The 113,246-nt window shown below is 70.3% G+C and carries 118 protein-coding genes (2 of these 118 only partly in view); 86 read left to right on the forward strand and 32 right to left on the reverse strand.

Annotated features, from left to right (window positions below; genetic code table 11):
* Positions 1 to 998, reverse strand: partial view of a methyltransferase domain-containing protein gene (locus K1T34_RS20845; protein ID WP_220245902.1) — the 5' portion only. It extends 178 nt beyond the left edge of the window; 998 of the gene's 1,176 nt are visible here — the first part of the coding sequence; it begins with the start codon at positions 996 to 998; its stop codon lies beyond the left edge, outside the window.
* A gap of 110 nt (positions 999 to 1,108) precedes the next feature.
* Between K1T34_RS20845 and K1T34_RS20850 the strand changes: the two genes are divergently transcribed.
* From K1T34_RS20850 to K1T34_RS20875, 6 genes are all read left to right on the forward strand, one after another.
* The gene (locus tag K1T34_RS20850) at positions 1,109 to 1,549 is read left to right on the forward strand and encodes a helix-turn-helix domain-containing protein (RefSeq protein WP_220245903.1); all 441 of its coding nucleotides are present in this window, start codon (positions 1,109 to 1,111) and stop codon (positions 1,547 to 1,549) included.
* A complete protein-coding gene (locus K1T34_RS20855; protein ID WP_220245904.1) occupies positions 1,546 to 2,211 on the forward strand; it encodes a hypothetical protein in 666 nt (221 codons plus the stop codon). Before K1T34_RS20850 ends, K1T34_RS20855 begins: the two co-directional genes overlap by 4 nt.
* 610 nt (positions 2,212 to 2,821) lie before the next feature.
* Positions 2,822 to 3,121: a DUF2516 family protein gene (locus tag K1T34_RS20860; protein ID WP_220245905.1), complete on the forward strand. Its 300-nt coding sequence runs from the start codon at positions 2,822 to 2,824 to the stop codon at positions 3,119 to 3,121.
* Between the two features lie 19 nt (positions 3,122 to 3,140).
* A complete protein-coding gene (locus K1T34_RS20865; protein ID WP_220245906.1) occupies positions 3,141 to 3,686 on the forward strand; it encodes a YbaK/EbsC family protein in 546 nt (181 codons plus the stop codon).
* Positions 3,683 to 4,699, forward strand: a complete 1,017-nt coding sequence (locus K1T34_RS20870; RefSeq protein ID WP_255638618.1) for an ornithine cyclodeaminase family protein — start codon at positions 3,683 to 3,685, stop codon at positions 4,697 to 4,699. Before K1T34_RS20865 ends, K1T34_RS20870 begins: the two co-directional genes overlap by 4 nt.
* Positions 4,699 to 6,153, forward strand: a complete 1,455-nt coding sequence (locus tag K1T34_RS20875) for an aromatic amino acid lyase (protein ID WP_220247319.1) — start codon at positions 4,699 to 4,701, stop codon at positions 6,151 to 6,153. Before K1T34_RS20870 ends, K1T34_RS20875 begins: the two co-directional genes overlap by 1 nt.
* Here the strand turns inward: K1T34_RS20875 and K1T34_RS20880 are convergent.
* Entirely contained in the window at positions 6,150 to 6,860 is a 711-nt protein-coding gene (locus tag K1T34_RS20880) for an ABC transporter permease (protein ID WP_220245907.1), read from the reverse strand. The genes K1T34_RS20875 and K1T34_RS20880 overlap by 4 nt on opposite strands.
* Positions 6,857 to 7,555 carry an ABC transporter permease gene (locus K1T34_RS20885; protein ID WP_220245908.1) on the reverse strand — a complete coding sequence of 233 codons (699 nt, stop codon included), beginning with the start codon at positions 7,553 to 7,555 and terminating at the stop codon, positions 6,857 to 6,859. Before K1T34_RS20885 ends, K1T34_RS20880 begins: the two co-directional genes overlap by 4 nt.
* A gap of 136 nt (positions 7,556 to 7,691) precedes the next feature.
* Here K1T34_RS20885 and K1T34_RS20890 point away from each other — a divergent pair, with 136 nt between their 5' ends.
* The 3 genes from K1T34_RS20890 (at position 7,692) to K1T34_RS20900 (ending at position 10,351) form a co-directional block, all read left to right on the forward strand.
* Positions 7,692 to 8,618: an ABC transporter substrate-binding protein gene (locus K1T34_RS20890; RefSeq protein ID WP_220245909.1), complete on the forward strand. Its 927-nt coding sequence runs from the start codon at positions 7,692 to 7,694 to the stop codon at positions 8,616 to 8,618.
* Positions 8,619 to 8,770: 152 nt separating this feature from the next.
* Positions 8,771 to 9,205, forward strand: a complete 435-nt coding sequence (locus tag K1T34_RS20895; RefSeq protein ID WP_220245910.1) for an SRPBCC family protein — start codon at positions 8,771 to 8,773, stop codon at positions 9,203 to 9,205.
* Between the two features lie 132 nt (positions 9,206 to 9,337).
* Positions 9,338 to 10,351 (forward strand): NADP-dependent oxidoreductase, encoded by a 1,014-nt coding sequence (locus K1T34_RS20900; RefSeq protein ID WP_255638619.1) that lies wholly within the window; start codon positions 9,338 to 9,340, stop codon positions 10,349 to 10,351.
* On the opposite strand, the gene K1T34_RS20905 is transcribed toward K1T34_RS20900, so the two are convergent.
* Entirely contained in the window at positions 10,344 to 10,988 is a 645-nt protein-coding gene (locus K1T34_RS20905) for a haloacid dehalogenase type II (protein ID WP_220245912.1), read from the reverse strand. The genes K1T34_RS20900 and K1T34_RS20905 overlap by 8 nt on opposite strands.
* An 11-nt stretch (positions 10,989 to 10,999) precedes the next feature.
* Complete coding sequence (locus K1T34_RS20910) at positions 11,000 to 11,602, reverse strand: TetR/AcrR family transcriptional regulator (RefSeq protein WP_255638620.1); 603 nt, start codon at positions 11,600 to 11,602, stop codon at positions 11,000 to 11,002.
* 105 nt (positions 11,603 to 11,707) lie between these two features.
* Between K1T34_RS20910 and K1T34_RS20915 the strand changes: the two genes are divergently transcribed.
* The gene (locus K1T34_RS20915) at positions 11,708 to 12,757 is read left to right on the forward strand and encodes an NAD(P)-dependent alcohol dehydrogenase (RefSeq protein ID WP_220245913.1); all 1,050 of its coding nucleotides are present in this window, start codon (positions 11,708 to 11,710) and stop codon (positions 12,755 to 12,757) included.
* A gap of 21 nt (positions 12,758 to 12,778) precedes the next feature.
* On the opposite strand, the gene purU is transcribed toward K1T34_RS20915, so the two are convergent.
* The 5 genes from purU to K1T34_RS20940 form a co-directional block, all read right to left on the reverse strand.
* Positions 12,779 to 13,651, reverse strand: a complete 873-nt coding sequence (purU, locus tag K1T34_RS20920; protein WP_220245914.1) for a formyltetrahydrofolate deformylase — start codon at positions 13,649 to 13,651, stop codon at positions 12,779 to 12,781.
* A 15-nt stretch (positions 13,652 to 13,666) separates the two neighbouring features.
* Positions 13,667 to 14,269 carry a maleylpyruvate isomerase N-terminal domain-containing protein gene (locus K1T34_RS20925; protein ID WP_360584655.1) on the reverse strand — a complete coding sequence of 201 codons (603 nt, stop codon included), beginning with the start codon at positions 14,267 to 14,269 and terminating at the stop codon, positions 13,667 to 13,669.
* On the reverse strand, positions 14,172 to 14,960 hold the full coding sequence (locus K1T34_RS20930) for a DedA family protein (RefSeq protein ID WP_255638622.1): 789 nt from the start codon (positions 14,958 to 14,960) through the stop codon (positions 14,172 to 14,174). Before K1T34_RS20930 ends, K1T34_RS20925 begins: the two co-directional genes overlap by 98 nt.
* Positions 14,961 to 15,095: 135 nt before the next feature.
* The gene (locus K1T34_RS20935; RefSeq protein ID WP_220245916.1) at positions 15,096 to 15,896 is read right to left on the reverse strand and encodes a class I SAM-dependent methyltransferase; all 801 of its coding nucleotides are present in this window, start codon (positions 15,894 to 15,896) and stop codon (positions 15,096 to 15,098) included.
* Positions 15,875 to 16,387 (reverse strand): DUF2505 domain-containing protein, encoded by a 513-nt coding sequence (locus K1T34_RS20940; RefSeq protein WP_220245917.1) that lies wholly within the window; start codon positions 16,385 to 16,387, stop codon positions 15,875 to 15,877. Before K1T34_RS20940 ends, K1T34_RS20935 begins: the two co-directional genes overlap by 22 nt.
* A 25-nt stretch (positions 16,388 to 16,412) precedes the next feature.
* Between K1T34_RS20940 and K1T34_RS20945 the strand changes: the two genes are divergently transcribed.
* From K1T34_RS20945 to K1T34_RS20975, 7 genes are all read left to right on the forward strand, one after another.
* On the forward strand, positions 16,413 to 17,492 hold the full coding sequence (locus K1T34_RS20945) for a UDP-N-acetylmuramate dehydrogenase (protein ID WP_255638623.1): 1,080 nt from the start codon (positions 16,413 to 16,415) through the stop codon (positions 17,490 to 17,492).
* Positions 17,493 to 17,680: 188 nt separating this feature from the next.
* Positions 17,681 to 18,853, forward strand: a complete 1,173-nt coding sequence (locus K1T34_RS20950; RefSeq protein WP_220247321.1) for an Ig-like domain-containing protein — start codon at positions 17,681 to 17,683, stop codon at positions 18,851 to 18,853.
* A 21-nt stretch (positions 18,854 to 18,874) separates the two neighbouring features.
* Positions 18,875 to 19,696, forward strand: coding sequence for an alpha/beta fold hydrolase (locus K1T34_RS20955; protein ID WP_220245919.1), 822 nt, complete (start codon positions 18,875 to 18,877; stop codon positions 19,694 to 19,696).
* A 22-nt stretch (positions 19,697 to 19,718) separates the two neighbouring features.
* A complete protein-coding gene (gene mshA, locus K1T34_RS20960; protein ID WP_255638624.1) occupies positions 19,719 to 21,026 on the forward strand; it encodes a D-inositol-3-phosphate glycosyltransferase in 1,308 nt (435 codons plus the stop codon).
* The gene (locus tag K1T34_RS20965; RefSeq protein WP_220245921.1) at positions 21,023 to 21,535 is read left to right on the forward strand and encodes a YbjN domain-containing protein; all 513 of its coding nucleotides are present in this window, start codon (positions 21,023 to 21,025) and stop codon (positions 21,533 to 21,535) included. The genes mshA and K1T34_RS20965 overlap by 4 nt, the downstream gene beginning before the upstream one ends.
* Before the next feature lie 65 nt (positions 21,536 to 21,600).
* Positions 21,601 to 22,539: a DUF4349 domain-containing protein gene (locus tag K1T34_RS20970; protein WP_220245922.1), complete on the forward strand. Its 939-nt coding sequence runs from the start codon at positions 21,601 to 21,603 to the stop codon at positions 22,537 to 22,539.
* Between the two features lie 433 nt (positions 22,540 to 22,972).
* Positions 22,973 to 23,722, forward strand: coding sequence for a phosphoglyceromutase (locus K1T34_RS20975; RefSeq protein ID WP_220245923.1), 750 nt, complete (start codon positions 22,973 to 22,975; stop codon positions 23,720 to 23,722).
* 73 nt (positions 23,723 to 23,795) lie between these two features.
* On the opposite strand, the gene K1T34_RS20980 is transcribed toward K1T34_RS20975, so the two are convergent.
* Both K1T34_RS20980 and K1T34_RS20985 read right to left on the reverse strand, forming a co-directional pair.
* On the reverse strand, positions 23,796 to 24,701 hold the full coding sequence (locus K1T34_RS20980) for a hypothetical protein (protein WP_220245924.1): 906 nt from the start codon (positions 24,699 to 24,701) through the stop codon (positions 23,796 to 23,798).
* Complete coding sequence (locus K1T34_RS20985; protein ID WP_220245925.1) at positions 24,698 to 25,345, reverse strand: DNA-binding response regulator; 648 nt, start codon at positions 25,343 to 25,345, stop codon at positions 24,698 to 24,700. The genes K1T34_RS20980 and K1T34_RS20985 overlap by 4 nt, the downstream gene beginning before the upstream one ends.
* 100 nt (positions 25,346 to 25,445) lie before the next feature.
* On the opposite strand from K1T34_RS20985, the gene K1T34_RS20990 reads away from it, so the two are divergent.
* From K1T34_RS20990 to K1T34_RS21005, 4 genes are all read left to right on the forward strand, one after another.
* The gene (locus tag K1T34_RS20990; RefSeq protein WP_220245926.1) at positions 25,446 to 26,330 is read left to right on the forward strand and encodes an aldo/keto reductase; all 885 of its coding nucleotides are present in this window, start codon (positions 25,446 to 25,448) and stop codon (positions 26,328 to 26,330) included.
* 137 nt (positions 26,331 to 26,467) lie between these two features.
* On the forward strand, positions 26,468 to 27,727 hold the full coding sequence (locus K1T34_RS20995) for a cell wall metabolism sensor histidine kinase WalK (protein WP_220245927.1): 1,260 nt from the start codon (positions 26,468 to 26,470) through the stop codon (positions 27,725 to 27,727).
* Entirely contained in the window at positions 27,724 to 28,413 is a 690-nt protein-coding gene (locus tag K1T34_RS21000; protein WP_204091841.1) for a response regulator transcription factor, read from the forward strand. Before K1T34_RS20995 ends, K1T34_RS21000 begins: the two co-directional genes overlap by 4 nt.
* Positions 28,414 to 28,609: 196 nt before the next feature.
* Positions 28,610 to 29,593 carry a Ppx/GppA phosphatase family protein gene (locus K1T34_RS21005; protein ID WP_220245928.1) on the forward strand — a complete coding sequence of 328 codons (984 nt, stop codon included), beginning with the start codon at positions 28,610 to 28,612 and terminating at the stop codon, positions 29,591 to 29,593.
* Here K1T34_RS21005 and K1T34_RS21010 read toward each other — a convergent pair.
* Positions 29,559 to 29,804, reverse strand: coding sequence for a hypothetical protein (locus tag K1T34_RS21010; RefSeq protein ID WP_220247901.1), 246 nt, complete (start codon positions 29,802 to 29,804; stop codon positions 29,559 to 29,561). The two genes, K1T34_RS21005 and K1T34_RS21010, sit on opposite strands and share 35 nt — an antisense overlap.
* 396 nt (positions 29,805 to 30,200) lie before the next feature.
* On the opposite strand from K1T34_RS21010, the gene K1T34_RS21015 reads away from it, so the two are divergent.
* The 8 genes from K1T34_RS21015 (at position 30,201) to K1T34_RS21050 (ending at position 37,449) form a co-directional block, all read left to right on the forward strand.
* Positions 30,201 to 31,547 carry a hypothetical protein gene (locus K1T34_RS21015; RefSeq protein WP_255638625.1) on the forward strand — a complete coding sequence of 449 codons (1,347 nt, stop codon included), beginning with the start codon at positions 30,201 to 30,203 and terminating at the stop codon, positions 31,545 to 31,547.
* Positions 31,548 to 31,792: 245 nt separating this feature from the next.
* The gene (locus K1T34_RS21020) at positions 31,793 to 32,599 is read left to right on the forward strand and encodes a sugar phosphate isomerase/epimerase (protein WP_255638626.1); all 807 of its coding nucleotides are present in this window, start codon (positions 31,793 to 31,795) and stop codon (positions 32,597 to 32,599) included.
* 121 nt (positions 32,600 to 32,720) lie between these two features.
* Positions 32,721 to 33,575 carry a thioesterase family protein gene (locus K1T34_RS21025; protein ID WP_220245930.1) on the forward strand — a complete coding sequence of 285 codons (855 nt, stop codon included), beginning with the start codon at positions 32,721 to 32,723 and terminating at the stop codon, positions 33,573 to 33,575.
* 24 nt (positions 33,576 to 33,599) lie between these two features.
* A complete protein-coding gene (gene proC, locus K1T34_RS21030) occupies positions 33,600 to 34,412 on the forward strand; it encodes a pyrroline-5-carboxylate reductase (RefSeq protein ID WP_220245931.1) in 813 nt (270 codons plus the stop codon).
* A gap of 186 nt (positions 34,413 to 34,598) precedes the next feature.
* Positions 34,599 to 34,814, forward strand: coding sequence for a helix-turn-helix domain-containing protein (locus tag K1T34_RS21035; protein WP_101436173.1), 216 nt, complete (start codon positions 34,599 to 34,601; stop codon positions 34,812 to 34,814).
* 197 nt (positions 34,815 to 35,011) lie between these two features.
* The gene (locus K1T34_RS21040; RefSeq protein WP_007030867.1) at positions 35,012 to 35,113 is read left to right on the forward strand and encodes a 30S ribosomal protein bS22; all 102 of its coding nucleotides are present in this window, start codon (positions 35,012 to 35,014) and stop codon (positions 35,111 to 35,113) included.
* 273 nt (positions 35,114 to 35,386) lie between these two features.
* Positions 35,387 to 36,433, forward strand: a complete 1,047-nt coding sequence (locus tag K1T34_RS21045; protein ID WP_220245932.1) for an NAD-dependent epimerase/dehydratase family protein — start codon at positions 35,387 to 35,389, stop codon at positions 36,431 to 36,433.
* A gap of 5 nt (positions 36,434 to 36,438) precedes the next feature.
* Positions 36,439 to 37,449 carry a lysophospholipid acyltransferase family protein gene (locus tag K1T34_RS21050; protein ID WP_370643754.1) on the forward strand — a complete coding sequence of 337 codons (1,011 nt, stop codon included), beginning with the start codon at positions 36,439 to 36,441 and terminating at the stop codon, positions 37,447 to 37,449.
* A gap of 26 nt (positions 37,450 to 37,475) precedes the next feature.
* Here the strand turns inward: K1T34_RS21050 and K1T34_RS21055 are convergent, their stop codons facing one another.
* From K1T34_RS21055 to K1T34_RS21065, 3 genes are all read right to left on the reverse strand, one after another.
* A complete protein-coding gene (locus tag K1T34_RS21055; protein ID WP_220247323.1) occupies positions 37,476 to 38,384 on the reverse strand; it encodes an HAD family phosphatase in 909 nt (302 codons plus the stop codon).
* A 122-nt stretch (positions 38,385 to 38,506) separates the two neighbouring features.
* On the reverse strand, positions 38,507 to 39,589 hold the full coding sequence (locus K1T34_RS21060) for a DUF5667 domain-containing protein (RefSeq protein WP_220245934.1): 1,083 nt from the start codon (positions 39,587 to 39,589) through the stop codon (positions 38,507 to 38,509).
* A 123-nt stretch (positions 39,590 to 39,712) separates the two neighbouring features.
* The gene (locus K1T34_RS21065; RefSeq protein ID WP_255638627.1) at positions 39,713 to 40,417 is read right to left on the reverse strand and encodes a sigma-70 family RNA polymerase sigma factor; all 705 of its coding nucleotides are present in this window, start codon (positions 40,415 to 40,417) and stop codon (positions 39,713 to 39,715) included.
* Positions 40,418 to 40,704: 287 nt separating this feature from the next.
* Between K1T34_RS21065 and K1T34_RS21070 the strand changes: the two genes are divergently transcribed.
* From K1T34_RS21070 to K1T34_RS21080, 3 genes are all read left to right on the forward strand, one after another.
* Positions 40,705 to 42,219, forward strand: a complete 1,515-nt coding sequence (locus K1T34_RS21070; protein WP_220245935.1) for an AMP-binding protein — start codon at positions 40,705 to 40,707, stop codon at positions 42,217 to 42,219.
* 27 nt (positions 42,220 to 42,246) lie between these two features.
* Positions 42,247 to 42,486: a glutaredoxin family protein gene (locus tag K1T34_RS21075; RefSeq protein WP_220245936.1), complete on the forward strand. Its 240-nt coding sequence runs from the start codon at positions 42,247 to 42,249 to the stop codon at positions 42,484 to 42,486.
* Positions 42,487 to 42,568: 82 nt separating this feature from the next.
* Entirely contained in the window at positions 42,569 to 44,131 is a 1,563-nt protein-coding gene (locus tag K1T34_RS21080; protein ID WP_220245937.1) for a molybdopterin-dependent oxidoreductase, read from the forward strand.
* Between the two features lie 15 nt (positions 44,132 to 44,146).
* Here the strand turns inward: K1T34_RS21080 and K1T34_RS21085 are convergent, their stop codons facing one another.
* Entirely contained in the window at positions 44,147 to 44,572 is a 426-nt protein-coding gene (locus K1T34_RS21085) for a hypothetical protein (protein ID WP_220245938.1), read from the reverse strand.
* 89 nt (positions 44,573 to 44,661) lie between these two features.
* Positions 44,662 to 45,291, reverse strand: a complete 630-nt coding sequence (locus K1T34_RS21090; protein WP_220245939.1) for a hypothetical protein — start codon at positions 45,289 to 45,291, stop codon at positions 44,662 to 44,664.
* A 253-nt stretch (positions 45,292 to 45,544) separates the two neighbouring features.
* Between K1T34_RS21090 and K1T34_RS21095 the strand changes: the two genes are divergently transcribed.
* The 12 genes from K1T34_RS21095 to K1T34_RS21150 all read left to right on the forward strand — a co-directional run bounded on the left by K1T34_RS21095 (position 45,545) and on the right by K1T34_RS21150 (position 56,912).
* Entirely contained in the window at positions 45,545 to 46,450 is a 906-nt protein-coding gene (locus K1T34_RS21095; RefSeq protein ID WP_220247325.1) for a redox-sensing transcriptional repressor Rex, read from the forward strand.
* Complete coding sequence (locus K1T34_RS21100) at positions 46,447 to 47,763, forward strand: glutamyl-tRNA reductase (protein ID WP_220245940.1); 1,317 nt, start codon at positions 46,447 to 46,449, stop codon at positions 47,761 to 47,763. Before K1T34_RS21095 ends, K1T34_RS21100 begins: the two co-directional genes overlap by 4 nt.
* Positions 47,764 to 47,766: 3 nt before the next feature.
* Positions 47,767 to 48,717 (forward strand): hydroxymethylbilane synthase, encoded by a 951-nt coding sequence (hemC, locus tag K1T34_RS21105; protein WP_220245941.1) that lies wholly within the window; start codon positions 47,767 to 47,769, stop codon positions 48,715 to 48,717.
* Between the two features lie 86 nt (positions 48,718 to 48,803).
* Positions 48,804 to 50,336: a bifunctional uroporphyrinogen-III C-methyltransferase/uroporphyrinogen-III synthase gene (locus K1T34_RS21110; protein WP_220245942.1), complete on the forward strand. Its 1,533-nt coding sequence runs from the start codon at positions 48,804 to 48,806 to the stop codon at positions 50,334 to 50,336.
* Positions 50,337 to 50,482: 146 nt separating this feature from the next.
* Positions 50,483 to 51,454, forward strand: coding sequence for a porphobilinogen synthase (gene hemB, locus K1T34_RS21115; protein ID WP_220245943.1), 972 nt, complete (start codon positions 50,483 to 50,485; stop codon positions 51,452 to 51,454).
* Positions 51,455 to 51,479: 25 nt separating this feature from the next.
* Positions 51,480 to 52,118 (forward strand): hypothetical protein, encoded by a 639-nt coding sequence (locus K1T34_RS21120; RefSeq protein ID WP_220245944.1) that lies wholly within the window; start codon positions 51,480 to 51,482, stop codon positions 52,116 to 52,118.
* A complete protein-coding gene (locus K1T34_RS21125) occupies positions 52,118 to 52,561 on the forward strand; it encodes a hypothetical protein (protein ID WP_220245945.1) in 444 nt (147 codons plus the stop codon). Before K1T34_RS21120 ends, K1T34_RS21125 begins: the two co-directional genes overlap by 1 nt.
* Positions 52,562 to 52,593: 32 nt before the next feature.
* The gene (locus K1T34_RS21130; RefSeq protein ID WP_220245946.1) at positions 52,594 to 52,929 is read left to right on the forward strand and encodes a hypothetical protein; all 336 of its coding nucleotides are present in this window, start codon (positions 52,594 to 52,596) and stop codon (positions 52,927 to 52,929) included.
* A gap of 85 nt (positions 52,930 to 53,014) precedes the next feature.
* Positions 53,015 to 54,313 carry an efflux RND transporter periplasmic adaptor subunit gene (locus K1T34_RS21135; protein ID WP_220245947.1) on the forward strand — a complete coding sequence of 433 codons (1,299 nt, stop codon included), beginning with the start codon at positions 53,015 to 53,017 and terminating at the stop codon, positions 54,311 to 54,313.
* Positions 54,310 to 55,014, forward strand: coding sequence for an ABC transporter ATP-binding protein (locus tag K1T34_RS21140; protein WP_220245948.1), 705 nt, complete (start codon positions 54,310 to 54,312; stop codon positions 55,012 to 55,014). The genes K1T34_RS21135 and K1T34_RS21140 overlap by 4 nt, the downstream gene beginning before the upstream one ends.
* Positions 55,011 to 56,213: an ABC transporter permease gene (locus K1T34_RS21145; RefSeq protein ID WP_220245949.1), complete on the forward strand. Its 1,203-nt coding sequence runs from the start codon at positions 55,011 to 55,013 to the stop codon at positions 56,211 to 56,213. The genes K1T34_RS21140 and K1T34_RS21145 overlap by 4 nt, the downstream gene beginning before the upstream one ends.
* Before the next feature lie 12 nt (positions 56,214 to 56,225).
* Entirely contained in the window at positions 56,226 to 56,912 is a 687-nt protein-coding gene (locus K1T34_RS21150; RefSeq protein ID WP_220245950.1) for a DUF5666 domain-containing protein, read from the forward strand.
* A 150-nt stretch (positions 56,913 to 57,062) separates the two neighbouring features.
* Here the strand turns inward: K1T34_RS21150 and K1T34_RS21155 are convergent, their stop codons facing one another.
* Positions 57,063 to 57,677 (reverse strand): TetR/AcrR family transcriptional regulator, encoded by a 615-nt coding sequence (locus K1T34_RS21155; protein WP_220245951.1) that lies wholly within the window; start codon positions 57,675 to 57,677, stop codon positions 57,063 to 57,065.
* A gap of 74 nt (positions 57,678 to 57,751) precedes the next feature.
* Between K1T34_RS21155 and K1T34_RS21160 the strand changes: the two genes are divergently transcribed.
* The 3 genes from K1T34_RS21160 (at position 57,752) to K1T34_RS21170 (ending at position 59,608) form a co-directional block, all read left to right on the forward strand.
* Positions 57,752 to 58,780, forward strand: a complete 1,029-nt coding sequence (locus K1T34_RS21160) for a hypothetical protein (RefSeq protein ID WP_220245952.1) — start codon at positions 57,752 to 57,754, stop codon at positions 58,778 to 58,780.
* 97 nt (positions 58,781 to 58,877) lie between these two features.
* Positions 58,878 to 59,306, forward strand: coding sequence for an ABC-2 family transporter protein (locus tag K1T34_RS21165; protein ID WP_220245953.1), 429 nt, complete (start codon positions 58,878 to 58,880; stop codon positions 59,304 to 59,306).
* A gap of 98 nt (positions 59,307 to 59,404) precedes the next feature.
* The gene (locus tag K1T34_RS21170) at positions 59,405 to 59,608 is read left to right on the forward strand and encodes a dihydrofolate reductase family protein (protein ID WP_220247326.1); all 204 of its coding nucleotides are present in this window, start codon (positions 59,405 to 59,407) and stop codon (positions 59,606 to 59,608) included.
* Here the strand turns inward: K1T34_RS21170 and K1T34_RS21175 are convergent.
* Entirely contained in the window at positions 59,601 to 60,089 is a 489-nt protein-coding gene (locus K1T34_RS21175; protein ID WP_220245954.1) for a TspO/MBR family protein, read from the reverse strand. The two genes, K1T34_RS21170 and K1T34_RS21175, sit on opposite strands and share 8 nt — an antisense overlap.
* Before the next feature lie 118 nt (positions 60,090 to 60,207).
* Between K1T34_RS21175 and hemL the strand changes: the two genes are divergently transcribed.
* The 7 genes from hemL to K1T34_RS21210 all read left to right on the forward strand — a co-directional run bounded on the left by hemL (position 60,208) and on the right by K1T34_RS21210 (position 67,668).
* A complete protein-coding gene (gene hemL / locus K1T34_RS21180) occupies positions 60,208 to 61,512 on the forward strand; it encodes a glutamate-1-semialdehyde 2,1-aminomutase (protein ID WP_220245955.1) in 1,305 nt (434 codons plus the stop codon).
* Positions 61,509 to 62,135 carry a histidine phosphatase family protein gene (locus tag K1T34_RS21185; RefSeq protein WP_220245956.1) on the forward strand — a complete coding sequence of 209 codons (627 nt, stop codon included), beginning with the start codon at positions 61,509 to 61,511 and terminating at the stop codon, positions 62,133 to 62,135. The genes hemL and K1T34_RS21185 overlap by 4 nt, the downstream gene beginning before the upstream one ends.
* Positions 62,132 to 62,710: a TlpA disulfide reductase family protein gene (locus K1T34_RS21190; RefSeq protein ID WP_220245957.1), complete on the forward strand. Its 579-nt coding sequence runs from the start codon at positions 62,132 to 62,134 to the stop codon at positions 62,708 to 62,710. Before K1T34_RS21185 ends, K1T34_RS21190 begins: the two co-directional genes overlap by 4 nt.
* Positions 62,711 to 62,867: 157 nt before the next feature.
* A complete protein-coding gene (locus tag K1T34_RS21195; RefSeq protein ID WP_220245958.1) occupies positions 62,868 to 63,641 on the forward strand; it encodes a cytochrome c biogenesis CcdA family protein in 774 nt (257 codons plus the stop codon).
* Entirely contained in the window at positions 63,638 to 65,248 is a 1,611-nt protein-coding gene (locus K1T34_RS21200; RefSeq protein WP_220245959.1) for a cytochrome c biogenesis protein ResB, read from the forward strand. The genes K1T34_RS21195 and K1T34_RS21200 overlap by 4 nt, the downstream gene beginning before the upstream one ends.
* Positions 65,249 to 65,251: 3 nt before the next feature.
* Positions 65,252 to 66,229, forward strand: a complete 978-nt coding sequence (gene ccsB / locus K1T34_RS21205) for a c-type cytochrome biogenesis protein CcsB (protein WP_220245960.1) — start codon at positions 65,252 to 65,254, stop codon at positions 66,227 to 66,229.
* An 89-nt stretch (positions 66,230 to 66,318) separates the two neighbouring features.
* Positions 66,319 to 67,668 carry a MinD/ParA family protein gene (locus K1T34_RS21210; RefSeq protein ID WP_220245961.1) on the forward strand — a complete coding sequence of 450 codons (1,350 nt, stop codon included), beginning with the start codon at positions 66,319 to 66,321 and terminating at the stop codon, positions 67,666 to 67,668.
* Between the two features lie 112 nt (positions 67,669 to 67,780).
* Here K1T34_RS21210 and K1T34_RS21215 read toward each other — a convergent pair whose 3' ends face one another.
* Entirely contained in the window at positions 67,781 to 67,966 is a 186-nt protein-coding gene (locus tag K1T34_RS21215; RefSeq protein ID WP_220245962.1) for a hypothetical protein, read from the reverse strand.
* Positions 67,967 to 68,120: 154 nt separating this feature from the next.
* Positions 68,121 to 68,333, reverse strand: coding sequence for a BldC family transcriptional regulator (locus tag K1T34_RS21220; RefSeq protein WP_072474890.1), 213 nt, complete (start codon positions 68,331 to 68,333; stop codon positions 68,121 to 68,123).
* A gap of 375 nt (positions 68,334 to 68,708) precedes the next feature.
* Between K1T34_RS21220 and K1T34_RS21225 the strand changes: the two genes are divergently transcribed.
* Genes K1T34_RS21225 through K1T34_RS21235 form a run of 3 tightly spaced genes read left to right on the forward strand, consistent with a single transcriptional unit; the run spans position 68,709 to position 70,578 of the window.
* The gene (locus tag K1T34_RS21225; RefSeq protein ID WP_220245963.1) at positions 68,709 to 69,182 is read left to right on the forward strand and encodes an Lrp/AsnC family transcriptional regulator; all 474 of its coding nucleotides are present in this window, start codon (positions 68,709 to 68,711) and stop codon (positions 69,180 to 69,182) included.
* A gap of 11 nt (positions 69,183 to 69,193) precedes the next feature.
* Entirely contained in the window at positions 69,194 to 69,505 is a 312-nt protein-coding gene (locus K1T34_RS21230) for a DUF4229 domain-containing protein (protein ID WP_220245964.1), read from the forward strand.
* The gene (locus K1T34_RS21235) at positions 69,502 to 70,578 is read left to right on the forward strand and encodes a PLP-dependent cysteine synthase family protein (protein ID WP_220245965.1); all 1,077 of its coding nucleotides are present in this window, start codon (positions 69,502 to 69,504) and stop codon (positions 70,576 to 70,578) included. Before K1T34_RS21230 ends, K1T34_RS21235 begins: the two co-directional genes overlap by 4 nt.
* Before the next feature lie 48 nt (positions 70,579 to 70,626).
* Here K1T34_RS21235 and K1T34_RS21240 read toward each other — a convergent pair whose 3' ends face one another.
* Genes K1T34_RS21240 through K1T34_RS21250 form a run of 4 tightly spaced genes read right to left on the reverse strand, consistent with a single transcriptional unit; the run spans position 70,627 to position 73,805 of the window.
* Positions 70,627 to 71,496, reverse strand: coding sequence for a 1,4-dihydroxy-2-naphthoate polyprenyltransferase (locus tag K1T34_RS21240; RefSeq protein ID WP_220245966.1), 870 nt, complete (start codon positions 71,494 to 71,496; stop codon positions 70,627 to 70,629).
* A gap of 34 nt (positions 71,497 to 71,530) precedes the next feature.
* Positions 71,531 to 71,662, reverse strand: coding sequence for a hypothetical protein (locus K1T34_RS53420; RefSeq protein ID WP_255638628.1), 132 nt, complete (start codon positions 71,660 to 71,662; stop codon positions 71,531 to 71,533).
* A gap of 51 nt (positions 71,663 to 71,713) precedes the next feature.
* The gene (menE, locus tag K1T34_RS21245) at positions 71,714 to 72,865 is read right to left on the reverse strand and encodes an o-succinylbenzoate--CoA ligase (protein ID WP_220245967.1); all 1,152 of its coding nucleotides are present in this window, start codon (positions 72,863 to 72,865) and stop codon (positions 71,714 to 71,716) included.
* 16 nt (positions 72,866 to 72,881) lie between these two features.
* Positions 72,882 to 73,805: a 1,4-dihydroxy-2-naphthoyl-CoA synthase gene (locus K1T34_RS21250; RefSeq protein ID WP_220245968.1), complete on the reverse strand. Its 924-nt coding sequence runs from the start codon at positions 73,803 to 73,805 to the stop codon at positions 72,882 to 72,884.
* A 96-nt stretch (positions 73,806 to 73,901) separates the two neighbouring features.
* Here K1T34_RS21250 and menD point away from each other — a divergent pair, with 96 nt between their 5' ends.
* Positions 73,902 to 75,578, forward strand: coding sequence for a 2-succinyl-5-enolpyruvyl-6-hydroxy-3-cyclohexene-1-carboxylic-acid synthase (gene menD, locus K1T34_RS21255; protein WP_220245969.1), 1,677 nt, complete (start codon positions 73,902 to 73,904; stop codon positions 75,576 to 75,578).
* 3 nt (positions 75,579 to 75,581) lie between these two features.
* Here menD and K1T34_RS21260 read toward each other — a convergent pair whose 3' ends face one another.
* On the reverse strand, positions 75,582 to 76,310 hold the full coding sequence (locus K1T34_RS21260; protein WP_220245970.1) for a phosphotransferase enzyme family protein: 729 nt from the start codon (positions 76,308 to 76,310) through the stop codon (positions 75,582 to 75,584).
* Positions 76,311 to 76,446: 136 nt separating this feature from the next.
* Here K1T34_RS21260 and K1T34_RS21265 point away from each other — a divergent pair, with 136 nt between their 5' ends.
* Together K1T34_RS21265 and K1T34_RS21270 are read left to right on the forward strand one after the other, a co-directional pair.
* Positions 76,447 to 77,964 carry a M1 family metallopeptidase gene (locus K1T34_RS21265; RefSeq protein WP_220245971.1) on the forward strand — a complete coding sequence of 506 codons (1,518 nt, stop codon included), beginning with the start codon at positions 76,447 to 76,449 and terminating at the stop codon, positions 77,962 to 77,964.
* A gap of 119 nt (positions 77,965 to 78,083) precedes the next feature.
* Positions 78,084 to 78,557, forward strand: coding sequence for a DUF3592 domain-containing protein (locus K1T34_RS21270; protein WP_220245972.1), 474 nt, complete (start codon positions 78,084 to 78,086; stop codon positions 78,555 to 78,557).
* A 202-nt stretch (positions 78,558 to 78,759) separates the two neighbouring features.
* Here K1T34_RS21270 and K1T34_RS21275 read toward each other — a convergent pair whose 3' ends face one another.
* The gene (locus tag K1T34_RS21275) at positions 78,760 to 79,602 is read right to left on the reverse strand and encodes an inositol monophosphatase (RefSeq protein ID WP_220245973.1); all 843 of its coding nucleotides are present in this window, start codon (positions 79,600 to 79,602) and stop codon (positions 78,760 to 78,762) included.
* A gap of 224 nt (positions 79,603 to 79,826) precedes the next feature.
* Here K1T34_RS21275 and K1T34_RS21280 point away from each other — a divergent pair, with 224 nt between their 5' ends.
* From K1T34_RS21280 to K1T34_RS21375, 20 genes are all read left to right on the forward strand, one after another.
* Positions 79,827 to 80,897 (forward strand): glycosyltransferase family 1 protein, encoded by a 1,071-nt coding sequence (locus K1T34_RS21280; RefSeq protein ID WP_304504325.1) that lies wholly within the window; start codon positions 79,827 to 79,829, stop codon positions 80,895 to 80,897.
* A gap of 3 nt (positions 80,898 to 80,900) precedes the next feature.
* Positions 80,901 to 82,004: a glycosyltransferase gene (locus tag K1T34_RS21285; protein ID WP_220245975.1), complete on the forward strand. Its 1,104-nt coding sequence runs from the start codon at positions 80,901 to 80,903 to the stop codon at positions 82,002 to 82,004.
* A 400-nt stretch (positions 82,005 to 82,404) separates the two neighbouring features.
* Positions 82,405 to 83,103 (forward strand): demethylmenaquinone methyltransferase, encoded by a 699-nt coding sequence (locus K1T34_RS21290; RefSeq protein ID WP_220245976.1) that lies wholly within the window; start codon positions 82,405 to 82,407, stop codon positions 83,101 to 83,103.
* A 1-nt stretch (position 83,104) separates the two neighbouring features.
* Complete coding sequence (locus K1T34_RS21295; RefSeq protein WP_220245977.1) at positions 83,105 to 84,397, forward strand: geranylgeranyl reductase family protein; 1,293 nt, start codon at positions 83,105 to 83,107, stop codon at positions 84,395 to 84,397.
* A 483-nt stretch (positions 84,398 to 84,880) separates the two neighbouring features.
* Positions 84,881 to 85,297 (forward strand): NADH-quinone oxidoreductase subunit A, encoded by a 417-nt coding sequence (locus tag K1T34_RS21300; RefSeq protein WP_220247327.1) that lies wholly within the window; start codon positions 84,881 to 84,883, stop codon positions 85,295 to 85,297.
* A 4-nt stretch (positions 85,298 to 85,301) separates the two neighbouring features.
* Positions 85,302 to 85,850, forward strand: a complete 549-nt coding sequence (locus tag K1T34_RS21305) for an NADH-quinone oxidoreductase subunit B family protein (RefSeq protein WP_220245978.1) — start codon at positions 85,302 to 85,304, stop codon at positions 85,848 to 85,850.
* The gene (locus K1T34_RS21310) at positions 85,847 to 86,641 is read left to right on the forward strand and encodes an NADH-quinone oxidoreductase subunit C (protein ID WP_370643755.1); all 795 of its coding nucleotides are present in this window, start codon (positions 85,847 to 85,849) and stop codon (positions 86,639 to 86,641) included. The genes K1T34_RS21305 and K1T34_RS21310 overlap by 4 nt, the downstream gene beginning before the upstream one ends.
* A 14-nt stretch (positions 86,642 to 86,655) precedes the next feature.
* Positions 86,656 to 87,993, forward strand: coding sequence for an NADH-quinone oxidoreductase subunit D (locus K1T34_RS21315; protein WP_220247328.1), 1,338 nt, complete (start codon positions 86,656 to 86,658; stop codon positions 87,991 to 87,993).
* Positions 87,990 to 88,853, forward strand: a complete 864-nt coding sequence (gene nuoE / locus K1T34_RS21320; RefSeq protein WP_220245980.1) for an NADH-quinone oxidoreductase subunit NuoE — start codon at positions 87,990 to 87,992, stop codon at positions 88,851 to 88,853. The genes K1T34_RS21315 and nuoE overlap by 4 nt, the downstream gene beginning before the upstream one ends.
* Positions 88,853 to 90,142, forward strand: a complete 1,290-nt coding sequence (gene nuoF, locus K1T34_RS21325; protein WP_220245981.1) for an NADH-quinone oxidoreductase subunit NuoF — start codon at positions 88,853 to 88,855, stop codon at positions 90,140 to 90,142. Before nuoE ends, nuoF begins: the two co-directional genes overlap by 1 nt.
* Positions 90,139 to 92,604, forward strand: coding sequence for an NADH-quinone oxidoreductase subunit G (locus K1T34_RS21330; RefSeq protein WP_220245982.1), 2,466 nt, complete (start codon positions 90,139 to 90,141; stop codon positions 92,602 to 92,604). Before nuoF ends, K1T34_RS21330 begins: the two co-directional genes overlap by 4 nt.
* An 11-nt stretch (positions 92,605 to 92,615) precedes the next feature.
* Entirely contained in the window at positions 92,616 to 93,944 is a 1,329-nt protein-coding gene (gene nuoH, locus K1T34_RS21335; RefSeq protein ID WP_220247329.1) for an NADH-quinone oxidoreductase subunit NuoH, read from the forward strand.
* Positions 93,931 to 94,473: an NADH-quinone oxidoreductase subunit NuoI gene (nuoI, locus tag K1T34_RS21340; protein WP_220245983.1), complete on the forward strand. Its 543-nt coding sequence runs from the start codon at positions 93,931 to 93,933 to the stop codon at positions 94,471 to 94,473. The genes nuoH and nuoI overlap by 14 nt, the downstream gene beginning before the upstream one ends.
* Positions 94,470 to 95,345, forward strand: a complete 876-nt coding sequence (locus K1T34_RS21345; protein WP_220245984.1) for an NADH-quinone oxidoreductase subunit J — start codon at positions 94,470 to 94,472, stop codon at positions 95,343 to 95,345. Before nuoI ends, K1T34_RS21345 begins: the two co-directional genes overlap by 4 nt.
* Entirely contained in the window at positions 95,342 to 95,641 is a 300-nt protein-coding gene (gene nuoK / locus K1T34_RS21350) for an NADH-quinone oxidoreductase subunit NuoK (RefSeq protein ID WP_220245985.1), read from the forward strand. Before K1T34_RS21345 ends, nuoK begins: the two co-directional genes overlap by 4 nt.
* Positions 95,642 to 95,651: 10 nt before the next feature.
* Positions 95,652 to 97,559, forward strand: a complete 1,908-nt coding sequence (gene nuoL, locus K1T34_RS21355; RefSeq protein WP_220245986.1) for an NADH-quinone oxidoreductase subunit L — start codon at positions 95,652 to 95,654, stop codon at positions 97,557 to 97,559.
* A gap of 1 nt (position 97,560) precedes the next feature.
* On the forward strand, positions 97,561 to 99,111 hold the full coding sequence (locus K1T34_RS21360) for an NADH-quinone oxidoreductase subunit M (RefSeq protein ID WP_220245987.1): 1,551 nt from the start codon (positions 97,561 to 97,563) through the stop codon (positions 99,109 to 99,111).
* Positions 99,112 to 99,129: 18 nt separating this feature from the next.
* On the forward strand, positions 99,130 to 100,704 hold the full coding sequence (nuoN, locus tag K1T34_RS21365) for an NADH-quinone oxidoreductase subunit NuoN (RefSeq protein ID WP_220247330.1): 1,575 nt from the start codon (positions 99,130 to 99,132) through the stop codon (positions 100,702 to 100,704).
* A 179-nt stretch (positions 100,705 to 100,883) separates the two neighbouring features.
* Positions 100,884 to 101,963 carry an AAA family ATPase gene (locus K1T34_RS21370; protein ID WP_220245988.1) on the forward strand — a complete coding sequence of 360 codons (1,080 nt, stop codon included), beginning with the start codon at positions 100,884 to 100,886 and terminating at the stop codon, positions 101,961 to 101,963.
* 98 nt (positions 101,964 to 102,061) lie between these two features.
* Positions 102,062 to 102,670, forward strand: coding sequence for an HNH endonuclease (locus K1T34_RS21375; protein ID WP_255638629.1), 609 nt, complete (start codon positions 102,062 to 102,064; stop codon positions 102,668 to 102,670).
* Between the two features lie 139 nt (positions 102,671 to 102,809).
* On the opposite strand, the gene K1T34_RS21380 is transcribed toward K1T34_RS21375, so the two are convergent.
* On the reverse strand, positions 102,810 to 103,460 hold the full coding sequence (locus tag K1T34_RS21380; RefSeq protein ID WP_220245990.1) for a hypothetical protein: 651 nt from the start codon (positions 103,458 to 103,460) through the stop codon (positions 102,810 to 102,812).
* A 290-nt stretch (positions 103,461 to 103,750) separates the two neighbouring features.
* On the opposite strand from K1T34_RS21380, the gene K1T34_RS21385 reads away from it, so the two are divergent.
* Positions 103,751 to 104,800, forward strand: a complete 1,050-nt coding sequence (locus tag K1T34_RS21385; RefSeq protein WP_220245991.1) for a polyprenyl synthetase family protein — start codon at positions 103,751 to 103,753, stop codon at positions 104,798 to 104,800.
* A gap of 14 nt (positions 104,801 to 104,814) precedes the next feature.
* Entirely contained in the window at positions 104,815 to 106,107 is a 1,293-nt protein-coding gene (locus K1T34_RS21390) for a LapA family protein (RefSeq protein WP_220245992.1), read from the forward strand.
* Between the two features lie 199 nt (positions 106,108 to 106,306).
* Here the strand turns inward: K1T34_RS21390 and K1T34_RS21395 are convergent, their stop codons facing one another.
* From K1T34_RS21395 to K1T34_RS21405, 3 genes are all read right to left on the reverse strand, one after another.
* Complete coding sequence (locus tag K1T34_RS21395) at positions 106,307 to 107,371, reverse strand: 2-oxoacid:ferredoxin oxidoreductase subunit beta (protein WP_220245993.1); 1,065 nt, start codon at positions 107,369 to 107,371, stop codon at positions 106,307 to 106,309.
* A complete protein-coding gene (locus K1T34_RS21400) occupies positions 107,368 to 109,317 on the reverse strand; it encodes a 2-oxoacid:acceptor oxidoreductase subunit alpha (RefSeq protein WP_220245994.1) in 1,950 nt (649 codons plus the stop codon). The genes K1T34_RS21395 and K1T34_RS21400 overlap by 4 nt, the downstream gene beginning before the upstream one ends.
* A gap of 392 nt (positions 109,318 to 109,709) precedes the next feature.
* Positions 109,710 to 110,156: an Lrp/AsnC family transcriptional regulator gene (locus tag K1T34_RS21405; RefSeq protein ID WP_220245995.1), complete on the reverse strand. Its 447-nt coding sequence runs from the start codon at positions 110,154 to 110,156 to the stop codon at positions 109,710 to 109,712.
* Between the two features lie 74 nt (positions 110,157 to 110,230).
* Between K1T34_RS21405 and ddaH the strand changes: the two genes are divergently transcribed.
* The 4 genes from ddaH to K1T34_RS21425 form a co-directional block, all read left to right on the forward strand.
* Positions 110,231 to 111,082, forward strand: coding sequence for a dimethylargininase (ddaH, locus tag K1T34_RS21410; RefSeq protein ID WP_360583878.1), 852 nt, complete (start codon positions 110,231 to 110,233; stop codon positions 111,080 to 111,082).
* Between the two features lie 88 nt (positions 111,083 to 111,170).
* Positions 111,171 to 111,821, forward strand: a complete 651-nt coding sequence (locus tag K1T34_RS21415) for a polysaccharide deacetylase family protein (RefSeq protein WP_220245996.1) — start codon at positions 111,171 to 111,173, stop codon at positions 111,819 to 111,821.
* 317 nt (positions 111,822 to 112,138) lie between these two features.
* Positions 112,139 to 112,855, forward strand: coding sequence for a glycoside hydrolase family 75 protein (locus tag K1T34_RS21420; RefSeq protein WP_220245997.1), 717 nt, complete (start codon positions 112,139 to 112,141; stop codon positions 112,853 to 112,855).
* Between the two features lie 234 nt (positions 112,856 to 113,089).
* Positions 113,090 to 113,246 carry the 5' portion of a nucleotide sugar dehydrogenase gene (locus K1T34_RS21425; RefSeq protein WP_220245998.1) on the forward strand. It continues 1,160 nt past the right edge of the window, so the window shows 157 of its 1,317 coding nt (coding positions 1-157); it begins with the start codon at positions 113,090 to 113,092; its stop codon lies beyond the right edge, outside the window.

A 113,246-nucleotide genomic window follows, 5' to 3' on the forward strand; every position in this document is an offset into this window, starting at 1 on the left:
TCGCCGTGGTTGCGGAAGCGGGCCCACGAGCCGTCGGGGTGGGTGAGGGCGAAGGGGCCTGCATGGGGGTCCCCCGAGGAAATCGCGTCGGTCGAGCCGTCGGGGAGTTCGCGGACCGGGTGGACGCCCGGGAGTTCCAAGGAGGCGAAGAACTCGAACTTCAAGTGAGGCTTCAGCAGCAAATCAATCGGCAGCTGCGTCGGCCGCCAATCCGCAGAAGCGGGCGAAGGTAGAGCCGCCGGAGCCGGAAGGCGGTGGGCGCGCAGGGGCATGAAGCGACCGTCGCGGGCCAGGACCCGCCCGTGGCCCGTCGCGCCTGAGCCGGCGACCAGCCGGACCAGCCCCGCGCCCAACGGCCGGTTCAACGTCGTCACCACGAGGCCGCCCGGCACCGTCTGCTCAAGCCAGGCCGGCGGCACCGAAGAAACCGAGGCTGTACACAACACCCGGTCGAACAGGACCCCGGCCGGAAACCCGAGCGCCCCGTCGCCAACCTCGCACGACGGCGCATACCCCGCCTCCTGCAGATGCCCACGCGCAGCCGAAACCAGCCCCGCGTCGACGTCCACAGTGGACACTGAACCCGACCCGCAACGATGGCTCAGCAGCGCCGCGTTGTACCCCGTCCCGGTCCCGATCTCCAGCACCCGCTGCCGGTCCTCCACGCGCAGCTCCTCGAGCATGATCGCCATGATCGCGGGCATGCTCGAAGAACTTGTCGGTACTCCGTCGATCGGCCCCTCGCGTCGAGCCTTGTCCCACAGGGACGAATCGTCGTCGAGCTGCGTCACCAGCACGTCGGGGGAGTAGACCCGCTCCAGCCACCCCGGATCGTCGCGGTCGACAGCCGCCCAGCCCTCGTCGACGCGCGTGAAGAACTGCGGCAGGAACACGTGGCGCGGCACGCCGCGAAAGGCCTCGACCCACTTCGGGTCGTGCAGCACGTCCTCGTCGACCAGGTGCTTGACCAGCCTGCGGCGCAACCGCTGAGTCGCCATGGGGACCACCGTAGCCGGGTGAGCGGAACCACACCTGAAAGTGCAAGCAGGGTGCTTGCAATAGCTAGCACGTCCGCGTACGGTCGGAAGTGTCGCGAGGAGGTGACCGGATGACAGAACCCGGCGGGACCCAAAACCCGATCGAGAAGGTCGCGGACATCGCCTCCGACATCGGCGAGTACATCCGCCAGCAGCGGAGTTCGGCGAAGATTTCGTTGCGGCAGTTGTCGAAGCTCGCCGGCGTGTCCAATCCGTACCTGAGCCAGATCGAGCGCGGGGTCCGCAAACCCAGCGCGGAGATCCTGCAGCAGATCGCCAAAGGTCTGCGGATTTCGGCCGAAGCGCTTTACGTGCAAGCAGGAATTCTCGACTTGCCCACGGGAGGCCCGGTCGGCGACGCGATTCGCGCCGACACCGTGCTGACCGAGCGGCAGAAGCAGGTTCTGCTCGACGTCTACGAGTCCTTCCGGCGGGAGAACGCCGCCGGCACGCCCGCTGAGCCACCGACGACCACCAAGACCACCCACGACACCACAGAGGAGTCGGCATGACCACGCCCAAGACCGAGGACGTCCGCAAGGCCGTCAGCACCGCCATCGACCAGGTCCGCACCCCGCTGCTCGCCGCGCTCGGCGCCGGCAACCTCGCGAGCCAGGCCGTGACCGACGCCGTCGCGAAGGCCCGCAAGAGCGGCGAGAACGCCCGCAAGAACCTCGAAGAGCTGCCCACCGACGTCGAGAGCCTGCGCGGCAAGCTCGACCCGGCCGAGCTGCGCAAGGTCATCGACGAGTACACCGAGGCCGCGCTCAAGCTCTACAACAAGCTGGCCGAGTCCGGCGAGCAGACCTGGGACAAGATCTCCGCGCAGCCGCAGGTGAAGAAGGCCCTCGACCAGCTCGAGGACGCCCTGACCACCGCGCAGGAGCGCGTGGACGGCCTGGCCGGCGAGACCCGCGAGCGCGTCGACGGCGTGCTCGCCAAGGTCACCAAGCGCACCCGCTCCGTCGGCGAGAAGACCGCCCGCAAGGTGACCGAGGTCGCCGACGAGACCGCCGAAGCCGTCGAGGACCTCGGCGACGACCTCGCCCACGAGACCCGCTCGGTCGCGCGCAAGACCGCCAACCGCACGGCGCCGAAGACCGCTTCGCCCGCCCGCCGCACCACCACGACGGTCGCGAAGAAGCCGGCCGCCGCGCCGAAGACCGAGAAGTAAGCCCGAGAACGACACCAGCCCGCTCCCCGGCGCGCCGCACCGACAGGTCGGCCGCCGGGGAGCGGGCTTCTCTTGGTTGGGGTGGCAAGAGCGGCAACGTGGGAGCCGCATCCACGCGCCGGCTGGCGAGATCGGTCACAAGGAGGCCCGCTCCCGATGGCCGGCAAGGAGGGACGGCCGCCTTTTGGGACACGCGCCACAACCCTGCCCGTTCGCTGGCAGCCGCTCGTGATGGCGGACAAACGGGGAGAGGCCGCTTTCCAGCCGCGGTACGACCCGCGCAACCGCTCGCGATGGTCGAGAAGCAGATGCGGATTCCCCCGTGCTGTGCGGCGCAACCCCGCCTTTTCGGCGGGCAGGTGTGCGTCCCGCTGTAAGGCCGGCAACGGTGAGACCGCGTTTCCCGCGCGACTGCCCGCCCCGGTTCAAAAGCCGGCCCGAAGAGCCCGTTCCCCGCCCGCCACACCGCCGCATCGGCACACCCGAACCACAGGGCCGAACGCAAGACCCCCACCAGGACAGAGAACTAGGTCACACCCACCCCACACCGCGGCGCTTGTGAAGTGCCGGGCCACCGGCGCGTTGGGTGGTTTGCCGTAAGCTGGCGTCCGTGCTGGTTGCCGCTTGGATACTTCAGGTCATCCACTGGGGCAGCGCCTTGGTCGGGCTTTTCGCCTTCGTTCACGCGCTGCTGCAGCGGTCCGACGCGTACCAGGCGGCCGACCGCAAGACCAAGCCGATCTGGTTGCTGATCACCGGCGGCGCCACGCTCGCGATGGTTCTGTTCGGCAACGACGTCAGCGGTGTCGGGTTCATCTTCTGGGTGCCCGCGATGGCCGCCGCGCTCGTGTACCTGGTGGACGTCCGTCCGAGGCTCATCGAGGTGCAGCGGGGCAAGCGCAACTGGTAGCCGCGTAGATTCTCTCAATGTGACCACCTGGACCATCGCCGGGAGCCTCACGGTCGTCCCCGCGCCCACCCGCACCGACCTGCTCGCCGAACCCGTCGCGAAGGCGCTCGCCGCCCTCGCGGAGCCCGACGCGGTCGGCGTCGCGGAGATCGACCCCGAGCTCGCCGACACCGCGGCCTTCTGCGAGACCTACGGCTCGCCGCTCGAAGCGTCGGCCAACTGCGTCGTCGTCGCCGGCAAGCGGGCCGGCGAAGTGCGCTTCGCGGCCGCCCTTGTGCTCGCCACCACGCGCGCCGACGTGAACGGCGTGATCAAGCGCCGCCTCGACGTGCGCAAGGCGTCTTTCGCGCCCATGGACGAAGCCGTGTCCCTCACCGGCATGGAGTACGGCGGCATCACGCCCGTCGGCCTGCCCGCCGAGTGGCCGATCCTCATCGACGCCCGCGTGGCCGCCGCGCCGGAGCTCGTGATCGGCAGCGGCATCCGCGGCAGCAAGCTCCTCATCTCCGGCGCCGCCCTGCAGACGCTCCCCAACGCCGAGGTCATCGAGGACCTCGCCCGGTGACTGTGCCGCACTCGGTCTGGCTCCGCTACCTGACCGGCGACGACATCGACAGCCTCGGCATCACCGACGCCGACATCGTGGGCGCCGTCGAGGACGTGCTGGCCGACCACGGCCGCGGCGAGGTCGTGTTCGAGCCGCGCACGCACCTCGTGCCCGACAACGGCGGCAAGGGCCACTTCAACATCCTGCGCGGCCACCTCTCGGCCAAGCAGGTCAGTGGCGTGAAGGTGGTGGGCGACTTCGTCGGCAACTTCGAACGCGGCCTGCCCAGCGAGATGGCCCTGATCCTCCTGCTCGACCCCGAGACGGGCATGCCGCGCGCGATCGTCGACGGCACCATGATCACCGAGGCCCGCACGGGCGCGATGACGGCCGTCGGCGCGAAACACCTGGCGCGGCCGGGTTCGAAGGTGCTGGGCCACGTCGGCGCGCGCGGCACGGCGTGGTGGAACGTGGTGCTGCTCGACTCGCTCTTCGACTTCGACGAGATCCGCGTGACGAGCAAACGCCCCGAGTCCCGCGAGGACTTCGCGCACCGGCTCACCGAGCACCTCGGCAAGCAGGTCCGCGTCTGCGAAACCGCCGCCGAAACCCTCGACGGCGCCGACGTGCTCGTCGAAGCCTCCCGCCTGACGGAGCCGGAAGCGTTGGTGCGCAAGGAGTTCCTGCGGCCCGGCGCGTTCCTCGTGCCCTACGGCACCATCAGCGCGCTGGAGCTCACGCTGCTCGACGCCGTGGACAAGGTCGTGGTCGACAACTGGCGAGAGTCGCAGTCGGGCAACCCCCGCTTCGGCGCCCTGCGGCCGCACCTCAACGCCGGGCTGCTCACCGAAACCGGTGTCCACGCCGAGATCGGCGACGTCGTCGCGGGCAACCGCCCCGGCCGCGAAAGCGACGACGAGCGCATCCTCTTCTGGCACCGCGGACTGTCCACAACGGACGTCGCCGTCGCGCACATGATCCTGCAACGCGCGGAAGCGGCGGACGTCGGCACGATGCTGCCGTACCGGTGATCGTCCGCGAACCCGCCGACGTCCTCGCGGCCGGCAGCGAGCCGGGGGAACCCCTCGAACTGCACCCGGACCTGCTCAGGCGCGTCAAAGAGAACCGCGCCGCGATGCTGGCCGTGCTCGACGCCGCCGACGGCCCGGTCTACGGCGTCAACACCGGCATGGGCCGCCTCGCCGGCGTCAAGCTCACCGTCACCCAGCAGTCCGAGCACCAGCACAACCTGCTGGTCGGCCGCGCGGTCGGCGGCCCGCCGTGGCTGTCCTCGGAGCTCACGCGCGCGCTCCTGCTCATGCGCCTGCGCGGGTTCCTGCGGCCCGAAGCGGCCGTGAGCCCGGAGCTCGTCACGTTCCTCGCCGACCGCCTCAACGACGGCTTCCTCCCCGCCGTCCCCCGGGACGGCCTCGGCAGCGCCGGCGAGATCATCCCACTGGCGCACGCGTTCCAGACGTTCACCGGCCTCGGCACCGTGCTGGAGGACGGCGTCGAAACACCCGCCGCGGCCGCCCTCGCCGACAGGAACGCAAAGCCGCTCAAGCTCGGCCCCAAGGAAGGCGCGAGCCTCATCCAGGGCTCCCCGCTGGCCCAGGCCTACGCGTGGACGCTCTCCGGCCGCGTGCGCCAACTGGTCGACCTGCAGACGCTGTGCGCCGCCATCGCCGTGGACGTGCTCGGCGCGCCGCGCGAGGTGTACCGCTACCCGGTGGCGAACCGGCACGCCCAAGCCGTGCTGTCCGAAGTGCTGTCCCTCACGAGCGGCTCCTCCACGCGCCCGGTGGTCCAGGCACCGGTTTCGGTGCGGGTCGGCCCGCGGGTGATCGGCTTCGTGGACCAGGTGTGCGCCGACCTCGTCGAAACGCTCGGGGAAACCTGGCAGACGCCGGACGACTCACCGTCCTTTGTGGATGGAAAGCTCGTGCCCACGACCGGCTACCACGCGGCGGAGCTGGGGCTGCGCATGGACGCGATGAAAGCCGCGCTCGTGCACGCCGGCGAGATCTCCGTGCAGCGCACCCACCGGCTCCTCGACCCGCAGTTCAGCGGCCTGCCCCCGCAGCTGGCCGTGGACCCCGGCCCGCAGGCGGGCCTGACGCCGCTGCACAAGCGTGCGGTCGGCGAGCTGCACTCGCTGCGCCGCCTCGCCGCGCCGGCGACCCCGGGCTCGCTGGACACGTCGGCCGGCCAGGAGGACGTGCAGGCCTTCGCCTGGGCCGCGGGCCACGAGCTGGAAGTGGCCGTGGACCACGTCTTCGCCATCACCGCGTGTGAGCTGATCGCCGGCGCGCAGGCCCGCCACCTCGGCGACGGCCCCGGCAGCCCCGGACTCCGCGCGATCTACGAGTGGATCACCGAACGGGTGCCGCCGGTCCTGGTCGACCGGCCCCTGGGCCCGGACGTCGAACGGCTCGTGGCGGCCTGCCGCGAGGCGTACTTCAACGACCTCAGGGACCTCAGCTAGTCGCGCCGAGCCGTCTGCAGCGCGACACCCTTCGGCGTCGCCCAACGAGTCAGTAACGCGAAGATCCCTTCGCACAGCAGCGCCAGGATGATCACGGCCAGACCGCCGCCGAAGATTTCGCCGTAGCCCTGGGCGCCTTCGGCGAAGCCGTCGACGATGTAGCGGCCGAGGCCGCCGCCGTCGTTGACGATTGCGCCGATCGCGACGGTGGCCACCAGCTGCAGGAACGCCACGCGGGCGCCGGCGACGATCACCGGGGAGGCCAGCGGCAGTTCCAAGCGAAGCATGATCTGCCACTCGCGGTAGCCGGTGCCGCGCGCCGCGTCGATGGTCTCCTGTTCCAGCTGCACCACGCCGGCGTAGGTGTTGGTGAACAGCGGTGGCAGCGCCAGGCCGACGAGCGCGAGCAGCAGCGGCCAGAAGTCCGTGTCGGCGCCCCAGCGGCTGGCCAGGAACCAGAACAGGATGATCAGGCCGAAGCTCGGGATCGCGCGCCCGATGTTCACGGCGCTGCTCGCGAGGAACGCGCCGCGACGGTAGTGCGCGAGCCACAGCGCGAGCGGGATCGTGAGCACGGCCGCGACCACCAGCGACAGCACGGAGAACCACAGGTGTTCCACCGTCCGGTACGGCACCCCCGCGGGGTCGGTCCAGCTCCAGCGGTTCGGCGCCGAGAGCCACTCGCCCAGCTGCGTGAAGACGTTCATCGCGCCCGCACCTTCCGCACCCACGGCGCCAGCGCGCGCTCGCTCAGCCACAACAACAGGTCGACGACCACCGCGAGCACCACCGACAGCACCACGCCGACGATGATCGGGCTCGGGTTCGGCGTGGTCGTCTGGATGCCGGCGCGGATGAAGTACCCGAGCCCGCCCATGCCGAGCAGCGACGTGACCGCGACCAGGCCGATCGTGGTCACGGCGGCCACGCGCAGGCCCGCGATCACCACGGGCAGCGCCAGCGGCAGCTCCACCTGCCACAGCAGCCGCCCGCGTGTGAAGCCCATGCCGATCGCCGCCTCGCGCACCTCGGCGGGCACCTGCTGCACGCCCGTGACGATGTTGCGGATCAGGATCAGCAGCGTGTAAGTGGCCAGCGGGATCACCGCCGTGGTGAACGTGAGCCCGAAGAACGGCACCAGCAGCGCGAAGGCCCCCAGGCTCGGGATCACGTACAGGGCACCCGCCGTGCCCAGCACCAACGGGTAGAACCAGCGGTACCGCAGGCAGAGCGTGGCCAGCGCCAGCGACACCACCAAGCCGATGCCCAGGGCCGTGGCCGTGAGGGCGATGTGTTCACCGAGGCGTTGGCCGATGGCGTCGGCGTTGCGCTCGACCCACCGCCACTCGAAGATCGGCCGGCTGCTCTCGGTGAGCAGCGGGGTGACCGAAGACGCATGCACCACGGAAGGTTACCCCGTTCGAGCGCTGCGATTTCGGTTGTTGAGATTCGATGCCGGTGATTCCCGGTATGTGGTTTCTGTCGTGGCTCACGGTTAGGGTCCAATCCTCTGTTCGTGACACGAGGAGTGTGGGGACGTGCGCTGGACCCGGAAAATCCGAGCGGCCGCGTGGGTGGCGGTGGCCGCGCTCGGCCTGACCGCGTGCGGGGGTGGGGGCTCCGACAGTGGCCAGCCCGCCGCGCAGAGCAAGGGCGGGGCGCCGATTGTCGTCGCGTCGTTCAACTTCACCGACAGTCAGATCCTGGCGGAGATCTACGCGGGCGCGCTCGAGGCCAAGGGCTACCCCGTCACGCGCAAGCTGAACCTGGGTTCGCGGGAGCTGATCTACCCGTCGCTCAAGTCGGGTGAGCTGCAGTTCCTGCCCGAGTACCAGGGCGCGGCGATCACCACGGGCTTCGGCAAGGACGCCGTGAAGACGGCCGACGGAGAGCACCAGCAGCTCACGGACCTGTTCGCGCCGGACGGCATCGCGCTGCTGAACTACGCCGCGGCCGAGGACAAGAACACCTACATCATGAAGGCCGACGTCGCGAAGGCCAACGGCATCACGAGCATCAGCGACCTCAAGAAGCTGCCCAAGGTCGTCATGGCCGGGCCGCCGGAGTGCGAGTCGCGGCTGCCTTGCTACAAGGGCTTCACCGACGTCTACAAGCTGACGAACACCTCGTTCCAGACCGTGCAGGAAGCCGGGCCGCGCGTGCAGCAGCTCGACTCCGGCGCGGCGACCGTGATCCCGGTCGACTCGGTGAGCCCGCTGGTCGGCGACCCGCAGTACGTGGCGCTCAAGGACGACCTGCAGATCGTGCCGACGGAGAACGTGGTGCCGGCGGTGAACAAGAAGGTGCTCGACGAGCGTGGCGCCGACTTCGCGGCCGCGGTCAACGCCGTTTCGGCGAAGCTGACCACCGACGGCATGCGCGAGCTGAACAAGCGTGTGGACTCCGACGGTGACCCGGCTGCCGACGTGGCGAAGGACTGGCTGACGCAGCAGGGCCTCGCCTGATCTCTCGCGCCGACGACGGGCCGTCCGGGGACTTCCCCGGGCGGCCCGTTTTGCGTGTGACCCTCGGCGGGAAACCCCTGGTGACGCGGTGCCCGACCGGGTGGTGTGCGAAGGTGGCGCGTGAGGGGTTCTCCAGTACAGCGAGGAGCGAGATGGGTAAGGTCACGGCCACCGCGGAGCGCACGATCGACGCGCCGGTGGACAGGGTTCGCGAGCTGGTCGCCGACTACGCCGAGACCCGGCCGAAGCTGCTCACCGAGCACTACCGCGACTACGAAGTCACCGAAGGTGGCGTGGGTGCGGGCACCAAGGCGAGCTGGAAGCTGCAGGCCACGTCCAAGCGGGTGCGTGACGTCGCCGCGACCGTGACCGAGCCGGCGCCGGGCACCCTCGTGGAGACCGACGCGAACTCCAGCATGGTCACGACCTGGACCGTTTCGCCTTCGGGCTCGGGCAGCGTCGTGCGGATCCAGACCAGCTGGGACGGTGCCGGCGGCGTCGGCGGCTTCTTCGAGAAGACGTTCGCGCCCGGTGGGCTGAAGAAGATCTACGACGGCGTGCTCGGCAAGCTCGAGGAGATCGTGTAGCGCTTGCCACACGACCGGGCATAATCGGAATGATCGCCCCGGTTGGCTCGTTGGGGCGGGTGTATGCGGGGCGATGGCCCCGGTTCTTACCCAGTCTCAGGAAACCAGTCTTGTCATGAACGGAGTCCCGTGGTGAACGCACCGACCCAGGCGACCGAGATCCGGCTCGCCGCCCGCCCGCACGGCGTGCCGACGTCGGCAAACTTCGACGTCGTCGACACCGACATCCCGACGCCGGCCGACGGTCAGCTCCTGGTGCGCAACGTGTTCATGAGCGTCGACCCGGCCATGCGCGGCCGGATGAACGACGCCAAGTCCTACGCGCCGCCCTTCGCGGTCGGCGAGGCGATGAGCGGCGGTGCGGTCGGCGAGGTCGTGGAGTCCACTGTGGACGGCTTCAAGCCCGGTGACCATGTGCTGCACCAGCTCGGCTGGCGCACCCACGCCGTGGTCGACGCGACGAAGGCTGTGAAGGTCGACGGTTCCGTCGCCCCGCTTTCGACGTACCTGGGCGTGCTCGGCATGCCGGGCCTCACCGCGTACGCCGGGCTCCTGGTCACCGCGGAGTTCAAGCCGGGCGACACGGTGTTCGTCTCCGGTGCGGCCGGCGCGGTGGGTTCGCTCGTCGGCCAGCTGGCGAAGCTCAAGGGCGCCAAGCGCGTGATCGGCAGCGCGGGTTCGGCGGAGAAGGTGCGCCACCTCGTGGAGGATCTCGGCTTCGACGCCGCCTTCAACTACAAGGACGGCCCCGTCGCCCAGCAGCTGGCCGCCGCCGCGCCCGAGGGCATCGACGTGTACTTCGACAACGTCGGCGGCGAGCACCTCGAGGCCGCCATCGCGTCGATGAACCTGCACGGGCGCATCACCGTGTGCGGCATGATCTCGCAGTACAACGCCACCGAGGCCACCCCCGCGCCGCGCAACCTGGTGCAGATCATCGCCAAGCGCATGACCATTCGGGGCATGCTCGTGCTCGACCACTGGCACCTGCAGCAGCAGTTCGTGTCCGAAGTGGCGCCGCTGGTGGCTTCCGGCGAGATCAAGTACTCGGAGACCATTGTGGACGGCATCCGCAACGCCCCGGACGCCTTCCTTGGCCTCCTCAGTGGCGCGAACACCGGCAAGATGCTGGTGCGGCTCAGCTGATTTTCGCGGCCAGCTCGGGCAGGCTCGTCGCCGTGTAGGTGGCGGGCCGGCCTGGGAGTGGCCGCTGGTTGTCCCTCGCGATGAGGGCGGTCTCCATCCCGACCGCCGCCGCCCCCGCCAGGTCCCACCCGTGCGCGGCGATCATCACGGCTTTCGTTGTGCCGCAAGCGCTCAGCACCTGGCGGTACGGCTCGGGCGCGGGCTTGAGCCGGCTGACCTGCTGCGCCGAGAAGATCCGGTCGAACCTCGTCGCGAGCCCCGCGTTCTGCAACTGCGCCTCCGCGGTGGCGAGCGGCGAGTTCGTCAACGCGACGACTTGGTGGCCGGCTTGCTTGAGCGTTCGGAGGGCTTCGTCGACATCGGCGTGGGCGGGCAGCGACCGCAGCCCGTCGCCGATCCTGGCCAGGTTGTTGTCCGTGAGCTCGCGGCCGTACCGGCCTGCGGTATCCATGGCGGCCAGCCCGGCGATCTCGGCGAAGTCCCGGTAGCCCCCGGTCGCCGTCACGGTCAACGCCGTGTGCACCACCAGCGCGAACCACTCCTGCCGCGCGGTGGGGCTCCCGGTGAGCTCGCGGAACAGCGGATCGAGCGCCCGGAGGTCGAGCAGCGTCTCGTTCACGTCGAACACGCAGAGCATGCGCACTCACCTCACTGCGTCCGGTAGGCCTCGATCACGATCCGCGCCGCCCTCGTCGACTTGGCCACCACCTGGTCCGCCGAGTAGCCCATGCGGGGCGACACCCCGTCCAGGTACAGCGAGCCGTAGCCGTGGGACTGGGCGTTGAGTTGTTCGAGTAGTTCGAGGGCCGTGGCGTGGCCGTCGGTGACGGCGAGGCTGAGGGTGAGGAACGTGCTGAACATGGCGCGGCGCTGGTCGTGCATCTCGGTGTACTCGGGGTTGGCCAGGCCGTCGGCGAAGAGGACCGGGAAGCCGAGGCGCGTGTCGATGAAGAAGCGTGTGTAGGTGCCCTGCGCGGAGGCCAGGCGGGTGACCGGGTCGGGCTCCTCGGCGATGACCTTGTCGACCAGGTCCCGCAGCCGGCAGGCGGCCGCGGCGGCGACGGCGGCCATCAGGCTGGACCGGTCGGGGAAGTGGCGGTACGGCGCGGCGGCGGAGACGTTCGCGCGCTTCGCGACCTGGGCGACGGAGAACCCCTCCACGCCCTGCTCGGCGATCAGGTCGAGCGAGACGCGCACGAGTTCGGCGCGCAGGTCGCCGTGGTGGTACTTGCCGCCCATGTCGTGGATCACACCCGATCTCGGTCGCGCGGATGTAAGACCCCTCTTACTATAGAAGATGTAAGGGGGGTCTTACATTGTCCGGGCGGCCGAGCCCGGAATCGTCTGGAGGATTTCATGACCACCACCACGCCCGCCATCGCCGCACCGGCCGCGGGGCGGCCGCTCGCGCCGACGACGATCGTGCGCCGCGACCTGCGTCCGGACGACGTGCTGATCGACGTCGCGTTCGCCGGCATCTGCCACAGCGACATCCACCAGGCCAAGGAGGACTGGGGCACCGCGATCTTCCCGATGGTGCCCGGCCACGAGATCGCCGGCGTCGTCGCCGCGGTGGGCTCGGGTGTCACGAAGTACCAGGTCGGCGACCGCGTCGGCGTCGGCTGCATGGTCGACTCGTGCGGCGAGTGCGAATACTGCCTGGCCGGCGTCGAGCAGTCCTGCCTGAAGGGCAACGTGCCGACGTACAACGGCGTGGGCTACGACGGCGAGAACACCTACGGCGGGTACAGCCGCCAGGTCGTCGTGAAGGACCACTTCGTCTGCCGGGTGCCGGAAGACCTGGGCCTCGACATCGCCGCGCCGCTGCTGTGCGCGGGCATCACCACGTACTCGCCGCTCCGCCAGTGGAACGTCGGGCCGGGCAAGAAGGTCGCCGTCGTCGGCCTCGGCGGGCTCGGCCACCTGGGCGTGAAGCTCGCCGTGGCCATGGGTGCCGAGGTGACCGTGCTCAGCCAGAGCCTGAAGAAGCAGGAAGACGGCCTCAAGCTCGGCGCGAAGGACTACTACGCCACCGGCGACGAGGCCACGTTCGACGTCCTGCGCGGGCGCTTCGACGTCATCCTCAACACCGTTTCGGCCAAGCTGCCGATCGACGCCTACCTCAGCCTTCTGCGCGTGGGCGGCGCGATGGTGAACGTCGGCGCGCCGGGCGAACCCCTGTCGTATAACGCTTTCTCGCTGCTTGGCGGCAACAAGATCCTCGCCGGCTCCGGCATCGGCGGCATGCGCGAGACGCAGGAGATGCTCGACTTCTGCGCCGAGCACGGCATCGGCGCCGAGATCGAGACGATCACCGCCGACCAGGTCAACACCGCCTACGAGCGCGTGGAGAACAGCGACGTGCGCTACCGCTTCGTGATCGACGCGTCGACGATCGGCGCCTGATCGCCGCCGCGCGGCCTGCGCTCAGAACACCATCGTTCGGTTGCCGTGCACCAGCACGCGGCCCTCGAGGTGCCAGCGCAGGCCGCGCGCCAGCGTCACCTTCTCGATGTCGCGGCCCTTGCGCACGAGGTCGTCGACGGAGTCGCCGTGGTCCACGCGGATCACGTCCTGCTCGATGATCGGGCCGGCGTCGAGGTCGGCCGTCACGTAGTGGCAGGTCGCGCCGATCAGCTTCACCCCGCGGATGTGCGCCTGGTGGTACGGCCGCGCCCCGATGAACGACGGCAGGAAGCTGTGGTGGATGTTGATCGCCCGCCCGGCCCACTCGTCGCACAGCTCGGCCGGCAGCACCTGCATGAAACGCGCCAGCACCACGGCGTGGGGGTCGTACTCGTCGACGAGCTTGCGCACCTGGGCGAACGCCTCGGCCTTCCCGTCGGCCGGGAAAGGCACGTGGTAGAACGGAATCCCGTGCGCCCGCGTGATGTCCGCGAGCGACGCGTGGTTGCCGATCACCGCCGCGATGTCCACGTCGAGCTCCCCGGACGCGACGCGGCCCAGCAGGTCGTACAGGCAGTGCCCGGCCTTCGAGACGAGCACGACGGCGCGCGGGCGCTCACCCGTGTCGCGCACCTGCCAGCTCGACTCGGCCGACAGCTCCTCTGCGACGGCCGTGAACCGCTCCCGCAACCCGTCGGCGTCGAACGGCAGCGACCCCGCCAGCACCACTTGGCGCGTGAAGAACCAGCCCGAGTCCGGGTCGGTGTGGTACGCCGCCTCCACGATCATCCCGCCGTGGTCGGCGAGGAAGCCCGAGATGCGGGCGATGATGCCGGTGCGGTCGGGGCAGCCGAAGGTGAGCACGTAACGCTGGGGATCAGGCACGCCCACCATTCTCGCCGGTGCTGGTCAGGGCGCCGCGAGGGGCTCCAGGAGTGCGACGCGGCCCACCATCCGCGCGGCGTGGGGGCGGCCCCAGAGGGCGCGGTAAACGTCGTCGGGTGAGCCGGTGACGGTGAGGTCCGCGGTGCCGCTCGACTCGACCGCCGGAGTCTCACCGGGACGCAGAACGACCGTCCACGCACGGTCTCCGGCTTCGATCCGCACGACGCCGTCCTGATGAGCGGCCCGGCGGGGAACGAAGAACGTCAGGAACTCATCGATCCCGTCCACCGCGAACACGTCCGCGTACCGCGTGGCCGGCGGCTCGGGCAGGGCGCTCTCCGCGTCCAGCCGGTGGATCGCCGTCTCGTGCGCCAGGCGCCGGGCCCAGCGGCCGACCGTCAGCAGTCCGCCGCCGGGGAACGGCGATCGCACTGGGGTATCGGCAGGCAGCCGGAGGGCTTCGCGGACGGCGAGGCGCTGGCCGTCCCACCGGCCGAGCGCGTCGGCCCAGTCGGTGGGTGGCGCGGGCTCAGTGGGTCGGTCCGTGATCGCCGCGACCGTGGACGAGAGCACTGTCGTCAGGTGCGTCACCAGGTCGTGCATCGTCCACTTCGGACAGTTGCGCAGGTGCGCCGACGGGCCCGCTGTCAGGGCCGCCGCCTTCAGCCGGTCGGCGTGGATGTCGATCGCCTCGGTCAGGTGCATCGCTCGACCGTAGTCGCCGCAAGCGCAGGCGCCGCCCGAACTCGATGAGGGTGACCAGGCCGAGCCCGAGGATGAACGACAGGAGCAGGCCCTTCACCGGCTCGTCGGCGAACGTCGAGCCGCCGGCCAGGCCGATCAGCACGCTGTAGACCGCCCACACGGCGGCGCCGGCCGCGTCGAGCGGCATGAAGCGGCGCAGCGGGTAGCCGAGGCTGCCCGTGGCCAGCGCGCTCGCCACGCGGCCGCCCGGCAGGTAGCGCGCGGCGATGATCAGCAACGGCGCCTGCCGCCGCACCTGCTCGCGCGCCCATTCGTAGCGCTCCCGCCCCGCCGGCCCGCGCTGCAGCCGCGCGAGCGCCCGCGGCCCGGCCGCCCGGCCCACGGTGTAGCCCAGGCAGTCGCCGGCCCATGCCCCGGCCGCCGCGACGAGCGCGAGCAACGCCAGCTGCTCCGGGTCGGGCCCGAGCAGCACCGCGACCGTCACCACGGTCGTCTCGCTGGGCATGAACGGCAGCAGCGCGTCCAACCCCGCGACGGCGAACACGAGCACCCAGAGCCACGGCGAACCCAGCGCGCCGCTCAGCAGGTCGGTGGCGTGTTGAAGCAGTTCCACCTGCCTATCGTGATCACCACAGGTCGCCACCGGGTGACACCGCGGGGGTGGGTCGGTGAACAGGTGGGATTCGTACCCGGACGACGCATTCGTACCCGCACTGATCAGCCCAGTCGGGCACTGTCCGTAGTCAATTCAGAGCGGGTTCACACTTTCCCACGGCACCGTCAGCTCCCCGAGCCGCCAGCGCTCCAGCCGGCCGAGCAACGGCCAGCCCCGGGCTTGCAGCATTCCCACCGCCGACACCCACCGCGCCCGCACCCCGAACGACCGGTGCGGCGCCGCGGCGGCCCAGCAGTCGTCCAAAGCGGACAGGAACGCGTGCACCGGCTCGCCGGGAACGTTGCGGTGGATGAGAACCTTGGGCAGTCGTTCGGCCACAATGGACGGACGCTCCAGGTTCGCGAGCCGCATCGACACCGTCAGCGAAACCGGGCCGGCCCCGCCCACGACGACCCACGAGGCCAGCCGCCCGATCTCGTCGCAGGTGCCCTCAACGATCAGCCCGTCGTCGGGCATCGCGTCGAGCATCACCTTCCACGCGCCGGCGACTTCGTGCTCTGCGTACTGGCGCAGCACGTTGAACGCCCGCACCACCACCGGCCGCGCGCCTGCCAGCTCGAAGCCGCCGCGGCGGAAGTCCAGCCACGGAGGGTCAGCGGCGCGGCGCGCGAACGCCACTCGCTCCGGATCGATCTCCAGCCCGAGCACACGGACGTCGGTGCGGACCCGGCGTAGCCAGCGAAGGAGCTCGACGGTCGTGACGGGTGACGCGCCGTAGCCGAGGTCGACCACGAGCGGGTCGGGCATTCGCCGCAACAGCCGCGTCACCGCGGGGTCGTTCGCGAGCCAGCGATCGACTCTGCGTAACCGATTGGGATTGGTGGTGCCCCTCGTCGGGGCGCCCACCGGGCTCAGGCGTGCTCGGCCAGCCACGACGTGGTGAAGTCGGCTTCGTGGGCCAAGAGGTTCGTCACCTGCTGGGCCACGAACTCCTCGATCTTTCCGCCGAACAGCGGGATCCGCACCGTCACCTCGCCGGACGTCCGGAACTCCACGCGCTCACCACGCGGCGTCAGGAAGGTCTGCGCACCGATCTCGCCCGGCACGCCGCTCACGCTGACGTCGACCTTGCCCGTGTACGCGTCGCCGGAGCGCTGCCACACCTGCTTGCGGTGCACGATGATGTCGCCCCGGTGCAGGGCCTGCACGGCCTGGGGCAGGCGCTGCGCGGCGATGCCGTGCTGCAGTTCGTAGCGCACGACGTCGCCGGAGGTGTCTTTGGTGACAGAGTGCGAGAGCAGCGCCGCGTTGTCGCCGCCCAGCTCCTTCAGGCGCGCCCGCAGCGCGTCCTCACCGGACACGGCGGCCAGCACGGCCCCGAGTCCGGCGGAGAACTCGGCACGGTGCTCGATCCGGGATCCCATGGGCCGGACAGTACCGTTAGGCAGCGTGAACCCCGTCGAAACGCCCGCGCCGCCGCGCCTCGCCGAGTACACGACGCTGCGCCTCGGAGGACCCGCGCGCCGGTTCGTGCGGGCCACGACCAGCGACGATCTCGTCGCCGCCGTGCGCGAGGCCGACGCCGCCGGCGAACGCGTGCTGCTCCTCGGCGGCGGTTCGAACCTCGTGGTGGCCGACGGCGGTTTCCCCGGCACGCTCATCCAGGTCGCGAACACCGGCTGGATTTGGGCCGGCGACACCGACGACTCCGACGACGTCGTCGAGGCGGCCGCGGGGCAGGAGTGGGACTCGTTCGTCGCCGGGCTCGTCGAGGCGGGCATCGGCGGACTCGAGTGCCTGTCCGGGATCCCGGGTTCCGTCGGCGCGACACCGATCCAGAACGTCGGCGCGTACGGCTGCGAGGTCGCCGAGTCCATCGTCTCGATCGAGCTCTACGACCGCGCCGCGCGCGAGGTGCGCACGGTCAAGGCCGACGAGCTCGGCTTCGCCTACCGCACCAGTGTGCTCAAGGGCACCGACAGCGGCGTGGTGCTCAGCGTCCGCTTCCGCGTCGACCCGGCCGGTGAGTCCGCGCCCATCCGCTACGCCGAGCTCGCCCGCACGCTCGGTGTCGAGATCGGCGCGAAAGTCCCCACCGCCGCCGCGCGCTCCGCGGTTCTGGGCCTGCGCCGCGGCAAGGGCATGGTCCTCGACGCGGCCGACCACGACACGTGGAGCGCCGGCTCGTTCTTCACGAACCCGATCATCCCTTCGCCCGACGTCGAGGCCGTGCTCGCGCGGATCACCGCCGTCGTCGGCCCGGACGTCGCCGTGCCCCAGTACCCGGCCGACGGTGGCGTGAAGCTTTCCGCTGCGTGGTTGATCGAGCGCGCCGGCTTCGCCAAGGGCCACCCCGGCCCCGGCGGCCGCGCCTCGCTGTCGACGAAACACACGCTCGCCCTGACCAACCGCGGCACCGCCACGACCACCGACCTGCTCACCCTGGCCCGCGAAGTCCGCGACGGTGTGCGTGACCGCTTCGGCGTGACGCTGCACCCGGAACCGCTGCTGATCGCCTGCTCGTTCTGATCCCGTCACAACGCTGTCACCAGCGGAACCACCCGGTGGATGAAACGTCTTGTCGACATGACGCGGGCGCCACTCACTGGGTGAACCCGGCGTCGGCAGGTAACGTCGAGGCGCTCACCGGCGCTGACAGCGTGGAAGCATCCGCCGGTGCGGGGGTCGGCGTTGTCCAAAAGGGGAGGTTCACGGGGATGGAACGGCGCACGGTGTTCAAGGCGGTGCTCGCCGCGGGGGCGGGGGCGCTCGCGGCCGCATGTTCGACCACCACGAACGGCACAGCGCTGCCGCTCGGCGGGAGTGGGGAGGACGGCGGCAAGCCCGTGGACCCGGTGGCGAAGATCACCGCCACGCCGGCCGTGAACGCGAAGGACGCGGACGTCCGCGAGCCCGTGGTCATCAAGGTGACCGACGGCAAGCTCAGCGAGGTGAAGGTCACCAACTCCGACGGCGATGCCGTCAAGGGCGACCTCGCGGCCGACGGCCTCACCTGGAAGAGCTCCGAATCGCTCGGCTACGGCAAGACCTACACCTACGCCGCCAAGGCCACCGGCACCGACAACCGGCCCGTGGAGCTCAAGGGCTCCTTCGCGACGGTCAACCCGGCCAAGCAGCTGCGCGCCACGCTCAACCCGGCCGACGACGCCCACGTGGGCGTCGCGATGCCGATCAGCGTGAAGTTCAAGGAAGCGCCGAAGGACCGCGCGGCCGTGGAGAAGGCGCTGAAGGTGAAGACGGACGTCGAAGGCTCGTGGGGCTGGCTCTCGGCCACGCAGGTCGACTGGCGGCCGAAGGAGTACTGGCCGGAGAACACGACCGTGGAGGTCGAGGCCAACCTCTACGGCGTCGACCTCGGCAACGGCGCCTACGGCAAGGCCGACGTCACGACCAAATTCAAGATCGGCCGCAACCAGGTCGTGAAGGTGAACACCCCCGACCACGAGATGAAGGTCTACCGCGGCGGTTCCGTGTACAAGAGCTACCCGTGCGCCAACGGCCTCGACTCCGATGTGAACCGCAACACGCCCAACGGCACGTTCATCGTGATGTCGAAGGAGCCCACGGCGGTGTTCGACAACGCCCGCTACGGCTACACGAACGTCAACAAGAAGTGGGCCTGCCGCATCTCCAACCACGGCGAGTACATCCACGAAAACCAGGACAACGCTGCCAACATCGGCAAGACCAACAACTCCCACGGCTGCGTCAACCTGCTGGAAGCCGACGCGAAGGAGTACTTCGACTCCGCGCTCATCGGCGACCCGGTGGAGGTGACCGGTTCGCAGCTGTCCAGCCCCACCGGCTCCGACGTCAAGGACTGGTTCTACGACTGGTCCACCTGGAAGACGCTGTCGGCGGCGAAGTGAAGCGTGCTACGAACTGACCTCGTGAACACCGAAGTGGTCGGTACCTCCGGCGTGCGTATCGCGTTGCGCGTCGAGGGTGCCCAGAACTCGCGTCCGATCGTCTTCGTGCACGGCTGGGCCCAGTCGTCGCGCGCGTGGGCGGCCCAGCTGGCCGACCCGGCGCTCACGGACCGGTTCCGCCTGGTGGCGATGGACCTGCGGGGCCACGGTGCGTCCGACGTCCCGGCGGCCGGCTACGACGACCCGCGCCAGTGGGCCGACGACCTCGCCGCCGTGCTCGACTTCGCGGGCCCCGACGCGATCGTCGTCGGCTGGTCTTACGGTGGGCTCGTGATCGCCGACTACCTGCGGGTGCACGGAACGGCACGGCTGGCCGGGATCGTGCTCGTCGGAGCCATCACGGAGATCGGCCGCGGCCGCGAAGGCGGTAAGACCGGATCGGTCATGCGGGCCGCGCTGCCCGCGGCGCTCTCGGATGATCCCGAGGTCGCCGTGCCTGCGCTGGTCGAGTTCACCCGGGCCCAGGCGAACGCCTCGGTGCCCGGGACATTCGCGCAAGCCCTGCTCGGGATGTCGTTGGCGGTGCCGCCGGCCGTGCGCGCGGCGCTGTTCAGGCGCGACGTGGAGAGCGCTGAAGTGCTGGCCAAGGTCGACAAACCGGTCCTGGTCGTGCATGGCACGGCCGACCGCGTGGTCGATCCGTCGGCAGCGGAATATTCGGCCGGGAAGATTCCGGGGGCCGTTCTGCGTTGGTTCGTTGATGCGGGGCATCTGCCGTTCGTCGAGGACGCGGGGGAGTTCAACTCCGCGCTGCGGCGGTTCTCCGGGGAAACAGCCGAGTAGCGCACACAGGAGTAGTGACCAGGTGACCATCTCCTCTCTGTCGGGGTTCCGCGCTGCGCCGCGTCGCATCGCGGTGCTGTCCGTGCACACCTCGCCGCTCGAACAGCCGGGCACCGGCGACGCGGGCGGCATGAACGTGTACGTGCGGGAGACCGCCACCGAGATGGCGCGCCGCGGCGTCGAGGTCGAGGTGTTCACCCGTGCGACCTCGTCGGACCAGCCGCCGCTGGCCGAGCTGGCGCCGGGCGTGACCGTGCGCCACGTGCAGGCCGGCCCGTTCGAGCCGCTGGGCCGCGACGAGCTGCCAGCGCAGCTGTGCGCGTTCACCTCGGGAGTGCTGCGGGCCGAGGCGTTCCACGAGCCCGGCTACTACGACCTCATCCACTCGCACTACTGGCTCTCGGGCCAGGTCGGCTGGCTCGCGCGCGACCGTTGGGGCGTGCCGCTGGTCCACACCGCGCACACGCTGGCGAAGGTCAAGAACTCGCTGCTCGCCGACGGCGACAAGCCCGAGCCGCGCACGCGCGTGATGGGCGAGGACCAGGTCGTGGCCGAGGCCGACTGCCTGGTCGCCAACACGCAGGTCGAGGCCCGCCAGCTCGTGGACCTCTACGGCGCCGACCCGCACGCGGTGCACGCCGTGCCGCCGGGTGTCGACCTCGACCGCTTCACGCCCGGTTCGCAGGCGCTGGCGCGCGACGCGTTCGGGCTGCCGCGGGACGCCGTGGTGCTGGCGTTCGCGGGCCGGATCCAGCCGTTGAAGGCGCCGGACGTGCTGCTGCGCGCGGCCGCCGAGCTGCTGACCCAGCGGCCGGCGCTGCGCTCGAAGCTCGTGGTGCTCGTGGTCGGGGGGCCGTCGGGCACCGGGCTGGAGCAGCCGCAGGCGCTCAAGGAACTGGCGTGGACGCTGGGCATCCAGGAGCAGGTGCGGTTCCTGCCGCCGCAGCCGGGGCAGAAGCTCGTGGACGTGTTCCGCGCGGCCGATGTGGTCGCCGTGCCGAGCTACAACGAGTCGTTCGGGCTCGTGGCGCTGGAGGCGCAAGCCTGCGGCACGCCCGTGGTGGCCGCCGAGGTCGGCGGGCTGCCGGTCGCGGTGCCGCACGGTGTGTCCGGGCTGCTCGTGCCTTCGCACACGGCGACCGACTGGGCCGACGCGCTGGCAGCCGTCGCGCTGCGTCCGGAACGCCGGCGTGAGCTCGGCGCCAACGCCGTGCTGCACGCCCACCGCTTCTCCTGGAGCCGCACCACGGACTCGCTGCTGGAGATCTATGCTCAGGCGACCAAGGCGTTCCGCGGAGCGCTCGAAGTGCGGGCGGAGGTGGCCGTGTGAGCCTGGACGCGACGATCAAGTCCACTTTGGACGCTGCCGAGCTCAAGTACGACCGGCGTGGCGAAGGAAAGTACTTCGTGACGTTGCCGGGCACGAAGAAGCTCCAGACCAACTGCTGGCTCGTGGACGGCGACCACGCGTTCTCCGTGGAGGCGTTCGTGTGCCGCCGCCCGGACGAGGCGCACGAGCAGGTGTACCGCTTTCTGTTGCAGCGCAACGCCCGGCTCTACGGCGTGCACTACACAGTGGACAGTATCGGCGACATCTACCTCGTCGGGCGCTTCGGCAAGGAGACCGTGACCGACGCCGAGCTGGACAAGATCCTCGGGCAGGTGCTCGAAGCCGCCGACGGTGACTTCAACACGTTGCTGGAGATCGGGTTCGCGTCGTCGATCAAGCGCGAGTGGGACTGGCGCGTGTCGCGCGGGGAGTCGCTGGCGAACCTCCAGGCGTTCAAGCACCTCGTGGCGCCCGAGAAGCCGCACGAGCCGGGCTTGACCGAGTCGTGACTCGGGCCGTGCAACGCCGTTGACGCCGGGGTCCGTCCGTCTGCCACCCGAGTGGAGGAGGACGGATGAGAACTCGATGGAGATGGGTGCTGGCCGGCGCCGGGTTGCTGGTGGCGCTGGCGGGGTGCACGGCGAACGAGCCGAACTCGACTGAGGCCGACAGTGGGGTGGCTGCCGGGCGCGCGGCTGTGCCCCAGCAGGGACTGCCCCAGCAGGGGGTGGCGCAACCCGGTGTGCCGCAGCAGGGCCTGACCACGAAGGGCCCGGTTCCGCCGGCGGTGGGGGCCGCGGGGACCACCGACCGCAAGCTCGCCCGGAGCGCGCGACTGGACCTCTCGACCCCGAAGCTCGACGACGTAGTCTCGCGGGCGCGGGTGATCGCGACCGGAGCCGGCGGGTACACGGGCCAGGAGAGCACGCTGGAGTCGGCCGCGACCCTGAGCCTCGCCGTGCCCGCCGAAAAGCTCGACGGGGTGCTCGACCAGCTCGCCGGGCTCGGCAAGGTCACCAAGCGGGAGCTGAGCTCCCAGGACGTCACCGCCCAGGTGGTCGACGTGGACGCGCGCCTGGCGACGCAGCGCGCGAGCGTCGACCGGATCCGGGCGTTGCTGGCGAAGGCGACGTCGATCTCCGAGATCGCGAGTGTGGAGAGTGAGCTCACCAACCGCGAAGCCGCGCTCGAGTCACTCGAACAGCAGCAGAAGGCGCTCGTGGGGAGTGTCGCGATGTCGACAGTGGCACTGTCCGTGACGGCCGACGTCGTGACCGGTCCCGGGCAGACATCCGATGACTTGCCCGGCTTCCTCGCGGGGCTCGCCGGTGGCTGGGACGCGTTCCTGACCGTCGGCGGCGGCTTCCTGACGGCGCTGGGGGCGATCGCACCGTTCGCCGTGGTGCTCGGGATCCCGGCCGGGGCGGTGTGGTGGTGGGTGCGCAAGCGACGCCGTTCGCGGCCGGTCGGTGACACGGCAGACGCGGCTGTCCCCGCCGGACCTGCGGGATAACGGGAAAGGCGGGACGGCTCGAGGGAGGGGGGAGTCGCGATCTCGAGCCGCCCCGCTGAAGTTCCCGCCGATCAAGGACCCGGTGACGAGGGGGATGCCAACGGGGCCGGCGGGCCGCGGCTCGGCAGGGGGGAGACGAGCCGCGGTCATAGCCCGCCGTCAGCCGGGGAGTGCGTGGAATCCGGCTGAGCGGGACATGCCAAACCTGTCAGATGTCCACCTGTAATCACAAGACTACTCGTTACTCCATTCGAGTGAACTTCGCGAGGCGGGATAACAGCGCGCAGCACATTGCACCCTTTTCGCGGCTTGTTGACGGGCTGACTTCTGTTCGGGTGAAGGTGTTACTATGGGGTAACACACTCTCTGTAGAACATCGTTCAAGCGGGACTCACCAGTCACGAACCTGGTCCGCTCTGGCAGGCTGTGCGCCATGGCTGAACTTGGGACGCTGGTGCTGCTGCGTCACGGACAGAGCACGTGGAACGCGGAAAACCTGTTCACCGGATGGGTGGACGTGCCGCTTTCGGAGACGGGCGAGCGCGAGGCTCGCCAGGGTGGCCAGCTGCTGGCCGAGGCGGAGCTGCTGCCGGACGTGGTGCACACGTCGCTGCTGCGCCGCGCGATCGGCACGGCGAACATCGCCCTCGACGCCGCCGACCGGCACTGGATCCCCGTCAAGCGCGACTGGCGGCTCAACGAGCGCCACTACGGCGCGCTGCAGGGCAAGAACAAGAAGCAGACGCTGGAGGAGTTCGGCGAGGAGCAGTTCATGCTCTGGCGCCGCTCTTACGACGCCCCGCCGCCCGCCATCGACCCGGCCGACGAGTTCAGCCAGGCCGGCGACCCGCGCTACGCCGACCTCGGCGACAACGCGCCCCTGACCGAATGCCTCAAGGACGTCGTCGAGCGCCTCCTGCCGTATTGGGAGTCCGAGATCGTCCCCGACCTTCGCGCGGGCAAGAACGTCCTGGTCGCCGCGCACGGCAACTCGCTGCGCGCGCTCGTGAAGCACCTCGACGGCATCTCCGACACGGACATCGCGGCCCTCAACATCCCCACCGGCATCCCCCTGCGCTACGACCTCACCGACGACCTCCAACCCATCAAGCCGGGCGGCCTGTACCTCGACCCGGAGGCGGCGGAGGAAGCCGCTGCCGCGGTGGCGAACCAGGGCCGCTGAGCTTTACCCAGTCACGGCCGAAGGGCCACTGCGCGAGCTGCGCGGTGGCCCTTCGGCGTAGACGGGGAGCGGGTCAGGCAGCGTTCAACGGGTCGATCGCCGACACCTTCCAGCCGCCGTCCGGCTGGCGGGCCAGGGTGAGGCGGACGGGGATGGTGCGGTCCTGTGGGCCGCCCTGTTGCTGGGTCGAGACGACGGCGTCGAGGAGGACCGTGGCGGTCTTGCCGTCCGCGGAGGCCGACGACACGGCGGCCGCGGACTGGGAGTTGAAGGAAGCCTTGGCGCCGCTGCTTTTCATGCTGTCGACGGTGGTCTGGCGGGTCGCGCGGAACTGCGTGAGGAGCGGGTCGACGGCGACGCTCTCGTAGCCGTCGTACACGGCGTCGGCGTTCTGGGCGTCGACGGTCAGCAGCACCGAGCCGGCGTGCCGGGCGGCGGCGAGGGCGGAGTCGCGGGTGACGGCGGGGCGCGGGGCGCCCGGGTCGGCCGCCGGGCCGAGGGTGCCGCGCGGGTTGAGGTTCAGGTCGCTGACGCGCCAGTGGTCGCCGGCCGGTGCGGCGGTCACGAGGACGACCGCGAGCGCCGCGTTGGTCTTGCCATCGGGGGCCTGGCTCTGCTGCTTGATCGCGGCGAGCACCGTGGCCCCGCCCGGCGACAGCGCGGTGACGCCCGAATCGATCACGTGCGTCTGCGTCTTCACCGGAGTGGTCTTGATCTGTGCGAAGGTCTGGTCGAACTGCGTGCGGGCGTTGCCGGTGAAGTACTCCTGCTCGTTCTTCGCCACCGCGGCCGTGTCGGTGGAGTCGAAGCTGAACACGGTCTCCACGGCCTTCTTGATCCCCGCGGAGGCGTCGCTCGTGGCCTTCGCGTCCACGTAGGCCAGGTTGGCGGGCTGCGGCGGAACCGCGGCCTTCCCGCCCACCGCCGAGCTGCACCCGGCAGCGAACAGGGCGAGCAACACCACGACACCACGCTTCACAGCAGACCGGCCTCCTTCGCGCGCGCCCCGGCCTGGAACCGCGACGTCGCCCCCAACGCTGCCATCAGCTCCGCGACGTAGCGCCGGTAGGTCCGCAGGCCGACGCCCATCGTGCGCGCCGCGGTCTCGTCGGTGCCGCCCGACAGCAGCAAGTCCAGCAGCCGCGGCGTGTGCCGGCGCAGCTCGGCGTAGCGCGTTTCGAACGCCGCGAGGTCCGTCGACGATCGCCACGCGGCCTCGAACAGCGACGAGATCCCGTTGACGAGGTCGGGTCGCGAAAGGACGGTGTAGCTGCGCCCGTCCGGCGTGACCTCGGCGGCGAGGATCGCGAGGCGCCCGTCGAGGATGATCGTCTCGTTGATCTCGCGCTCGGTGATCCGGATCTGCGCGCCGACCTTGCGCAGGAGGCGCAGGTGCTCGACGCTCGCCTCGTCCAGCAGCACGCTCGGCACGTAGATCTTGCGCGCCCGCCGGCCCTGCAGGTCGGGCACCGGGGGCACGCCGGTGCCCGGGCGCGAAGCCGCCCAGGTGAAGAGGGTGTTCGCGGCGCACGCGATGTCCGTGGCGCTGCCGAACAGGTGGGCGGTGCGGTCGAACAGCTCGCGTTCGCCGCGCACGGTCACGACGTCGTCGACTCGAGTCACGCACTCCAGTTTCACCTCGTGGAGCGACCGCGGCCACTGCCGGGTGGCAGCTTCCTGCCAATCCGGGCGACGCGAAAGCCGCCAGGTCACGCTGGAAGTCATGACCCAGACAGCACTTCCCGCCGCGGCCGCCGGCACGTGGCAGCTCGGCTCCCTGACCGTCAACCGCCTCGGCTTCGGCGCCATGCGGCTCGTCCCGTTCACGGGCGGCACCAGCGCCGACCGCGAGCGCGCCCTCACTGTCCTGCGCCGCGCGCTCGAGCTCGGCGTGAACCACATCGACACGGCGGCGTTCTACTTCACGCCGGAGTTCTCCTCCAATGAGATGATCAACACGGCCCTCTCGCCGTACGCCGACGACCTGGTCCTGACCACGAAGGTCGGCCCCGGCCGCGACCCGTCCGGCGAGTTCCTGCCCTTCGCGCGGCCCGACCAGCTGCGCGGCCAGGTCGAGGAGAACCTGCGCCAGCTCGCGCGCGACCACATCGACGTGGTCAACCTGCGCATCGGCACGGGTCTCGGCCGCGGCACGGGCTCCATCGCCGAGCACTTCGGCGCACTGGCCGAGCTGCGCGAGGCCGGCCTCATCCGCGAGCTGGGCATCTCCAACGTCGGCCCGGAGCACCTCACGGAGGCGCTGGCGATCGCGCCCGCGGTCTGCGTGCAGAACCAGTACGGCCTCACCGCCGTCCGCGAGGACGACGAGCTGCTGCGGCTCTGCGGTGAGCACGGCGTGGCCTTCGTGCCGTGGTTCGCCGTCGCGAGTGGACAAACCGACGAAACGGGCGTCGAAGAGCGCGTGGCGACGGTCGCGAAGCGCCACGACGCGACCTCGGCCCAGGTCCGTCTCGCGTGGACACTCGCGCAAGGTGATCACGTGCTCGCGATCCCGGGTACGGGCAACCCGGACCATCTGGCACAGAACGTCGCCGCCGCGCAGCTGCGCCTGACGGCCGGCGATCTTGCCGAGCTCGACGGAGCGTGAACATTTGTCCGGAAGATCTCGGCCGGGTGAACGGGGCCTGACACCAGGGCGAACTTGTCCCCTGTAGGTGTCACGCGCCTCACGACCGGGCTTCCAGGACTGGTCCGAAAGGCTACCGGGATGCTTACGATTCCCTCGTGACCACGCCTGTTGCCCTGATCTCGGCCATCGGCGCTCTTGTCGTCGGCGCGGTCGTCGGGTTTCTCATCGCCCGGGCTCGGGCCCGGAAGGAGACGGCACGGCCGGTGGGACCGACCGTGGCGGAGCTTCTCGAACGGCTGATCCGGTCGTCCCGGAGCGGCGTTATCGTCCTCAACCGCTTCGGTGACCTCGTGCTGCACAACCCGAGGGCCTACGAGCTCGGCCTGGTGCGCGTGAACCAGGCCGACCCGCGGGCCCGCGCCGCCGCCGAGCAGGTGGTGGAGACCGACGAGCCGATGGAGATCGACCTGTCGCCGCTCGAGAACCGTGGGCGGCGACAGCCCGAGGCCGTGCTCGGCGAGGTCCGCCCGCTCGGCGACGGCTTCACCGTGGTCGAGGCCGTGGACCACTCCGAGGCCATCCGCCTGGAAGCCGTGCGGCGCGACTTCGTGGCCAACGTGAGCCACGAGCTCAAGACCCCGGTCGGCGCGATCGCGCTGCTCACCGAGGCCGTGCTCGACGCCGTCGACGACGTGGACGAGGTCCGCCGCTTCGGCAGCAAGATCCTCCGCGAGTCGACCCGGCTGGGCACGCTCGTGACCGAGCTCATCGCGCTTTCGCGCCTGCAGGGCGCCGAACGGCTGCCGGACCTCAACGTCGTCGAGGTCGACGCCGTGGTGCGGGAGGCGCTCGGCCGGACAACGTTGTCGGCGGAGTCGGCGGAGATCACCATCACCACCGACACGGCGAGCGGCCTGCTCATCGAGGGCGACCGGACGCTGCTGGTCACGGCGCTGTCGAACCTGCTGGAAAACGCCGTCGCGTACTCGTCGCCGGGCAGCCCGGTGTCGATCTCGCGCCGGCTGGCCGACGGCATGGTCGAGATCGCCGTGACCGACCGCGGCATCGGCATCGCCGAAGACGAGCAGCAGCGCGTGTTCGAGCGCTTCTACCGCGCGGACAAGGCCCGCTCCCGCGCCACCGGCGGCACGGGGCTGGGCCTGGCGATCGTGAAGCACGTCGCGGCCAACCACGGCGGTTCGGTGGGCCTGTGGAGCAGACCCGGCACCGGGTCCACGTTCACGCTGCGGATCCCCGCGCACGTCAGCCCCGAGCCCGGCGGCGACGGCGCGCGTGGCAAACAGCAGACCCAGCCCGCCACCGTGGTGCGGCAGGACAAGACCCCCGAGCGGACACCCCGGCTCGTGGCAACCGGGCAGGAGCTCTCCAGCCCAGACCATGGAGGAAACCTGTGACGAGGGTTCTCATTGTCGAGGACGAAGAGTCCTTCGCCGACCCGCTCGCCTTCCTGTTGCGCAAGGAAGGTTTCACGGCCGCGGTGGCCGGGACGGGACAGCAGGCGCTCGAGGAGTTCGACCGCAACGGTGCCGACATCGTGCTGCTCGACCTCATGCTCCCGGGCATGAGCGGCACGGACGTGTGCAAGCAGCTGCGCCAGCGTTCGGCCGTGCCGGTGATCATGGTGACGGCGCGCGACAGCGAGATCGACAAGGTCGTGGGCCTCGAGCTCGGCGCCGACGACTACGTGACGAAGCCCTACTCGGCCCGGGAGCTCATCGCGCGCGTGCGCGCGGTGCTGCGCCGCGGCGGCGAGCCGGGCGCGGAGGGCGAGCTGGCGCCGCTGGTGCTCTCGGCCGGGCCCGTGCGGATGGACGTCGAGCGGCACGTCGTGACCGTGGACGGCGCCGAGGTTTCGCTGCCGCTCAAGGAGTTCGACCTGCTGGAGTACCTGCTGCGCAACGTGGGCCGCGTGCTCACGCGCGGCCAGCTGATCGACCGCGTGTGGGGCGCCGACTACGTCGGGGACACCAAGACCCTCGACGTCCACGTGAAGCGCCTGCGCTCGAAGATCGAGCCCGACCCGGGTTCCCCGCGCCACCTCGTGACGGTGCGCGGCCTCGGGTACAAGTTCGAGACGTGAGCCGCCGGTAGGTAAAACACCGGAGCACGGCCGGGGTGGCGGGGTTTTTTCTTGCCGCTCCGGCCGTTTTGGCTCCTGGGAAAACGCTTTATTTTTCACCCTGTGCGGGCGTTCGGCCACGCAGAGTCGAGCCCGGACCGAGTGGTGTTGGTTACAGTTTCGAGACCTGGCTGTGGGACCGGTACGCTGGATCCTCGTGCGCCTAGGGGTACTCGACGTCGGGTCCAACACCGTCCACCTGCTGGTGGTCGACGCCCATCGTGGTGCGCACCCGACGCCCATGCACTCGGAGAAGGCCGTGTTGCGCCTCGCCGAGCAGATCACGCGATCCGGCGAGCTCAGCCGTGCGGGCTCCGACCAGCTGGCCCGTGCCGTGGAGTCGGCGCGCGCTTCGGCCGTCCGGCTCGGGTGCGAAGAGGTGATGGCGTTCGCGACGTCGGCCGTGCGCGAAGCCAAGAACTCGGCGAAGGTGCTGGCCAGAGTCGCGGAAGAGACCGGCGTCGAGCTGAAGGTGCTCTCCGGCGTCGACGAGGCGCGCTTGACTTTCCTGGCGGTGCGGCGGTGGTTCGGCTGGTCGGCCGGCCAGGTGCTGGTGCTCGACATCGGCGGCGGCTCGCTGGAAGTCGCGATGGGCCGCGACGAGGAGCCCGTGCTCGCGGAGTCGCTGCCGCTGGGAGCCGGGCGCACCACGCGCACGCGCTTCCGCCACGACCCGCCCACGCGCTCGGAGGTCGTGGCGACCTCCGCGTGGCTGGAGGGCGAGCTCGGCGGGCTCGCGAAGAAGGTCGCGAAATGGGGTGAACCCGATCGGGTGGTGGCGACGTCGAAGACGTTCCGCTCCCTGGCCAGGCTCACCGGCGCGGCCCCCTCGGCGGCGGGCCCGCGCGTGCGCCGTACGCTCACGGACACCGCGTTGCGCCAGCTCATCGCCTTCGTTTCGCGCATGCCCGCAGCGGACCTCGCGCAACTCGAGGGGGTCAGCTCGAGCCGGTCGCACCAGCTCGTGGCGGGTGCTCTGGTGGCGCAAGCCGCCATGCGGGCGCTCTCCCTCGAAGAACTCGAGATCTGCCCGTGGGCACTGCGAGAGGGTGTCATCCTGCGACGGCTGGACCATTCCAACGGCGCGGACGAAACTGGGGCCGCCCTCACCGGCGTTTCGGCGAACGGGGAGGACCGGTGACAGCAGCGGACTGGACTTCGGTGACGGAAAACAGGCACGGTGAAGAGGTGACGGACATGCACAGCACGGTGTTCAGCGCGCGCGGCGCCGCCTGCGTCCGGCCGCCGGCGCGTGCCGTGGCCAACCCCGAGCGCGCTTTGGACAGCACGGTATGACCGACGAGAACGGCGCCCCGCCCCAGAAAACCGTGGCCGAACTGCTCGCCCAGCACGGGCAGCAGGTCGAGGGCTCACGGCGGCGCAGGCGTCGCGCAGCCGAAGACGACGAAGCCCCCGAGCCGCAGCCGGAGAGCGGCCGTCGCGCCGCGGGTGTGAGCGACACCGCCCCGCAGGCGATCATCGACCGTGTGACCAGTGACGGCGGCACTCCGCCGCCGCCTTCGCGCTCGGCGGGTGGCCGTCGTCGTTCGGACGGGCCCGCGGCCCCCGCGCCGCGGGCGGTGCCGCAGGAGTCGGGGCCGATGCAGCGTCCGCCTGCTCCTCCTGCGCCGCCTGCCGGTCCTCAGGGACCGGGTGGGTTGGCTGGTCCTGGTCCGGGTCCTGCGGGTCCTGCGGGTCCGGGTGGCCCCGGTGGTCCTGCCGGCCCACCGACGCGGTCGGTCCGGCCGGTGAACGGGCAGCAGGATTCCGGGTACGTTCGCCAGCCGCCACCTGAGTCGGGGCAGTTCGCCCGGCCGCCGGCTCCGCCGCAGGAGTCCGGGCAGTTCGTGCGGCCGCAGGAGACGGGCTACACGCGCCCGCCGGCTCCGCCGCAGGAGTCGGGCCAGTTCGCGCGGCCGCAGGAGTCGGCGCAGCTGCCGGTTCCGCCTTCGCCTTCAGCCGAGTCGAGCCAGTTCGTGCGTCCGCCGGCCCCGCCGCAGGAGTCCGGCCAGATGCCGGTGCCGCCGCGCGGCCGTCCGACGCGCCAGCAGCCGGTGCCGCCGCCGGGTGCGGAAGAGACCCGCAACCAGGTGCCGCCGGTCCGCCGTCATCCCGGCCCGCCGCCCGCGCCGGGCGGCCCGCTCGCGTCGCGCCTCGACGGTCTTGACGGCACGCCCGACGCCGATGTGCCCGAGCCGCCCATGGCCAGTGGCGCGTTCCCCACGGGAGCGCCGCAGCGTCCGCGCCGGGCGCCGGCCCGCCGTCCCGCGCCGCAGCAGGACCCGCACACGGAGCAGTTCGACGCCGTGGCCGGGGTGGCGCCGGAGGCGCCTGAGGTGGCTCCCGGTCCTGGCCCGGGTGGTCCTCGCCCCGGTGGTCCTCCCGCTCAGCCGCCGGGCTTGGCGGGTTGGCGCAAACGTCGTGAGCAGGAACAACTCGAGGACACCGAGATCGGCGTGATGCCGGTCGTCCCGGGCGAGTCCGCCGACGCCTACGCCGACGAGGACTACGCGGCCGACGACTACGCCGAGCCGTACGCCCCCGAGGGCGACTACGACGGCGGCCCGCCCACCATGGCCGCCCCCGCCGACTTCGACGCCGGCCCGCCCACCGCGGGCTACCCGGCGCCCATGCCGTTCGCCCCTGGCGGCGGCCCCGTCGACGACGACCTGTCCGAGTACGAGCGCGAGTTCGCCCAGCCGGGCTCCCCGGACTTCGACGGCGACGACTACGGCTACGACCAGCACGGCGACTACGAGGACGACTACGACGACGTCGCCCCCGAAGAGCCCGCCGCCGCTCCCGTGGCCGCCGAGCCGGCCCTCGAAGGCTCCCCCGGCAAACAGTGGCTCACCCTCGCGGGCCAACTTGCCCTCGGCGTCGTCGGCGGCGCCGGCGTGTGGCTCGGCTTCAACTGGCTGTGGGTCAACCTCGCGCCGGCCGCCCTCGTGGGCGCACTGCTGGTGATCGTGGCGCTGGTGTGGATCGTCCGCAAGATCCGCCGCGCGGAAGACCTGCAGACCACGCTGCTGGCCATCCTGGTGGGTTTGGTGGTGACGGTGTCACCTGCCGCCCTGTTGCTGGTGGGGCGTTAGGCGGTTTCGGGTTTGTCGGGAACTCCCGGTCTCGCTGGTTGCGGGCCGGGAGTTCTTGCGTTTACGGCGGGGGACGGCTTGGGCTTCGCTCGCCGTGGTCAAGACCACCTGGGGAGCCGCCTGGTGTTTGCGGTTGACGACGCCCGCGACCTCGCGCCCCAGCCAGGCGCTGTCCCCATCCGCGAACACGCGCCCACCCCACAGCACCTGCGACACGCCCACCCCGGGCAAGGCAGGATGTCCCCGTGAATGCGCCTGAGAAGCCGATACCTGTGGGCCTGAGCACTGCGTCGGTGTGGCCCCTGCGGGCGGGGGCGGCGTTCGAGCTCGCGGCGGAGCTCGGGTACGACGGGGTCGAGGTCATGGTGTGGGCGGACCCCATCAGCCAGGACGTCGCGGCCGTGCGCCGGTGGTCGAAGCGCACGAACGTGCCGATCCTTTCGATCCACTCGCCGTCGCTGTTGATCACGCAGCGGGTCTGGTCGCCGGATCCCGAGATCAGGCTGCGGAAGTCCGTGGAGGCCGCGGAGCAACTGGGGGCGCGGACGGTCGTCGTGCATCCGCCGTTCCGGTGGCAGCGGCGCTATGGGGACGGGTTCGGGGACCTCGTGGACGAGCTGGAAGAGAAATCCGGCATCGAGGTCGCCGTGGAGAACATGTTCAAGGTGCGTCCGCCGGGTGGGTCGCGGAACGCACGGGTGTCGGCGTTCCGGCCGTCGATCGATCCCACGGACGTCGGGTTCCGGCACTACACGCTTGATCTTTCCCACAGCGCCGCCGCGCGGATGGACGCGCTCGCGCTGGCCGAGCGGATGGGGGAGGGCCTGAGCCACGTTCACCTCGCCGACGGAACCGGCGTGCCCAAGGACGAGCACCTCATCCCGGGCCACGGGGGCCAGCCGTGCGCCGAACTGCTGGAAAAGCTGGTCAGCGACGGCTTCACCGGTCAGGTCGTGCTCGAGGTCAACACACGCCACGCCATCGCCACCGCCGAGCGGGCCCGCGCCCTCGCGGAGGCGCTGCTGTTCGCCCGGTTGCACCTCGGACAGTGACCAGGCCGTTAGCATGATCGGCTGTCCGGGCGGTCCCGGGCCCCGGGACACCCTCATCCGGCTCATCGACACGTAAAGTGCCGACCGTGAACTCGTTGCGATCGTTGAACTTCTCCGCCACATGCGCCGCCGTGGCCGGCCGTTCGTGAGCCGGGCCGAACAGACGGCGACGGCGTTCGACGCGGCCAGCGCGGTCCGCTCCCTCGGAGACGGGACCTTCACGGCCACGCTGAGAGCGGATTGGGCGATCGCGAACCATCCCCACGGCGGGTTCCTCCTGGCCCTGCTCGCCAAGGCCGCCACGGCCGTGCTCGGCGAACGCGGCGAACCCACGGTGGAACCACTGGTGGTCAGCGCCGAGTTCCTGCACGCGCCGGCACTGGGTCCGGTGCTGCTGCGCACCGACGTCCGCAAGGTCGGCCGCCGCGCGTCGGTGGTCGCGGTGCGGCTGGAGCAGCGCGGGCGCAGCTGCGTGGAGGCGCGCGTCACGACCGGGCGGCTGCCGATGCGCCGCCCGGACTGGAGCGACGTGCCGCAGCTGCCGGCCGAACCGCCTTCGGGCGCGGTGCCGCTGGGCGCCGAAACCTCCGAGGGCGTGTTCAACCTCTCCTCCAGCTGCGAGATCCGCGTGGACCCGGCCACGGCGGGGTACCTCGCCGGGCGTGCCGGCGACCCGCCGCGGCTGAAGTTGTGGGCACGTCCGCGAGACGGGATCGGCGACGTCTACTTCGCACTCCTCGCGGGCGACCTCAACCCGCCGGTGGTGGCCAACCTCGGCCGCGTCGGCTGGGCGCCCACGGTGCAGCTCACGGCGTTCCTGCGCACCCGCCCGGCCCCCGGCTGGCTGCGCATCCTGGTGGAATCGCGTTCGGTGCACGAGGCCTGGTTCGACTCCGACGCCACGGTGATCGACTCCCAGGGCCGCCTCGTCGCGCAGGCGCGCCAGCTCGCGCTCGCCCCGGCACCCGGAGCCTGACGCGCGTTTGGCACTCTCAGTGGCATGAGTGTGATTGCGGTGCTGGGCGCGGGAAAGATCGGCGAAGCCCTCCTGTCGGGGCTGCTGCACGGGGGCCACGCGCCCGGCGACCTGCTCTTCACCGAGCGCTACGAGGGCCGCGTCCGCGAGCTCGAGGAGCGCTACCCGGGGATGCGCGCGGCCACCGTGGAGGACGCCGCCAAGCGCGCGGACGTGCTCGTGGTCGCCGTGAAGCCGCAGGACATCGAGCCGGTGCTGGCGGAGCTGGCGCCGCTGCTCGGCGCGTCCTCGCTGGTCGTCTCGCTCTGTGCGGGGCTGCCGACGGCGCTGTACGAGCGGCGCCTGGCTGACGGTGTGCCTGTGGTCCGCGTGATGCCGAACACGCCGATGCTGGTCGGCGAGGCCATGAGCGCGATGTCGCCCGGCCGCTACGCCACCGCCGAACACCTCGCCACGGTCCACGAGCTGCTCTCGCACGTCGGCCAGGTCGTCGAGGTACCGGAATCGCAGCAGGACGCCGTCACGGCCCTCTCAGGCTCGGGACCGGCCTACTTCTTCTACCTGGTCGAGGCCATGATCGATGCCGGCATCCTGCTCGGCCTGCCGCGCGCGCTCGCGGGGCAGCTGATCATCCAGTCGGCCGTGGGCGCCGCGAAGATGCTCGCCGAGGGCACGGACCACCCCGTGCTGCTGCGCGAGGCCGTCACGTCGCCCGCCGGCACCACCATCAACGCGATCCGTGAGCTCGAAAAGCACGGCGTCCGGGCGGCTCTGCTGGACGCGATCGAGGCCGCGCGCGACCGTTCTGAAAAGCTCGGCCGCGCCCACGAGGACTGACAAAACCGGCAAACCAGACCCGAGTGGGTAATCCGTGCGGCGAAAACCCGCAGGTAGGGGCCCATCCCGGTGACAGCCGTCGCACTAGTCCCACGTGTCCCGCTACCCTCTAGAAGAGCACGTGCGTGTCGATACCACAGGTGGGGAAGCCTCGTGGCGCGACACGTGTCGAAGGACGCGGTAATCATGTCGCCGAACAAGAAGGAGGATTTGCCCTCGGTCGGGCAGGTCCAGTTTTTGACGGTCGCCGAGGTGGCCACGCTGATGCGGGTCTCGAAGATGACCGTGTACCGGCTGGTGCACTCGGGTGAGCTCCCCGCTGTGAGGGTGGGGAAGTCGTTCCGGGTTCCCGAAAAGGCCGTGCACGAGTACCTGCAGGGTGCCTACTTCGACGTCGGATAGCAGCTCAGCGCGGCGCGCCGCTCCGTTGAGGACGGCGGTCGGGCGGGGTCTGGGCGGTCGCCGGGCATGTGTTCACCCATGCCCGCCGACCGGCCCGCGTCGGCACGCGGGTAACCTGGTAAATCGCTCGTGCCTGTGCGCTCCACCCGTTGGACGCTGCGCCGGGCAGCGTGACCGACGACAACTGAGGAGCGCCCATGGGTTCCGTGATCAAGAAGCGCCGCAAGCGCATGTCCAAGAAGAAGCACCGCAAGTTGCTTCGCCGTACGCGAGTGCAGCGTCGGAAGGCCGGCAAGTGAGCCAGCCCCACAGCTGATGCGCCGTGGCCCGTCCAGTCTCTGGACGGGCCACGTCCATTTAGTGGGCCTTCTCCCCCGATTGAGTGAGGCGTGAGTCGCAATTCTCTGGTGGAGTTGTAAATACGAAGTAAGACCTGGTCAGGGCACCCCCTGGCGCCGGTAACATCGGTGGGGCGTCCGCGCGATGCTTCCAATGAGTGCAGGCTCGTGCACTTCGGGTGATCATCCACCCTCTTACGCCCAGCCGAACAGCCCAGCCGCACAGGGAGTCCCATGCCGTCGAACATCGTGCTCGTCACCGGGGTCGCGGGAGACGTGGGCGGGAAGCTGCTCGCCCGCCTCGGCACCAACTCCGCCTTCGAGCGCGTGATCGGCGTCGACACCGCGCCGCCCGCGAAAGACGTCCTGCAGCGGATGGGCAGCGCCGAGTTCGTGCGCGCCGACATCCGCAATCCGCTGATCGCCAAGGTCATCAGCAGCGCCGGCGTCGACACGGTGGTGCACACGGCGTGTCTGACCCACCCGGCCGGGCCGAGCCGCCGCTCCGCCGTCAAGGAACTGAACGTGATCGGCACCATGCGGCTGCTGGCGGCCTGCCAGAGCTCGCCGAAGGTGCGCAAGCTCGTGGTCAAGTCCACCGCGGCCGTCTACGGGGCGGGGGCGCGTTCGCAGGCCGTGTTCACGGAGGACTCCGAGCTGATCCCGGCGTCGTCCACCGGCTACGCGAAGGACGCCGTTGAGGTGGAGGGCTACGTGCGCGGCTTCGCCCGCCGCCGGCCCGACATCACGGTCACGCTCGCGCGCTTCGCCAACGTCATCGGGCCCGAGGTCGACACGGTGCTCTCGCGCTACTTCGCGCTGCCGGTCGTGCCCACCGTCTTCGGCTACGACGCGCGCCTGCAGCTGCTGCACGCGTCCGACGCGCTGGGCGTGCTGGAGCAGGCCGTGCTGCAGGACAAGCCGGGCGTGTTCAACGTCGCGTCGGAAGGGGTACTCGGGTTGTCCCAGGCGATCCGCCGGGCGGGCCGGGTGGGGCTGCCGATGCCGAGCGCCGTGGTGCCGTCCGTGGGCAAGGTCCTGCGGGGCGCGCGCGTGGTCGACTTCTCGGCCGACCAGGTCCGCCTGCTGAACTTCGGGCGGGTCGTGGACATCACGAAGCTCAAGAAGGAGTTCGGCTACCAGCCTCGCTTCACCACGCGCGAGGCGTTCGACGACTACACCACGGGCCGCGGCCTGCGCCCGGTGTTCGACGGCGCCCGGCTGGCCTCGCTGGCCGGCAAGGTCCTCGTGGCCGCCGCGACCGGGCAGGCCGGCCGATGAGCCCCGTGACCGGAAGTGAGGCGCACACCGTGAACGGGGCCGAGGCTCAGGTGATCCCGCTGCACGGCCCGGGGCGGGTTTCGCAGCCGGCCGCGCCGCCGTCGTCCTCGTCGGAGCCGTCTTCGGACGCGCCGGTGGTGGCCTTCCCGGCCGCCCCGCCGTCGCCCGCCGAGCCGGAACCCTTGCCGGAGTCCGTGCGGTCGGCGCTGGCCTTCCTGCGAAACCGGCTGACGGGCGACTACACCGTCGACGAGTTCGGCTTCGACGCCGAGCTCACCGAGACCCTCGTGCTGCCGCCGCTGCGCGCGCTGTACGAGAAGTGGTTCCGCGTCGACACCTTCGGCGTCGAGAACCTCCCGACGGCCGGCGGCGCGCTGCTCGTGTCGAACCACTCGGGCACAGTGCCGCTCGACGCGTTGATGACCGCCGTCGCCGTCCACGACGAGACGGGCGGGCGCCACCTGCGCGGCCTCGGCGCCGACCTGGTGTTCAAGATGCCGCTGGTGGGCTCGTTCGCGCGCAAGTCGGGCCAGACGCTGGCCTGCAACGCCGACGCCGAACGTCTGCTGAGCGCCGGCGAGCTCGTCGGCGTGTGGCCGGAGGGCTTCAAGGGCATCGGCAAGCCGTTCTCCGCGCGCTACAAGCTGCAACGCTTCGGCCGCGGCGGCTTCGTCTCCGCCGCGATGCGCGCGGGCGTGCCGATCATCCCGGTGTCCGTCGTCGGCGCGGAGGAGACGTACCCGAAACTCGGCGACATCCGCCTGCTCGCGCGGCTGCTCGGCCTGCCGTACTTCCCGGTCACGCCGTTCTTCCCGCTCCTGGGCGCGCTCGGCGCCGTCCCGCTGCCGACCAAGTGGACGATCGAGTTCGGCGAGCCCATCCGCACGGACGACTACACCCCGGACGCCGTCGACGACCCGATGCTCGTGTTCACCCTGACGGACCAGGTGCGGGAATCCATCCAGCAGACCCTGTACCGCCGCCTCGCCCAGCGCAAGAACATCTTCCGCGGCTGAGCCGGCTCAGCCCGTCGGCGACGACGTCAGCGTCGGCGGTAAGCCATCCCCGCCGCGACGGCGCCCGCGAGCGCACCCGCGCCCAGGACCGACGGGACGCCGATCTTCGCCGCCTTGCGGCCCGTGCGGAAGTCGCGGATTTCCCAGCCTCGGGCGCGGGCCACGTCGCGCAGGCCGGAGTCCGGGTTGATGGCCACGGCGGTGCCGACGGCGGACAGCATGGGCACGTCGTTCTGCGAATCGGAGTACGCCGTGCAGCGCTTGAGGTTCAGACCTTCGCGCGAGGCGAGCGCACGGACGGCGTGGGCCTTCGCGCGGCCGTGGAGCAGGTCGCCGACCAGGCGGCCCGTGTAGACGCCGTCCTTGGTTTCCGCGACGGTGCCCAGGGCGCCGGTCAGGCCTAGGCGCCGGGAGATGATCGCGGCGAGCTCGATGGGCGTGGCCGTCACGAGCCACACGCGCTGGCCCGCGTCGAGGTGCATCTGGGCGAGCGCGCGGGTGCCGGACCAGATCTTGTCGGCCATGAGCTCGTCGTAGATCTCTTCGCTGATGCTGGTGAGCTCTTCGACGGTGCGACCGGCCACAAAGGACAGTGCGCGCTCGCGGTGGGACTTGATGTCCTCCTTGTTCTCGCGCCCGCCCAGGCGGAACTTCACCTGCTGCCACACGAAACCGGCGAGGTCGGAGGACGTGAAGAACTTGCGCGCCGCGAGGCCGCGCGCGAAGTAGAAGATCGACGCGCCCATCATCATCGTGTTGTCCACGTCGAAGAACGCGGCCGCGGTCAGGTCCGGCGGCGCCGGGGGCACGGCGGGCTCGGCGTTCGCCGTGATCTGGGCGGCCTCGGCCGACGCCTCGCCCGCGAGCGTGGCGAGCCGTTCGAGCTCCTGACTCTTATCCTTGCCACGCCAAGCTGACACGCACACCGCCTCCACGTTCGGGCACGTCCCGGCGGCCGGGAACGGCCGGGTCCTGACGCACAGCGTAGCGACCATGCGACTCACCCGTTCCAGGTGTGGTGAGGGCCTCGATCAGGGGTTGCCGACGCGCCGCGTGATCACCCGATGACGATGGGCGGAAGGCCCGGCAGCAGTGGCGGGATCGAGATCAACGGCGGCGGCGGGCTGGTCGTCGGCAGCCTCGGCGTCGTCGGCGCGGTGATCGGCGGCGCGAACACCGGCGGCGGAGTCGTGGCGCTGCCGCCGGACGTCGGCGTCGGCGTGCCGGACACGGCCAGGTCCGGCGAGGACGACGTCCCGGTCGCCGGCGGCACCCCGCTTTCGGTGGGCGTAGGGGTGGAGCCGGGGGACGAAGGCGAGGTCGACGCGGAACCGGCAGGACGCGCGGGCTGCTGCGTACACGCGCCCCGCGCCGGAAGCAGGCCCAGCTCGTCGGAGCTGCCCGTGGTGATCTCGTAGCAGTTCAGCCGCGAAACCAGTGCCGACGTCCGCTGCTGCACGCGGGTCAGCAGCCCGCGCGCACCACTCAGGTCCGCCCGCGCGGACGTCGGGATCCGCGGCTGCTCGGCCGCCAGCAGCCGCGCCTGCTCCTTCGTCCACGTCTCGAGGTCCGACAGCTGCGTGCGCCCGCTGCCACCCGTCGCCAGGGTCGTCAGCGCCGTGACGCCCGCGCGGACGTCGCTGCTGAAATCACCGAGAGCCGTCCGGTACGCCGAAGGCGACGCGTCCGTCATGAGCCCCAGCTCGCTCACGCGGTTGGCCGCGAAGTCCAGGTGCTTTCGCGCCTTGGCCTCGTCGCCGAACGTCAGCCCCAGCGACGTCTCCTCGCCCGCGCGCTTCACGGTGTACAGCGCGTCGCCCGGCATGGCGTTTCGTGACAGCAGCAGCGTCAGCCCCGCCAGCCCCAGCACGAGCGCGATGCCGGCCGCCACGAGATCGGCCATCCGCGGTTTCCACCGTCGGCGCGCGACGGGCTCGCCGAGCCGGCCCTCGATCTCCGCCCGGATGCGCTCGCGCGTCTCGACGTCGGGCGCGCCCGCCTCGCCCAGCGAGCGCAGGGCGGCGACCACGGCCAGCTCATCGGCGAACTCGCCGTCGCGCTCCACGGGCGACGGGTCCAGGGCGCGATCGAACCGCTCGTTCTCGGCTCGATCCCGCGAAAACCACCCGGGCACGCCCACGGTGCTGCTCCGTCTCCACAAAGCTTCACAAAGCTCTACAAGCCCCGGCCCTGACAGCCGGTCTGCGTGGAGAAACGATTAAGAAGACGAAGAAGTTACGGTTGCGCCGGGACGTGAAAAAAGTCAGCGCAGCCCGGTGGGCAGCAATTGGGCCAGCCGGCGGACAGCCCGATGCTGCAACGCCTTGATAGCGCCCTCGTTGCGGCGCATCACCTGGGCCGTCTCCGCGACCGACAGCCCCTGCAGGAACCGCAGCACGATGCACTCGCGCTGGTCCTCGCCCAGCTCGGCGACGCAGCGCAGCAGCTCCGCGCGGGTCGCGCCTGCGATGGCCTGCTGCTCCGGCCCGGCCTGCGCGGCCGGCCCGACGGCCGAAACCGGTGCCGAGCCCGGCTCGCTCACCTCGTCGGTCACGACCTCGAGGCGGAAGCGGCTCGACTTCACGTGGTCGAGGATCAGGTTCCGGGCGATCGTGACGAACCACGCGCCGACGTCGCGGCCCTGGTAGCTGACCGACGTGATCCGGCGCAGTGCGCGCAGGAACGTCTCGCTCGTGACGTCCTCGGCCAGCTCGCGGTCGCCGAGGCGGAACAGCGCGTAGCGGTAGACGACGTCCACGTACCGGTCGTAGAGCTTCCCGAACGCGGAGGAGTCGCCCTCCTGCGCTTCGCGGACGAGGTCCCACGCCTCGATCTTGGCGGCTTCGGCGGGGTCCGGGGCCGGCGCGGCCTCGGTCGCGCGGGTCAGCGGGACGGCGGCGGGGCGCCCGAACGCACGTTCGGCGAACATCACGACGGGGCCGCGGTTCGCGGTGGTCGGCAGGGTCACAGGGCGGCACCTCCTGCGGTCCGAAGGCCGCGCGGGCGGCCTTCGCGATGGGCAGTGCCCTTGTCCCCCACACGAGCGGAGAGGGGCCGCGTTGCGTGTTCCACGACCGCGTAAACGGCGCAGACCAGCAAGTTCGTCACGGTGACTCCCTTTCTCGCGTCACCCGGCAGTGATCAACGCCACCCGGCGACGCAGTGCAGCATACGTGTAGTTACCGCGAAGTAGGTAGAGGTCCCGCGGTACCGGAGGTGCGACGATCGCGCGGCATCCCCGTTACGGGTGACAAGATGACAAAAGGGCTACAGCAGGAAGGGGGCCCGGTGGAGGGTGTCGCGCAGCTGCTCACCAAGGCGGCAGCCAGGTGGGCGGACGAAACGGCCGTCACCGAGACCGGCACGGGGGCCGCGCTCACCTGGCGGGAGCTCGACGAGGCGGCCCACGCGCAGGCGCGGCGGCTCGTCGAAGCCGGCGTGGCGCCGGGCGACCGGGTCGTGCTGCGGCTGCCGACGTCGGCGGATTTCGCCGTCGCCCTGTACGGCGTGCTGCGCGCCGGCGCGATCGCCGTGCCGCTGTCTCCGCAGGCGCCTGCGCCGGAGCTGGAGCGGCTGCTGACGCACTGCGACCCCCGGATCGCGATCCAGCGGGATGACTCCGAGTTACCTGACGGCCTCACCGCGTTGTCACCACGCGGCGAGCCAGGGGGAGACCCCGTGGACCTCGGCCGCGGCGGCGAGGACATCGCGGTGATCTCCTACACCTCCGGCACCACCGGCCCGCCGCGCGGCGTGCTGCTCTCGCACCGCGCGCTGCTGGCGAACCTCGAGCAGCTCAGCCGGGTCGACGGCGTGCTGGTGCACGAGGACCGCATGCTCGTGACCATTCCGCTGTTCCACGTCTACGGCCTCGGGCCCGGCCTGCTGCAGGCGACGTCCGTGGGCGCGACGCTCGTGCTCTCGGAGCGCTTCGAGCCGGCGAAGACGCTGGACGACTGCGCCGAATACCGCGTCACGTCGATCGCCGGCGTGCCGACCATGTACATGGAGTTCGCCGACCTCGGCGCCGAGGAGTTGGCGCGCGGGCTCGCGACCGTGCGGATGCTGACCTCGGGCGCCGCGCCGCTGCACCCGCGCGTGCTGACGGCAATCCGCGAGGCCACCGGCCACGAGGTCTACGAGGGCTACGGCCTCACCGAATGCGCGCCCGTGGTCACGTCGACGCTGGTCACGGGCTACCCGAAGCCCGGCTCGGTCGGGCGGCCGCTGCCCGGCATCGAGCTGCGGCTGGTCGACAGCGACGGCACCGAGGAGGGCGTGCCGCTCGACCCGGACGACGTCGCCGACGTCTTCGAGTCCGGCGGCGACACGGGACTGGTGTCGATCCGCGGCGCGAACCTGTTCTCCGGCTACTGGCCCGACGGCGCGCACGGCCCCGACGCCGAGGGCTGGTTCCGCACCGGCGACGTCGGCTACCTCGACCTCGACGGCGACCTGCACCTGGTCGACCGCGCCAACGACCTGATCATCGTCAATGGATTCAACGTCTACCCCCACGAGGTCGAGGACGTGATCTCGCGGCTGCCGGGCGTGGCGGAGGTCGCCGTGATCGGGGTCGTCGACGAGCGCAGCGGCGAGGCCGTGAAGGCCGTGGTGGTGCCTGCCGACGGCGCGGCGCTGTCGGAGCAGCAGGTGAGCGACCAGTGCGCGGCGAACCTGGCCGGGTACAAGGTGCCGCACCTCGTGGAGTTCGCGGAGAACCTGCCGCATTCGGCCACCGGGAAGCTGCGGCGGCTCAAGCTGCGCTGAGTGCGTCCGGCCGGGTTCTAGACTGCGGTGGTGCATCAGGTGACGGTGATGACGCGCGCCGGCTGCCACCTCTGCGAGGTGGCCGAGGCCGAGGTCGCGCGGATCTGCGGCGAGCTCGACGTGCCGTGGGAGCTCGCGGACGTCGACAGTGACGCCGAGTGGCGAGCCGAGTACGGCGACCAGGTTCCGGTGATCCTCATCGACGGTGCGGAACACGGGTACTGGCGCGTGGAGGAAGAGCGGTTCCGCCTGGCCCTGATCGGATAGTTCCGCCGGATAGTCCGATGCGGTAATCAAGTCGTAAGGGTTCCGGGCGATATCGGGGTCTGAGCCCGCCGAAGATGGTGGGGTGAGCGCGTTGAAGGAAGCCCCGCAGGTAGTCAAGCCCCCCGAGCCGCGGCGGCTGTCGTTGCTGATCGCGTCGTTGATCGGGCTGGCGGCCTTGGTCACCGCATTGGGCGTGGGGCATCTCATCGCCGGCTTCGTCGGTTACAACGCGTCGCCGTTCGTGGCCGTCGCCGACTTCGTGATCGCGCACAGCCCGCACGCCGTGGTGGTGTGGGCGGAGCAGACGCTCGGCACGGCGGACAAGACGGTGCTGAAGATCGGCCTCGCCGTGGTGCTGGTGCTGTTCGCGGTGCTGGCCGGGCAGGTTTCACGCCGGACGCCGCGGGGTGGCCAGATCGTGGTGGTGCTGCTCGGCATCGCCGGTGTCGCGGCCGTGTACGAGCGCACCGACGTCGGGCAGCTCGCGCTGCTGGCGCCCGTCGTGTCGCTGGCGGCTTCGGCGTTCGTGTTCACCTGGCTGCACCACTACGCGCTGCCGACGGCGTTCGACGACAGCCGTCCGCCGAAGGGGCCGACGCGGCGGCAGGTCCTGTCGCGCGGGATCGGCGTCGCGGCGGGCGCGGGGGTCGCGGCCGTCGCCGGGCAGGCGATCTCGAGCACGGGCAGCGCCGATCAGTCGCGCGCGGCCGTGGGACCGCTCGTCGCCGCGCGCAAGGCCCCGCCGCTGCCGCCCGATGCCGATTTCCAGAAGCTGGGCTCGCCGCCGTTCATCACGCCGAACTCGGACTTCTACCGCATCGACACGGCGTTCGTGGTGCCGCAGGTGCGCACCGAGGAGTGGAACCTGAAGATCCACGGCCTCGTCAACCGCGAGGTTTCGTTCTCCTACAACGACATCCGCTCGCGGCCGCTCGTGGAGCGCGAGATCACCATGACCTGCGTCTCCAACGAAGTCGGCGGGGATCTGATCTCCACGGCCAAGTTCATCGGCGTGGACCTCGTCGACCTGCTCAACGCGGCCGGTGTGCAACCGGGCGCGGAACAGATGTACGCGACGAGCATCGACGGCTTCACCTGCAGCACCCCCGCCAAGATCGCCCTCGACCCGACGCGCGGCGCCATGCTCGCCATCGGCATGAACGGCGAACCCCTGCCCGTCGAACACGGCTTCCCCGCGCGCATCGTCATCCCCGGCCTGTACGGCTACGTCTCCGCGACGAAGTGGGTCACCGACCTCGAGTTCGCCAAGTGGGACGACCGCCAGTCCTACTGGCTGCAGCGCGGCTGGGCCGAACAGGCACCCATCAAGACCGAATCGCGCATCGACACCGCCAAGGTGACCTCCGGCAAGCTCCGCGTCGCCGGCACGGCGTGGGCCCAGCACATCGGCATCGCGAAGGTCGAGGTGCGCGTGGACCAGGGCCCGTGGCAGCCGGCCACCCTGTCGACCGAGGTCAACAAGGACACCTGGCGCATGTGGTGGACCGACCTGGCCGTGCCGTCCGGCAGCCACACCGTGACGGTGCGGGCCACCGACCAGTCGGGCTACACGCAGACGGACCAGGCCGCCGAGCCTGTACCGGACGGCGCCTCGGGCTGGCACTCGGTGATGGTCAACGCCTGACTTGTTCTCGGCTGGTCAGCCGAGCCGGGTGTGGGAGATCAGCTCCCCGAACTGCTCCAGTGCGGGCTCCACGCGGTCGAGGTCGAACCGCCCTTCGTTCCACACCAGGACCTCGCCGCCATCGATGCGAAACGGTCGCGGGTGGGCGGTGAGCCATGTCTGAGCTTCGGGGGTGAGGACCGTGGCGTCGCCCTCGAACACGAACCGCCGATCGAAGTCGGGATTACCGGTCGCGCTCCCGCCCACGCCCAGCCGTCCCGCGACGACACCCGCAACCCCGCGGCGCCGCACAGTGAGTGCTGGCGCGCGGTACGTCCACCCCCGCTCGCCCGCCCCGGCGGCAAAGGTCGCGGTCCGGCGCCGGTACCCGCGCAGGTACCAAAGCCCGTAACCGCCGACGACAAGCGCCAGGACGACATACCAGTACCAGCGCCCGGCCAACGCTCGCCCACCTCCACGTCAACGGCTGACGGGCTTCAGCCCGGCAGCTTCTGAAAACAGCTGGTCCGGGTCGCCCTCGACGAGCATCCTCACCGGCCGCCGTGGACCCCGCTCAGCAACGGCACCAGCTCGGCCAGATCCGCCACCGCCGGCTCCACCCGCTGGGTGTTGAACCGGCCGCCGTCCCAGGTCTCGGCCATGCCCGCGACCACGCGGAACGGGCGGCCGTGCCGGCGTAGCCACTCCTGCATGGCGGGTGTCACCGGGCCGTAGGTGACCCAGTCCTGGTCGAACGGCTCGTCGCCGGTGCCGGCGCGGTTGAAGCCGAGGTCGCGGGCGAGCCGGCCCAGGGTGTCGCGCGGGGCGGCGTAGACCTCGGGCGCGGGGAAGGGCAGGCGCACGCCCGTGAGCTGCGTCCAGCGGCGGCGGGCGCGGTTCTGGTGGCCGACGACCTCGCTGTACTCGAAGGACAGCACCTCCAGCTCACGCCAGTGCCCTGCGACGGCGTGCCAGGTGCGGCGGCGGCGGCCGTAGCCCTCGAACGGGCGGCCGTAGCAGCGGCCGACGAGGTCGGGCTCGCGTTCGGTGTAGGACCAGCCGCGGTCGGCGGCGAAGGACTGGATGGCGGCGCGGTGGCGTTGGTAGCGCCGGTAGTACAGGTAGGCGCCGCCGATGACGACGATCGGTGAGATCACGTACCAGATCCAGTGGGTGGCCATCAGCCTGAACAACCTCCGAAACGCGGGCAGGGCGCGGATGATCTTGCCCGGCCGGCCCCGGTGCCCGGCGCCACTCGCGCCGCGGTCACCTGATCGGGGGCAGGTGTGCGTCGCGTCATGTCGATGACCAGTGACTTTGTGCGCGCGTTCACAAGTGGACTACCGTAGGGACTCGTCCCGCAAAAGCCCGGCATTGAACCGGACTCCAGTCGCGGGGTCAAGGGATGCGACCCAATCTTGAGGAGTGGCCGGCGTGGTGACACAGCGGGGGAGGCGCAGCGGTGCCGAACCGCCCGCTGAACCACCCCGCCGGGCCGCGAAGGGCAATGGCCGCGCCCGGCGGGCAGCGCCCGATGCCGACAACGCGCCCACGGCGGAGATGCCCGCGGTCGACAGCGCGGTCGAGACCGCCGTCCGCGCCAAGCAGATCCCCGAAGCGGCCGTCGCGCGCCTCGCCGTCTACCTCCGTGTCCTGTCCGGAATGGCGGAGCAGGGCGCGACCACCGTCTCCAGCGAAGAGCTTTCCGCGTCCGCGGGTGTGAACTCCGCCAAGCTGCGCAAGGACCTCTCCTACCTCGGCTCGTACGGCACGCGTGGCGTCGGCTACGAGGTGCAGGTGCTGGTCAGCCAGATCGAACGCATCCTCGGCCTCACTCGCCAGCACCGCGTCGCCGTGGTCGGGATCGGTAACCTCGGTCACGCGCTGGCCAACTACGGCGGGTTCCCCGGCCGCGGGTTCCCCGTAGAGGCGCTGTTCGACCTCGACCCCGACCTCGTCGGGGTTCCCGTAGGGGGTCTGCCCGTCTCGCACCTGGACGAAATCCCGCGAGTTTGCTCCGAACGGCAGATTTCCATCGGGATCATCGCCACACCTCCTACCGCTGCGCAGTCCGTGTGCGACAGGCTGGTGGCGGGCGGCGTCCAGTGCATACTGAACTTCGCGCCGGTGGTGCTCCAGGTGCCGGCGCACATCGAGGTCCGCAAGGTCGACCTGGCGGTCGAACTTCAGATCCTCTCGTTCCACGTGGCTCGCCGTGCCGATGACGCCCTGGCAATTCAGGGGAATACCGGGTTACCGGACGCCGGCCTGCCGATCGACAATGGCAGCAGCGGCAACGGACAGGCAGACGGCGGTCTTGGAATGGTGGTGCGCGGATGAGCGTGTTGGCGGTCGGGCTCTCCCACCGAAGTGCGGAGCTGACCACGCTCGAACGGGCCGCCGTGCCCGCCGAAGAGGTCACGAAGGTCCTGCACGAGCTGCAGCAGGCCGAGAGCGTGAGCGAGGCCATGCTGGTCTCCACGTGCAACCGCATCGAGGTCTACGCGGTGGTCGAGACGTTCCACGGCGGCGTCAACGACGTCTCCGACGTGCTCGCCCGCCAGGCCGGCATGGAGCCGGCGGAGCTCTACGACAACCTCTACGTGCACTACGCCGGCGCGGCCGTCGAGCACCTGTTCTCCGTGACCTCGGGTCTCGACTCGATGGTCGTCGGCGAGACGCAGATCCTCGGCCAGGTCCGCTCGGCCTACGCCACCGCGCGTGAGGCCGGCACCGTCGGGCGCACGCTGCACGAGCTGATCCAGACGACGCTGCGCGTCGGCAAGCGCGTGCACTCCGAGACGGGTCTCGACCAGCTGGGCGCGTCCGTGGTGTCCGAGGCGCTGGCCGCCGCGGGTGATCTCGTGGGCAAGCACGCCCTGATCGTCGGCGCCGGCTCGATGGGCGCGCTGACGGCGTCGCACCTGCGCAAGGCCGGCATCGGCGAGATCACCGTGGCGAACCGCACCGAGGCCAAGGCCGCGCGGCTCGCCGAGAAGACCGCGATCGAGGGCGTGCCCGCGCGCCCCGTGCCGCTGTCCGAGCTGGCCGACGCCGTGGCGAAAGCCGACATCGTCGTGTCGTGCACCGGTGCGCAGGATGCCGTGTTCCTGCCCGAGCACGTGCCCGCCCGCGCGGGCCGCCCGCTCGTGGTGTGCGACCTCGGTCTGCCGAAGGACGTCGACGCGGGCGTGGCCGACCTGGTCGACGTCACCGTCGTCGACCTCGAGACGATCCAGCGCCGCATGCGCGACGCCGGTGCCCCGACCACCGAACGCCAGACGATCAAGGCCAACGGCATCGTGCTCGACGAGGTGCGCGACTACCTCGCCGGCCAGCGCAGCGCCGAGGTCACGCCCACCGTCACCGCGCTGCGCCGTCGCGCGGCCGACGTGGTCGACGCGGAGCTGCTTCGTCTGGACAACCGCCTCCCGGACCTCGACACGCAGGTCCGCGAAGAAGTCGGCCGCACGGTCCGCCGTGTCGTCGACAAATTGCTGCACGCGCCCACCGTGCGGGTGAAGCAGCTGGCCGCCGAGACGGCCGACACCGACTACGCCAACGCGTTGCGCGAGCTGTTCTGCCTCGACCCGCAGGCCCCCGCGGCTGTGGCGAGCCCCACCGCCGTGCCGCCAGACATCGAGAAGAAGTAAGCAGTGGACAGAGTGATTCGCATCGGGACGCGGGGCAGCAAGCTCGCCGTCGCGCAGACCGAGACCGTGGCCGACAAGATCCGTGCCACCGGCGCCGAGGTCGAGATCGTCACGGTGACCACCCCCGGCGACGTCTCCAGCAAGCCGATCCCGCAGATCGGCGTCGGCGTCTTCACCTCGGCGCTGCGGGAAGCCTTGCTGCGCAAGGAAATCGACGTCATCGTCCACTCGTACAAGGACCTGCCCACGGCGCCGGCGGCCGGCATCGTGCTCGCCGCCGTGCCGCCGCGCGAGGACCCGCGCGACGCGTTGATCGCCCGCGACGGCCTCACGCTGGGTGAGCTCCCGCCCGGTTCGAAGGTGGGCACGGGGGCGCCGCGGCGCACCTCGCAGCTGCTCGCGCTGGGCCTCGGTTTGGAAATCGTGCCGATTCGGGGCAATATCGATACCCGCATGCGCAAGGTGACCGACGGCGAGCTCGATGCCGTGGTGCTCGCGCGTGCCGGACTGGCCCGGATCGGTTTGGTGGGGGCGATCACCGAGACCCTCGACCCGATCCAGATGCTGCCCGCTCCCGCGCAGGGGGCGCTGGCGGTGGAGTGCCGGGCCGAAGACGTGGACGTGGAGCACCTGCTCGCGTCCAGTTTGGACGACGAGGGCACGCGGGCCGCGGTGACGGCCGAGCGTTCTCTGCTGGCCGCGCTCGAGGCGGGGTGCAGCGCACCCGTGGGTGCGCTCGCCGAGATCGTCGAGGACCTCGACTCCGAGGGCGCGGTCGTGGAACGGATCTCGTTGCGCGGCACCGCGGCCGTCGAGGGCGAGAACGGTGCGGTCGACATGCTGCGGGCTTCCGCACTCGCCGACTTCACCGAGGCTGAGCAGCTCGGCCGGACGTTGGCCGCCGAGCTCCTCGACCTGGGTGCCGGCGCACTGCTTTCCGGCCCCGCCCAGTGACGCAACCCGCACCGCACCCGAACGACCAGCACCACACACCTGCGGCCGATGACGTACCCGGTCGCCTGACAGGAGAAACGCCAGAGATGACCCCCGCTCGCAAGACCGCTGGGCGCGTCGCCTTCGTGGGCTCGGGCCCCGGTGACGCCGGGCTGCTCACAGTCCGCGCCCAGGAGCTGCTCGCCAAGGCCGAGGTCGTGGTGACCGATCCCGACGTGCCTGCCGCCGTGCTCGCCTTCGCCGCCCCCGGCGCCGAGGTCCGGCCCGCCGTCGGTGAGCCCGCCGACGTGTCGAAGGACCTGACCACCGAGGCCAAGGCCGGGCGGCTCGTGCTGCGCCTGGTCGCCGGCGACCCGCTGACCACCCCCGCCGTGGTGAACGAGGTGCAGGCCGTGGCCCGCACGTCCGCCGTGTTCGAGGTGATCCCGGGCGTTTCCCCCGGCGCCGCGGTGCCGGCCTACGCCGGTGTCGCACTGGGCGGCACCCACACCGAGGTCGACGTCCGCGGCGAGGTCGACTGGGCGGCGCTCGCCGCGCAGCCCGGCCCGCTCGTGCTGCACGCCACCTCGGCGCACCTCGCCGAGGCCGCGAGCCGGCTCACGGAGAAGGGCATGCCGCCGTCCACGCCCGTCGCGGTGACGGCCAACGGCACCATCAACACTCAGCGCACCCTCGACTCCACGCTCAGCACGCTCGGCAACGACGCGGGTGAGCTCGTCGGCCCGCTGATCGTGACCATCGGCCAGGCCGCCGGGCATCGCTCGAAGCTGTCGTGGTGGGAGTCGCGCGCGCTCTACGGCTGGAAGGTCCTGGTGCCGCGCACCAAGGAGCAGGCCGGCGAGATGGCCGACCGGCTGCGCAGCCACGGCGCGACCTCGCACGAGGTGCCCACGATCTCCGTCGAGCCGCCCCGCAGCCCGGCGCAGATGGAGCGCTCGGTGAAGGGCCTCGTCGACGGCCGCTACCAGTGGATCGTCTTCACCTCCACCAACGCGGTGCGCGCGGTGTGGGAGAAGTTCGAGGAGTTCGGTCTCGACGCCCGCGCGTTCTCCGGCGTGAAGATCGCCTGCGTCGGCGCCTCGACGGCCGCCAAGGTCCGCTCGTTCGGCATCATCCCCGAGCTGATCCCGTCGGGCGAGCAGTCGTCCGAAGGGCTCTTGGCCGAGTTCCCGCCGTACGACGACGTGCTCGACCCGGTGGACCGGGTGCTGTTGCCGCGCGCCGACATCGCCACCGAAACGTTGTCCGCCGGCCTGCGCGACCGCGGCTGGGAAATCGACGATGTCACGGCCTACCGCACGGTCCGCGCCGCCCCGCCGCCCGCCGAGACCCGCGAGATGATCAAGACCGGCGGCTTCGACGCGGTCTGCTTCACCTCGTCCTCGACGGTGCGCAACCTGGTCGGCATCGCCGGCAAGCCGCACACACGCACCCTGGTCGCGTGCATCGGCCCGAAGACCGCGGAAACCGCCGTGGAATTCGGCCTGCGCGTCGACGTCCAGCCGGAGAAGGCCGACGTGCCGCACCTGGTGGACGCCCTGGCGGAGCACGCCGCCCGGCTTCGCGCGGAGGGGGCCTTGCCGCCGCCTCGGAAGGCGAAGCGGGCGCGTCGTAGCTGACGGTTCGTGGTTCGGGAAGGGCCCTTCTCCGGTATCCGGGGAGGGGCCTTTCTCGTGTACCGGAGTTTCCAGACACCTTGTCAGAACGTGGTTTTTCCCGAGGGCACGCGAAATGCCCCGCGAACAGCCGGAGTACCGTGAACGACGTGTTCCCTGAGCATCGACCCCGCAGGCTCCGTACCACGCCGGCCATGCGCAGGCTGGTCGGTGAAACGACGCTTCGCCCGCGTCAGCTGATTCTGCCCATGTTCGTGGCCGAGGGTATCGCCGCGCCGCGGCCGATTCAGAGTATGCCGGGGGTTGTGCAGCACACCCGGGACACGCTGCGGAAGGCCGCGGTGGAGGCGGTGAACGCCGGCGTGGGTGGGCTGATGCTGTTCGGTGTGCCGGCCAAGAGGGACGCCGAAGGGTCCGGCGCGGTCGACGAGAACGGCATCCTCAACGTCGCGCTGCGCGACCTGCGCCACGAGCTCGGGGACGCGACCGTCCTGATGGCCGACACGTGCCTCGACGAGTTCACCGACCACGGCCACTGCGGCGTGCTCGACGCGGACGGCGCCGTGGACAACGACGCGACCCTGCGCGTGTACGCGGAAATGGCCGTGGCGCAGGCGGAAGCGGGCGCGCACGTGCTCGGGCCCAGCGGCATGATGGACGGCCAGGTCGGTGTGATCCGCCGCGCGCTCGACGAGGTGGGCCACAGCGACAAGGCGATCCTCGCCTACTCGGCCAAGTACGCCAGCGCGTTCTACGGCCCGTTCCGTGAGGCCGTCGACTCGCAGCTCAAGGGCGACCGCAAGACCTACCAGCAGGACCTGGGCAACGCGCGTGAAGCGTTGCGCGAGATCGAGCTGGACCTCGCCGAGGGCGCCGACATGATCATGGTCAAGCCGGCACTGTCCTATTTGGACGTCATCAAGGCGGCGGCGGACATCTCGCCGGTTCCGGTGGCGGCGTACAACATCTCCGGCGAGTACGCGATGGTCGAGGCCGCCGCGGCCAACGGCTGGCTCGAGCGCGAGCGCACGATCCTGGAAGTGCTCACGTCGATCCGCCGCGCGGGCGCCGACCTGATCCTCACGTACTGGGCCGCCGAAGCCGCCGCCTGGCTCGACTGAGCCCGCACTGGGCTAGAGTCCACGAGTGGCCGAGAAGGACGACAACACCGCCGAACCCGCGGGGCTGACCAGCGACGACCTCGCGAAGCCGGAGCCTGCGTCGAACGAAGCCGAGCAGGGCGAAAAGGTCGAAGAGCAGGCGAAAGAGCTCCCGACCGGCTTCCCCCCGGCGCCGCCCGTCGCGTCGTACCCGGGGTACATGCAGAACGCCGAGGAGCCTGCGAAGGCGAAGGCTCCCGGACCGGTGCAGGCCGCGTTCATCCTCACGATCGTCGCGTCCGTGGTGCTGCTGATCGGCCAGGTCGTCACGATCTTCTTCAAGCAGCAGCTCGTCGACCAGGCCGTGAAGGCGACGGCGCCGGGCCGCAAGCTCGACATGGCGCAGCTCGAGTCCAACGCCACCACGCTCGTGTGGGCGCTGTTCGTCGGCGCGCTCTGCTACAGCATCATCATGGTGCTGTTCGCCTACAAGGCCCGCGAGGGCACGCGCTCGGCCCGCTCCGTGGTCACGATGCTGGCGCTGCTGGGGCTGGTGTTCCAGCTCGGGCTCGTGCGCAGCGTGTTCTCGGTGGTGTCGTCGCTGCTGCTGGTGATCCTGGTGGCGCTGCTGTACGTGCCGAGCACCTCCAGGGACTACTTCCCCAAGGTCGGCAAGAAGCTGTAATGGACCGCACGCTCTACTCCGAACCCGGCGTCGGCTGGGTGTCCCTGGTCTGGGGGCCGCTGTTCGCGGTGCTCGGTGCGGTGGCGGAGCTGGCGACCGGCGGCCCGGTGCACTGGATCCCGTGGCTGCTGATCGCGGTCGCGCTGTGCGGGCTCACGATCCCGTGGGTCTACGCGCGCCGGCGGTTCCTCTCGCTGGAAGTGACCACGCTGGCGTTGCGCCAGGGCCGCGAAAGCGTCGAGGCGAAGCGGATCGCGGACGTCACCGACGTCGGCACCCCCGTCGGCGCGCGCGTGCTCGGCGGCGGCTGGAGCGTGCCGAACAAATACGACGAGCTGCCCGTGAAGCTCGACGACGGCACGGTCGTGCTTGCGTGGGCCCGTGACGTCGAGGCGCTGAAGGCGGCGCTCACCCGGCTCGTCGAGGCGAACGAGGCGAAATGACGCAGGGCCCGAAACCTGAGAGGCTTGATCCCGTGATCGACCTTCCCCAGCCGACCGGCGCCGACCTCTGGCCCGGCGATTCGGCCAAGGCGGCGCGGCTCAACCAGCCGTGGCGCGCGTTCGTGGCGCTCGGCGAGCTGGTCGTGGCCGCGGTCGTGCTGTGGCTGGCGTTCCTGCTGTGGCACGCGGGCGTCGTCACGGTCGTCACCACCGCCGGCGACGGCGCGCAGCTGGCTTCGCAGCGGTACTTCGGTGGGCACATCGCGGGGGCACTCGCGCTCGGCGCGCTGTGCGCCGTGCTCGTGGTGGACGCGGTTCGTCAGCTGTTGCTCGCGGTGAGTGCGCGGCACCGTCGCAACAAGCACTGAGTCCGCAACTCGAGGCGCCACATCCACAGCTGACCCACAGGGAACCAACAGCTGACTGCTAAGCAGCGCCACCAGTGTTGCGCCCATGACGCGGCTGCGTACCCGGACATGGGTCATCAACGGGGTGCTGGTCGTACTGCTCGGCGGTGCGGCTTTCGGGATCTACCAAGCATTCACGCCGGCGAGCAACACCGCCCAGGCACAGACCCGCACCACACCGGTGCGCCGCGGCGACGTGACCGAAACGGTCTCCGCCGCGGGCACCCTCTCGAGCGGCTACACCGGCGCCGCCAACTTCACCACCTCCGGCAAGGTCACGAGCATCGACGTGAAGGTCGGTGACGTGGTGAGCGCGGGACAGAAGCTCGCCACGATCGACTCCACGCAGGCCGAGAAACAGCTGCAGGTGGCCAAGGCCAACCTCGACGTGGCCGAGGACAACCTCGCCGACGGCGAGGACGCCGCCACCTCGGCCACGAGCTCCGGTTCCGGTCAAGGACAAGGCCAGGGCCAGCAGTCCCAGTCGCCCCAGGAGTCCACCACCTCGCTGCAGGCCAAAGTGGACCAGGCACAGCTCGACGTCGACACGGCCCAGGCGGCCGTCGACGCGACGGTGCTCACCGCGCCGGGCGCCGGCACCGTGACCGCGGTCAACGGCACCGTCGGCCAGCAGGCCGGCAGCGGCGGGTCCGGAAGCTCCGGCGGCACCGGCTCCTCGGGCGGCACCGGCGGCAGCGGTGGCAACGGCCAGAGTGCGTCGAGCAGCTCCTCGAGCAGCTCGTCGTCCACCGGCTTCGTCCAGATCACCGACATGACCAACCTGCTCGTGGACACCTCCGTGGCCGAGATCGACGTGAGCAAGGTCAAGGCGGGCCAGAAGGCCACCGTCACGCTCAACGCCTCGCCCGACCAGCCGATCCAGGCGTCGGTGTCGAAAATCGACCTCACGCCCACGACCAGCGGCAGCGTCGTGTCCTACGGCGCGCAGCTCACGCTCACCAACCCGCCGTCGGGGCTGCGGCCCGGGCAGTCGGCGAGCGTCGTGATCACCGTCGCGGAGGCCGATAACGTGCTGAGCGTGCCGGCCGCCGCGGTCACCACCACGGGCACCACGAACATCGTCACGGTGCAGCAGAACGGCCGCGATGTGCCGGAGCAGGTGCAGATCGGCGTACGTGGTGAGTCCACTGTGGAGATCAAGTCGGGCCTCAACGAGGGTGACAGCGTGGTGCTCACGGCCGCGTCGCCGACCACGACCACGGGCGGCGCCGGACAGCGCGGCGGCGGAATCGGTGGCTTCGGTGGAACGGGTGGCACCGGCGGCGCCGGCGGCGGCTTCCGCGGTGGCCAGACCGGCGGCTTCGGTGGCGGGGGACGCGGATGAAACCCGTGATCGCGGTCTCCGCGCTGCGCAAGACCTACGGCTCCGGCGAGACGGCCGTCCACGCGCTGCGCGGGGTCGAACTGGTCGTGCGGCCGGGGGAGTATGTGGCCATCATGGGCGCGTCCGGCTCCGGCAAGTCGACGCTGCTGAACATGCTGGGCTGCCTCGATGTGCCGACCTCGGGCAAGTACCTGCTCGACGGCTTCAGCGTCGCGGACCTCAACGAACGCCAGCTCGCCCTGCTGCGCAACCGCAAGATCGGCTTCATCTTCCAGTCGTTCAACCTCGTGCCGCGCACGAGTGCGTTGTCCAATGTGGAACTTCCACTCGTCTACAGTGGACTTCGACGGGCCGCGCGCCGGACAAGGGCGTTGGCCGCGCTGGAAATGGTGGGGCTCACCGAGCGCGCCAAGCACCTGCCGAGTGAGCTTTCCGGTGGGCAGCAACAGCGTGTCGCCGTGGCGCGAGCGTTGGTGACGGGGCCCGCGCTGCTGCTCGCCGACGAGCCCACCGGCAACCTCGACCGCGCCAGCACCGAAGACGTGCTGGGCGTGTTCGACCGGCTCAACGCCCTGGGCCGCACCATCGTGGTGATCACGCACGAGGACGAGGTCGCCGAGCACGCGCACCGCGTGGTGCGGGTCAGCGACGGGCGGATCGTGGCCGACGAGCGCAACCGCAGCGTCGGAGTGGTCGCGTGAACGTGTTCGAGGTGCTGCGCTTCGCCGTGCGCGGCCTCACCGCCAACAAGCTGCGCTCCACGCTCACCACGCTCGGCATCACGATCGGCGTCGCTTCGGTGATCCTGCTGGTGGCGGTGGGCAACGGCGCTTCCGCCGCGATCGCCGCCAGCATCCAGGGCCTGGGCACGGACGTCGTGAACGTGTCGCCGTCGCGGGGCGGCGGGCAGGGCAGCGAGGCCCGGCCGCTGACCGTGCAGGACGCCCACGCGCTCGTGGATCCGGTCGGCGCACCCGACGTGAAGGCCGCTTCGCCGGTGGTCAACACCAACGCGACGGCCACGTACGGGCAGACGTCGTACGACATCTCGTCCGTGACGGGCACCGAACCGGCCTACTTCGCCACCACCAACCGCCAGATCGCCGACGGGGCGCTGTTCACCTCCGAGGACGTGAAGCAGGCGCGCAAGGTCGTGGTGCTCGGGCCGACCACTGCGCAGTCGATCTTCGGCGGTGCCGAGCCGGTGGGCAAGAACGTGCTGCTCAACAGCATCCAGTTCACCGTGGTCGGCGTGCTGCAGGCCAAGGGCAGCACCGGGTTGCAGAACGCCGACGACGTCGCGATCGCCCCGATCAGCGCGGTGCAGAACTCGCTCGCCGGCTACGGCAACCTCAGCCAGATCGCCGTGCAGGCCACGTCGGCCGACTCGGTGTCGCTCGCGCAGGCGGAGATCACCGCGATCCTCAACGCCCGCCACGGCATCCGCCTCGGCGGCACACCCGACTACCAGATCCAGAACTCCGAACAGCTGCTGGCGACGCGGACGTCGGCCACGCAGACGTTCACCGTGCTGCTCGGCGCGGTCGCGGCGATTTCCCTGCTGGTGGGCGGAATCGGCGTCACGAACATCATGCTGGTGACCGTGACCGAGCGGATCCGCGAGATCGGCATCCGCAAGGCGATCGGCGCGCCCCGGGCGGCGATCCTCGGCCAGTTCCTCGCCGAGGCCACGATGCTGAGCCTCTTCGGCGGGTTCCTCGGCGTGGTCATCGGCGTGGTCGGCAGCCAGTTCAGCTTCGCGGGCATCACCCCGGTGGTGGTGCCGTCGTCGATCGTGCTGGCCTTCGCGGTATCGGCACTGATCGGTCTCTTCTTCGGCAGTTTCCCGGCGAACCGGGCCTCGCGCCTGCGCCCGATCGACGCCCTCCGGCACGAGTAGGAGCCTTCGCACATGTCTTCGTCCACCCAGTCGCCCGGGTTGGGAAACCCCGTTCCCGACGAGCCGACGACCGAGTTTCCGCCGGTGACGGCGCCGTTGGCTGCTTCGCTTTCTCCTTCTCCGTCGCCTGAGGAAATCGTGGCTTCCCCGGCTGTCGAGGGTGACCTCAACCAGGAGATGAAGCGGGTCGCCAAGCCGTTCGGCAAACCGACGTTCGTGCTGGCCGGCCTGCTGGTCATCGCCTTGTCCTTCGCCGGTGGCGCCTGGACGCACTCGGCGCTCGGCTCCGGCTCCAGTGGCGGCGGTGCCGCCGCTGCCCGCGCAGGCGGCCAGCAGGGTGGCGCCCGCGGCACCTTCGGCGGCCGCGGCACCGGTCAAGGCACGGGCACTGGCACAGGCCAGGAAGGCGCCGGCCAACAGGGCGCGGGCCAGGGCGCCGGCGGCTTCACCGGCGCCCGCGGCGGCGCCGGCCGCGGCACCGTCGGCACGGTCGAAAAGGTCGACGGCACCACCGTCACCCTGAAAACCGCGCAGGGCACCGACGTCACCGTGTCCACTTCGGACTCCACCACCGTCGGCCTCACCCAGCCCGGCAAACTCTCCGACCTCAAACCCGGCGCCACCGTCACGGTCCAGGGCCGCCCCGGCTCCGACGGCACCGTCGCGGCGCAGGCGATCGTGCAGCAGCCTGCTCGCTGACCTGTGAAACTCGATTACTTACCGTTTGGTCGGTAACTGGGTATCATCCGCGGTCCGTCACCTCATGGACGCGCTGTCGTACCCGGTCCTCGAAGGCAGCAACGTCGGCGTCCGCCGCAGGCAGCTGCAGGAGCTGATCCGGACGCCCGGCTACGACCCGCTGTCCGCCTCCGGCCTGGCCTGAGCGGCGGTCAACGCCGGCACCAATGGGGCGAGCGCCGACCGCAGCAGGTCCGGCAGTGAACCCGACACCACGACAAAACCCGAGGTCACCGGCTGGGCCCACTGTTCGAGCGCGATCCGCACGGCGGCGGCGACGGCGGCCGCCAGCACGCGGGCGGTGGGCCCATCCGGCACGCGCTCCGCCAGCACGGAGGTCAACGGTGGTTCCAGGGCCCCCGCCGAACGCGCGTACGCGGTGCGCAACGCGGGGCTCGTCGTGATGAGCAGCAGCGCTTCGCGGGCGTCCTCGCCGGGCTCGGTGTACTGCGTGACCACGGCCTCCACCACCGCGTCGGCCAAGCTGCCCAAAGAAGCACGGACGGCGGCCGCGACCCGCGTTTCACGATCGCTGGTCACCGCGAAGACGATCGCGTCCTCCCGGCTGGCGAAGTAGTTGTTGTACGTCCGCGGCGAAACCCCGGCGGCTTCGGCGATGTCGTCGACCCGCACGTTCTCCGGCCCACGCTCCCGCGCCAGCCGCAACGCGGCGGAGCTCAACGCCGTGCGGGTGGCTTGCTTCTTGCGTTCACGCAGACCGGTCACGGGCCTAGTAAAGCCGAAAACCTGCGGATCCGCAATCTTGCGTGCACGCAACTTTGCGAGTTAGTCTCGCCGCCATGAGAGCGAACGGCATTGCCTACGACACCGGATTCCTCAAGAACGGGGCCACTTCCTGGGACGACTTCGACGCGGACGTCGTCCGGCGCGAGCTCACGATCATCCGCGACGACCTGCACTGCACCGCCGTCCAGCTCGTCGGCGGCGTCCCCGAGCGGCTGGAGATCGCCGGGCGCCTGGCCGCCGAGCTGGGCCTGGAGGTGTGGTTCTCGCCGTACCCGCTCGACCTGACTGTGGACGAGCTGCACGAACTGTTCGCCGACTGTGCCGAACGCGCCGAACGGATCAGGCACACCGGGGCGGAGGTCGTGTTCGTCGCCGGGGCCGAGCTGTCGGTGATGGTCCAGGGTTTCGCCGAAGGCGCCACGCTGGAGCAGCGCCTCGGCCGGCTGCTCGGCGACCCTGCCGACCGGCCTGCTCGCTTGGCAACGGTGAGCGAACGCCTCAACGACTTCTTCCGCGAAGCTGTGCCCGCGATCCGCAAGACCTTCGGCGGCAAGGTCACCTACGCGGCCATCCAGTTCGAACGCGTCGACTGGGACCTGTTCGACTTCACGACGCTGGAGCTGATCCGCTCGGCCGCCGTCGCCGACGTGTTCCGCGAAGGCGTGCGGACGTTGACGCAACAGGACAAACCCGTGGTCATCACGGGGTTCGGCACGGCCACCTGGCGCGGCGCCGGTGACGTCGCGCCGCGCAGCATGGAGATCGTCGAGAACGACCAGCACGGCCGGCCGATTCGGCTGAAAGACGTCTACGAACGCGACGAGCCCGGCCAAGCCCGGTACCTGACCGAGCTCCTGGAGATCTTCGAAGAAGAAGGCGTGGACAGCGCGTTCGTCTACCTCTTCGCCCTGCGCACGCACCCGCACCGCCCCGACGGCGACCCGCGCGACGACCTCGACCTCGCCGGCGGCGGCATCGTCAAGGTGCTGGAAGGCCGCGGCGGCACGACGTACCCGGGCCTGCCGTGGGAGCCCAAGGCGGCTTTCCACGCCGTCGCCGAGCGTTACCGCATCCTGCCCTAGTTACCCGGCCGGGCGCCGCCTTAACTGGCGGTACCCGGTTCCGTGTCCGATCGTGCACCCATCGGACCCCTGACGGTGGTAATTCCCTTGGTCTTCCTTGCTCGCGGCGTGTCACGCGTGGATCACTGAATTCGCCGGCGCGGGCGAGCTGCCGCAGTTCCCCGGTGCCGGTGCGTTCTCGGTGTGGGCCGTACTGGTGGCCGGCGCGACGGTGACGACGTGGGCGGTCGGGATGATCTTCGCGAGCCTCGCGTTCTGGGCGCCGAAGCTCGACCTGCACAGCCTCTTCGGGAACGTCTGGCAGCTTGCCCGCTATCCCGCCGACATCTACGCCCGGCCGCTTCGGCGTGTGTTCACCTACGTGCTGCCGCTCGCGGTGGTCGCCTCGGCGCCTGCCCGCGTCCTCGCCCGCCCGGCCGACGCGCTGCTCGTGCTCGGCGCGCTGGTCACCGCGGCCGCCGCGGTGCTCGTCGCGATCCTCGTGTGGCGCACCGGCCTGCGTCGCTACACGGGCGCGAGCAGCTAGTTTCCGTTTACGATCGCTGCGCATGGTCGCACTCGTGCTGAAGATGTCCGTCTCGCTCGACGGCTACGTCGCGCCGGCCGACGGGCGCACCGAGCTACCTGCTCGCCCACGGCGGCGTCCGGTTCGCCCGGTCCCTGATCGAGACCGGCCTCATCGATGAGTACCGCCTCGTCGTCCACCCGGTCGTGCTGGGTGACGGCGAGCGGCTCTTCACGAAGCCGCTCACCCTCGACCCGGTGAGCACCACCGCCTTCAGCCGCGGCACCGTCGTCCACGTCTTCACGGCGCGCGAAGCTAGTTGAGATTCTCGTTCAGCGCGATGATCGCCACGTTCAGCGCCGTCGCGTAGACGATCCAGAAGAAGTACGGCAGCAGCAGCACCGCGGCCAGGTGTGAGCGGCGGTAGAACAGACCGATCGTCATCAGCGTGGTGAAGCCGAGCAGGATGATGTCCACGCAGGCCAACCGCGTGGAGCCGCCCGCGAAGAACAGCGGTGCCCACAGCAGGTTGAACAGCAGGCTGACGCCGTACATGGCGAAGCCCTGCGTCTCGCCGTCCGTGCGCCAGTAGACCCAGCCGGCGAACGCGAGCAGCACGTACAGGAGTGTCCACACAGGACCGAACAGCTTCGCCGGCGGTGCCCACTCCGGCAGCACGAGCCGCGCGTACGTCTCGGGCGCCGACGTGGCCGCGAGCGAGCCCACGATGGCGACCACGGCGACCAGCACGAAGAACACCACGAGCACGACCCAGGGGTTGCGTCGGTGGGTGGACGTGGTCACGTTCCCTCCCCGTCACGCCGGCTCGGCGGTACCTGGCGAACCGCCCGTGATCGGCCATATTAGGAGCACCGCCGCCCGCGCGCGCGATGTCGGCTCGGGGATTTGCGAGACTGGACGGGTGAGCACTGGCACCGAGCAGTCCAAGGTTTGGTTCGAACGCGCGAAGGCGGCCGTCCCGGGCGGGGTGAACTCGCCGGTGCGGGCGTTCAACTCGGTCGGCGGCACCCCGCGTTTCATGGTCCGCGGCGAGGGCCCCCACCTGTGGGACGCCGACGGCAACCGCTACGTCGACCTCGTCTCGTCCTGGGGCCCGATGATCCTCGGGCACGCCCACCCGCAGGTGGTCGAGGCCGCGCGCGCGGCCGCCACGAGCGGGCTGTCGTTCGGCACGCCGACGATCGGCGAGGTCGAATTGGCCGAGGAGATCATCGGCCGCGTCGAGCCCGTCGAGCAGGTGCGCCTGGTCAACTCCGGCACCGAGGCGACGATGAGCGCGATCCGCCTCGCCCGCGGGTTCACCGGCCGCGCGAAGATCGTGAAGTTCGCCGGGTGTTACCACGGTCACGTCGACGCGCTGCTGGCCCAGGCCGGCTCCGGCGTCGCGACGCTCGGGCTGCCGACCTCGCCCGGCGTCACGGGTGCGCAGGCCGCCGACACGATCGTGCTGCCCTACAACGACCTCGACGCGGTGCGGAAGTCCTTTGTGGAGAACGAGGGCGAGATCGCGGCGGTGATCACGGAGGCGGCCGCGGGCAACATGGGCGCGATCGCCCCGGATGCCGGGTTCAACGCGGGACTCGCGGAGATCGCCCACGAGCACGGCGCGCTGCTGATCATGGACGAGGTCATGACGGGCTTCCGCGTCTCGCGCGCCGGCTGGTTCGGCCTGGAAGGCGTGGCCGGTGACCTCTACACCTTCGGCAAGGTCATGTCGGGCGGGCTGCCGGCCGCCGCGTTCGGCGGTCGCGCCGACGTGATGGCCAAGCTCGCGCCGGGCGGTCCCGTCTACCAGGCGGGCACGCTGTCGGGGAACCCCGTCGCCGTCGCCGCGGGCCTCGCGACGCTGCGAGCGGCCGACGACGCCGTGTATGCGGCGCTTGACGCCAACGCGAAGCGGCTCGGCGGGCTCTTCGACGCGGCGCTGACCGAAGCGGGCGTCGCGCACAACGTGCAGTACGCCGGCAACCTCGTGAGCGTCTTCTTCGCCGACGGCGCCGTCCGCGACTACGCGGGCGCGCAGGCCGCCGACACCTGGCGCTTCCCGGCCTTCTTCCACGCTTTGCTCGACGCCGGCGTGTACGCGCCGCCGAGCGCGTACGAGGCGTGGTTCGTGAACGCCGCGATGGACGACGAAGCGTTCGGCGTGATCGAGGCGGCCCTCCCGGCCGCTGCCCGCGCCGCGGCCGAGGCGGTCAAGCCGTGACCACTGTCGTCCACCTCCTGCGCCACGGCGAAGTCCACAACCCCGACAAGATCCTCTACGGCCGGCTGCCGAACTTCCGGCTGTCCGACCGCGGGCAGCGCCAGGCGCTCACCGTCGCGGAAGCCGTGGCCGGCCACGACCTCGCGCACGTCGTCGCGTCGCCGCTGCAGCGCGCCCAGGAGACGGCGGCGCCGATCGCGGCCGCCCACCGCCTCGACATTGCGACCGACGAGGGCCTGATCGAAGCGGGCAACGTCTTCGAGGGCCAGCGCGTGGCCGTCGGCGACGGTGCGTTGCGCCAGCCCAAGGCGTGGCCGCACCTGGTCAACCCGTTCCGCCCGTCGTGGGGCGAGCCGTACGTCGAGATCGCGCACCGGATGCTCGGCGCGGTGTACCGCGCCCGCGAGCAGGCCGAGGGGCGCGAGGCGCTGTGCGTGTCGCACCAGCTGCCGATCTGGACGCTGCGGCGGTTCCTCGAGGCCAAGCGGCTGTGGCACGACCCGCGCAACCGTCAGTGCTCGCTGGCTTCGCTGACGTCGCTGGTCTTCGACGGCGAGGCCCTCGTGGACATCGTCTACAGCGAACCCGCGGGCACCACGGACCCGAAGGTGACGGGCGCATGAAGCGGGCGATCGGCGCTCTGCTGGCCGCCGCGCTTGTGGTGGCCGGCTGCTCCACGGGCAAGGACGCCGTCGTCTCCGGCGGCACGTTCAGCTTCGTGTCGCCGGGCGGCCAGGTCGACATCAAGTACCCGGTCGCGCAGCGCCAGACCGCGCCCACGCTGGCCGGCGACGACCTCATGAACGAAGGCAAGCAGCTCTCCATCGCCGACTTCCCCGGCCAGGTGCTGGTGATCAACCTGTGGGGCCAGTGGTGTGGCCCATGCCGCGCGGAGGCGCCGGAACTCGAGACCGCCAGCAAGGAGTTGGCCCCGCTCGGCGCCAAGCTCATCGGCCTCGACGTCCGCGACCCGGCCCGCTCGGTCGCCCAGGACTTCGTGCGCGACCGCGACATCACGTACCCGTCCATCTGGGACGCTTCGGGCCGCGTGCTGCTGAGCCTCGAGGGCTACCCCCGCAACCTCATCCCCTCGACCATCGTGCTCGACAAGCAGCACCGCGTCGCCGCGATCTTCCTGCGGGACGTCCTGGCGTCGGATCTGATGCCGACGGTGAAGGGCCTGCTGGCCGAGAAGTAGCCCGCCTGCCCGCTCGCTCACTCGGTGACCGGCGCGGCCGGATCCGTCCGGCAACGCCGGTCACGAGTGGGACCTTGGTCCCCTTCGGGCTGTGGCGTACGTCCTGTGAGCTGCCCCCGCCCGTCTTACGCGAAGCTCACTGCCTACTCTCAAGTGCGTGAACTCCGTGTCCGAGCTGGCGATCTCCGGACCGCTGCTGCTCGCCGCGGGCGTGGCGTTGCTGGCCGGCGCGATCTCGTTCGCGTCGCCCTGCGTGGTGCCGCTCGTGCCCGGGTACCTGGCGTACCTGGCGGCGCTGGTGGGAGCCGACGCGCCGGCGGTGAGTGTCGACGAGGAACGCAAGAAGGGCCGCTACGCCGTGCTCGGCGCCGCGGGTCTGTTCGTGCTCGGGTTCACCGTCGTGTTCGTCGCGACGCTCGGCACGCTCGTCTGGCTCGCGGACACGTTGCTGATCAACCAGGACCTGCTGCAGCGCATCGGCGGTGTGCTCACGATCGCGATGGCGCTGGTGTTCCTCGGCTGGATCCCGGGCCTGCAGCGAGAGGTCCGCTCGCACCGCGTGCCGGGCGGCGGGATCTGGGGCGCGCCGCTGCTGGGTGCCGTGTTCGGCCTCGGCTGGACGCCGTGCATCGGCCCGACGCTCTCGGCTGTCACGAGCCTCGCGAGCGCCACGGGCGGCGCGGCCGCGCGCGGGTACCTGCTGGTGCTTGTCTACTGCCTGGGCCTCGGCCTGCCGTTCCTGCTGATCGCGCTCGGCGCCCGCTGGGCCGTGCGCGCCACCGACTGGCTGCGCCGCAACGGCCGCCGCGTGCAGCTCATCGGCGGCGGGCTGCTGATGGTCGTCGGCATCCTGCTCGTCACCGGACTCTGGGGAGACGTCATGGGCTGGCTCCGCAACTCCGTCGCCTCGAACCTGGTGTTGCCACTGTGACCACCACTGAAGCGCCCCCGGCCAGCCCGCAGCACCCTTACCGGCCCTCGGCCGGCAAGCAGCTGCTCGCCTTCCTGCGCAACACCTGGCGCGGCCTCACGTCGATGCGCACCGCGCTCGTGCTGCTGTTCCTGCTGGCGCTCGCCGCGCTGCCCGGCGCCCTGCTGCCGCAGAACCGGCTCAACGCGGCCAAGGTCGACGAGTACATCACCAGCCACGGCTGGTGGGGCACCCTGCTCGACAAGCTGGAGTTCTACGACGTCTACTCCAGCGTCTGGTTCTCGGCGATCTACCTGCTGCTGATGATCTCGCTCATCGGCTGCCTCACGCCGCGCAGCTGGGACTACGTCAAGCAGATGCGCGCGAAGCCCGTGCTGACGCCGCGCAACCTGGCGCGCATGCCGCACCACCGCATCGTCCGCACCTCGCGCACGCCCGAGTCGATCCGCGAAGACGTGCGCAAGCAGCTTTCCGGCTGGCGCAGGATCGAGCGTGACGAAGACGACGGCGGCGGCTACAGCATCTCCGCCGAACGCGGCTACCTGCGCGAGACCGGCAACCTGCTCTTCCACTTCGGCATGCTCGGCCTGATCATCTTTTTCGCCCTCGGCAAGCTCTACAGCTACGAGGGCCAGGTCATCGTGCAGGCCGACGGCAGCCAGTTCTGCAACTCCGGCATCTACAACTACGACTCGTTCGAAGCCGGCCTGCGCATCGACGGCACCGACCTCGACGCGTTCTGCGTGAAGGTCAACGACTTCACCGCGAACTACACGCCCGCCGGCGAGGCCGACTACTACCACTCGAACATCCAGTACCAGTCGGGCGACGACCTCAAGACCAACACGTGGCGGCCGTACAACCTCCAGGTCAACGATCCGCTGCGCACCGTCGGCGACCGCGTCTACCTGCTGGGCAACGGCTACTCGCCCCAGTTCACCGTGACGTTCCCGAACGGCGAGCAGCGCACGCAGAACACGCAGTGGCGGCCCACCGACACGACCACGATGCTCTCGCAGGGCGCCACGAAGTTCGACCAGCCCGGCATCACCGACGAGATCCAGCGGCGCACCAAGCAGCTCGCGATCACCGGGGTGCTCGCGCCGACTTCGTTCGTCCACGGCGGGATCCTCACCTCCACCGCGCCCGAGCTGAACAACCCGATGGTCGCCGTCGACGTGCTGCGCGGCGACCTCGGCCTCGACGCGGGCCGCGGGCAGTCGGTGTTCGAGGTCGACCAGGGCCGAGTGGCCGACGGGCGCCTCAAGCGCGTCGCGCGGCAGAACCTGGCCATCGGCCAGTCGGTGACGCTCGACGACGGCACCAAGGTCCGCTTCGACGGCGTGAACAAGTGGGTGAACCTCCAGATCTCCCACGACCCCACGCAGGTGTTCGTGCTCGGCTTCGCGATCGTGATGTTCGTGGGCCTGGGCGGATCGTTGCTGGTCAAGCGGCGGCGGGTGTGGGTGCGGGTGCGCCCGGGTGACGACGGACACGCGGGTACCGTGATCGAGGTCGCCGGGCTGGCGCGCACCGACCAGGCAGGGTACGGCGAAGAGTTCCAGCGGATCAGCGAACGGCTGGTCACGGGCCGGAAAGGCAGCTGAGGCATGCAGATCAACGAGACGTTGTCGCAGTACAGCGACTGGTTCTACACCACCACGGTGGCGATCTATGTCCTCGCGCTCCTGCTCTCGCTGTTCGAGCAGGCCTTCGGCGCGAAGGGCCGCCAGGCCCACGCGCGCAGCGCGCAGAAGTCGCTGGTCGGCGCCGGCGGGCCGGTGATCGAGGACGCCGACAACCCGGCTGAGCCCGAGGCCCCGCGCGAGGTCGGCCGCGCCGAGCGCATCGGCCGCATGGGTGCGTCGCTGCTGGTGCTGGGCGCGCTGCTGCAGCTCACCGCGATCGTGCTGCGCGGCCTCGCCGTGCACCGCGCGCCGTGGGGCAACATGTACGAGTACGGCATGGCGGTCACCTTCATCACGGTGGTCGCGTGGCTGATCGTGATCCGGAAGTTCCCGGTGCGCCACCTCACGGGCTTCCTGCTGCTGCCCGTCGTGATCCTGATGTTCATCAACGGCACGCTGCTCTACACGGTGGCCGCGCCGGTCGTGCCCGCGCTGCAGTCGTACTGGCTCTACATCCACGTGTCGGCCGCGATCATCGGCTCCGGCGTGTTCCTGGTGCCCGGCGTGGCGAGCGTGCTCTACCTCTTCCGCACCGCGTACGACCGCAACCCGGCCAAGTTCCCCGGCTTCGGCCCGAAGCTCCCGGCCGCCGACGTGCTCGACCGCATCGCCTACCGCGCCACGATCGTGGCGTTCCCCATCTTCACCTTCGGCGTGCTGTGCGGCGCGGTGTGGGCCGAGGCCGCGTGGGGCCGGTTCTGGGGCTGGGACCCGAAGGAGACCGTCGCCTTCATCGCGTGGGTCGTTTACGCCGCCTACCTGCACTCCCGCGCCACCGCGGGATGGCGCGGCACGCGGGCGGCCGTGATCAACATCGTCGGTTTCGCGGTGACGATCTTCAACCTGTTCTTCATCAACCTGGTGACTGCCGGACTGCACTCCTACGCAGGGGTGAACTGACCGGGGGTCCACGCGGTTCGTAACACTCCACCCGACTACCGTCGATACCTGAGGATCCAGCAGGCGGTGCGATCGGGAGGTTGGCAGCGGTGACCGGACCCAGCGAAGAGGCGGCCACCCGGGCGGAGTCCGGCGGTGTTCCAGGGCCGCCCGAGCAGGCTCAGGCACAGCCCGAACCCGCTCCGGAACCGGCGGCCGAACTGTTCTCCGACGAACGCACGGACTCGACGCCGCACCCGTCCGCGGACGCGTATGAGGCCCAGCCGACTCAGGTCGTGGCCTCGCCCAACCCGAACTCGGGCCCGCACGCCGTGCCGGGTCAGCCCGTCGCGCAGGCGGCCCAGCCGGCGCAGCCCGGCCAGGTTCCGCCCGGGTACGCGCAGCAGCAGTACGACCAGAACCTTCCGCCGCTGCAGCCGCAGCAGCAGTACCCGCCCGCGGGTTACCCGCAGCAGCAGCAACCGCAGCAGCAGCCTTCGGTCCTGCCGCAGCCGGGCGGCCGGCACTCGGCCGTGCCCGACGACCTGACCACCGCGCACTTGGTGAAGCAGGCGAAGCGCACGCCGCAGTCCGGCTGGCGCAAGGCGCTGTTCGTGGGCACCGGCAAGCTGCTCAACCCCGGCGAAAGCCCGGCCGACACGCGCCGGCGCGAGCTGATCGCGCGCGTGAACCAGCCGCTGCGCGGGTGCTACAAGATCGCGATGCTGTCGCTCAAGGGCGGCGTCGGCAAGACCACCACCACGACCACGCTGGGCTCGACCTTCGCCTCGCTGCGCGGCGACCGCGTGGTGGCCGTGGACGCGAACCCGGACCGCGGCACGCTGTCGCAGAAGATCGCCATCGAGACCACGGCGACCGTGCGGCACCTGCTGCGCGACGCCGAGAAGATCACCCGCTACAGCGACGTCCGCTCGTACACCTCACAGGGTTCGAGCCGGCTGGAGATCCTCGCCAGCGAGCAGGACCCGGCTGTGTCGGAGGCCTTCTCCGAGACCGACTACCGGCGCACGGTCAACCTGCTGGAGCACTTCTACAACATCGTGCTCACCGACTGCGGCACCGGCTTGATGCACTCGGCGATGAAGGGCGTGCTCGACGTCGCCGACTCACTCGTGGTCGTCTCGTCGGGCTCGGTCGACGGTGCCCGCAGCGCCTCGGCCACGCTCGACTGGCTCGAGGCCCACGGCTACGGCGACCTGGTGAAGCGCTCGGTCGTGGTCATCAACTCCGTGCGCCCGAAGGGCAGCTCGGTCGACCTCGACAAGCTCTCGGCCCACTTCGGCGCGAAGGTCCGCGCCGTGTGCCGCATCCCGTTCGACGCGCACCTCGAGGAGGGCGCGGAGGTCGAGCTGGAACGCCTGGGCGGCGACACGCGCCTGGCGCTGCTGGAGCTGGCGGCGACGGTGGCCGACGGCTTCGGGGCGCAGCAGTACCGCTGAGCCAAGACCGCTGATTCAGTACCGCTGCTCGGTAGCACGGAGCCCGGTTCGTAAAGCGTTGCGAAAGCGCCCCGGCCGCACGTGCTGGGGCGCTTTTACGTCTTGCCGGCGCTCAGGCGTCCGGGTCGTCGGTGGGCCGCTTGCGCTGCTGCTCGCCGAGCTTGCGCAGGAAGTCGGGGTCGTCGTCGGGCGCGAGGGTGGGCCGCCGATCGGGCACACCGATGCGTTGCGCGCCGAAGGCCCGCCACAACAGAACGGCGATGGTGATCGCGCCCACCGCTGCGAGCAGAGCAATCATGCCCGGTCCTTCCGTCGTGCAAGGCCTTGCCGGTTCCCCAGGTTAGCCCCAAAACGCCGCGCCGGCCCGAACCCCGGGTACGACGAAGGGTCGTGACCGGTAAGAGGTGCGGGAAGTCACCTCTTACCACTCACGACCCTCTCGTCGCGGTGGTTCAGGCCTTGCGGGCCGGTTCGCTCGCGTCGGTGGTGAGCTCGGCGAGGAGCTCGTTCACCTCGGACTCGCGGAACCTGCGGTGCCCGCCCGGGGTCCGGATCGAGCCGATCCGGCCGGCCGTGGCCCACCGGGTGACCGTCTTCGGGTCCACCCGGAACAAGGCGGCCACCTCTCCCGGGGTGAGCAACCTTCCGCCCATCGTCGCGGTCATTTTCCGCCTCCTTAACGACCTACTTGCTATACCGGAGGCATCGGGCCTTTCGCCCGTCGCGCCGGGGTAGCCAACGCGGCAATCGTGGCACTTCACCCGTCGGGTACTCGAACGGTTGTCCTTGAGTAAAGAGCCCTTAAAGTGCAAAAGGGACATAACCTCTGGCGTCCTCCCGTGTGTGAAGTCCTTGTTCAAATGGCTCTGACCAGGAGGTTTTCTTCTGCGGAGCGGCGGCCTCAGGTAAAGACGCGCCAAAGGGGCATCGCGGGCGATAGCGGCCATCGGCGACGTTGTGACGCAGTAGACACTCTGTCCGTTGATCCGGGCGTCTTACCTTCCCTGCGACCGGCGCGGGCCGCGAAGCATAATGAGCCGGTGGATCAGCTGGACCGGAAGATCATCGCGGCGTTGCGGGTCAACGGCCGGGCCACCTACGCCGACCTCGGCCGTTCCGTCGGTTTGTCGGCCTCGTCGGTGCACGAGCGCGTGGGCAAGCTCGAGGCCGCGGGGGTGATCACCGGCTACCACGCGATGGTGGACCCGGGCACCGTCGGTCTGGGCGTCACGGCGCTGGTGGGCATCCACCCGACGGACACCGCCACCGACGAGGACGTGGCCACCGCACTCGGCGAGCTCGCCGAGGTGGAGAGCTGCTACGCCGTGGCCGGCGACGAGGCGTTCGTGGTGAAGGTGCGCGTGTCGACCGTCGACGAGCTGGAGCACACACTCGGGCGGCTGCGGCGCATCCCGGGCGTCGGGCGCACCAACACGACGGTGGTGCTCTCGACCCGCTTCGAGGGTCGCCCGAACAACGCGGGCCTGGACGAAGAGGCCGAGAACAAGGCGTAGCCTCCCTTGATGTGAGCGAATCGCCGGAACCCGAATCGCCGGAAAACCTGCCCCGTGACCTGACGCTGTACCTGGTCGCGCGCTTCGCGCTGGTGGCCGTGGTCGCCTGGGTGCTGTCGCTGGTCGGGGTGCCGCTGCTGGTGTCCCTCCTCATCGGGCTCGTCGTGGGCCTGCCGCTGGGTCTGCTGCTGTTCCGCAAGCTCAACGCGCGCGTGACGGCCGGGCTGGCCAAGCGCAACGAGTCGCGGGCTCGTGCGCGGGCCGCCCTGCGCGCCCAGTTGCGCGGCGACCTCCCGTCGAACCCGGGCGACGAGGCCGCGTGAGCAGGCTCCACAACCGGGCCTGGGTGCGTGAGGCCGTCCGCATCATCGAGGCCGACGCGAACCGCAGCGCCGACACCCACCTGCACGTGTTCCCACTGCCCCAGGAATGGGGCGTCGACCTTTACCTGAAGGACGAGTCCGTGCACCCCACGGGCTCGCTCAAGCACCGGCTGGCCCGGTCGCTGCTGCTCTACGGCCTGGTCAACGGCCAGATCGGCCCGGACACCACGCTCATCGAGGCCTCCAGCGGCTCGACGGCGGTGTCCGAGGCGTACTTCGCGCGCATGCTGGGCCTCAAGTTCGTGACCGTGGTGCCGCGGCGCACGAGCAAGGAGAAGATCGCCCTCATCGAGTTCTACGGCGGCGACTGCCACTACGTCGACCGCGCCCCGGACATGTACCCGGAGGCCGAACGCCTCGCCGCCGAGTGCGGCGGGCACTACCTCGACCAGTTCACCTACGCCGAGCGCGCGACCGACTGGCGCGGCAACAACAACATCGCGGAATCGGTGTTCGCGCAGATGCGCGCCGAGCGGCATCCGGTGCCGTCGTGGATCGTCGTGGGCGCCGGGACGGGCGGCACGAGCGCGACGTTCGGGCGGTACGTGCGGTACAAGCGCCATACGACCAAGATCGCCGTGGTGGATCCGGAGAACTCGTCCTTCTTCAGTGCCTGGGAGACCGGGGCGCTGGACTACTCGACGGGGATGCCGTCGCGGATCGAGGGGATCGGCCGGCCGCGGGTGGAGCCGTCGTTCGTGCCCGGGGTGATCGACGAGATGTTCTCGGTGCCGGATGCCGGGTCGCTTGCCGCCATCCGGTTGTTGCGGGACCACACGGGGCACTGGGCCGGTGGGTCTACGGGGACGAACCTGTACGGCGCGTTTTTGCTGATCTCGCGGATGATCGCCGAGGGGCAGGCCGGGTCTGTCGTCACGTTGTTGTGTGACGGTGGGGATCGGTATGCGAACACGTACTACTCGGATGAGTGGTTGGCGGAGCAGGATCTCGATATCGCGCCGTATCGGGCGAAGTTCGATGAGTTTCTGCTGACCGGTCGGTTTGAGGGGTAGGTCCGCGTCCGTGCAGGTCCTCGCAGGGGCGTGTTGCGTGGGTTGTGGCTAGAACGCCAGCGCCACCGCGCTGAGGACCGCCCAGGCGAGCATGGCCAGGCCCGTGTCGCGTAGGGCCGGGATGAGTTCGCGGCCCACTTTGCCGCCGCCGACCGCGCGGACGGACTTGAGCAGCATGGGTGCCGTGACCAGGGCGATGAGCAGCAGCGGGTGCCAGATGCCGAGGACCACGGTGAGCACGTACGGCACCGTCACCAGTGCGAGGTACAAGCGGCGCGTGCCGCTGTCGCCGAGGCGGGTGGCGAGGGTGCGTTTGCCCGACTCGATGTCGGTGGGGATGTCGCGGAGGTTGTTGGCCGTCAGCACCGCCGTGGAGAAGCAGCCGACCGCGACGGCGCAGCCCAGGCCGGCCCAGCTGACGCGCCCGGCCTGCACGTAGACGGTGCCCAGCACGCCGGCGAGGCCGAAGAACACGAAGACGGCGATCTCGCCGAAGCCGTAGTAGCCGTACGGCTTCTTGCCGCCCGTGTAGAACCACGCGCCGAGGATGCAGACGCCGCCCATGATCAGCAGCCACCAGAAGCCGGTGAGGGCCACGAGCAGCAGGCCCAGCACGCCGGCCAGGCCAAGACACACCAGCGCCGCCGCGAGGACGGCCTTCGGGGCGGCCGTGCCGGAGCCGACGAGGCGCAGCGGGCCGACGCGGTTCTCGTCGGTGCCGCGCACGCCGTCGGAGTAGTCGTTGGCGTAGTTCACGCCGATGATCAGAGCGAGCGCGACCAGCAGCGCGAGCACCGAGCGCCACCACGAGAACGCGTCCAGCGCGATCGCCGCCCCGACGCCCGCGACCACCGGCGCGATCGCGTTGGGCAGCGTCCGCGGGCGGGCGCCTTCGATCCACTCACTCACTGTCGCCATGGTCGTTATTCAACGCCATGCGATCTTCACCCGATCAGGAACCCGTGACCTGCCACGTGAGGGTCCCGCTGCTGTTCGGCTCGTCGGCCGACGCGGCGCCCGCGCCGACGACCAACCCCACCGCAAGAGCCACGACCGCCACGGCAGCCTTCGTCCACCTCGTCATACCCCGAGGCAACCGTGATCACTGGCACCCTGTCAACGATCCGGCGGGATTTCACGCCGTCCGGAGGGCGAACAGGGCTTTGACGGCTGCCCGGTCGATCTTCCCGGGGCCCCGCAACGGCAATTCGGCCGTGAACTCGACCTGCTTCGGCGTCGCCGCGGCGCCCAGTTCCTCGCGGACGACGGCGCGGAGCGTTTCGCCCGCGACCGGTCCCTCCGCGACCACCAACGCGACCACCGCTTCACCCCACTGGGGGTCCGGGATCCCGACCACGCAGACGTCGCGCACGCCCTTGATCGCGCCGAGCACCCGCTCCACCGACCCCGCTGACACCTTCACGCCGCCGGTGTTGATCACGTCGTCCGCGCGGCCGAGGACCTCGACGCGGCCGTCGTCGAGCAGCCGGCCGCGGTCGGACGTGCGGAACCAGCCGTCCTGGAACGACTCCTCGGTGAGCGAAGGCGCGAGCCGGTAGCCGTGGGCCAGCACCGGCCCGGAGATCCGCAGCCGCTCATCGGCGTCCGGCTCGACGCGCACCCCGTCGAGCGGCACCCCGTCGTAGACGCAGCCACTCGCGGTCTCGCTCATGCCGTACGCGGGAACGATCCGCACGCCGGCCTCGACAGCCCGCGTACGCAGCGTCGCCGACGTCGCCGCAGCGCCCAGCACGATCCCGTCGAACGCGCGGGCCGCGGACAGCCCGGCCCCGCCGTCGTCGAGCAGCCGGACGAGCTGCGTCGGCACCAGCGCCGTGTACCGCGGCCCGTCCTCGGCCAGCACCGGCGCGGCGGCGGCGGCGAACTCGTCCGGCCGGAAGCCCGCCCCGGTCAGGAAAGCGGCTTTCGTGCCCGCCAGCCGCGCGCGGACCAGTACCTGCAGGCCGCCGATGTAGTGCGCCGGCGTGGCGAGCAGCCAGTGGCCCGCGCCGCCGAGCCGCGCGTGCGTGGCAGTGGCCGACGACGTCAGCGCGCCCGGCGAGAGCAGCACGCCCTTCGGCGCGCCCGTCGACCCGGACGTGGCGATGATCACGGCCGTGTCCGGTTCGGCCGGCGTGTCCGGCGCCATCGCCTCGAGCACGCCGGGCGCCGCCGGGTCGGCCGAAGACAGCGGCAGCACGGCCTCGCCGCCGTCCAGCGCCGCCGCCACGGCCGTGTCCAGGGCGGACACCGCTTCGGCGCTCCCGTCGAGCCACACCACACGCACAAGGTCTCCCGGTGGATCAGTAGTAGTACGGGACGTCGGACCAATCCGGGTCCCGCTTCTGCAGGAACGCGTCGCGGCCTTCCACGGCTTCGTCCTGCATGTACGCCAGCCGCGTGGTCTCGCCGGCGAAGAGCTGCTGGCCGACGAGGCCGTCGTCGATCGCGTTGAACGCGTACTTCAGCATGCGCTGCGCCGTCGGGGACTTGCCGACGATGGCCCAGCCCCACTCCAGTGCCACCTTTTCCAGATCGGCGTGGGGGACGACCTCGTTCACCGCGCCCATGTGGTGCATCTGCTCGGCGGTGTAGTCGCGGCCGAGGAAGAAGATCTCGCGCGCGAACTTCTGCCCGACCTGGCGCGCGAGGTAGGCGGAGCCGTAGCCCGCGTCGAACGAGCCGACGTCGGCGTCGGTCTGCTTGAAACGCGCGTGCTCGGCGGAGGCGAGCGTGAGATCGCACACGACGTGCAGCGAGTGCCCACCGCCCGCGGCCCAGCCGGGAACGACCGCGACCACCGGTTTCGGCATGAACCGGATCAAGCGCTGGACCTCGAGGATGTGCAGCCGGCCGGCGCGCGCGGGGTCGACCGTGTCGGAGGTCTCCCCACTCGCGTACTGATACCCGGAGCGTCCGCGAATACGCTGGTCACCGCCGGAACAGAACGCCCAGCCGCCGTCCTTGGGCGACGGCCCGTTGCCGGTGAGCAGGACGCAGCCGACGTCGGAGCTCATCCGGGCGTGGTCGAGGGCGCGGTAGAGCTCGTCGACCGTGTGCGGGCGGAAGGCGTTGCGGACCTCCGGACGGTCGAACGCGACGCGGACCACCCGTTTGCCGGAGCGGCTCTCGGCAGAGCGGTGGTAGGTGATGTCGGTGAAGGCGAAACCTTCGACCTCGGTCCACGCGGCGGGGTCGAACAGCTCGGAAACTCGGGCGTCATCCACGTTTGGGAGAATAGGACCTGTGGACATCTCTGCTGAGCCTGATGCCGCCTCCGCGGGAGGTAGCGCGTCCGTGGGCGATTTACCCGGAGCCTGCCGGTGAACCCCTCCACCGCGCAGGCCAGGGTCATCGTCGACGAACTGGTCCGCAACACCGTGTCCCACGTCGTCCTCTGCCCGGGTTCGCGTAACGCGCCGCTGTCGATCGCGCTCTACGACGCGGCCGCGGCCGGCCGACTCCAGCTCCACGTGCGTATCGACGAGCGCGGTGCGGCGTTCCTCGCGCTCGGCATCGCCGCCCGCACGGGCCGGCCGTCGGCGGTGGTCTGCACCTCCGGCACGGCGGCAGCGAATTTCCACCCGGCCGTGCTTGAGGCCGACCGCGCGGGCGTGCCGCTGATCGTGCTCACCGCCGACCGCCCGCCCGAGCTGCGCTCCGCCGGCGCCAGCCAGGTGATCGACCAGTACCAGCTCTACGGCAACGCCGTGCGCTACTTCGACGAGCTGGCCGTCGCCGAGCGGCGCGCCGGCCAGAACTCCTACTGGCGCAGCCAGATCTGCCGCGCCTGGAACGCCGCCTACGGCGAGTGGCGCAGCGGCCCGGTGCACCTGAACATCCCGTTCCGCGAGCCGCTGGTGCCGGACCTCGACGATGACGGTGAGTGGTACGAGTCCACCGAAGGCCGCGCCGACGGCGAACGCTGGACCGAGCTCCCCGACTTCGGCGCCCTGCCGTCCTTTGTGGTCCCCTCGGCCCGCCACGGCCTCGTGATCGCGTGCGACACCGGTGTGCAGGCGGCCAGCGAGTGGGCCGAGCAGCACGGCTGGCCGGTGGTTTCGGAGACCGGTGGTTTGGGCCTGTCCGGCTCCACGGCCATCTCGTCGGGCGCGTGGCTGCTGGGCGTCGAGGAGTTCATCTCACGCCACAAGCCGGAGCAGGTCCTGTGCCTCGGCCGGCCGACGGTGTTCCGGCAGGTCCAGAACGTGCTCTCGGACCCCGCGGTGGAAGTTCTGCTGGTCCGCCCCGACTCCGACTGGCCCGCGCCGGCGCACAACGTCCGCCAGGTCGGCCAGTGGTTCGCCGAGCCCACGAAGCCCGCGGACCCGGAGTGGCTCGCGGGCTGGCAACGCGCCGACGCGGCTGCTGCCGCGGCCGTTTCTCTCGCTCTGGCCGAGGAGCCGTGGCCCAGCGGGTTGAGCGTCGCTTCGGAGCTGGTGGACGCCCTGCCGCAGGGTGCTCTTCTGGTGGTGGGTTCGTCGAACCCGACCCGCGATGTCGCGCTGGCCGGGACCCTGCGTCCCGACGTGCTCGTCCACCGCAACCGCGGCGTCGCCGGCATCGACGGCACGGTCTCCACGGCCATCGGTGCGGCCACCGTGCACCGCGCGCCTTCGTACGCTTTGCTGGGCGATCTGACTTTCTTGCACGACGCTTCCGGCCTGCTGACCGGTCCCGCCGAGCAACGTCCGGACCTCACCATCGTCGTCCTCAACGACGACGGCGGCGGGATCTTCTCGCTGCTGGAACAGGGCGCACCCGAGCACGCGGACAGCTTCGAGCGCGTGTTCGGCACTCCCCACGGCGCCGACCTGGGCGCGTTGTGCGCGGGCTACCGGGTGCCGCACGTGGTGGCCTCTTCGGTGTCGGAGTTCCGCGCCGCGTTGAAGCCCGCGCCGGGCCTGCGGGTCGTCGAGGTGCGCGTGGACCGCTCGCGCCACCGCGACCTGCACGCCCGCCTGCGCAAGGCCGTGGCCTCGGCCGTCGGCAACGGCTGAGGTTCAATCCAGCGCGGTCCGCCACGCGTCCTGGTGGGCGTCGAGGTAGTCCGCGGTCGCGAGCCAGTAGGGGCCGTCCTCACGCCAGATGCGCGACCACGGCTGCGCTGCGGCGTTCGCCCGCAGGAAGCCGTGCATCGCGCGGGCGCGGCGGCCAAGCGCGGCCGGAAGCTCGGCTCGTTGGCGCTCGTCGAGGCCGTAGCCGTCGGTGAACGCGCGCAGGCGGGCGGCGGATTCCGCGACCGGCCGGTCGGCGCGCAGGTCCGCCCCGGTCTGCGCGGTGTAGGCGAGATCCCACACCGTCGACGCCGGCGCCGCGCAGTCCCAGTCGATCAGCACCCACCCACGCTCGGTGCGCACGATGTTCCACGGCGCGACGTCGTTGTGGCACACGAGTTCTTCGCGGTCCGGCGGGATGAGCCGCTGCCAGGCCGCGCCCGGCGGCGGGACGAATCCGGCCAGCGCCTGGTGCAGCTCGGCCAGCGTCCGGCCGAGGTCGTGCAGGTCGCCGGGGGAGTACGGGCCGCCCACCTCGCCCGGCACGAACTCCAGCACCTGCCGGCCGCGCTCGTCGCGCCCGAGTGGCCTCGGCGCCGCGCGGAACCCGACCGAACGCAGGTGCGCCAGCACCGCGTCCACGGCCTCGGTCCACGGCCCGGCCGGGCGCCGCACCGTGGCGCCGACGCGGACGACGCCGCTCGTCACGTTCCCGATCAGCGGTTCTTCTGTCACACGATCGAGAATCGTGGCCTCGTCAAGTGATTACCTCCCGGAGTCCCAGCGGGTAAGAACCTCCCAACGGACGTACCTCGCAACTCGAACCCTGGCTACGTTCGAGCGCGTTGATCACCGTCTGGGAGGAAACGCCATGCGTGGAAGAGGTCGGGCCGGGCTCGGGTTGGTCGCGGCGGGAGTGGTGTCGGTGCTGGTCGCGGGGGTGGCGTCGGCCGCGCCGCAGCCGGGGGCGCCGGGGGTGGGTGATCCGTACTACCCCAACGCCGGCAACGGTGGCACCGACGTCCTGCACTACGACATCCGCCTGACCTACCAGCCGGACACCGACCGGCTGGCGGGCACGACGACGCTGCTGCTCACCGCGACGCAGGACCTGTCGCGGTTCGACCTCGACTTCGCGCTCAAGGCCAAGAGCGTGCTGGTCGGCAACGAGGCCGCGACCTTCGCCAACCAGAACGGCAACGGCGAGCTCGTCATCACCCCCGCGCACCCGCTGCTCAAGGGCCAGACCACCACCGTCGTCGTCGCCTACGACGACACGCCGTCCACCGAGGCCGTCGACGGGCTGCACGGCTGGAAGCACGGCGCGTTCGGCGCGCTGGGCGTCGACGAGCCGCAAAGCGCGCAGTGGTGGTTCCCCTCGAATGACCACCCCACGGACAAGGCCACCTACGACGTCAGCATCGAGGCGCCGGACGGCAACGCGGCCATCACGAACGGGACCCTCGTGCGCAAGACCCAGTCGCGCGCCGGCTGGACGCGGTGGAACTGGCGCAGCACGAAGCCGCAGGCCACCTACCTGACGTCGTTCGTCGTGGGCAAGTACGAGGTGAACCAGTCGACGACGCCGGACGGCAAGCCGTTCATCACCGCGTACGGCTCCGACCTCGGCGACTCCCTCTACGCGGCCAAGGCGAGCGTCGAGCGGACGCCGGAGATCGACGCGTTCCTGGCCACGCAGTTCGGGCCGTTCCCGTTCGAGGCCGAGGGCGGCGTGGTCACCAGCGGCATCACGTTCTCGCTCGAGAACCAGACCCGCCCGACCTATGGCCTGAAAAACTTCCTCAACGGTTCCAACACCACGCTCATCGCCCACGAGAACGCCCACCAGTGGTTCGGCGACAACGTCTCGCTCGGCAAGTGGAGCGACATCTGGCTCAACGAGGGCTTCGCGTCCTACGCCGAATACCTCTGGTCCGAACACGAGGGCGAGGGCACCACGGCCGAGCTCGCCCAGTACGCCTACGACTCCTACGCCGCCGACGACGCGTTCTGGCAGGTCCTGCCCGGCGACCCGGGCGAGGAGAACCAGTTCGACGGCGCCGTCTACGACCGCGGTGCGATGGCCCTGCAGGCCCTGCGCACCACCGTCGGGGACGACGCGTTCTTCGCCATCCTGCAGAAATGGCAGGCCACGAAGGCCGGCGGCCACGGCGTGATCCCGGAGTTCGAGGCGCTGGCCGAGCAGGTGTCGGGCAAGCCGCTGCAGGCGTTGTTCCAGACGTGGCTGTTCACGAAGGGCAAGCCGGCCGTCGGTCCGAACGGCGCTGCCGCTCGGGCTGCGCGGTCGGCCCACGCTCTGGTCAAGCCGAAGTCCTACGACCAGATCCGGGCCAACCACCGCATGCTCGCCGCCGCGGGGGAACGGTGAGGCACTACTGTGCCGATCGTTACCAATCCGACCACAGTCACGGCCGAATGGCTTCGTAGCAACGGTTACGTGCCGAGTGGGGGTCGGCCTACTTTTGGCCGGATTGGTAACCTCGCGATGTGACGGTCAGGCGTGAGCGGGCGAGGCGCATCGGGTGGTTCGCCGTCCTCGGTGTCGCCTCGCTCCTCACCGTCATGTGCGTGAGCCTGCTCTTCGCGGCCATCCGCAACGACAACGCCATCGAGTCCCACCTCGGCACGGCCACGGCCACCGTCGAGTCCGTGAACTTCGACCGCACGATCATCCAGTTCCAGAGCCCGGACGGCATCGTCCACAGCCCGGCCAACGGCGTCCTCTACCCGTCCGGCCTCATGGCGGGCCAGCTCGTGGCCATCGAGTACGACGTCACGAACCCCGACCGCACCGCCCGCGTCGCCGGCCGCACCGCGACGCTCACCCTCCTGCCGCTGGGCACGACCATCCTGTTCACCTGGCTGGTCGCGGGGCCGCTGATGTGGTGGCTGCGCCGCCTCATCAAGCGCGACCGGGCCGCTCGGGCGGCTGCCGAGGTGCCAGAGGTCGCGGTCGCCTGACCCGCGTGGTTCGTCTTGGCCTGCGGCGCTGACCCTCTCGCTGTGTGCCGCGGTCGCTGTGACGCGGTTGTGGCGGCTCCGCCAAGGCGCGCGGTGTTGGCTTCGTGTTCACCCGGCACCGGATTCGCAGCGACGTGATCGCTGCGCGGCCTGATCGAGCGCAGCGTTCAGGCGACCGAGACCCGGCCGCCCGAACGCCGGATCAGGTCGTGGCGACTGTCGCCGTCTCCTGCCACCAGCTCAGGACCTCGTCCGCGACCCCCGGAGCGGCCACGAGCAGGCCGTCCGTCGGCAGCGTCGTGTCCTCGCCGTGCTTGTCCAGCACCACCGCGCCGGCCTCGATTGCCATGGCGACAGAGCCCGCGACGTCCCATTCGTGGTAGCTGTGCAGCACCGCGGCGGCCGCGTGGCCGAGCGCGACCTGCGCGATCGATAGCGCGGCCGAGCCCAGCACCCGCACGCCCGCGTGGGCGGCCGCCGCGCGCTCTATGAAGCCACCCATCCCCGGCCACGGCCCCTTGCGCGCGAGCTCGGTGCAGACGATGGCGCCGGCCGTCACGCGGCGGTCGACGAGCTGGATGGGTTTGCCGTTGGCGCGGGCGCCGCGGCCGCGGGCGGCGGCGTAGATCTGGGCGCGGTACGGGTCGGCGACGACCCCCACCACCGGCCCGGACGCGTCGATCAGCGCGAGGCTGTAGGCGCACCAGGGCACGCCGGCGACGTAGTTGGCGGTGCCGTCGACGGAGTCCACCACCCAGCGGTACTCGGCCACGTCGGCGCCGTGGTCGGCGCCGAACTCGTGGCCGACCACAGGTATGCCGGGGAACTCGGCCGTCAGCACCCGGCGGGTGTGGCGCTCGAGGATGCGGTCGGTGTCGGTGACCCAGTCGAACGGGGAGTCCAGGGTCGAGGGGTGGGCTCCGCGGCCCGCCGTCGCGGTGATCACGTCGGTGGCGTCGTTGGCCAGCCGGCCGGCCACCTCGAGAGCCCTCGAGAGCAGCCCCGGCTCCACGGGCTGCGACGGCCTGGAGGACAAGAGGGTCATGCCTGCTTAGTCTGGGCCGTCCTGGTTTCCGGGACACGACCTTGAGGTGACATGTCGTGGCGAATCTGTTGACGGACTGTGTCCGGAAGCCAACGCTTCGGAGTGTTCGAACACCGTTGGCCGAGCTGTCACGAAGGATTGGTCCGGGTCGCACACGCCGGTGCGACAGTGGCCGGGTGCGAGTCGCCATAGTCACCGAAAGTTTCCTGCCCCAGGTGAACGGCGTGACGAACTCCGTGCTGCGGGTCGTCGAGCACCTGGTCGACCGCGCCCACGACGTGCTCGTGGTGGCGCCGGGACCGGGGCCCGAGTCCTACCGCGGCGCACCGGTCGTCCGCATCCCCGCGCTGGACGTGCCCGGCGTGCACTCCCTGCCGATCGGCCTGCCGACGCGCACTGTGCTCACGGCGCTCAGCGGCTTCCGCCCGGACGTGGTGCACCTGGCCTCGCCCTTCGTGGTGGGCGCGCGCGGCCTGGCCGCGGCGCGGCGCCTGCGGGTGCCGTCGATCGCCGTCTACCAGACCGACATCGCGGGCTTCGCCACGTCGTACGGCTTCGGCATCGGCGCGCGCGCCGCCTGGCGCTGGGTGCGCCGCGTGCACTCGCGGGCCGACCGGACGCTCGCCCCGTCCTCCGACTCCGTCGAGCAGCTGCGGCTGCACGGTGTGCCCCGCGTGCACCGCTGGGCGCGCGGCGTGGACATCGACCGCTTCTCGCCGTCGCACGCTGACCCCGCGTTGCGGGCCGAGCTGGCGCCCAATGGCGAGCTGCTCGTGGGCTTCGTCGGGCGGCTGGCGCCGGAGAAGGAAGTCGACCGCCTGGTGTCGCTGGCCGGCGTGCCTGGCATCCGCGTGGTCGTGGTCGGTGACGGCCCGGAGCTGCCCTCTCTGCGCGAACGCCTCCCCGGCGCCGCCTTCCTCGGCGCGAGGTACGGCGACGAGCTGTCGGTGGCCTACGCGAGCCTCGACGTGTTCGTCCACACGGGACCGCACGAGACGTTCTGCCAGGCCGTCCAGGAAGCCATGGCCTCCGGCCTGCCGGTGCTCGCCCCGGACGCGGGCGGCCCGAAAGACCTCGTCCTGCCCGGACGCACGGGGTACCTGCTGCCCGCCGACCGCGACGAGTTCGGCCGCGCGCTCGTCGAGCGCATCGACGACCTGCGCGACGCCGCCCTGCGGGCGCGGCTGGGGGAGAAGGCCCGGAAGGTCGTGCTGGGCCGGACGTGGCCCGCGGTCTGCCGGGAGCTGGTGGGTCACTACGAGGCCGTGCAAGACCGGGCCGCGCGCGCGGCCTGAGCGATGCACATCGTCCAGCTGGCAAACTTCTACGGGCCGCGCTCGGGAGGGCTGCGGACCGCCCTGCACCACCTCGGGGCGGGCTACGTCGCCAGCGGGCACCGCGTGACCCTCGTCGTGCCGGGCACCCGGTATGCCGTGGAGACGCTGCCCACGGGCGTGCGGCGGTACTCGCTGCCGGCGCCTCGGATCCCCGGCACGGGCGGTTACCGGGCGGTCGACCCGCATCGCGTGCGGTCTGTGCTGCGGCGGCTTGCGCCGGATCGTCTGGAGGTCTCGGACCGGCTGACGCTGCGCGGGATGGGCACGTGGGCCCGCCGCAATGGTGTTCCCAGCACGGTGATTTCCCACGAGCGTCTCGATCGTCTGCTGGAGCAGTTTCTTCTGCCGCGGCCGGTTGCGCGCGGTGTCGCCGACGTCGCCAACCGCCGGATGGCCGCCAGCTACGACACGGTCGTGTGCACCACCGCCTTCGCCCGCGCCGAGTTCGACCGGATCTCCGCGCCCAACGTCCGCCGGGTCCCCCTGGGTGTCGACTTGGCGACCTTCGCGCCCTCGATGCGCTCGGACTCGTGGCGGCATTCGCTGGCCGGTGGCGCGGACGCCCTGCTGGTCCACTGTGGACGCCTGTCTCCCGAGAAACACGTGGAGCGCAGCGTCGACACGGTCGCCGAGCTGACGGAGTCCGGCGCCCGCGTGCGCCTGGTGATCGCCGGCGACGGGCCTCGAAGACGCGCGCTGGAACGCCGCGCCCGCGGCCTCCCCGTGACGTTCCTGGGATTCCTCTCCGGCCGCGACGAGGTCGCTCGCTTACTGGCCACCGCCGACGTCTCGCTCGCCCCGGGCCCGCACGAGACGTTCGGGCTGGCCGCCCTCGAAGCCCTCGCCTCCGGCACCCCCGTGGTGGTCTCCGCGTCGTCCGCCCTGCGCGAAATCGTCCGCCCCGGCTGCGGCGCCGCCGTCGACGACCACGCCCCCGCCTTCGCCACCGCGGTCACCGGGCTCCTGGACAGCCCCGAAGACCTCCGCCGCGCCGCCGCCCGCGCCCGCGCCGAGGAATTCGCCTGGCCCGAGTCGGTGCGGGGGATGCTCGCTGCCCTCGGCTGAGGTTGGTTGGCTTTGGTTGACCTCGGCTGGCTTTGGTTGACCTCGGCAGGGTTTGATACGCCGGGACCAACCTCGCTCGGACCAGTCCACTCGGATTGACCGGGGTCCCGGCCGAGCGCCGGCTTCGCGACCGGTCCCTCCGCACCCACGCCACGGCCACGAGCGGACCGTTCGCTCCGGTTGCTCCGTACGACGGGACCGTTCGCGCTGCGAGGACGAGGGGACCGTTCGTGCCGTCGCGGACGTGCGAGAGGACCGCTCGCACAGAACCAACCGTCGCGACCGGGCCCCGCCGCCGCGACCCCCGCCCACCCCAGACCCGCCCTCAGCCCAGCCCACCTGACCAGCGCCTCAGCCACCCTCAGAGGGTGAGCTGTCCGTGAGTGTCTAGATTCGAGGCATGCCCCGCGCCAGTCTGGACAAGGATCCGCACGAAGTCGCCGCGATGTTCGACGGCGTGGCGTCCGGTTATGACCGGGCGAACTCGTTCATGACGTTCGGGTTCGACCGGCGGTGGAGGACCACCACGGCGCGGGTGCTGGACGCCAAGCCGGGTGAGAAGGTGCTCGACCTGGCGGCCGGGACGGGCGTGTCGACGGTCGAGTACGCGCGTGGCGGGGCGTGGTGCGTGGCGGCCGACTTCTCGGTCGGCATGTTGCGCGCGGGGCTGCACCGGAAGGTGCCGATGGTCGCGGCGGATGCGTTGCACCTGCCGTTCAAAACCCACACCTTCGACGCCGTCACGATCTCGCTCGCGCTGAGGAACTTCGTCGACACCAAGGCCGCGCTCACCGAAATACTCCGCGTGGTCAAGCCGGGGGGCCGGCTGGTCATCTGTGAGGTGTCGACGCCCACGTTCGCGCCCATCCGGTTCTTCTACCGGCGCTTCATCCTGAAGCTGCTCACGTGGGTCGGCAGCCGCTCGTCGACGAACCCCGAGGCCTACGCCTACCTGGCCGAATCGATGCTCGCGTGGCCCGACCAGCGGGCGCTCGGCGAGATCATCGCGAGCGCCGGGTGGACGGAAGTGGAGTGGCTGAACCTCACATTCGGCGTCGTCGCCATTCACCGCGCGAAGAAGCCCTCCGTAGACTCGTGACATGACGATCTCCCGCCGCAGCCCGGACCACGACGCCGAAGTGATCGTGGTCGGCGCCGGACCGGCCGGTTCCACCGCGGCCACGTACCTCGCGCGCGCGGGGGTCGACGTGCTGCTGCTGGAGAAGACCGAGTTCCCGCGGGAGAAGGTCTGCGGCGACGGCCTCACGCCCCGCGGCGTGAAGCAGCTGATCGACCTCGGCATCGACACGAGCGAAGAGAACGGCTGGGTCCACAACCGCGGCCTGCGCATCCTCACCGGCGACCTCACGCTCGAGCTCGACTGGCCCGACCTCACCAGCTACCCGCCCTACGGCGTCGCCCGCACGCGCCAGGACTTCGACGACCTGCTGGCCAAGACCGCGGTCAAGGCCGGCGCGCGCCTGTACGAGCGCACCACCGTCACCAACGCCATCACCAGCTCGTCCGGCCGCGTGGTCGGCGTCGAGGCGAAGGTCGGCCCCGAGAAGACGCCGGTGAGCTACCGCGCGCCGCTCGTGCTGGCGTGCGACGGGGTGTCCGCGCGGCTCGCGCTGAGCGTCGGCATCGAGAAGAACGAGAAGCGCCCCATGGGCGTCGCCGTGCGCCGGTACTACAAGAGCCCGCGCCACGACGACCCGTTCATCGAGGGCCACCTCGAGCTGTGGGACCGCTCGGACCCGCGCAACCCGAAGCTCCTGCCGGGCTACGGCTGGGCGTTCCCGCTCGGCGACGGCACGGTGAACGTCGGGCTCGGCATGCTCTCGACGTCCGCGTCCTTCCGCAACACCGACTACCGCGCGCTCCTGCGCCAGTGGCTCGACGGCACGCCCGAGGAATGGGGCTACCGCGAGGAGAACGCCATCGGCAAGGTCGGCGGCGCCGGCCTCCCCATGGGCTTCAACCGCACCCCGCACTACCGCGACGGCCTGCTGCTGCTCGGCGACGCCGGCGGCATGGTGAGCCCGTTCAACGGCGAAGGCATCTCCGCCGCGATGGAGTCGGCGCAGCTCGCGTCGGAGGTCGTCGTGCAGGCGCTCGCCCGCCGCGAAGGCCCTTCGCGCGAGCGCGCGCTGCAGGGTTACCCGCGCGCCGTCGGCGAGCTGATGGGCGGCTACTACCGGCTCGGCAACGTCTTCGCGAAGCTCATCGGCAACCCGAAGGTCATGCACGTGTGCACCAAGTACGGCTTGCGGATCAACAAGATCCTTCCGTTGGTGTACAAGGGACTTTCCGGCTGCTACGACGCCAAGGGCGGCGACGGCGTCGACCGCCTGATCGCGGCTCTCGCCCGCGCCACGCCCAGCCCCCGCTGACCCGAAGCGGTACCCCGGACAACAGACCGAACGACCCTGCTGACGTCCCACGAGCCGGTGCGCCGGTACCCGGCTGGAGCAATGGTTGCCCAGCCGGTCAGGTGGGATACGTCACAAGATCACGTCCGGATTGTCCCCGGCGACCCCGGTCACCAACCCCTTAATCGCTGGTCCCGCGAGTGCGACCTGCGCTGCACTGTCTTGGCCGGGCGGTCAAGTTAGGTAAGCCTTATACCACGGCCCCTAGAGACGGCCGTGTGAGTCGCGTCCTACACTCCCCCCATGCTTGTGAATCGCTTCACATCCACGACGAGTGGCTTGTGAACTATTTCACAAGCACCCCGCGGCCCGACCACGGGCCGTAAGGGTGCCCTGACCCTCGGCGGTGTGACCCAGCTCCCTTAGGGTGCCGACGAGGAAGCGGACCACCACCCGAGAAGCAACCCGCAGCGGCGCGGAAAGGATGGCGAAGACCCCGTGCTGATGTTGCCCGTGCTGGCGCAGGCCGACCCCAGTGGAGCTGCGGCCGCGCCTGGCCTGAAGGTGTACCTGCCGCTCGTCCTGTTGTTCGTGCTGGCGCTCGGTTTCGCCACCCTGTCGGTGCTGCTGGGCCCGCTCGTCGGCCCCAGCCGCTACAACAAGGCGAAGCTCGCGGCCTATGAATGCGGGATCGAGCCTTCGCCGCAGCCGCTCGTCGGCGGCGGCCGGATGCCGGTGGCGTACTACATCACGGCGATGCTCTTCATCCTGTTCGACATCGAGATGGTGTTCCTCTACCCGTTCGCCGTGAACGCGAACGCGCTCGGTGTGTTCGGCCTGGTGGAGATCGCTCTGTTCATCGTTACGGTCGGGTTCGCGTACGCCTACGTGTGGCGGCGCGGCGGCCTGGATTGGAACTGAAGCCATGGGCCTCGAAGAGAAACTCCCCAACGGCATCCTGCTGGCCAGCCTCGAGGGCCTGGTCAACTGGGCGCGCAAGAACTCGCTGTGGCCCGCCACCTTCGGGCTCGCGTGCTGCGCGATCGAGATGATGACCGTCGGCGGTTCCCGCTACGACATCGCGCGCTTCGGCATGGAGCGCTTCTCCGCCACCCCGCGCCAGGCCGACCTGATGATCGTGGCCGGCCGCGTGACGCAGAAGATGGCGCCCGTCCTGCGCCAGATCTACGACCAGATGGCCGAGCCGCGCTGGGTGCTCGCGATGGGCGTCTGCGCCTCGTCGGGCGGCATGTTCAACAACTACGCCGTGGTGCAGGGCGTCGACCACGTGGTGCCGGTCGACATGTACCTCCCCGGCTGCCCGCCGCGCCCCGAGATGCTGCTCGACGCGATCCTCAAGCTGCACGCCAAGATCCAGGACGAGCCGATCAACGCCCGCCGCGCCGCCATCCGCGCGGCCAGCGGCGCGCGCACCGAGCTGATCGCCTCGTCGATCAAGTACGCGAAGAAGTGAGCCCGGTGCCCGACAACCCCGAGACCCCCGAAACTCCGCAGACGCCCGAGACCGGCGGCGTGCAGTCCAGCGCCGAGCGGCCCGAAGCCGGCCTCGAGCCGCAGGGCACCACGCCCGCGGCTCCGGTGGAGCCCGTCGTCGCCGGCCGCGCCCGCAAGGGCATGTTCGGCGTCACCGGCAGCGGTGACACCTCCGGTTACGGCGGCGTGCGCCTGCCCGCCTACAGCCCGCCCCCGGCCGAGCGCCCGTACGGCGGCTGGTTCGACGAGTTCGCCGACGAGTTCTACGCGGCCTTGGCGGACAACAAGGTTCCGGCCGCGGCGGTTCTGCAGACCACGGTCCACCGCGACGAAATCACCTTCTACGTCGACCGCGAGCACCTCCTGGAAGTCGCCCGCGTGCTGCGCGACGACACCGGCCTGCGCTTCGAGCTGCTGAGCTCGGTGTCCGGCGTGGACTACGGCGTGGACGTGCCTCAGCGCCTGCACTCCGTGTACCACTTCACGTCGATGACCTACCGGCGCCGCATCCGCGTCGAGGTCACCCTCGACGTGGACGACGCGCACGTGCCCTCGCTCGTCGGGCTCTACCCGACGGCCGACTGGCAGGAGCGCGAGACCTGGGACATGTTCGGCATCGTCTACGACGGACACCCGGCGCTGACCCGCATCCTCATGCCGGACGACTGGGACGGCCACCCCCAGCGCAAGGACTACCCGCTCGGCGGGATCCCGGTCGAATACAAGGGCGCGGAAATCCCGCCGCCGGACCAGCGGAGGTCGTACTCGTGACTACCAGCGAGAACATGTCCGAGATCATCGACGGCGAAGAAGAAGCCTTCGAGTACGCCGACTCGCGCGACACCACCGAAGGCCGCGTCTACACGGTCTCCGGCGGCGACTGGGACGACGTCGTCTCCGACGCGCAGCACGACGAGCGCATGGTCATCAACATGGGCCCGCAGCACCCGTCGACGCACGGCGTGCTCCGGCTCGTGCTGGAGATGGAGGGCGAGACCGTCACGCAGCTGCGGTCGGTCATCGGCTACCTCCACACCGGCATCGAGAAGAACTGCGAATACCGCACCTGGACCCAGGGCGTCACGTTCGTGACTCGCATGGACTACCTCGCGCCGCTGTCCACGGAGATGGCCTACTGCCTCGGCGTGGAGAAGCTGCTGGGCATCAAGGCCCCGCCGCGCGCGGAGCTGCTGCGCGTGATGCTGCTGGAGATCAACCGCATCGGCTCGCACCTGGTCTACATCGCCACCGGCGGCATGGAGCTCGGCGCCACCACGGCGATGACGCTCGGCTTCCGCGAGCGCGAAGAGGTCCTGCACCTGCTGGAGCATCTGACCGGGCTGCGCATGAACCACGCGTTCATCCGCCCCGGCGGCCTCGCGCAGGACATGCCGGACGACTTCCAGGAGAAGGTCTCCGCGTTCTGCAAGGTGATGGACAGCCGTCTTCCCTTGTACGACAAGCTCTTCACCGGCCAGCCGATCTGGCGCAACCGGCTCAAGGGCGTGGGTGTCCTGCCGGTCGACGCGTGCCTCGCGCTCGGCGTCACCGGCCCGATCCTGCGTTCCGCGGGCCTGCCGTGGGACCTGCGCAAGACCGAGCCCTACTCGCGCTACGACGAGATCGAGTTCGACGTCCCCACCTCGACCGACGCCGACTGCTGGGCGCGGTACCTCATCCGTGTCGAGGAGATGCACCAGAGCCTGCGGATCATCAAGCAGGTCCAGAAGATGCTCGAACCGGGCCCGGTCATGGTCGAGGACAAGAAGGTCGCGTGGCCCGCGCAGCTCTCGATCGGCAGCGACGGCATGGGCAACTCGCTCGAGCACGTCAAGAAGATCATGGGCCAGTCGATGGAGTCGCTGATCCACCACTTCAAGCTCGTCACCGAGGGCTTCCACGTGCCGCCGGGCCAGGTGTACTCGCCGGTCGAGTCGCCGCGCGGTGAGCTCGCGGCGCACCTGGTGTCCGACGGCGGCACCCGGCCGCTGCGCGTGCACGTGCGCGAACCGAGTTTCGTGAACCTGCAGTCGATGCCCGCGATGGCCGAGGGCGGGCTGGTGGCCGACGTGATCGCAGCGGTCGCGTCGATCGACCCGGTGATGGGGGGAGTGGACCGATGACGTACTCGACGGCAGTTCCGGAGCCGGGGCCGCACAACGCGAAGACGACGCACGCCGCGGCGGGCGCCGACACCGACGTGGTCGCCATCGCACCCGACCCGGTCGCGGCCGAAGGCATCCTGGCCGACAACCCGGCCGTGGACGTGTTCGAAGAGGACACCCACACGCGGGCGAAGGAGATCATCGCCCGCTACCCGGTGGCGCGCTCGGCGCTGCTGCCGATGCTGCACCTCGTGCAGTCGGTGCAGGGGTACGTCAGCCAGGAAGGAATTTCCTTCTGCGCCAAGCACCTCGACCTCTCCGACGCGGAGGTCAGCGCGGTCGCGACGTTCTACACCATGTACAAGCGCCGCCCCTGCGGTGAACACCTGGTGAGCGTCTGCACCAACACGCTGTGCGCGGCGATGGGCGGCGAGGCGATCTACAAGAAGCTCCAGACGCACCTCGGTTCCGACGACGCGCCGCTGGGCCAGGAGGAGACGGCGGGCACGCCGAACGAGCCCGGCTCGATCACGCTGGAGCACGCCGAGTGCCTCGCGGCCTGCGACCTCGCGCCGGTCATCCAGGTCAACTACGAGTACTTCGACAACCAGACGCCGGAGAAGGCGGTGGCGCTGGTCGACGCGCTGCAGGCGGGCAAGAAGCCGGCCCCCACGCGCGGCGCGCCGCTCACGGACTTCAAGGGCGCCGAACTGCAGCTGGCCGGGTTCTTCCCGGAGGACGAACAGACTTACCGCGGGGACGTCGACGGGCCGTCGCAGGCCGTCGAAACCCTGCGCGGGGCCCAGATCGCGGCCGAGCGCGGCTGGACCGCGCCGGCGACGAAGGACGTTCCGCTGCCTGAGTTGGAGAAGAAGTAATGCCCGATCCCATTACTCCGGTCCTCACGAAGCGCTGGCTGTCGCCGAACTCCTGGCGCATCGAAACCTACGAGCAGCTCGAGGGCTACACGGCCGCGCGCAAGGCGCTCGCCGGCACGCCCGAGCAGCTGGTGCAGGTCGTGAAGGACTCCGGCCTGCGCGGCCGCGGTGGCGCGGGGTTCCCGGCCGGCGTGAAGTGGTCGTTCATGCCGCCGAACTTCGACAAGCCGCACTACCTGGTGATCAACGCCGACGAGGGCGAGCCGGGCACGTGCAAGGACATCCCGCTGATGATGGCCGACCCGCACTCGCTCATCGAGGGCTGCATCATCGCCTCGTACGCGATGCGGTCGAACCACTGCTTCATCTACGTGCGCGGTGAGGCCCTGCACTGCATCCGCCGGCTCAACGCGGCCGCGCGCGAGGCGTACGCGAAGGGCTACCTCGGCAAGAACATCTTCGGCACCGGTTACGACCTGGAGCTGACCGTGCACGCCGGCGCCGGCGCGTACATCTGCGGCGAGGAGACGGCGCTGCTCGACTCGCTGGAAGGCCGTCGCGGCCAGCCCCGCCTGAAGCCGCCGTTCCCCGCGGCCGCCGGCCTCTACGCCGCGCCGACCACGGTGAACAACGTCGAGACCATCGCGAGCGCGCCGTTCATCATCAACGCGGGATCCGACTGGTTCCGCGAGATGGGCCGCGAGAAGTCGCCCGGCCCGAAGATCTACTCGATCTCCGGCCACGTCGAGAAGCCCGGCCAGTACGAGTGCCCGCTCGGCACCACGCTGCGCGAGCTGCTCGAGCTCGCGGGCGGCATGAAGGACGGCATCCCGCTGAAGTTCTGGACGCCGGGTGGCTCGTCCACGCCGATGTTCACCGCCGAGCACCTCGACGTGCCGCTCGACTTCGAGGGCGCGGCCGAGGCCGGCTCGATGCTCGGCACCACGGCGGTGCAAGTCTTCAACGAGACCGTGTCCGTGCCGTGGGCCGTGATGAAGTGGACCGAGTTCTACGAGCACGAGTCCTGCGGAAAGTGCACCCCGTGCCGCGAAGGCACGTACTGGCTCGCGCAGATCCTGGAGCGCATGGTCGAAGGCCACGGCACCGCCGAGGACATCGACACGCTGCTGGACGTCTGCGACAACATCCTCGGCCGCTCGTTCTGCGCCCTGGGTGACGGCGCGGTGTCGCCGATCCAGAGCGGGATTAAGTACTTCCGCGAGGAGTTCCTCGCGCTGTGCGAAAAGAACAAGGCCGCCCAGCCCGAATTGGTGGGAGCTCAGGCATGACGATCGCGCCCGACAAGCCCGCGACCACGGAGACCCCGGTCCCCGAAGGTCACGTGAAGCTGACCATTGATGGTGAAGAGGTCATCGCGCCCAAGGGCGAGCTGCTGATCCGCACCGCCGAGCGGCTCGGCACGGTCATCCCGCGCTTCTGCGACCACCCGCTGCTCGACCCGGCCGGCGCCTGCCGCCAGTGCCTCGTCGAGGTGGAGATGGGCGGCCGGCCGATGCCGAAGCCGCAGGCCTCGTGCACGATGACGGTCGCCGACGGCATGGTCGTGAAGACGCAGCTCACCTCCGGCGTCGCCGACAAGGCGCAGCAGGGCGTGATGGAGCTGCTGCTCATCAACCACCCGCTCGACTGCCCGATCTGCGACAAGGGCGGTGAGTGCCCGCTGCAGAACCAGGCGCTGGCCCACGGCCGTACCGAGTCGCGGTTCGTCGACACCAAGCGCACGTTCCCGAAGCCGCTGCCGATTTCGTCGCAGGTGCTGCTGGACCGTGAACGCTGCGTGCTCTGCCAGCGCTGCACGCGGTTCTCGGCGCAGATCGCGGGCGACCCGTTCATCGAACTGCTCGAACGCGGCGCGCACCAGCAGATCGGCACCGCCGAGACGGCCGACGTGCTGGACCTGGCCTCCCGCACCACGAGCGGCCAGCCGTTCCAGAGCTACTTCTCGGGCAACGTCATCCAGATCTGCCCGGTCGGCGCGCTCACGAGCGCCGCGTACCGGTTCCGGTCCCGCCCGTTCGACCTGGTGTCCTCGCCGAGCGTGTGCGAGCACTGCTCCTCGGGCTGCGCGGAGCGCACCGACTTCCGCCGCGGCAAGGTGCAGCGCAAGCTCGCGGGCGACGACCCCGAGGTCAACGAAGAGTGGCTGTGCGACAAGGGCCGCTTCGGGTTCCGCTACGTCCAGGCCGACGACCGCATCCGCCGCCCGCTGGTCCGAAACGAGGCCGGCGTGCTGGAGGAAGCCTCCTGGACCGACGCGCTGCGCACCGCGGCCGAGGGCCTCACCAAGGCCCGTGACGGCAAGGGCGTCGGCGTGCTCACCGGTGGCCGGCTGACCGTCGAGGACGCCTACGCGTACTCGAAGTTCGCCAGGCTCGCCTTGCGCACCAACGACATCGACTTCCGCGCTCGCGCGCACTCGGCCGAGGAGCTGGCGTTCCTCACCTCGTCGGTCGTGGCCACCACGCCGGAGACCGGCGTGACCTTCGGCGAGATCGAGCAGGCCCGCACGGTCCTGTGCGTGGCCTTCGAGCCGGAGGACGAGGCACCGATCGTGTTCCTGCGGCTGCGCAAGGCAGCCCGCAAGAACCGCACCCGCGTCGTCCACTTGGGACAGTGGACCACCTCGTCGGTGCGCAAGACCTTCGGTGAGCTGCTCGCCTGCGTGCCGGGTGGGGAAGCCGCCGCGGTCGACGGCATCGCGCAGCACGCGCCGGACCTCGACTCCGCCCTGGCCGGTGGTGGCGCGGTGATCCTCGTCGGCGAGCGCGCCGCCGAGGTCCCCGGCCTGTTCTCCTCGCTGCAGGCGCTGGTCCTGCGCACGGGCGCGCGGCTCGCGTGGATCCCGCGCCGAGCCGGTGAACGCGGTGCGCTGGCCGCCGGCTGCGTGCCGACGCTGCTGCCGGGCGGTCGCTCGGTCACCGACGCCGCAGCTCGCGCCGAGGTCGAAAAGCGCTGGGGCGCCGAGCTTCCCACCGCGGCGGGCCGCGACACCACAGGCATCCTGGAAGCCGCTTCGGGCGGTGACCTCGACGGCCTGGTCGTCGGCGGGCTCGACCCCAACGACCTGCCCGACCCGGACCTGGCCCGGCGTGCGCTCGACAACGCGGGCTTCGTGGTCAGCCTGGAGCTGCGGGCGAGCGAGGTCACCGAACGGGCGGACGTGGTCCTGCCGATCGCGCCGTCGGTCGAGAAGGCGGGCAGCTACCTCAACTGGGAGGGCCGCCGCCGCGAGTTCGACATCACGGTCGAAGGCACCGGGTCTCTCTCTGACGGCCGGGTGCTCGACACTCTCGCCGTCGAGATGGACGTGGACCTGTTCACGCAGACGCCGGCCGCCGCGGCGGGCGACTTCGCCAAGCTCGGCCAGGGCACGACGAACTGGGGCCACATCGCCACCGCGGCGCAGGCCGCGCCGGTGCCGGGCGCCGGCCAGGCCGTGCTCGCCACCTGGCGGCAGCTGATCGACAACGGCTCGCTGCAGGACGACGAACCGCACCTCAAAGGCACGCAGCGCAAGCCCGTGGCCCGGCTCTCGGCGAAGACCGCCGAAGGCCTCGGCGTCGTGGTCCGCGTGTCCACCGAGCGCGGCTCGATCACGCTGCCCGTCGAGGTCGCCGACCTGCCCGACGGGGTCGTGTGGCTCCCGGGCAACTCCGACGGCTCCGCCGTCCGCGCCGCACTGGCCGCGGGTCACGGCGCGCTGGTGCAGATCTCCGGAGGTGAACAGTGAGCCCGCAGCTCATGCCGTTCCTGGCGCAGATGCCGGATGCCGCCGAGCGGGCCCGCCTGCTCGCGGACGACCCGTGGTGGCTGGTCCTGTTCAAGGCGGTCATCATCCTGCTGATCGGCCCGATCCTCACGATCTTCCTGATCGTGTGGGAGCGCAAGGCGGTCGGCCGGATGCAGAACCGCCCCGGCCCGAACCGGGTCGGTCCCAATGGATATCTGCAGTCGCTGGCCGACGCGATCAAGCTCCCGTTCAAGGAGCAGATCATCCCGGACACCGCCGACCGCAAGGTGTACTTCCTCGCGCCGGTGCTCGCCGCCGTCCCCGCGCTGATCGCCCTGTCGGCCATCCCGTTCGGCCCGGTGGTGTCGATCTTCGGCCAGACGACCACGTTGCAGCTGATGGACCTGCCGGTGGGCGTGCTGGTGATCCTCGCGTGCTCGTCGATCGGCGTGTACGGCATCGTCCTTGCCGGCTGGTCCTCGGGCTCGCCGTACCCGCTGCTCGGTGGTCTGCGCTCGGCGGCGCAGGTGATCTCCTACGAGATCGCGATGGGCCTCTCGATCGTCGCGGTGATCCTCTACTCCGGTTCGCTGCAGACGTCGGAGATCGTGGCGCAGCAGGCCCACGGCTGGTACTTCTACATGCTGATCCCGAGCTTCGTGATCTACCTGATCTCGATGGTCGGTGAGACGAACCGCGCGCCGTTCGACCTCCCCGAGGCCGAGTCGGAACTGGTCGGCGGTTTCCACACCGAGTACAGCTCGATGAAGTTCGCGATGTTCTTCCTCGCCGAGTACGTGAACATGGTGATCGTCTCGGCGTTCTGCACCACGCTGTTCCTCGGCGGCTGGCGGTTCCCGTTCGTCGGCGACGATTCGCCGCTGAACCAGAACTGGTGGCCGATGCTCTGGTTCTTCGCGAAGCTGTTCGTGCTGCTGTTCTGCTTCATCTGGCTGCGCGGCACGCTGCCGCGGCTGCGTTACGACCAGTTCATGCGCCTGGGCTGGAAGGTCCTGGTGCCGATCAACCTGGTCTGGATCCTCGTGGTCGTCGCGATCAAGACCATCCAGTGGAGCTGGCCGCAGATCCTCGTCGGCGTCGGCATCGTGCTGGTGGTGCTCGTGCTGATCAGCCTGGCGGTGCCGAACAAGAAGCTGCCGGAAGGCGACTACGTCGACCTCACGGGCGGCGGGTTCCCCGTGCCCCCGCTGGACCTGAAGGTTCCCGAGAGCACTCCGCGCCAGAAGGCGCTGGCCAAGGCGGAGGCGAGGGCGGCCCGGCGCAAGCCGGCGGCCGTCGGCACCGCAGCACAGGAAGGGGCAGAAGATGGGGGCAACTGACTTCCTCAATCCCATCAAGGGTTTCGGCGTCACCTTCGCGATGATGTTCAAGAAGGTCGCCACTGAGGAGTACCCGGAGGCCGGTGCCCCGGCCGCGCCGCGGTACCACGGTCGCCACCAGCTCAACCGCCACCCGGACGGGCTGGAGAAGTGCGTCGGCTGCGAGCTGTGCGCCTGGGCCTGCCCGGCCGACGCGATCTTCGTCGAAGGCGGCAACAACACCGAGGAGGAGCGCTTCTCCCCGGGTGAGCGGTACGGCGCGGACTACCAGATCAACTACCTGCGCTGCATCGGCTGCGGGTTGTGCATCGAGGCCTGCCCCACGCGGTCCCTGACGATGATCAACTTCTACGAGCTCGCCGACGACGACCGTCAGCGGCTCATCTACACCAAGGAAGACCTGCTCGCCCCGCTGCTGCCCGGCATGGAGCAGCCGCCGCACCCGATGCGTCTGGGCGACAACGAGCAGGACTACTACGTGAACGGTCCTGAGCTGGCGAAGGCGCAGCAGCAGGAGGCCAAGCAATGATCGCGGCAGTTCTCGCGCAGGCGCCCGCCGCCGCGTCGACCTCGGTGTCGGTGGGCGAGGCGATCGCGTTCTGGATCCTCGGCCCGCTCTCGCTGCTCGGCGCGCTCGGGATGATCTTCTCGCGCAACGCCGTGCACTCGGCCCTGTGGCTGGTGCTCACGATGCTGAGCCTGGGCGCGCTCTACATGACGCAGTCGGCGCCGTTCCTCGGGTTCACGCAGATCATCGTCTACACCGGCGCGATCATGATGCTGTTCCTGTTCGTGCTGATGCTGGTCGGCCGCGAGAGTTCCGACTCCGTGGTCGAGGTGCTGCGCGGACAGCGGTTCATGGCCACGGTGCTCGGCATCGGGCTCGCCGCGCTGATCGCCGCCGGCGTGTTCCGCTCGATGGTGAACGTGACTCCGGCCCCGGCACTCGATCCGTACGCCGCCAACGGCGGTGGCGCGGGCGGCCTCGGGCGGATCATCTTCACGCAGTACCTGTTCCCGTTCGAGCTCACGTCGGCGCTGCTCATCACCGCCGCGCTCGGCGCGATGGTGCTGGCGTTCACCGACCGCCACAAGAAGGGCGGCAAGGTCCCGCAGCGCGAGCTCGTGAAGCTGCGCTTCCGCGGCGAGCACGACCGCCCGTCGCCGCTGCCCGGCCCGGGTGTGTTCGCCACGGCCAACTCCGTCGCCGTGCCGGCCCTGCTGCCCGACGGTTCGATCGCGCCGGAATCGCTCTCGGCGATCATCGAATCCACCTCGGCGCTGCAGCTCATGCGCGAGCGCAAGCTCATCGCCGACGAGGGCCCCAAGCCCGATGCCCACGCGCTGGTCGGCGGCGACAGCGTTGCCGCGGGCACCGACGAAGAAGGGGAAGGAAAGTGACCCCGAGCTACTACCTGCTGCTGTCGGCGTTGCTGTTTTCCATCGGCGCCGTGGGCGTCCTGGTCCGCCGCAACGCGATCGTCGTGTTCATGTGCATCGAGCTGATGCTCAACGCGGTGAACCTCAGCCTGGTCACGTTCGCCCGCATCAACGGCGGGCTCGACGGCCAGGTGATGGCGTTCTTCGTGATGGTCGTGGCCGCCGCCGAAGTCGTGGTCGGCCTGGCGATCATCATGTCGATCTTCCGCACCCGGCGCTCGGCCTCGGTCGACGACACCAACCTGCTGAAGTACTGAGAGGGCTAGTGTGACCGCATCATCGTGGCTGCTGGTGGCCCTTCCGGCCCTCGGAGCCCTGATCCTCCTGCTTTCCGGGAAACGGGCGAAGGCCTGGGGGCATCTGCTCGGCACCGCCACCGTCGCCCTGGCGTTTGTCTACGCAGTGATCCTTTTCTTCTCGACGGCGGGCAACGCGACCGAGAACATCAACCTGTACTCGTGGATTCCGGCGGGTCAGCTCCAGGTGGACTTCGGGCTGCGCATCGACGCGCTGTCGCTGACGTTCGTCCTGCTGATCACCGGCGTCGGCATGCTGATCCACTTCTACTCGATCGGCTACATGGCCGACGACGAGGGCCGATACCGCTTCTTCGCGTACCTGAACTTGTTCGTCGCCTCGATGCTGATCCTGGTACTGGGCAACAGCTTTGTGACGCTGTACCTCGGCTGGGAAGGCGTGGGTCTCGCGTCGTACCTGCTCATCGGCTGGTACCAGAACCGCCCGTCCGCGGCCACCGCCGCGAAGAAGGCGTTCCTGATGAACCGCGTCGGTGACGTCGGGCTCGCGCTGGCGATTTTCCTGATGTTCAAGTACACCGGCTCCACCGGGTACACCCAGGTCTTCGACGGCCTCACCAACGGGCAGATCCCGCCGGCCGCGATCACCGCGATCGCAATCCTGCTGCTGCTCGGCGCCTGCGGTAAGTCGGGCCAGTTCCCGCTGCAGGCCTGGCTCCCGGACGCGATGGAGGGCCCGACCCCGGTTTCGGCCCTGATCCACGCGGCAACGATGGTCACCGCGGGCGTCTACCTCGTCGCCCGCTCCAACGTGATCTTCTCCGCGACGCCGGACGGCCGGCTGGTCGTCACGCTCGTCGGCGCGGTCACGCTGCTGATCGGGTGCATCGTCGGCTGTGCCTACGACGACATCAAGAAGGTGCTCGCCTACTCCACCGTCAGCCAGATCGGCTACATGATGCTGGCGGTCGGCCTCGGGCCGGGCATCTACGCGCTGGGCATCATGCACCTCGTGGCCCACGGCTTCTTCAAGGCCGGGCTCTTCCTCGGGGCCGGTTCGGTCATGCACGGCATGAACGACGAGGTCGACATGCGCAAGTTCGGCGGCCTGGCCAAGAAGATGCCGATCACGTTCGTCACCTTCGGCCTCGGGTACCTCGCGCTGATCGGCTTCCCGTTCCTCGCGGGCTACTACACCAAGGACGCGATCATCGAAGCCGCGTTCGGCCAGGAAGGCTGGCGCGGCTGGGTGTTCGGCCTCGCCGGCATCATCGGCGCCGGGCTCACCGCGTTCTACATGACGCGCCTGATGATGATGACCTTCTTCGGCAAGTCGCGCTGGAAGGAGATCAAGAGCTCCGACGGGCGCGACTTCCACCCGCACGAGTCCAAGCCGATCATGTGGATCCCGATGGCGATCCTGGCGATCGGGTCGGTCGGCTCCGGTGCGTTCTTCGCGATCGGCGACCGGTTCGAGAACTGGCTGGCCCCGACCGTCGGCGAGTTCCACGAGGCCGAGCACGCCCCGATCTCGGCCGACGCGATCCCGTGGCTCACCATCGCGCTCGCCCTGATCGGCGCGCTCCTCGCGGTCTGGATCTTCCGGCCCGGCCGGGACATCCCGGTCGAGCGCCCGCAGCGCGTCTCCTGGGTCGTCCGGGCGGCTCGCAAGGACCTGTACGGCAACGCCCTCAACGAGACGCTGGTCGCCCGCCCGGGCACCTGGCTCGCGCGGGCGCTGGTGTACGTCGACAACCGCGGGGTCGACGGGGCGGTCAACGGCCTCGCCGCGGCCCTCGGCGGCGGGTCCGGCCGGCTGAGGCGCATGCAGACCGGGTTCGTCCGGTCGTACGCGCTGTCCATGCTCGGCGGCACGTTCCTGCTTCTGGCGGCCCTTCTGCTGGTGAGGTTCTCCTGACATGACTTGGCTCCTGGCGCTCATCCTGCTGCCGCTGGTCGGCTCGCTGGTGCTGGCGTTCCTCAAGGGGAACGACCGGGCCGCGATCGCGACCGCGCTCGTCGTGTCCATTGTGGAGTTCCTGCTGATCATCCCGTTCTGGGCGAGCTACTCGCCGTCCGGAGCGCGGATCCAGCAGGCGACCTCGATGGACTGGATCCCGACCTTCGGCATCCACATCTCGTTCGGCACCGACGGCATCTCGCTGATCATGATCGCGGTGATCGCCCTGCTGGTGCCGATCGTCGTGGGCGCGCTCGGGCTCACCGACAAGCTCCCGGCCGGCCGCACCGCCGGTGGGTTCCTGTCGCTGATCCTGCTGCAGGAGGCGATCACGATCGGCGTCTTCGCGGCGACCGACGTGTTCCTCTTCTACGTGCTGTTCGAGATCATGCTGATCCCGATGTACTTCCTGATCGGCGGTTACGGCGGCGCGAACCGGCAGTACGCGGCCGTGAAGTTCTTCCTGTACTCGTTCCTCGGCGGCCTGATCATGCTGGCCTCGGCGATCGGCGCGTACTCGCTGGCGTCGGACAAGCTCGGCAAGGGCACGTTCGACTGGGCCACGCTGGTCACGGTCGTGCGCGACGCCCCGACGGGCACGCAGATCTGGCTGTTCCTCGGCTTCTTCCTCGCGTTCGCGATCAAGGCGCCGCTGGTGCCGTTCCACACCTGGCTACCGGACGCCGCGAGCCAGGCTCCGATCGGCGTCGCGGTGCTGCTGGTGGGTGTGCTGGACAAGGTCGGCACGTTCGGCTTCCTGCGCTACTGCCTGCCGATGTTCCCCGAGGCGAGCAAGGCGCTGGCGCCACTGGTGCTGGTGCTCTCGGTGATCGGCGTGATCTACGGCTCGATCCTCGCGGCCGGGCAGAGCGACATGAAGCGGTTCATCGCCTACGTCTCGATCGCCCACTTCGGGTTCATCTCGCTGGGCATCTTCGCCTTCAACGAGCAGGCCATGATCGGCTCCGTGTCGTACATGCTGAACCACAGCCTCTCGACCGGGATGCTCATCGTGGTGATCGGCCTGATCGTGATGCGCGGTGGGTCCACGCGGATCTCCGACTACGGCGGGATGGCGAAGGTGACCCCGCTGCTCGGCGGGATGCTGCTGATCGCCGGTCTGTCCGCGCTGTCGCTGCCGGGCACCAACTCGTTCGTGAGCGAGTTCCTGGTGCTCATCGGCTCGTTCGTGACGCAGCCGGTGTACACGATCATCGCGACGGTCGGCATGGTGCTCGCCGCGGCCTACGTGCTGTGGCTCTACCAGCGGATCATGCAGGGCCCGGTGCGCGGTGACGCGCTCATCGGCGTGGGCGGCGGCCCGGGCACGGCCATGGCGCCGGAGCTCGGGGCCAAGAAGGCCATCAAGGACCTCGGCGGGCGGGAGATCGCGATCCTGGCCCCGATGGTCATCCTGATCATCGGCCTGGGTTTCTACCCCAAGCCGGTGCTCGACACGATCACCCCGTCGGTGCAGGCGACGCTGTCTGCCGTGCAGGGAGGCAAGTAAACCGTGCTCGACAGTCTCATTGGGCCTGGTCTCTCCCAGGCTCCGTCGGCCCAGGTGGCGACACCTTCGGTCGACTACGCGGCCGTGCTGCCGTTGCTGATCATCTTCGGCGTCGCGTGCGTCAGCGTGCTGGTGGAGGCGTTCGCGCCGAAGGCTTCCCGCTGGTACGCGCAGGTCTTCGTGACCGTGATCGCGATCCTCGCGTCCGGGGTCTCGCTGATCATGTACGCCACCCGGACGGCGCCGAAGGCGGGCGTGACCACGTTCGCCGGCGCGATCTCGGTGGACCAGCCGTCGCTGTTCCTCTGGGGCACGCTGCTCCTGCTGGGACTCGGCGCGGTGTTCCTCATCGCAGACCGCAAGGTGGAGCCCGGTGGCGCGTTCGTGGCGCAGGCCGCGATCAGCCCCGGCACCGTGCAGGACCGCGCGCAGGTCGCCTCCGCGACGACGTCGCAGACCGAGGTCTTCCCGCTCACGCTCTTCGCGCTCGGCGGCATGATGGCCTTCACCGCGGCCAACGACCTGCTCACGATGTTCATCGCGCTCGAGGTGCTGAGCCTCCCGCTGTACCTCATGTGCGGCCTGGCCCGGCGGCGCCGGCTCATCTCGCAGGAGTCGGCGGTCAAGTACTTCCTGCTCGGCGCGTTCTCCTCGGCGTTCTTCCTCTACGGCCTCGCGCTGCTCTACGGCTACGCGAACTCCGTGAAGCTCGCCGACATCGCCAACGCCGCCGCCGGCTCGGACCGTTCCGACACGCTGCTGTTCGCAGGCCTCGGTCTGCTGGTGGTGGGGCTGCTGTTCAAGGGCTCGGTCGGCCCGTTCCACACCTGGACGCCGGACGTCTACCAGGGCGCGCCGACTCCGGTCACGGCCTTCATGGCGGCGTGCACGAAGGTCGCCGCGTTCGGCGCCATCCTGCGCGTGCTGTCGGTCGCGTTCTCCTCCACGAGCTGGGAGTGGCGCGGGGTGCTGTGGGCCGTGGCGATCATCTCGATGGCGATCGGCGCGATCCTCGGCCTCACGCAGACCGACGTGAAGCGCATGATCGCGTACTCCTCGATCGCCCACGCGGGCTTCCTGCTCGTCGGTGCCATCGCGATGACCGAGGACGGCCTGTCGAGCACGCTGTTCTACCTGCTGGCCTACGGCTTCACGACGCTGGCGGCGTTCGGCGTGATCAGCCTGGTGCGCGACTCCAGCGGTGAGGCCACGCACCTGTCCGCATGGGCGGGGCTGGCGAAACGGTCGCCGGTGCTGGCCGGCGTGTTCACGTTCCTGCTGCTGGCGCTGGCCGGTATTCCGTTGACCAGTGGGTTCGTGGGCAAGTTCGTGGTGTTCTCCGCGGCCCTGTCCGACGGCATGGCTCCGCTGGTGGTGATCGCGCTCGTGTTCAGCGCGGTGGCCGCGTTCTTCTACCTGCGCGTGATCGTGCTGATGTACTTCTCCGAGCCGGCGGCCGACGGCCCGACCGTCGCCATCCCGGGCGGCTTCACCACGGCGGCCATCACCCTCGGCGTGGTGGTGACGCTGGTTCTCGGCCTGGTTCCCTCGTTCGCTCTCTCGTGGGCCAGCTCGGGCGGCTTCGCTTCGTAGGTTTTCTGAACCACGCCGCGAGATCGCGCCGGTTTCTTCCCTCCCGATGTGGTCGGCCCCCCGGGGCCGATCATGTCGGGAGGGAAGGAGCCGGCTCAAAGGCGATCTCGCCCGCGGCGGCGGAGCCGACGCCATGAACACAGCGGCCTTCGGCTTGTCCGGGCCGATAAGCTCAGGGCATGCACATCGAGCGGGTGCGGATCACGGACGTCCTGAGGTTCCGCGGTGCCCGCACGGTGGACCTGAAGCTGCCGGGGCCGGGCTGGACCGTGCTGGCCGGGCGCAACGGGTCGGGCAAGACGACGTTCCTGCGGGCGCTGGCGCAGGCGCTCGTGCAGCCGCCCTTCGCCGAGAGCCTGGTCGCCGAGGGCAGTTCCATCGACGTCGATGTGGTGGGCGAGGGGCCCGCGTTCTGCGCCGGCTACGGGCCGTTCCGGCGGCTGGCCGGGGGCGCGCCCGAGGCGCAGTCGTTGATGCGCGGGGAGTTCGCGCGCGTGGCGAGCCTGTTCAGCGAAGACGCTTCGCTCGCGGAAGGCGTGGCGTGGCTGATCAACCAGCACTTGCGCGCGCTGGAGGGCAAGGCGGGCGCGCAGGAGCTGAAGGACTCCGTGCTCACACTGCTGGGCGACGGCCTGCTGCCGGACGGCTACCGCGTGCGCGACGTCGACTCCGACGGCCTGTGGGTGTCCTACCGCGGCGACCGGTTCCCGCTGCGCGAGATGAGCGACGGCTACCGCACGGTGACGGCGCTGGTCGTCGACCTCGTGCGGCAGCTGGCGGACGCGGGGCTGGGGATCGACGCGTCCGGCGTGGTGCTGATCGACGAGGTCGACGCGCACCTGCACGTGTCGTGGCAGAAGCGCATCGGGCCGTGGCTGAAGGCGCACTTCCCGCGGATCCAGTTCGTGGTGAGCACGCACAGCCCCTACGTGTGCCAGGCCGCCGATCCGGGTGGCCTGATCCGCCTGCCGGGGCCGGACGAGCAGGAGCCGCCGCGCGTGGTGTCCGACGAGCTGTACCAGCGTGTGGTCTACGGCAGTGGCGACGACGCCGTGCTGTCGGACCTGTTCGGGCTCGACAGCCCGTACTCGCCGCGGGCCGTGGAGCTGCGCGAGCACCTGGCCGAGCTGGAGCTGCTCGTGGCCACGGGCCAGGCGGACGCCGACGGCCTGCGCGAATGGGAGCAGCTGCGCGACCGTCTGAGCAGCTCACCGCCCAGCCGCGTCGACGACGTCACGCGCCACTTCGACGAACGGTGATCGCGCTGCGCAGGGTGGCGCTGCCCGCTGCGGTTGCTCTCGAGTTGGTGCGACTTACCTCGCGGATTCCGTCTGGCGACAGCAAAACCGCGCGTCGCTTGTGGACTTCCGCGCGCGGGGCCCGCCGGTCGATCCGCACGCACCTGGCCGCGATGGCCTCGGGCCGCGGCTACTGCATGTACTGCGGTGACGGCTTGGGGTCCACTGTGGACCACTTCGAGCCGGTGGCTTTGGCGCCGCGGCGCGCGTTCGACTGGCTCAACCACCTGCTGGCGTGCGAGTACTGCAACAGCCACCACAAGCGCGACCGCTTCCCGCTCGACGCTTCGGGCCGGCCACTGCTGATCGACCCGACCGCCGAGGATCCGCTGGAGCACCTGTTCCTGGTGCTGTCCATCGGCACCTACCGCCCGCTGACCGACAAAGGCCGCGCGACGATCGAGATCTGCGGCCTCAACCGCCCCCTCTTGGAACGCGGCCGCGCCGCCGCCGTGGACCAGGTGGCCGCGCTGGTCGACCACTGGTGGAACGGCGACGCCGACACCCGCCGCCGCGCCATCTGGACCCTGCGCGACCAGCCCCACGCCGACGTCCTCCACGCCATGCTCCGCCAGGCCCTGCTGCCGGGCGCCCCGCGCATCTTCTCGGACGCCTCTCTGCTCGACCTGCTCCGCGATCCCGAGCTTCGGGCTGAACTGCTGGCTTGACACAGGGTTGCCGACCCACACGCGAGATCGCGCCGGTTGCTGGATTGAGTGATCCGATCGGCCCCCGGCCGGTCAGGTCACTCAATCCAGGAGCCGGCTCAAAGGCGATCTCGCACGCCTCGACGGAGTCGAGGCCAAATTACGGCGTGGGGGAGCACGAAGTGCGACCGACGACGACTGAGCCCGTAAGGCCGGATGCGGGCTGGAAGTCGATACGCAGCATGGTCAAGCTGATGCTGCCGTCGCCGGGCAACGTCTGGGTGTTGAAAACCGCGTTGGCCAGCACGGTCCCGCCCGACTTCGTGATGGGCTTCGTATAACCGGCGGGAACGGGGGAGGGCAGGCCGGTGATGCCGGCCAGGCCGCTGAACGTCCAATTGGCACTCGTCTGCCGCTGCACCGCGTCGCACGTGACCGTGTAGCTCGCGAGCCGGATGCGCGGGCCGCCGGCGCTGACCAGGGCCGAGAGCTCGAAGTTCTTGCCCGTGGCCGTCGACTTGGTGCTGGTGGTGTCGTTGTCGGGGTCGACCACCGTGGTCGTACAGGACGACGTGCCTCCGCCCCAGCTCAGGCCCGTCTTGCTGAGCGAGCCCGCCGACGCGCTCGTCGGCCCTTCGACCGCGCACGGCGCCAGCGACGGCACAATCACCGTGGTCGAGCCCTTGGTGAAGCTCGCCTCACCGAGGTCGGCCACACCCGCGGGCGTCTGCGCGTGGGCCACCCCGCCGGCCACCACGCTCCCCGCCATCACCACCGCCGCGACGAGCCCCGTCTTCACGTTCTTCAGCATGTCCTGACCTCCCTGCATTCAAGCCGCACGGACCGCGCCGGCGAACTCCCACTGAGTGAATATCCGCGCGCCCGTTTCGCCCGTTGCGCTGCCGGGCGTTGATCACTCGTCCGTGCCGGGGGATCAACCCGTTCGGGGCCCGGCCTTGACTTCTGGGACCGGGTTGCCCTCCGGTGTCATGTTCGTCACCGTTTCCCCTGGACAGCGGATAAACGGCGTACCAGGGGTAGCCACTACTCTGAAAGCCGGATAACCCGACCGGCGCATGAGAGAGCGGAGCCGACGTGTCTGTGTCTTCACCACCCCCGGGGGCGGGAGCCCCCGCTGCGCGGGATGGCGCCGTCGAGGACCTCCGCGCGACCGTCGGGCTGCAGATCGAGGACGAGACGCTGCTGAGGTCGATCGCCGGCGGGCTGGCGGACGTCGAGGCGATGCTGCGGGACGTCGTGAAGAGCGATGTGCAGGCGGTGCACGACGCGGCGTTGCACCTGGTCGAGGCGGGGGGCAAACGTTTCCGGCCCCTGTTCACGCTGCTGTCGGCGCAGTTCGGGCCGCGCCAGGATGACCACGTGCTCATCGCGGCCGCCGCGGTGGAGCTGGTGCACCTGGCGACGCTGTACCACGACGACGTGATGGACGAGGCGACCATGCGGCGCGGCGCGGAGAGCGTCAACGCGCGCTGGGACAACACCGTCGCGATCCTGACCGGCGACTTCCTCTTCGCCCACGCCTCGCGCCTGGTCGCCGACCTCGGGACGGACGCGGCGCGCATCATCGCCGAGACGTTCGGCGAGCTCGTGACCGGTCAGATGCGCGAGACGGTCGGCCCCGGCCCCGGTGACGACCCCGTGGAGCACTACCTCACTGTCATCGCGCAGAAGACCGGCTCGCTGATCGCGACGTCCGGGCGGTTCGGCGGCATGATGTCGGGCGCCCCCGAGGCGTACATCCAGGCGTTGCGCCGGTTCGGCGACATCATCGGCACGGCGTTCCAGATCTCCGACGACATCATCGACATCGCGTCGCCGTCCGACGAGCTGGGCAAGGCGCAGGGCACGGACCTGCGCGAAGGCGTGCGCACGCTGCCGATGCTCTACGCGCTGGCCGACCCGGACACCGACCCGCGGCTCGTGGAGCTGCTGGCCGGCCCGATCGCCGAGGACGAGGTGGTCGCCGAAGCCCTGGAGCTGCTGCGCCGCTCGAGTGGACTCGAACGCGCGCGCGTCACCCTTTCCGACTACGCTTCGCGGGCACGTGCCGAGCTCGCCGCGCTGCCCGCTTCCCCCGCGCGCGACGCTTGCGAGTCGGTCGCCGACTACCTGGTCGCGCGGACGCATTAAAAGGGGCAGAGAAGATGTCCATTTTCGGACAAGTCTGGCTGTGGAGCCTGTTGGCGTTCTTCGTCGGCGCGCTCGTGGCCTGGTTGGTCCTCGTGGTGCCTGCGCGCAAGCGCATCCGTGAGCTGGAAGAGGCGCTGGCGTCCGCGCACGCCGAGAACGCGCGCACGCCGGCCAACGCGGCCGCGCTGGCCGCCGCGTCCAGCCGGACGTCGGTGCTGCCGCCGGTGGACGCTCCCGTGGCTTCGGAACCGGTGTTCACGTCCGACTTCGCGGAACCCGACAGCGAGCCGGCGTGGACCCGCGACGAGCGCGAGCACGCGCCGACCGAGCTGATCGCCGCGACGCCGCCCGCCGGGTTCGACCCGGAGGCGGAGTACGACGCCGAGTACCGCACCGCGCCGGACCCGGGCGCTTCGCCCGAATCCGACGAGCCGGCCCTGGCGTCCTCCGTGGACAGTGGCGACGTCTACCGCGCGGCCGCGACGGAGTACCTCAGCCCGGTCTCGCGCGAGCCGGACAGCGGTTACCACCACGCGGTCGATCTCGAGGACGAGGACCACGGCAGCGGTTACCACCGCGCGGTGGAACCGTTCGAGAGCAAGCTCGAACCCTTCGAGAGCACGCTGGAGCCCTCGTCGTTCGAGAGCCGCCTGGAGCCGTCCGACGAGCCGGTGTCGCTGTTCCAGCCCGCGCCCGCGACGGAACAGTCCGAATCGGACTGGTTCTCGAAGCAACTGCCGGACCGCTCGCCCTTCGAGGATGCGCCGGGTGGTGACTACCTCGACGAGCCCGAGTCCACTGAGCACCTGACGCCGGCTCCGGCCATGGCGGCGCAGGCGGCCGCGGTGGAGGAATCCGAAGAGTCCACAGAGGAACCTCTGGAGCCCGGCGGCCTGCCCAAGCGCCAGCCCCGCGAGTCCCCGCGCGGCGGCTTCGAGCCGCCGCGGCCGATCCAGCCGTCGATGCGGCCGGTCGAACGCCGCGAGCCGGACCTCACGGGCGCGCACAGCGGTTCGCTGTTCGAGCCGTCCGTGCAGCCCAACCAGGTCGCCGCCATGGCCGCCCCCGAACCGCCCCCGGCCCGCGACACCGGCGAGGACTCCGTGCCGCCCGGCCCCTTCGGCCCCGGCTCCGCCATGCCCCGCCCCGGCGGCGGCCGCCCGTCGGACGCCTTCACGGTCAAGGCCAGTGTCACGGCTTTGCGGTACTGCACCGAAGAATCGCCGCAGTTCCCGCGAATGGTCGCCGAAGTCTGGTTCCGTACGGCCGCCGATGCTGAGCGTGTTGGGTTCCGGCCGCTTTCCTGATTGCCTGCGGTTTCGCCGGGGCAACCAGAAAAGCTGTGTCTCGGCGGCCTCTGTGTTTTTGGCGTCGGCTCCGCCGCCGCGGGCGAGATCGCCTTTGAGCGCGCGATCTCGCGGCGTGGTTGAGTTAAGTCTTACCCAGCAACGAAAGAAGGCCTCCCCGCGCGAAGCGGGGAGGCCTTCTTTCGTGTCAGACCGAGAACTACACGACAGTCCAGGTGTCCTTGCCGCGCAGCAGGCCCTGCAGGTCGGGCTTGCGGGCGGCGCGGGCCTCTTCCACCTGGGCCCGAGCACCGTCGTCGTAGGTCGGGCGCTCGACCTGGCGCAGGATGCCCGTGGGGACGTGCGTCAGGTTCTGGTCGCCCAGGCGGGTCAGCGCGAAGGCGTACGACGTGTCCGCGATGGTCGGGTTGTGGACGACCAGGTTGTCCTCGCCGATGTCGCTCACCTTGGCGACGTCCAGGCCACCCCACTCGCCGCGGCGGACGCCGAACTCACCCTCGGCGCCGAAGCGCATCGGCTCGCCCGCCTTGAGCGGGATGAGCCGGGAGGCGGCCTCGTCCTTGTCCTTGAGGACGTCGAACGCGCCGTCGTTGAAGATGGGGCAGTTCTGGTAGATCTCGACGATCGCCGAGCCGCGGTGGCGGGCCGCCGCCTCGAGAACCTCGGTGAGGCCCTTGCGGTCGGAGTCCAGCGCGCGGCCCACGAACGACGCCTCGGCGCCGATCGCCAGCGACAGCGGGTTGAACGGCGTGTCCACCGAACCCATCGGGGTCGACTTGGTGACCATGCCCTGGCCCGAAGTGGGCGAGTACTGGCCCTTGGTCAGGCCGTAGATCCGGTTGTTGAACAGCAGGATCTTGATGTTCACGTTGCGGCGCAGCGCGTGGATCAGGTGGTTGCCGCCGATGGACAGCGCGTCGCCGTCGCCGGTGACGACCCACACCGACAGGTCCGGGCGCGTGGTGGCCAGGCCGGTCGCGATCGACGGCGCGCGGCCGTGGATCGAGTGCATGCCGTAGGTGTTGAGGTAGTACGGGAAGCGCGACGAGCAGCCGATGCCCGAGATGAACACGATGTTCTCGCGCTTGAGGCCCAGCGTCGGCAGGAACGACTGCACGGCGTTGAGCACCACGTAGTCACCGCAGCCCGGGCACCAGCGCACTTCCTGGTCGGACTTGTAGTCCTTGGCCTTCTGCGGCTCGTCGGTGGTGGGAACGAGGTCCAGACCGCCGAGCTGCGGCAGTCCGAGGTCGATGGCGGTCACTTGACGCCCTCCGGGATGGTGCTGGTGATGATGTCGGCGAACACGTTCTGCAGCTCTTCGGCCTTGAACGGCAGCCCCGCCACCTTGGTGTACGAGTGCACGTCCACCAGGAACTTCCCGCGCAGCAGCAGCGCGAGCTGGCCCAGGTTCATCTCCGGCAGCACGACCTTGTCGTAGGACCGGAGCACCTCGCCCAGGTTCGCGGGCAGCGGGTTGAGGTGCCGCAGGTGCGCCTGCGCGATCGGCATGCCCAGCTTCCGCACGCGCCGGCAGGCCGCGCCGATCGGGCCGTAGGACGAGCCCCAGCCGAGCGCGAGCACGCGCGCCTTGCCGCCCGACGGGTCGTCGACCGCCAGGTCGGGCACGTCGATGCCGTCGATCTTGGCCTGGCGCAGCCGCACCATCTTCTCGTGGTTGTCCGGGTCGTAGGAGATGTGCCCGGTGCCGTCGGCCTTCTCGAGGCCGCCGATGCGGTGCTGCAGCCCCGGCGTGCCCGGCACAGCCCACGCGCGCGCCAGCGTCTCCGGGTCGCGCACGTACGGCCAGAACTCACCGGATCCGTTGTCGGAGTTGGGTTCCTGCGCGAACTCCACACGCAGGTCCGGCAGGTCCTCGACGTTCGGGACGAGCCACGGCTCGGAGCCGTTGGCGATCGCGCCGTCGGACAGCAGCAGCACCGGCGTGCGGTACTTCAGCGCGATCCGCGTGGCCTCCAGCGCCGCGTCGAAGCAGTCGGCGGGGGAGAGCGGCGCGATGATCGGCACGGGCGACTCGCCGTTGCGCCCGAACATCGCCTGCAGCAGGTCGGCCTGCTCGGTCTTGGTCGGCAGACCCGTGGACGGGCCGCCGCGCTGCACGTCGATGACCACGAGCGGCAGCTCCGTCATCACGCCGAGCCCGATGGTCTCCGACTTCAGCGCGATGCCCGGGCCGGACGTCGAGGTCACGCCCAGCGCGCCGCCGTACGAGGCGCCCAGCGCTGCGCCGATGCCGGCGATCTCGTCCTCGGCCTGGAACGTGATGATGCCGAAGTTCTTGTGCTTGGACAGCTCGTGGAGGACGTCCGACGCCGGGGTGATCGGGTAGGTGCCCAGCAGGATCTGCAGCCCGGACTGCTGCCCGGCCGCCACGATCCCGTACGCCAGCGCCGTGTTGCCGGTGATCTGCCGGTAGGTGCCCTGGTCGAGCTTCGCCGGCGCGACCTCGAACGTCGTGGCGAACGACTCGGTGGTCTCGCCGTAGTTCCAGCCCGCGCGGAAGGCCAGGATGTTGGCCTCGGCGATGTCCGGCTTCTTCGCGAACTTCTCGCGCAGGAACCGCTCCGTGCCCTCGGTCGGCCGGTGGTACATCCACGAAAGCAGCCCGAGCGCGAACATGTTCTTGCACCGCTCGGCGTCCTTCTTGCCGAGACCGGTGTCGGCGAGCGCGCCCTGTGTCAGGGTCGACATGGCGACCCGGTGGACCTGGAAGGCCGACAGCGTGTCGTCGTCGAGCGGGTCGTTGTCGTACCCGACCTTCACGAGGTTGCGCTTGGAGAACTCGTCGGTGTTGAGGATGATCGTGCCGCCCTGCGGGACGTCGCGCAGGTTCGCCTTCAGCGCCGCGGGGTTCATCGCCACCAACACATCGGGCCGGTCGCCGGGCGTGAGGATGTCGTAGTCGGCGAAGTGCACCTGGAACGACGAGACGCCCGGGATCGTGCCTTGTGGCGCGCGGATCTCGGCGGGGAAGTTCGGCATCGTCGACAGGTCGTTGCCGAAGGCCGCGGCCTCGGACGTGAACCGGTCGCCCGTCAGCTGCATGCCGTCGCCCGAGTCACCGGCGAACCGGATGACCACCCGGTCCAGCTTGCTGACTTCGGTCGACCTCGAGCTGGTCAGGGAAGCGCTGCTGTGACCGTTGCCGGCCGCGGTGCTTCCCGGACCGCCGTTCGCACTCGTGCTCATGGGTCAGGGAATCCCTCTCTCCCGACGTGCTGCGACCCCGGGTCGGCCCCCGGGGAAACGCCCGCCCGGCGATGTCGGCTGGATCACCAGGCCACCCCCGAGGTTACTCGTCGAGGACTCGGGAGTTCCCGAAGTGTGGGGTACCCGGAGTGGAAGCCTTCATCCCGTTACCGGCGGCAAGCGCCATTTGTTACCTGTAACCGATGGTAACGGGATTTCCGGGGGATCCGCAGTGACGCACGTCTCCCTCTGATGGGCCACACAAACCGGATTTCCCGGTCTGTGGCATGGACGATGCCACCGAATGGACTGGTCCCGCATCTGCGTCCCGGCATGTGGATAAGTTCATTCGAGTTCCCGATGAAGCCCGGTGGTCCGGACAGGTCCGCCGGTCAGCTCTGCGGGTTCGGCGGCCGTTCCAGCAGCCGCGACAGGACGACCGTCGAAACGGTGCGGTCGATGATCTCCAGCCCCCGCAGCCGCTCGAGCGCCGTCTCGAGGTGGTGGATGTCCGCGGCGCGCAGGTGCACGATCGCGTCGGCCGCGCCCGAGACCGTGTAGGCGGCCACGACCTCCGGCAGTGGTTCAAGGCGCGCGCGGATGCGGGCGGGCGTGACGTTGCCCTGGCAGTGCACCTCTACGAAGGCCTCGGTGCCCCAGCCGAGCGCCTCCGGGTCGACGACCGCCGTGAAGCCGCGCAGCACGCCGGTTTCCAACAGCCGGTCGACGCGGCGCTTGACCGCCGGGGCGGACAACCCGACGACTTTGCCGATCTCGGCGTAGCTGGACCGCGCGTTGGCCACCAGGCAGGAAACGATTCGCTGGTCGATGGTGTTCACACGCAATGTTTAGCAGGTATGTGCGCAGCGAACAGAGATTGATTGCACGATTAGGCCGACCTTACCCTTCAATCATGCAGGCAGAGTCTGTGCAGCGAGTGCCCACCACCCGCCGTTACCTGATGTGCCCGCCGCGGTTCTTCGCGGTGGACTACGTGATCAACCCCTGGATGGACCCGACCGCGCCGGTCAGCGCCGACGTCGCGGTGGCGCAGTGGACCGAGCTGCGCGACACCTACCGCCGTCTGGGCCACACCGTCGAGGAGATCGAGCCGCAGCCGGGCCTGCCCGACATGGTGTTCGCGGCGAACTCCGGCACCGTCGTGGACGGGCGCGTGCTCGGTTCGCGCTTCCGGGCGCCGCAGCGCGCGGCCGAGGCCGAGCACTTCCGCCGGTGGTTCGTGGAGCACGGCTACCGCGACCTGACGATGCCGGAGCGCATCAACGAGGCCGAGGGCGACTTCGCCTGGACGGGCAAGCTGCTGCTCGCCGGCACCGGCTTCCGCACCGACCCGGCCGCGCACGCGGAGGCGCAGGAGGTGCTCGGCGTGCCCGTGGTGTCGCTGAGCCTGGTCGACCCGCGGTACTACCACCTCGACACGGCGCTGTTCGTGCTCACCGAAGCCGACGCTGGGACCGACACCACGGCGGCGCAGATCGCCTACTACCCGGCGGCCTTCTCGTCGGGCTCGCAGCGCGTGCTGCGGCGCCTGTTCCCCGACGCCGTGATCGCCACGGCCGCCGACGCCGAGTGTTTCGGCCTCAACGGCGTCTCCGACGGGCGCAACGTCGTGCTGCCCCTGGAGGCCGTCGGGCTGGGCGCGCAGCTGGCCGCGCGGGGCTACGAGCCCGTCTACCAGGACATTTCCGAACTGCGGAAGGCCGGCGGCGGGCCGAAGTGCTGCACTTTGGAGATTCGCAAATAACTTTGTGTAGATAGTGTAACTACTCCATTTGCCAATTCGATTAATCGACGTACAGGAGGTCCGACGCTCCGAACCGGGACGAGGTGCGATGGTCAACTTCGCCGTGCACGGCATCGGCAGACCCCAGCGCGCGCTCGATCCGGGCGAAGACGAGCGCTGGATCACGGTGGAGCAGTTCGACACCTTGCTGGACGTCGTCGCGAAGTGCCCTGAATCGCGGCTGACCTTCGATGACGGCAACATCTCGGACATCGAGGTCGCGTTGCCGAAGTTGGTGCAGCGCGGGCTGCGTGGGGAGTTCTTCCCGCTCGCCGGCCGGGTCGGCTCGCGGGGGTTCGTGGATCGTGCCGGGTTGCGTGAGCTCGTCGCGGCCGGGATGGACGTCGGGTCGCACGGCTGGGACCGGTTCGGTGCGCGGCGGTTCGAGGAACGCGTGTTGCGGCGGGAGCTTGATGCGGCGCCGCGGTTGCTGGGGGAGCTGAGTGGGCGGGCGGTGTGCCGGTACTCCCTGTCCGGGCGTCGGGTGGACCGGCGCGTGCTGGGGCGGTTGAGGGCGGCCGGTGCGACGCGGGTGTATGCCGGTTCCGGTCCTGGTAGTTCGAGTGTTCGCGGCGGGGAGTGGTTGCAGAACCGCGTCGAGGTGCATCGGGATCTGGATCGCGAGTGGGCAGAGGGTGTGCTGGTGGGTCGGTACGGGCACCGCTGGCCGGGCCGGTTGACGGGACTTCTGACGTTCTGAGTCGGCGATCCTTCGCGGGACGGCTCACGTTGGTGCCGGGCGGGGGCCGGGTGCTGGCGGCGGTGCGTCGTCGGCTTGCGTTGGGTGGGGGTCCCCTGCGCTGAGCTGTGTACCGGTGTTCGGGACTTCGGTTTTCCGGTTTCGTGAACGGTTTCCTGGTGCACCAGCGGTTTCGTCAAGCGTTGCCAGCTGGTGGGAAAACCACTGACGGCCGGCCCTTGTCACCGTGCGCGCCCGGGTGCATCCTGTGCGCTACGCCGCAAACAGTAAGGAAACTTTCCTAACTAACAGTTTCTCTTGACTGACAGGGAGCCTCGATGAGGAAGCTGATCCTGTTCGCGACCATGGCGATCGCCGCCGCGGTGATGCCGGCGGCGGTGGCGTCGGCCTCGGCCGCTGGGACGCCGGCGGGTCCGGACCACGCCCAGGTCGCCGCGGCACCGGCCGCGGGCCCGACGGCGGCGCAGCTGCTGGCGAAGACCAACAGCTGCAACCAGATCTCGAACGGCAAGTACAAGACCGACGAGGACGCGGGCTCCAAGACCGTCGCCGTGTGTGACGCCAACGGGGCCGTGTTCTGGAAGGCCGACATGGACATCGACTGCGACGGGCAGCGCACGTCGCAGTGCAACGAGGACACCGACTGCTGTTTCCAGGGCGACACGGCGTTCCACCAGAGCGACGGAAAGCCGCTGAATGCTGCGACGTTGCCCTACATCGTCGTGCCGAGCTCCAGCGGCACGTGGAACTACTCGTCCTCCGGTCTCAAGGGCGGCGGTTCCTGTGCGGTGATCTACAACGGGAAAGTCGAATACACCGTCATCGGTGACACCGGGCCGACCGGGATCATCGGCGAGGCTTCGTACGCGACGGCCAAGGACCTCGGCATCAACCCCGACCCGTCCAACGGCGGCACCGACTCCGGTGTGACCTACATCTGCTTCAAGAACTCGAAGGTCTCGCCGATCGAGAACCACGGCACGGCCACGAGCACCGGCCAGAACCTGGCCGGCACGTTCGTGAACAACAACTGAGCCTGACGAACAACGGCGCCGGGGAGGCTTTGTCGAGCTTCCCCGGCGCTTCGTCGATTCCTGGCAGAAATGGCGCTACGGCAACGAAAATGTTGTCGAGACCACTACGAGAGGCCGAAAAAGCGCACAATCGATACGCAAATCCGGTTGCCATTTCTCCACTGGCCTGAACGGGTAACGAACTGCGTCCGCGCGCCGACCAAGGGATCAGCGAATGCGGGCGGAGGTTCAAGCGTGAGGATCAGTGTCTTCGGGCTGGGGTACGTGGGGTGTGTGTCCGCGGCCTGTCTGGCGGGGAACGGGCACGAGGTCGTCGGGGTCGACGTGAACCCGGTGAAGGTCGACCTGGTGACGCGCGGCAACGCGCCGGTGGTCGAGGAACGCATCGGTG

It is taken from the genome of Amycolatopsis sp. DSM 110486, assembly GCF_019468465.1.
In the GTDB taxonomy this organism is placed as follows: Bacteria; Actinomycetota; Actinomycetes; order Mycobacteriales; family Pseudonocardiaceae; genus Amycolatopsis.

Coding starts and splice junctions, on each gene's coding strand:
- K1T34_RS21315 (WP_220247328.1), top strand. CDS start 86,656: ATGTCCGAGATCATCGACGGCGAAGAAGAAGCCTTCGAGTACGCCGAC.
- K1T34_RS21090 (WP_220245939.1), bottom strand. CDS start 45,291: ATGGCCACCCACTGGATCTGGTACGTGATCTCACCGATCGTCGTCATC.
- K1T34_RS21420 (WP_220245997.1), top strand. CDS start 112,139: ATGAGGAAGCTGATCCTGTTCGCGACCATGGCGATCGCCGCCGCGGTG.
- K1T34_RS21160 (WP_220245952.1), top strand. CDS start 57,752: ATGAGAGCGAACGGCATTGCCTACGACACCGGATTCCTCAAGAACGGG.
- K1T34_RS20905 (WP_220245912.1), bottom strand. CDS start 10,988: ATGCTCTGCGTGTTCGACGTGAACGAGACGCTGCTCGACCTCCGGGCG.
- K1T34_RS21285 (WP_220245975.1), top strand. CDS start 80,901: ATGCACATCGTCCAGCTGGCAAACTTCTACGGGCCGCGCTCGGGAGGG.
- K1T34_RS21380 (WP_220245990.1), bottom strand. CDS start 103,460: ATGCTGAAGAACGTGAAGACGGGGCTCGTCGCGGCGGTGGTGATGGCG.
- K1T34_RS21390 (WP_220245992.1), top strand. CDS start 104,815: ATGTCCATTTTCGGACAAGTCTGGCTGTGGAGCCTGTTGGCGTTCTTC.
- K1T34_RS21220 (WP_072474890.1), bottom strand. CDS start 68,333: ATGACCGCGACGATGGGCGGAAGGTTGCTCACCCCGGGAGAGGTGGCC.
- K1T34_RS21140 (WP_220245948.1), top strand. CDS start 54,310: ATGAAACCCGTGATCGCGGTCTCCGCGCTGCGCAAGACCTACGGCTCC.
- K1T34_RS53420 (WP_255638628.1), bottom strand. CDS start 71,662: ATGACGAGGTGGACGAAGGCTGCCGTGGCGGTCGTGGCTCTTGCGGTG.
- K1T34_RS21290 (WP_220245976.1), top strand. CDS start 82,405: ATGCCCCGCGCCAGTCTGGACAAGGATCCGCACGAAGTCGCCGCGATG.
- K1T34_RS21360 (WP_220245987.1), top strand. CDS start 97,561: ATGACTTGGCTCCTGGCGCTCATCCTGCTGCCGCTGGTCGGCTCGCTG.
- proC (WP_220245931.1), top strand. CDS start 33,600: ATGAGTGTGATTGCGGTGCTGGGCGCGGGAAAGATCGGCGAAGCCCTC.
- ddaH (WP_360583878.1), top strand. CDS start 110,231: ATGCAGGCAGAGTCTGTGCAGCGAGTGCCCACCACCCGCCGTTACCTG.
- K1T34_RS21100 (WP_220245940.1), top strand. CDS start 46,447: ATGAGCGTGTTGGCGGTCGGGCTCTCCCACCGAAGTGCGGAGCTGACC.
- K1T34_RS21070 (WP_220245935.1), top strand. CDS start 40,705: ATGACAAAAGGGCTACAGCAGGAAGGGGGCCCGGTGGAGGGTGTCGCG.
- K1T34_RS21400 (WP_220245994.1), bottom strand. CDS start 109,317: ATGAGCACGAGTGCGAACGGCGGTCCGGGAAGCACCGCGGCCGGCAAC.
- K1T34_RS21190 (WP_220245957.1), top strand. CDS start 62,132: ATGAAGCGGGCGATCGGCGCTCTGCTGGCCGCCGCGCTTGTGGTGGCC.
- K1T34_RS20990 (WP_220245926.1), top strand. CDS start 25,446: ATGACCCAGACAGCACTTCCCGCCGCGGCCGCCGGCACGTGGCAGCTC.
- K1T34_RS21135 (WP_220245947.1), top strand. CDS start 53,015: ATGACGCGGCTGCGTACCCGGACATGGGTCATCAACGGGGTGCTGGTC.
- K1T34_RS20895 (WP_220245910.1), top strand. CDS start 8,771: ATGGGTAAGGTCACGGCCACCGCGGAGCGCACGATCGACGCGCCGGTG.
- K1T34_RS21215 (WP_220245962.1), bottom strand. CDS start 67,966: ATGATTGCTCTGCTCGCAGCGGTGGGCGCGATCACCATCGCCGTTCTG.
- K1T34_RS21045 (WP_220245932.1), top strand. CDS start 35,387: ATGCCGTCGAACATCGTGCTCGTCACCGGGGTCGCGGGAGACGTGGGC.
- K1T34_RS20880 (WP_220245907.1), bottom strand. CDS start 6,860: ATGAACGTCTTCACGCAGCTGGGCGAGTGGCTCTCGGCGCCGAACCGC.
- K1T34_RS20855 (WP_220245904.1), top strand. CDS start 1,546: ATGACCACGCCCAAGACCGAGGACGTCCGCAAGGCCGTCAGCACCGCC.
- K1T34_RS21330 (WP_220245982.1), top strand. CDS start 90,139: ATGACGATCGCGCCCGACAAGCCCGCGACCACGGAGACCCCGGTCCCC.
- K1T34_RS21025 (WP_220245930.1), top strand. CDS start 32,721: ATGCGCCGCCGTGGCCGGCCGTTCGTGAGCCGGGCCGAACAGACGGCG.
- nuoH (WP_220247329.1), top strand. CDS start 92,616: ATGCCGTTCCTGGCGCAGATGCCGGATGCCGCCGAGCGGGCCCGCCTG.
- K1T34_RS21125 (WP_220245945.1), top strand. CDS start 52,118: ATGGACCGCACGCTCTACTCCGAACCCGGCGTCGGCTGGGTGTCCCTG.
- K1T34_RS20915 (WP_220245913.1), top strand. CDS start 11,708: ATGACCACCACCACGCCCGCCATCGCCGCACCGGCCGCGGGGCGGCCG.
- K1T34_RS21110 (WP_220245942.1), top strand. CDS start 48,804: ATGACCCCCGCTCGCAAGACCGCTGGGCGCGTCGCCTTCGTGGGCTCG.
- nuoI (WP_220245983.1), top strand. CDS start 93,931: ATGGGGGCAACTGACTTCCTCAATCCCATCAAGGGTTTCGGCGTCACC.
- K1T34_RS21040 (WP_007030867.1), top strand. CDS start 35,012: ATGGGTTCCGTGATCAAGAAGCGCCGCAAGCGCATGTCCAAGAAGAAG.
- ccsB (WP_220245960.1), top strand. CDS start 65,252: ATGCAGATCAACGAGACGTTGTCGCAGTACAGCGACTGGTTCTACACC.
- K1T34_RS21265 (WP_220245971.1), top strand. CDS start 76,447: ATGCGTGGAAGAGGTCGGGCCGGGCTCGGGTTGGTCGCGGCGGGAGTG.
- K1T34_RS21150 (WP_220245950.1), top strand. CDS start 56,226: ATGTCTTCGTCCACCCAGTCGCCCGGGTTGGGAAACCCCGTTCCCGAC.
- nuoE (WP_220245980.1), top strand. CDS start 87,990: ATGACGTACTCGACGGCAGTTCCGGAGCCGGGGCCGCACAACGCGAAG.
- K1T34_RS21035 (WP_101436173.1), top strand. CDS start 34,599: ATGTCGCCGAACAAGAAGGAGGATTTGCCCTCGGTCGGGCAGGTCCAG.
- purU (WP_220245914.1), bottom strand. CDS start 13,651: ATGGTGGGCGTGCCTGATCCCCAGCGTTACGTGCTCACCTTCGGCTGC.
- K1T34_RS21305 (WP_220245978.1), top strand. CDS start 85,302: ATGGGCCTCGAAGAGAAACTCCCCAACGGCATCCTGCTGGCCAGCCTC.
- K1T34_RS20975 (WP_220245923.1), top strand. CDS start 22,973: ATGGCTGAACTTGGGACGCTGGTGCTGCTGCGTCACGGACAGAGCACG.
- K1T34_RS21300 (WP_220247327.1), top strand. CDS start 84,881: ATGTTGCCCGTGCTGGCGCAGGCCGACCCCAGTGGAGCTGCGGCCGCG.
- K1T34_RS21240 (WP_220245966.1), bottom strand. CDS start 71,496: ATGGCGACAGTGAGTGAGTGGATCGAAGGCGCCCGCCCGCGGACGCTG.
- K1T34_RS20970 (WP_220245922.1), top strand. CDS start 21,601: ATGAGAACTCGATGGAGATGGGTGCTGGCCGGCGCCGGGTTGCTGGTG.
- K1T34_RS20940 (WP_220245917.1), bottom strand. CDS start 16,387: ATGGGATCCCGGATCGAGCACCGTGCCGAGTTCTCCGCCGGACTCGGG.
- K1T34_RS21345 (WP_220245984.1), top strand. CDS start 94,470: ATGATCGCGGCAGTTCTCGCGCAGGCGCCCGCCGCCGCGTCGACCTCG.
- K1T34_RS21415 (WP_220245996.1), top strand. CDS start 111,171: ATGGTCAACTTCGCCGTGCACGGCATCGGCAGACCCCAGCGCGCGCTC.
- K1T34_RS21275 (WP_220245973.1), bottom strand. CDS start 79,602: ATGACCCTCTTGTCCTCCAGGCCGTCGCAGCCCGTGGAGCCGGGGCTG.
- nuoF (WP_220245981.1), top strand. CDS start 88,853: ATGCCCGATCCCATTACTCCGGTCCTCACGAAGCGCTGGCTGTCGCCG.
- K1T34_RS20850 (WP_220245903.1), top strand. CDS start 1,109: ATGACAGAACCCGGCGGGACCCAAAACCCGATCGAGAAGGTCGCGGAC.
- K1T34_RS20950 (WP_220247321.1), top strand. CDS start 17,681: ATGGAACGGCGCACGGTGTTCAAGGCGGTGCTCGCCGCGGGGGCGGGG.
- K1T34_RS21295 (WP_220245977.1), top strand. CDS start 83,105: ATGACGATCTCCCGCCGCAGCCCGGACCACGACGCCGAAGTGATCGTG.
- K1T34_RS21370 (WP_220245988.1), top strand. CDS start 100,884: ATGCACATCGAGCGGGTGCGGATCACGGACGTCCTGAGGTTCCGCGGT.